A 115,343-nucleotide genomic window follows, 5' to 3' on the forward strand; every position below is an offset into this window, starting at 1 on the left:
GGTCTCCGAGCGGGGTGACGCTGGTGACGATGGACGCCCACTCCTGGCCGATGGATCCGGTGAATTGATTGAAGTAGACGCTGCGGGGGCTGTTGATGACCGGCCCGCCCTGCCCGTGGTTCGCGAGATCCGTGGCGACCTCCTGGGCCGAGTCCGCGAAGCTCGGGTCGCCGGTGAGGCCCACGTCGAGGATGCACGTCTGCTTGATGGTCTCGTCGGTGATGCCGGCGCAGGCCTGCTCGCCCGCGGCCCTCTGCGCGGGGGTCAGGTTGTTGAGCCACGCTGGCTGCCCGGGACCGGCCGGATCGCCGCACGGCGTGCCCTGCTGGATGAGCGCGACGTCGCCCTGGGCGGCGCCCACCCGCCAGACGTCCGCGTAGCTGTTCGTGTCCTGGTACATCTCGAAGAACGTCAGCGCGCTGCTCAGCACGCTGCCGTCCCGCGCCATCATGAACTCGTTGGTGGGGTCGTTATCGGCGTTCCCGAAGAGGCCGACCATGTTGCCCACGCTGGCCGGCGGGACGAGGAAGAGCATGTCCAGGTACAGGCCGAGGACATAGCTCCTCGGACGCACCGCCAGCCGCTCTCCCGTCGGCCAGGCCAGCACGGTCCTGCCGCTCGCGGACTGGTAGACGCTCCCGCCGCCGGCGAGCGCGAGCGCGCCGCTCGACGGCACCGTCGCCTGTTGCCCGTTCAAGTAGAGCGCGCCGTTCGCGTGGAACTCCACGAGATCACCCGCGATGCGCGCGCCCACGGCCCGGCCGGTCGAGACGCCCGGCGACACGGGGCACTGCCGGATCTGGATCTCCAGATCGGGAGTGGCCGTGCTGGTCGCCATCACGAAGTCGCCCTCCCCCTGGAAGTCGAAGGCGACATTATCGAAGCTGACGTAATGGGGGTCTCCCGAGCACACGGCGGGCTTGCAGGATGAATCAGCGGTGTCCACGCGGCACCCCTTCATGACCTTGACGAGGAGGGCGTCGCTACCACCGCCGCCGAAGGAGTGACCGCAGAACGGCGCGTCCGTCCTGCCCGTCAGGAAGACGTTGCCCCTCGGATCGACGGCGACGCCTTGTCCCGCCTCCGTCGCGTTCGTGCCGATGTACTCGGTGCGCAGGTGTGCCCCCGCGGTGCTGTACTCGCGCAGGTACATGTCCGCGCTCCCGAGGGACGCGTCGGAGTCGAGGTCGCGGGCGGTCTGGCCGGTCAACACGACAGATCCACCGATGACGGCCACCGACGTAGCGGAGACGTTCTCGCTCGCCGTTGTCTGCCGGATCCACTGCGTCGTGAGGCTCGCGTCCAGCTTGGCGAGGAAGGCGTCATACGCCGTCGAAGAGGCATAAGGGGGGAAGTTCCCGTTCGTCGTGCCGGAGACGTAGACGACGGTTTGACCCGACTCCACCGCAGTGGTCAGGCTGAACGCCTGGTCCTGGAGGTTCGTGCCGAGGAGAGCCACCCCGCCCAGAGCACCGCTGTCGCTGTAGCGGGCGACGAAGGCGTCAGCGCTGCCGCCCGCGTACGGTTGGCCTGCCAGCGCGCCGGTGGTGTAACCGGCGACGTAGACCTGCCCATCGGCTCCGACGGACACGCTGCGCGCGATGGTCGTCCTGTTGTTCACTCCGAGCTGCCTGGTCCAGACAGGATCGCCGCTCGCCGAATACTTCGCCACGAACAGCGACGTCGTGCCGCTCGTCGGCGGCGGGTTCACCCCGGCGAGATTCCCGCCTGTGGAGCCCACCACATAGACGCTGCCGTCAGGCGCGTGGGCCACAGACCACGCTTGATCCACCACAGCCGTACCGAACTGGCGCCGCCACGCCTCGGTCCCGTTTGCGTTCAGCTTGACGAGGAAGGCGTCCGACGATCCCTTGTGCTGGCCGGCTTCGATCGCGCCGCTCGTGTGGCCGACCACGTAGAGCGACTCGTTGCCGCTCGCGGGGCACTGGGCCGAGGAGACGGCGACGCTCGTCGCCTGGTCGCTCGCCGACGTGCCGACCTGCGCGCCCCACAACAGGTTCCCGTCCTGCCCGACCTTGCGGATGAAGGCGTCACTCGCGCCGCTGTTCACCTCGCCCGAGATGGCCCCGGTGGTGGACCCGACCTGGTAGACGGCGTCGCAGGACGCGGCGACCGCGTTCCCGAGATCGGCGCCGGTCGTGGGAGTCTCGTCATGCCACGTGAATCCCTCGAAGCTGGGGCAGGTCACGTTTTGCAAGGGGAGCGGCAGGCCCTTCGGGCTATCTCTCCGCGTGGGGTCGAACGGGAGGGTGGACAGGGGGGAGTCGTCCTCCTTGGGCCTCAGCTCCTCCTCGGTCGCGCTGGTATCGTCGTTCAGCTCCCCGGCGGGGGCGAGATCGTCCCCCTCCGCTCCGGAGCCGTCGTCCCCGGAGGAGATCGGCGCAGCCTGGTCGGGCTGGGGGCCTCTCGTCGAGCCCACCGGCAGAGGATCGCCGGTCGAGCCGCTGCAAGCGGCGACGCCCGCTGCCAGGATGCACACGGAGAGCGTCTCACAATGAAATCGTTTCATGCTTGAACCTCGCAGTGAATGATTCGAACTCGAAATGGCCCTGAGGCTGGGAGAAACCGATGTTTCATTCTCTTTGCTGGTGGCCCCCGTACTATCGAGCCTGTGTGAGGTCGCGCGCCCGGCCTTGACGCCGCCGGTCCTCGACGAGCGCGCGTTCCTCGCCGCCGAAAGCTCGGAGCTTCCGGATAGCCCCTCATCGCGCTCCAATTCTCGCGGGGGTCGCGGGGGGTGCGGGCGTCATGAGCAACGAGCGTGCCTGACGTTTCAATCTTCAGATCTGCACCACCTGGCCGCAGGCCGAGCTCCTCGGCTGAGCCCGTACCGCGCGCAGGTGAGCGCCGCTCCAGGGACGGGATTGTTCCGCCTCCGTGCAGGGGGCAACTGCGGCAGCGTGCTCGTCACCCAGGGACGCAGCGCTTCATCCAGGGACGCGGGCTCCATCGCGGCCCCCATCCCCAGCTGGACGCCCATGGGGCGCCCTCGGCTGGTGCGCTGCCGCCCCGCGGTCGAGCACACGGCGCTCCCGGCGCCCCGACGGCCAGAGCCGCAGGAAAGCAGGCCCGGTGCCCTGCTCTTTTTTTCTGGACTCAATAGTCCAGAACGATCATGCTCTCTCCGTGGCCCGTCCCAAGGAGTTCGATCGCGACGAGGTGCTCCGGCGCGCCATCCCGGTCTTCTGGGAGAAGGGCTTCGCCGGCACCTCGACCGAAGATCTCGTCCGTGCCATGGGGATCGGCCGACAGAGCCTCTACGACACGTTCGGCGACAAGCGACGCTTGTTCCTCGAGGCGCTCCGCGCCTACAACGCCGACAGCATCGCCTCGGTGATCAAGGAGCTCCGGGCCGGACCGAGCGCGCTCGCGGCGCTCGAGCGTGTCCTCGTCGACCTCGCCGAGGAGCACGGCGCGGCGCGCTCCCTCGGCTGCATGGGCGTGAACGCCGTCTGCGAGCTCGCCCGCGAGGACGACGAGGTGCGCGCGCTCACTGCGACCAGCGCCGCGCTGCTGGAGACCGTGCTCAAGGACGTCATCGACGACGGCAAGGTGAAGGGTGACATCGGCCGCGCGGTCGACAGCCGCGCGGCCGCTCGCTTCCTCGCGACCACGCTCAGCGGGATGAAGGTGCAGGCCAAGGCCGGCGCATCGACCGAAGCCCTCCGCGACGTCGCGGCCTTCGCGGTCCAGAGCCTGCGCCCGCGCTGATCGCGCGGCGGCCGCTCCGGGCCCCGCCCTCGCCGCGCGCTATTTTTGACTGATCGTTCAAGTAAATCGAAGCACAACAGCCAACGACACAAAGGAGCTCAACATGAACAACGACATCGGGCCGCTCGCGGGGAAGAAGGCGATCGTCATCGGCGGATCGCGCGGCATCGGCGCGGCCATCGTGAAGCGCCTCGCGCGGGAGGGCGCGGCGGTCGCCTTCACCTACGTGAGCAGGCCGGACCGGGCGCGAGAGCTCGTCGCGGCCGTCGAATCCGAGGGGGGGCGCGCCATCGCCCTTCAGGCCGACAGCGCCGATGCGAGCGCGCTCGAGCGCGCGATCGCCGAGGGCGCGAGGGCGCTCGGCGGGCTCGACGTCCTCGTGAACAACGCCGGCATCCTGATCTTCGGCAACGTGGAGGAATACAGTCTCGAGGACTTCGACAGGATGCTCGCCGTCAACGTGCGCGGCGTGTTCGTCGCCGCCAAGGCCGCGGCGAACCACCTCTCGCGCGGCGGGAAGATCCTCGTCATCGGCAGCAACATCGCCGAGCGCGCGATGCTCGCCGGCTCGGCCGTGTACGGGATGACGAAGGCCGCGGTCGCCCGGCTGGTGCGCGGGCTGGCGCTGGATCTGGCCCCGCGCGGGATCTCGGTCATCAACGTCCAGCCTGGCCCGACGACGACCGACATGATGCCGGCCGACGGCCCGCACGTCGACTGGGTGCGCAACATGAGCCCCGAGAAGCGCATCGCCGACCCCGACGAGATCGCGCGGTTCGTCACGTACCTGGCCCGGCCCGAGTCGACCTACATCAACGGCGTGAGCCTGACGATCGACGGCGCCTTCTCGGCGTGAGCTGCCAGAGCGCTGCTCGCAGAAACCCCCTCACTTGCTCGGTGAGCCGAAGCCACGCTACGACCGGCGCAGGAACACACCGCATGCGGGGGATCGCCGGAACGTGGACGCAGGTGCCCGAGATCATGGATTCGAACAGGGCTATTCCGGCCACGGCCCGCGGACGAGCCCCGCGCCCGCGCGCGCTCTGTGCCGCCGCCCGCGCCCGCGCGCCGCTCGTCCCTGTTTGCGCTGCGCTCGCGGCCCTGTCCGTCGCCTGCGGCGGCGGCCAGACGCAGGGCGAGGCGTTCGACCCGCGCTGGAAGGACGACGGCGGCGCGGGCATCGCGGCCTTCCAGCGGCGGTTCGCGGGCAGGCGCATCCCCCTCGGCGCCGACGTGGCGGTCGGCGTCGTCGCGGGCGCGGGCGCGCCCGAGCTCGTCGGGGTGCCGCTCGACGGCGGCCCGGCGTGGACCTTCGCGCACCCGCTCGACGCGCGCCCGGCCGTCGCGGGGAGCGTCGTCGTCGGGCTCGGCCGGGGCGAGCTGTTCGCCCTCGACGCGCGCACCGGGGAGCTGCTCTGGACGCGGCGCGCCGGGGGCAGGCTCCGCGGCGCGGGTGACGACGGCGAGACCACCGTGGTCTCGCTCGTGTCGACCACCGGCACCACGAGCGTCGTGCTCGCGGTGAGCCGCGAGGGCCTCGTGCTGCGCCAGATCGAGGACTCCGCCGCCATCGGCGTGCCCGCGGTCGTGGGGCGCTACGCGTTCCTGCCCTGGCAGGGGCGCTACGTCACGGTGTTCGACCTGCAGACCGGCGGCGAGGTGGCGCGGGCGCTGCTCCGCACCGAGGTGAGCCGCGCCTTCCTGCTCGGCGGGGCGGTCTTCTTCGGCGGCGAGGCGGCGACGCGGTTCGACGCCCTCATCGGGCTCGGCGCGGCCGGGCGCGCGTCGACCGCGCGGCTGCCGGCGCGCGAGCTGCCCGGGGCGCCGGTCTGGATGACCGCCGGGACCGAGGTGCTCGCGCCGACCGCCTCGGCCGAGGACAGGGCGCGGCTCTACGCCCGCCCCCGGCCGGCCGGCCCGCCGGGCATCGAGGCGGAGCGCTATGTGGCGACGTACTACCGGGCCGCGGTCGGCCTCGACGCGCGCTCCGGCGCGCTCGCCTGGGCGCACGCCGGCGAGGCCGACTTCCTCGGCGGCGCCGCCTACACGGGCGGCTTCGCGCTGTGCGACGCGCGCGGCGGGATCTCGTTCCTCGAAGCGCAGCGCGGGGCCGTGGCGGGGCGCGCGTCGCTCGGCAGGCCGATCCAGGCGTGCGTGGTGCAGGCCGACGGGATCACCGCTGCGTCGATCGGCGCGAGGCCTGTGGAGACCCGCGGAGACTGAAGCGCCGTGTCGGCGGAGGCCTGACCGGTCGAGTTCGTCCTTGGCGCCTCGAAGGAGGAGGCCGCGGCGACCTGCGAACGGGCGCGATCGCGACGGCGACGACTACCCCATTGCCATGTCTCTGCGCAGCATCAGGTGATCGACATCGCGCTGGCATCATCCCACGGTGCATAGCCGCCCTGGCCGGCCGCTCCTCTGGCCCGCCTTTGATCCGCAGTCCTTGCCAAGGCGCCCACGATGCTCCTGCCCTCGAACCGGATCCGCCTTCTCGCCCTCGCGCTCGCCACCTCGCTCTGCGCTGGCGCGGCCTGTACCAGCGACGCGCCCAGCTCTGCTTCGCCGCGGCCCGCCGCGCCCGCGCCGCCCGGCGCCCCGGCCCGGCTCCAGGTCGACGTCGCGTACCACAAGCTCGACAACGGCCTGAAGGTCGTCCTCTCGCGCGATACGACGGCCCCCATCGCGACAGTCGCCGTCTATTACGGCATCGGCTTCCGCAACGAGCCCAAAGATCGGACCGGGTTCGCCCACCTGTTCGAGCACATGATGTTCCAGGGCTCGCAGAACCTGGGAAAGATGGGGTTCATCCGGCTCGTCAACGCGCACGGCGGAGTCCTCAACGGCTCGACCCGGTTCGACCTCACCAACTACTGGGAGACCGTTCCTTCCAACACCGTGGAGGTCATGCTCTGGGCCGAGGCCGACCGGATGCGGGGCCTCGACATCACCGAGGAGAACCTCGCGAACCAGAAGGACGTCGTGAAGAACGAGGTGAAGGGCGGCATCCTCAACACCCCGTACGGCGGCTTCCCGTGGCTCGACATGCCGCAGTTCGCCAACGAGAACTGGCACAACGCGCACAACTTCTACGGCGAGTTCAGGGATCTCGACGCCGCGACGCTCGAGGACGTGACGGCGTTCTTCCGCACCTACTACGCGCCGAACAACGCGGTCGTGGCGGTCGTCGGCGAGTTCGATCCGGCGCAGACGCTCGCGTGGGTCAAGGAGCACCTCGGCGACATCCCGCGGTCCCCGCAGCCGGAGCGGCCCGACACCGCCGAGCCGCGCCAGGAGGAGGAGAAGCGCGCCAGCAGGACCGACGCGCTCGCCACCCGCCCCGCCCTCGCTGTCGCTTACCACGCCCCGCCGCGCAACACGCCCGAGTACTACGCGATGGGCCTGCTCCATCAGATCCTGCTCCGAGGCGATGACAGCCGCCTGCATCAGGCCCTCGTGCAGCGGCGCGGCCTCACCGGCGGCGTGGGTGGGGGCATCAATGTGGGGCTCGGGAACATGTTCAACATCAACGGCCCGGCGCTGTGGACCGCCCATCTCATCCACGACGCCGACAAGCCCGCGGACGTGATCCTCGCGGCGATCGACGAGGAGATCGAGCGGGTCCGGCGCGAGCCCGTCGATCGGGCGACCCTGGAGCTCGCCGTGCTGAAGGCTCGCTCCGAGCTCTACGACCTTGTCGACTCGGAGCACGGCCTCGGCCGGGCGGACCTGCTCGCCTGCTTTGCGCTCTTCGACGACGATCCGCAGCGGCTCAACCGGATCGAGGGGGAGCTCGCCCGGATCACGCCAGAGCTCCTGCATGCGACCGCGCGCGAGTACCTGAGGCCGACGAACCGGACGGTGCTCACCGTTGCCCCCGGGGCCGCGGAGGAGCCGGCCGCTGCGGAGGAGCCGGCCGCGGGCAGCCTGCCGCAGGGGCAAACCCAGACGAAGAGCCCGAAGAGGGCCGACAGGTAGGTAGACGGAGAAAGGCCCTCATGAAACGCGCTGTGCTCACCACGCTCGCCTCGCTCACCCTCCTCGGCGCTGCGGCGCGCGCCGAAGGGCCGCCCCGACCAGGCCCCCCCAGGGACGTCGACGTCCCATCGACCACGGAGCTCACGTTGCCGAACGGGATGCGGGCCACCTTGATCCCCTTTGGCACCTTGCCGAAGGTGACGGTGGATCTCTCGGTGCGCACGGGCAACATCGATGAGGCCGCCGATCAGGTCTGGCTGTCTGGCCTGACCGGCGAGCTGATGGAGGAGGGCACCACCACCCGGAGCGCGGAGGAGATCGCGCTGGCCGCGGCCCGCATGGGCGGGCAGCTCGCGGTCGACGTCGGCTTCGATACGACGGAGATCGAGGGCGACGCGCTCTCCGAGTGCGGCCCGGAGCTGGTGAAGCTCATCGCCGACGTGGCGCAGCGGCCGAGGCTGCCGGAGGCCGATGTGCCCCGGATCCGGGCGGACCTGCTCCGCGCCCTGTCGATCGCGAAGTCCGATCCCGCGCAGCTCGCCCGGGAGAAGCTCGGCGCCCTGCTCTATCCCGGGCACCCCTATGGCCGCCTGTTCCCCGAGCCGGCCATGCTGAAAGGGTACTCGGCCGCGCACGCCCGCGCCTTCCACGAGGCGAACTTCGCGGCGGCGCGCGCGCACCTCTATGTGGCTGGGCGGTTCGACGTGGCCGGGGTGGAGGCTGCGATCCGCGACGCCTTCGGCAGCTGGAAGCGCGGCGCGGAGCCCAAACGCACGCCTCCGGTCGGCCGGAGCGCCCGGGAGATCCACGTCATCGACCGGCCCGGCGCGCCGCAGTCGGTCGTGCGCCTGGCCCTGCCGGTGATCGAGCGCCGCCACCCCGACAGCATCGCTCTCGAGGTGACGAACGCGCTGCTCGGCGGGGCCTTCTCGTCCCGCATCACAAGCAACATCCGCGAGCAGAAGGGGTATACGTACTCGCCCGTGAGCGTGCTCGTGGACCACCGGAGGACCGCATACTGGGTGGAGGCCGCCGAGATCACGACGGCTGTCACGGGTCCCGCGCTCAAGGAGATCTTCGCCGAGATCGACCGGCTCCAGGCCGAGCCGCCTTCGCAGGAGGAGCTGTCCTCGATCAAGCGCTACATGGCCGGCGCGTTCGCGCTGCAGATGTCGTCGCGGGGCAGCCTCATCAACGCGCTCGAGGACGTGGACCTCCAGGGGCTGCCGGACGATCACCTGGACACCTACGTGGAGCGCGTCCTCGCGGTGACCCCGGAGGACGTGCGACGTGTGGCGCAGAAGTACCTCGACGACTCGCGGATGACGATCGTGATCGCCGGGGATCGGGCAGCCATCGAGGCGCAGATCAAGCCGTTCGCCACCATCAGGTGATCGCCGCGCCGGGGATCCGGCCCGGGCCCTTCACCCGGGAAGGCAGAGCGCATCTCGAACGTCGAGGTGAGCCGCACGTCGCGCGCCTATCCCGCCAATTGCGCGGCGGACATCCCGTACGCGTACTCCTCTGCGCTGACGAGCGACGCGAACGCCGTGAAGACGCTCGTGCCCGCGTCGGCCGGAGTTGGAAAGCTCTGAGCGGCAAATAGAGCTGCCAGGCTCCCGGCGCGATCGGCGTTTGATGCCGACATCTGGATTCGCTGGCCCCTCGGCCGGGTGCGATGATGTGGGGGCAGCCGTCGAGCGGCGGAGGTCTTCGTGAGCGGCATGGACGGATCTCCTGCGCGTAGGGTTCGCCTGCGGCTGAGGAGGGACCGAGGATGGCTCCCGGTTGGCTCTCTACGACATCCCGGCCGACTTGATCCACCGTCAGCGGTGCGCGTAGCCTCGACCTGCACGCCTCGGGTGCGATACGCAGCGGCGAACTGGAAGCGCGCTCTCCTCGAGAGACAGCAAAGTTCGAATCACCATGGCCGACGAGATTGACGCGGTAAGTTATGCGGGGAAGTGGCGCCTGCACTTCGAAAGAAAGGCGGATCACAACAAGGCCGAGGCGTTGATCTGCTTCACCGCCACTGTCGCATGCACGTTGGTGGCGCCGGTCTTCGTCATGCTCGGCGAGGGGTTCTGGCTGAGCAAGCTGGTGCCGTCGCTGCTCTCGCTGCTGGCAGCGGGAATGACGACATGGCTCCAGCTGAGAAAGCCTCAGCAGCTTTGGGCGCTGTACCGCACCTGTCAGCGGCGTATCGAGGATCTGCAGGCGGCACATTCGTTCGGATTCGCAGGCTTCGAGAGAGCGGCCGACCGCGATCGCCTGCTCGCCAAGCGGGTCGCTGAGATCGTGATGTTCTCGCATGAGCAATGGGTCCCCTTGGTGCCAAGCCCGGAAAACATCGGTTCGCTCACGGAGTCGAGGCTTCGAAGAGCTCCGGACGCAGAGGATGGCAATGCGTAGATAGATCGCTGCGGTCGCGCCACCTCGTCGAGCCCGACGAGCTCCGGCGTCGGGCCGAACCGAGCTTTCTCCGCGGCGTCTTCCGGAGCACCTCGACCTGCGCTGGGGTAAACGCGTGCATTGGGTCCACCGCGGGCGCCGGGTCGTGGGCGACCAGCGCCAGCTCATCGCGGTACAGGCTCGAGATCGCCCCGGCGCCGCGGAGCTCGACCACCTGCGGGTGTCGCCGCGGACCGATTCTCTCCGAAGCGCCCTCCCAGGCGAAGGCGACGTCGCTCACTCTATTGCGGCGCCTCTCGCTCCGGCTGCACCATGCCTTGCGTGGCGAAGGCGCAGCACGACGCGGCGGAGGCGCGGTACGGGGGCCGGGGAGGCGCGGACGCAGGCGCGGAGGTCGACGTCGGGCCGATCGACGTGCTCGTGGTCGTGGCGCTCCAGGACGAGCTCGAGGGGGTGCTCGCGCAGGGCGATGGCGGCGCCGCGGGGTGGCGCGAGCTGCGGGACCTCGGCGGCTTTCGCTACTACCGGCGCGCCTTTCCGAGCGCTCATGGCGGGTCGCTCGCGGTGGCCGCGGCGTGGATCGGCGAGGCGGGCCAGCGCACGGCGGCGATCCGGGGGCAGCAGCTCCTCTCCGAGCTCGATCCTGCGTGCCTCGCGATGTGCGGCATCTGCGCGGGCGACCCCCGCAAGGTGGCGCTCGGCGACGTGATCGTGGCCGACCGGCTCTACAGCTTCGACGAGGGCAAACGCGTCGCGCCGCCGGGCAAGGAGGCGGAGCGCCTCCACGACGTGCGCACCTTCGATCTCGCGGCCACGTGGAAGATGGACGCCGCCTTCCTCGCGCGCGAGCTCGACCTCGCGGCGCTCTCCCGCGAGCGCCCGCCCTCCCGGGAGTCCCAGCAGCGGTGGCTCCTCGACGCCCTCCACGTGCACGAGGCGGAGGGTGGGCCCTCGCCGGTGGCGCACGCGGACCGGAGGCGCGCCTGCCCGGGGTGGACCGCGCGGGTCAAGGAGGCCGTGAAGGACGGGCTCGCCGCGATGAAGGGCGGCGCGCTGCGCCTCACCGACGCCGGGCGGGAGAAGGCGCTGGAGGAGCGGCTGCTCCACCCGGACGGTCCGCCGTCCGATCCGCCGCTCTGCGTGCATGTCGGGGCCGTCGCCACGCTCGCGGCGGTGGTGCAGGATCCGGGCGTCTGGCGCGACCTCCAGCGCGTGGTGCGGGGCACGCTGGGCCTGGAGATGGAGGGCGCGGCGATCGGCGACCTCGCGGGCCGCTGCCAGAAGCGCTCGATCTTCGTGAAGGCGGTGAGCGATCACGCCGACCTCGCCAAGGACGACGGCTTCCGCGCGTTCGCGTGCCGCGCCTCGGCGGCGGTGCTTGTCGCGTTCCTGCAGAAGCACCTCGCGCCGGCGCCGCGGCCGGAGCGCGAGCTGCCGGGGCGGCGCGGGCCGGCCGGAGAGGTGGATTGCACCTCGGGCGACGGTGAGCGCGGCGAGCGCGCGTTCGAGGAGCGGCACGACGGCTTCCTCCAGCGCATCGAGCGGGTGGCGCTGCTGCGCACGCCCGGCGCGACCGTCACGAGGCACCGGACGCCGCCCCCGTTCGCGGGCGTGATCGAGCTGGCGGCGCGGGACGGATCGCTCGTCGACCTGCGGGTGATCGGCGCGCTCGATCAGTCGATCACGGAGGAGCTCGTCGCGCGCTACGTGACCGAGGTGGAGCGCCCGTTCCGGGAGCAGGATCCGCTGCTCCGATCGACGCTGATCCACGCGGGCCCGCAGGCGCCGCCGGCGCTGATCGAGCGCGCATGGCGCCGCGGCGTCGTGCTCAAGAGCTTCTCGGAGTACCAGGGGCTCATCGACTTCGGCCGGTACCTCGTGCGGCAGACGGACCGGCTCGAGGCGGACCCGATCTACCCGCCGTGGCTCTACGTCGAGCAGCCGGCCGTGGTGAGCCTCGGCGACCGCGAGAAGAGCGTCACGGAGAGCGCGCTCGCGTCGCTGTGGGAGCTGCTCGACGCGCCCCGCCGGCGCTTCGTGCTGGTGCTCGGCGACTTCGGCGCGGGCAAGACGTTCCTCTTGCACGAGCTCGCGCGGCGGATGGTGAGGGAGGAGCACCCGCTCGTGCCGGTGCTCATCGAGATGAGCCGGCTCGAGAAGCAGCGCTCGCTGAGCGTGCTTGTCGCGCAGCACTTCGCGCTCGCGGACGAGCCGATCGACCCGCGCGCCTTCGGCTACATGCTGGCCGAGGGGCGGATCGCGCTGCTGTTCGACGGCTTCGACGAGCTCGCCCTGCGGCTGACGTACGACCGGGTGCTCGAGCACTTCGAGACCGTGATGCAGGCGGCCGAGGGGATCGCGAAGGTGGTGGTGACCAGCCGGACGCAGCACTTCCTCGATGACCGGCAGATCGAGCAGGAGCTCGCCCGGCGGGCGGAGCAGGTGCAGGGCTACCGGCTCGTGCAGCTGGAGGGGTTCGGGCAGCCACAGATCCGGCGGTTCCTGGGCAACCTGATCCCCGAGCCCGCGGAGGCCGAGGCCCGGTACCGGCTGCTCCACGAGGTCAGCGATCTGCTCGGGCTCTCGGAGAACCCGCGCATGCTCGGGTTCATCGCGAAGATCGAGGAGAGAAAGCTCCTCGAAGCCAAGGAGGGGACGGGGGAGATCACCGCGGCCAAGCTGTACGAGCTGCTCGTGGAGCAGTGGCTCGACCACGAGCACCGGCGTGCCAACCCGCGGGGAGCGCCGCGCGGCATCTCGCGCGAGGCGCTCCGGGGCGCGATGACCGAGCTCGCGCGGCTGCTGTGGGACCGGCGGGCGCGCGCGGTCGGAATCGCCGAGCTGCCGGAGAGCCTCGTGAAGGGCGTACAGCCGAAGGACGGGCCGCCGCTGGAGCGGGCGATGGTCGAGTTCCTGATCGGCTCGGGATCGCTGCTCGTGCGGGACGCGGAGGGTGCCTTCTCGTTCGTCCACCGCTCGGTCCTCGAGTGGCTCGTGGCCGAGGCGGCGGCGCGGGAGGTGAATGACACAGGGGACAGCGCGGCGCTCGCGGCCGACGAGATGAGCGAGCTGATGGTGGACTTCTTCGTGTCGCTCGCGGGGCGCGAGCAGGCGGCGGCGTGGGCGGCGCGGGTGCTGCACGGGGCGGCCAAGGGGCATGCGAAGGACAACGGGCTGCGGATCGTGCGCTTGCTGGAGAAGAGCGAGCAGGGGGCGGCGGTCGTCGGGGAGGACGAGATCGAGGTGGTCGAGGGCGTGAACCTGGCCGGCCAGGACCTGAGCGGGCAGAACCTCAACCGCGCGGATCTTCGGAGCGCCAATCTGGCGAGCGCCAACCTCACGAACGCCGCGCTGGTCGAGGCCAGGCTGGCCGGCGCCTCGCTCCTCTCGGCGCGGCTTGGACGGGCGGATCTGCGCGGCGCTTCGCTGATGGGCGCCGATCTCCGGGGCGCGGACCTGTCGTTTGCTCGCCTCGTGGACGCGGATTTGACCGGTGCGGATCTCGCTGGGGCGACGCTGCGCGGCGCCAAGCTGGTCGGCGCCCGGGGGGTGGCCGTCGCGTCGCTCGTGGCGGAAGGGGCGGCACCACCTCGGCCTTCCGGGGCTGACCTGATGTGGATACCGGCGTCATCGTGCAACGCGGTGGCCTGGAATCCCTCGGGAGATCTCCTCGCGACGGGCCATGGCGACGGCTCGGTCCGGCTCTGGGATGTGGTCTCCGGGCGAGCCATCCGGGGGATAGCTGGACACCTCGGTCCGGTGAACAGCGTGGCGTTCAGCCCTGATGGCCGGACGCTGGCCTCGGGGTCGGATGACTCGAGCGTGAGGTTGTGGAAGGTCGAAAGCGGGCGAGTCCTCCGCGTCTTCGAGGGCCATGGCGTCGGGGTGAGGAGCGTCGTGTTCAGCGCTGACGGCCGAACGCTGGCCTCGGGGGCGGGGCGCGCAATGCGCTTGTGGAAGGTCGAGAGCGGGCACGTCCTCCGCGTCTTCGAGGGTCATGGCAACTGGGTGAACAGCGTTGTGTTCAGCCCTGATGGCCGGACGCTTGCTTCGGCGTCGGATGACATGACCGTGAGGTTGTGGGAGGTCGAGAGCGGCCGAGCCCTCCGTGTCTTCGAGGGCCATGGCCTGATGGTGACGAGCGTGGCGTTCAGGCCTGATGGCCGAACGCTTGCTTCGGGGTCGCGGGACATGACCGTGAGGTTGTGGGAGGTCGAGAGCGGGCGAGCCCTCCGTGTCTTCGAGGGCCATGGCGCCCGGGTGAACAGCGTCGTATTCAGCCCTGACGGCCGGACGCTGGCCTCGGGGTCGAATGATACAACCGTGAGGTTGTGGGAGGTCGACAGCGGGCAGGTCCTCCGCGTCTTCGAGAGCCACAGCCATGACGTGATGAGCGTGGCGTTCAGCCCTGATGGCCGGACGCTGGCCTTGGAGCCGAATGATACGACCGTGAGGTTGTGGGAGGTCGAGAGCGGTCGAGTCCTTCGCATCTTGGGGGGACATAACAAGGTGGCGACGAGCGTGGTGTTCAGTCCTGACGGCCGGACGCTGGCCTCGGGGTCGCATGACACGAACGTGAGGTTGTGGGAGGTCGAGAGCGGTCGAGTCCTCCGTGTCTTCGAGAGCCACAGCCATCACGTGATGAGCGTGGCGTTCAGCCCTGATGGCCGGACGCTTGCTTCGGGGTCGCATGACACGACCGTGAGGTTGTGGGAGGTCGAGAGCGGGCGAGCCCTCGGCACCTTGGGCGATCATGGCAAGGCGGTGACGAGCGTGGGATTCAGCCCTGATGGCCGGATGCTGGCCTCGGGGTCGAATGACACGACCGTGAGGTTGTGGGAGGTCGAGAGCGGGCGAGCCCTCCGCGTCTTCGAGGGCCATGGCAAGGCGGCGACGAGCGTGGTGTTCAGTCCTGACGGCCGAACGCTGGCCTCGGGTTCGTACGATACGATCGTGAGGTTGTGGGAGGCCGAGAGCGGCCGAGTCCTCCGCACCTTTGGGGGTCATGGCAAGGTGGTGACGAGCGTGGTGTTCAGCCCCGATGGCCGGATGCTGGCCTCGGGGTCGAATGACACGACCGTGAGGTTGTGGGACGTCGAAAGCGGGCGAGCGCTCCGTGTCTTCGAGGACCATGGCAAGGGGGCGACGAGCGTGGCGTTCAGCCCTGACGGCCGAACGTTGGCCTCGGGTTCGTACGATACGATCGTGAGGTTGTGGGAGGCCGGAAGCGGTCGAGCCCTCGGCGCTCTCAAGGGCCACACTGCCCCTGTGGTGAGCGTCGCCTTCAGCCCTGACGGCACGCTCCTCGCTTCTGCCTCGACCGACGGCACCCTCCGCCTCTGGCGGGTTGCCACCGGCCGATGCCTCGCGATCCTCCTGCCCTGCGCCGAGGGATGGGCCGCCTTCACCCCCGACGGTCGTTACAGGTTCGGCGGCGACATCGCAGGTTCCTTCTGGCACGTGATCGGCCTCTGCCGCTTCGAGCCCGGCGAGCTCGATCCCTACCTGCCGAACCCCCTCCGCCTCCCCGACGACGAGCCCCTCATCGCGCTCCCGCCCACTGGAACGCCGTCCGGGAGCGGCATGGTATAGGCGGACCACGCCCGAGCCCACGTCAAGCTACGTTGCAGCGAGCCGACCGTCGCCTCAGAGCTCGCCGACCTGGCTGTGCTCGTAGAAATCAACCAGCGCCTGGCCGCCGCGGCCGAGGCCCGCCTGGGCATTGATGTAGGGCACCGCGTCTCGAATCGCTTTCATGGTCAGCTCGATGTTCTTCTGCGTCCCGACCACGAGGGCGGTGTGGTGCTCCACCGCCCGCTCGGGCTGCGTCAAATAGCGAAAGAGCTCCTGAATGCGCGGGATCTGGATGCGGCCGCGCGTGCCGAAGGTGTCGACGCCTTCTTCGCTGACCCGGCCCACCCCGCCGTAGAGGAACACGCTTCCTTCGCGCGCGTTGGTGCAAGGTCTCAGAAAGGCGCAGGTGCCCGCCTTGAGCTCGCCGTCGACCGCGCCCCAGGTGTTCTCCGCGCCGATGTCGGCCTGGGTGGCCAGGATCTCCTGGCGGGTGATGCGGGCGCCGGGGCGCATCACGCTCTTGGCCCAGACGCCGCAGTGGAAGAGATCCACCTCCTCGCGCTCGTCATCGTACATGTTGTTCCAGTCGCCCAGCAGCGGCACGAGCCCGGAAGCGCACTGGAGCATGTACATCCCCATCCAGCCCGCGATGTCGGTCTCGCAGGCGGCGGGGATGAGCTTGTCCGAGAGCATGCTCATGCAGGTGCAGGGCATCACGCCCACCTCTCCGCCAATCTGGTACTTCTGCATCTCCGTCCAGCAGCGCACAGCGATGCCGTCGAGGTCGTTCTCTTTCACGAACCGGTCGAAGACGACGCCCATCCGGGCGATCGCTTCCAGCGAGGCGCGCGGAACGTCAGCCGCCGCGATGTAGCCGGAGACCGCTTCCAGCTGAGCGGATAGCTCGCGCGGCGAGACGTTGCGCATCTGTCGATCGAGCGCGATGAGCTCCAGGCCGACCGTGCTCAGGCCCATGTGCCCCAAGAGCTCGGTGGAGACGTTGGTGACCGTCTGGAACGCGTCGGGCCCCGAGCCCACCAGCCCGAGGCGCACGCCGCGGCCCCGGCGACGGAACTTCGATGCCAGGACGCAGCTCGCGTAGAAGGCGTGGAGATCGTCCGCGAAGGCTGCCGAGCTCACGGCTTCGCAATGCCTGGACGTGAGGGTGTACGGGTAGCCGATGTGGCGGAGCGCGTTGGCTGCCGAAAAGCGCCCGCACGCCCCGTCCCGCCGGCCCTTCTGTCCCATGCGTCCCAGACCGCGCACGTCAGGCTCGGTGTGCAGCAGCACCGGCACGTCGAGGTCGGCCAGCCGCAGAAAGTCCCGAATCCCGTTTTCATCGGAGAAATTGTACATCGAACAGATGACGCCAATGGCCCCGCCGCCGTCGGGAGCGCGGCGGTACTGCTGGGCGACGCCCGCGGCCGCGCGCGCGTCGGCGTAGGTCTCGACGTTGCCGAGATCGACGTAGCGCACGCGCTGCCCGAGCACATGGCCCACGGCCGACTGGGTGGCTTTCGCTCCCTCCTTCGCGAACTCCGTCGGAAAGAAGCCCCGGTTGCCCATGAAGCCCAAGATCACCGGTTCACTCTGTGCCATTGCTGTCTCCTGGAGCAGGCGGGCTTGAGCAAGTATGGCCTTGCCGCTCCAGCCCGCCGGAACGTCAAGGTCGTCGTCGCGTCGGCGCCATCTGGCGGATCCGTAGACCGCTGCCATGGCCCCCTCGCGCGCGAGGGACCGCAAACACCGGCCGCGTATTCCGCTTCAATACTATGCGCGTGCGTGCTAGCGTCAACAGCTAATCCGAATTAGCTGCACGGAGCGCGCGCTTGAACGATCCCCCCGACCCCGACCCGCCGCACGTGCCCGGCCTGCGTCCGGTCCGTATGAAGGACATCGCCGAGCAGCTGGGGTTGTCCCAGACCACGGTGTCTCACGTTCTGACGGGCAAGCACGCGAAGTTTCGCATCAGCGCCGCCACGGTGGAGCGGGTCTGGGCGCTGGCCCAGAAGCTGGGTTACCGGACCAACGCCATGGCCCAGGCGTTCCGGGAGCAAAAATCGTACGCGATCTCCCTCGCCGTCGAGGACCTGGCGAACCCGTTCTGGGCCGGGATAGCCGTCGGCGCCGAGCGCGAGGCCGAGCTCCACGGCTATGCCCTCGTGGTGAGCCACCTGGCCGGTAACGCGGGGCGCCAGCGTCGCGCGTTGCAGCTCGTGCACGAGTCGCGGGTGGATGGGCTCATCGTGTCCCCGGTTTCCGGAGGGGATGGCGATCTCATCGCGGCGCACAAGCAGGGGCTTCCCTTTGTGCAGATCGACCGGGCGGTCCCGGACCTCGACGTGGCGTGCGTGCGCACCGATCACGCCGCCGGTTCGGTGCTGGCGCTCCGCCAGCTTCTCAGGCACAAGGATCGGTCGCTCGTCTACATCGGCGGTCCGCTCGACATCGCCACCTACCGACATCGTCTCGACGGGTTCCAGGCGGAGCTGACGCGGAGCGGCGCCAAGGCGGCGGCCATCGAGGAGTTGAAGGCGGCCACCCCGGAAGCGGCGGAGACGCGCATGGTCGAGCTTCTCCGGCGGCTGCGTGGACCTCTGGCCGTCTACGCGGCAAATTTCTGGAGCACTGTCGGGACCCTGCGGGCCATCCGCGCCGCCGGCCTCTCCGTGCCCGACGAGATCGACGTCGTCGGATTCGACGACATCCTGATGGCCGATCTCCTGCGTTATCCCGTCGCGACAGTCGATCAGGACGTCGGCGGGATAGGACGCGAAGCGGTCCGGCTGCTGCTTGAAATGCTGGCGGGCGCCAGGGTCGCGCGAGAGGTCCTGCTCCCCCCTCGCCTCACCGCGCGAACATCGGACGTGCCGCGCGGCGAGAGGCGAGCGCGCGCGCGGCGAGGCGACCGCTCCTGACCGCCCACCACGTCGATCGGTTTTCTGGCGGGAAGGTTCCGTGGGGGCGAACCGTAGCATCCGCGGAGATTCGCGGAGGGCGTGACCACGGATTGCAATCCCTCGGACGGCATGGGCCCAACCTGGGGCGAACGAATAGGCGATTGCGGGGCTGCGCCTGCCCTGCGTCTCGCGCCGCCCTCGAGGATCGCGGGTGTCCGCCGTGCGGGGACCGCGAGCGGTGCTATGGTGCGCCGCGCCCCGCGGGCCCCGACATGCTCCGAGCGTGACGGCTCCTCTCGGGGTGCATCCTATCTTACGCAGGGAGATCAGATTCATGCGACAGTCCTATGTTGCTCTTGCGAGCGTGTTGTGTGTCGCGTCGGCGGCCCTGGCCGCCTCGGCCTGTGGAGGCGACGAGGGCGCTTATTCCGATCGGGCTCCCGACATCGAGCGCTCCGACACGGGAGCGCTGCTGGAGGACGCCGCCGACTCCCCGCCGTCCGGCGCGGGCTCGCCGGGTGACGAAGGATCCCCCGGAGGCGGCGCGAGCGCGGCCTGCCAGCTGCCCGACGGTCCGCGCTCGTTCGATGAGCTCAAGGGCCCGCCCGGGAGCCTGGCGGCCGATTGCGTTCCCACGTGGACCGAGGAGCAGCTGAGCTCCGGGTTCGCCGCGATCCGCGACAGCCGGCTGCTCACCATGCCGGAGCAACCCGAGTTTCTGCGGCGGATCCCCTGGCTCGCGGCCGACAACGGCTGCGAGGAGCGGGCCGAGGCGGCGGTCCACTTCTTCCACCAGTGGGACTATCCGACGCCCTACTTCGCCAGGGTCAAGGCAAAGCCGCGCAAGCGGCTGGTCTTCCAGACAGCCAACGAGCCGTCCGGGACCGTGACGTGGTCCGGCCACGTCGCGCCCGTGGTCCGGGTCGGTGGGCAGCTCATGATCCTGGACGTCGCCATCGATCCGTCGAGGCCCCTCCCGATCGCGGAGTGGCTCTCTCAATTCAGCGTCGCCGACGACATCGACGTCGCGTTGTGCCGCGACCACGCCCTGGGGGAGGGGTGCTTCGACGCTGTGCCCGTGGAGCCGCCGCCGCCCAACCTGAACCCCTATGGCAGCATGCACACGCGGCTCCTGACCGAATGGCGAGTTCAGGAGATCCTCGGGCGCGATCCGTACCGGGTCCTCGGCGACTGTCCGCCGTGGGGCCCCTGCGCCGAGCCGGAGCCCACGCCCGATCCGGGCCTCCCACCGAGCATCCGGCGCTTTGCGTCGGACCAGTTCGACAGCCCCGTCTGGTATCCCATCTACATCATCGGGGACAATTTCGTCGAAGGCTGGACGACCGTGCGCATCACCGGAAACGGCATCGACGAGCTCGCGCCCATCGACGCCTGCAACATCCGCAGGATCCTGATCAGTCAGGAGTATCCGCCCGGCGACTATCAGGTGACGGTGTCAAACGGAGAGCTCGCGAGTCAGCCGATGGTCCTTCATATTCAGTGACTCGGCGTCGCTACACTCGAGAGTGAAGAGCTCTTCCCTCTTCCGTACATGACCGAGCACCGGCGCGACCCTCGAGCCTATTCTGGCTTGATGTTCCCGGCGAGCTCGAAGATCGGCGCGTACATCGCGTACATCGCCGCGGCGAGGGCGATCACCCCAAGGAAGAAGGCGAGCACCACCATGGCGCGGCGGAGAGCGAGCGTGCTTTCAGCAGGCAGCGCCAGCGCGACCACGGCGGGCGAGGCCACCAAAATGCCCAACGCCGGAGAGGCCCACGGGGTCAGCGCCACGCGCGTCACCGCGGGGAGCGCTTCGCCGAGCTCGGCGAACATCCCGGCGAACGACGGCGCGATCGTGAATGGGAACGTGAGCAGCGCCAGCGACAGCAGGCCAACGACGACGACGGCGACCCAATCGAGGGCAGTGAACGAACTGGAGGCGCTCATCGAGGACGATCGTACCATGTCTTCGCCGGCTTCACGGACGGTCCGACCCAGGCGTCGCCCAGCGCGGAGAACGGAGCCGTGGCGATCTCGGGCAAGACCGCGACGTTCGCGCCGAGCGGCTGCGGACACGCGGAGTTCTCGGTCGAGGTCACCGACAAGGACGGCTCCAAGATGACGCGCGACGTGCTCGTCTTCGTCGTTCGGTGCCGCCTGCCCACCTGGACGCCGTTGCTGGCCAGGGGTGTGACCGAAAATTCCATCCGGAACGATGCGCCCGCCTTGACTTCATGGAGAATGGTGATCTACGGTACTGTTCTAGTTAACAAATCGGCGTACGGCCAGCTACCGCGGGGTTGAACGGACGATCGCGGCAGCGTTCGAGCACGCCGGAACAGGAGGAGGTCATCCTTATGCATGGGATCACGCTGCCCATCGGGGCTATCGGTCTGTCTTTGCTTGTCGGGATCACCGCTTGTCATGCGCCTTCCGGCGCGGGCGACGAGGGCTCGTCGGAGGCTGTCGCGTCGTCCAATCAGGCCCTGACCCACGACTGGAGTCTCTCGTTCCGCGAGCCTTACAGCTGGATCATTCCTCAGCGGGTCGCTGTCGACGGATCGGGCAACTCCATCATGGTCGGGTGGTACGGCGGCTCGGCGGACTTCGGCGGTACCACGTTCTTCAGCGCGGGCTACTCTGCTGGCTATGTGGCAGCGTTCAGCAGCGCGGGCAGCCACCTCTGGAGCAAGAGCTTCGATTTTGCGGATGTCCGCGGCGTCGCCACGGACAGCTCGGGCAACGTGGTCATCACGGGAGTGATGGGGGACGACGGTGACTTCGGCGGCGGAACGGTGACCAACAGCGGTGCCCCGGGCAGCAGCCTGTACGTCGCGAAATACAACTCGTCTGGCACCCACATCTGGAGCTACAGCTACGGCAGCGGGCCTGTCGCGGTCGGCAATGAGATCGCGATCGACTCCTCGGACAATGTCATCCTCGTCGGTCAATACGACGGCAACCTCACGATCGGCAGCGACTCCAATTCCCTGTCATGGGGCGGCTCGGTCCTTGCGAAGTTCGACAGCTCGGGGACCCCTGTCTTTGCCAGGTTCTTCGAGCACTCAGGCGCCAGCTCATTCATCTCCAGCTCGGGCGTCGCCGCCGATCTCAACAACGACAGCATCGCGGTCACGGGTGCGTTCATCACGACCGCGGACTTCGGCGGCGGCACGCTGACCAGCAACACCGGGGGCACTGGCTGGGACGCATTTGTCGCGAAATTCGATAGCAGCGGCACTGCGCTCTGGAGCAAATCCTTCGGCAACGGCGACTCATACGGTCTGCACGTCGTCGTCGACTCATCGGGGAACCCCATCGTGGCCGGCCAGTATGATGGAACCGTCGACTTTGGCATCAACACGCCCACGCTGACGAGCGGGGGGTCCGTCTCTACCTTCGTCACGCAGTTCGACAGCAGCGGAACGGACATCTGGACCAAGGGCTTCATCGACGCGCACACGTGGAATCACGGCCTTGCGACGAACAGCTCCGACGACGTGATACTCACCGGAAACACCTGGAGCAGCGTCAATTTTGGCGGGGGGGCGTTGGGTGGATATGCTGACGTTTTTGTCGCGCAGTGGGATACGACCGGAACGTATGTCGACAGCGTGATTTATGACGGTGGCATAGCTCAGGTCGCCGTCGCCGTCGCAGTGGACAGCTCGGACAACACGATCCTCCTCGGGCAGCACGGGGGGAGCGTCAGCTCCGTGGATTTTGGAGGAGGCCCATTGTCGTACCAGAGTGACGGTACCGGCGAGCTGGACGTGTTCCTCGCCCACATGTCCCCCTGACGAGACATCGTAGCAGGCTCGCCTGCGGCGCTCGTCCATCGGCTCCTCATTGGCCGCAGCCACGCAGCTAACGGGGCTTCGTGTCCTTGTCCTCCGGGTCGACCGCAATGCGGAACCCCGGGTCTTCCGGCGTGGGCCCGGCGGGCCGCGTCTCGGGCCCCTCAGCCTCCCCGCGGCCCTCAGCCTCCCCGCGGCCCTCAGCCTCCCCGCGGCCCTCGGAGCGCTCGTCCCGCGAAGGCGCCTGCGCCGGGCCCTTGCTCAGCTCGGCGCCGATCCGGCCGACCACGTTCGTCGCGGCCCGGACGAGCTCGCGCCCGGCGTCGTCGATCGCCCTGCCGACGTTCGTGCTGTCGAGGTCCTTGCGCAGGTCCACGGCCGTCTTGCGCGCCGCGCGCCAGAGCAGGCTCAGCCCCTGCTTGAGATCCTCCCTGGGGTCGTCTCGATCGGGGTCCGAGCTCATCGCGCCTCCTTGGCTTCGGTTTCGCCGAGGAGGCTTATGTTCCCGCCGCGCCCGCGCCGCAAGCGGCGCGCAGACCTCAGGCGGCCGTCTTCGGCTTGCTCGTGGGATCGACGTCCGGCGGGCGCCTCGGCTTGCTCCGAGGCTCGGCCTCGCCGGGCGCCTTCCCCGGCGCCTGCGCGGCGGTCGCGGCGCGCTTCCCGGCGGACGGCGCGCCGTCCTGTCCCGGGGCCGCCGGGGCGCCGCCTGCGCCGCCCGCCACGGCCGGCCTGCGCTGCGGCGCGGGCGCCCCTGCCGCGGGCTTCGCCGCCGCAGCCCTGGCCGCCGCGGCCGTCGCCGGGGACCGCGCCGTCGCGGGCGCCGCGTGCCTCGCCGCGGCGGCCGCCTCTGCCGCGTGCCTCGCCGTGGCCGCCGCCTCCGCTGCCTGCTTCGCCGCGCCGGTCGCGTCCGCCGCGTGCTTCGCCGGAGCGCCCGCCTCCGCCGCGGGCGGATGCGCGCTGTTCGAGCGCACCGCCGGCGACCACGCCGTGGAGCGGTTCCGGCCCGACCGCTTCGACACGTAGAGCGACTCGTCCGCGGCCTTGAAGAGCTCCTCCCACGTGCTGCCCGCCTCGGGGTAGGTGGCGATCCCGATCGAGCAGGTCACCTGGCACTGCACAGGCCCGTTGCTCCCGGCCGCGTGGAACGTCGTCCGGCCGAGCTCCTCGCGCACGCGCTCCGCGAGCAGCATCGCGCCGCGCGCGTCCGTCTCCTCGCAGATCACGACGAACTCCTCCCCGCCGAAGCGCGCGACAGCGTCGGTCGTCCGCTTCGCGCGCCGGAGGACGTCGCCGAGCCCCTTGATGATCACGTCGCCCACGTCGTGGCCGTACGTGTCGTTCACCTTCTTGAAGTGGTCGATGTCGGTGACGAGCACCGAGAGCCGCCGCGAGAACCGCCGCGCCGCGGTGATCTTCTGGTCCGCCACCTCGAGCATCGCGCGCTTGTTGAGCAGCCCGGTGAGCCCGTCCATCGTCGCGAGCTCCTCGAGGCGCCGCACCATGCGCGCGTTCGAGAGCGACACGGCCATGTGGCTGGCGAGGACCTCGAGCGTGCTGCGCACCGAGTCGGTGAAGGCCGCGCGCCGCCGCGAGCCGAGGACCAGCGTGCCGAGCGGCCGGTCGTGCACGACGAGCGGGAGCACGATGATCGACGGCATCGACGGCGGCGTGACGCGGCGGGTGAAGACGACCTGCCGCTTCTCGTCGTACTCGCCGCGGTACGGCAGCGGGTGCCGGTTCTGCAGCACCATCGAGACGAGCCCCGCGTTGTGGCGGAAGCGCTGCCCGGTGAGCTCGGCGACGCCGTCGCCGCTGACGGCGCGGATCTCGTGGACCTTCTGCGCCTCGTCGTACAGCGTGACGGCCGCGAAATCGACGGACGTGATCTCGCGGGCGCTCGTGACGCCGGCCTCGATGACGCCGGCCTCGGTCGTGGCGGCGCCGAGCCCCTCGGCGGCGCGGTAGAGCTTGCCTTGCTCGATCTTCGCGCGCTCGAGCTGGACGAAGACGCGCTCGTTCTGGATGGCCCGCACGGCGTAGCGGCACGCCTCGTCGATGAGCTCGAGCTCGCGCGGCGAGAACGGCCGGTCCTCGACGCGATCGACGACGAGCACGCCGCGGAGCTGGCCGTGCTCGAACACCGGCAGCGCGCACACGGCGCGCACCGGGGAGGGGCCGACGTAGTAGGGGAGCTTGTAGCCGGGCTTGAGGCCCCCGAGGACGACCGGCGCGCGCTGGGTGATCGCCGCGCCGAAGACGCCGTCGCCGGAGAGGAACGGGCCCTCGGAGAGGTTCGGCGCGTCGCTCGCGAGCTCGCTGATGCGCAGGTGCGTGCCCGCGTCGTTCTGCCAGAGGAGCACGGCGGTGTAGAGGTCGAGCGACTCGCGCAGGAGGCGCAGGGCGAAGAGCACCGACTGGTGGATCTCCTCGACGCCGGAGCGGGCGAGCCGCTCGTCGTCGCCTTTCTGGCACGCGCCCGCGCCGCGCGCCTGGGCCGGGGCCGAGAGCAGGCGGTAGCTGCGCGCGTCGTCGCGGAGCCGCTCGATCTCGGCCTGGAGGCGGGTGTGCGAGGCCTTCCTGACGCGGCCGAGCTCCGCGCGGAGGATGGTGGCGTTCAGCAGCGAGAAGATGGCCATGAAGCCGATGTGCGGCGCGGCCGCGCGCGTGACGTCGAGGAGGCTCGGCGCGCCGCGCTGGGCCGCGGCCGAGCGGACGGCGATCTCGAGGGCGGCGGCGGCGATCGCGACGAGGAGCGACGCCCCTGGGCGGGCGAACGCGCTCACGAGGGCGATGACGACGTAGAGGGCGGCGTGGGCGTCGCCGTCGAGCGAGCCGTCGAGGCGGAGGACCGCGGCGAACGTGGCGACGAGGAGCAGGGCGCCGACCTCGAGGTCGAGCAGGGCGCTCGCCTCGATGGCGGCGGCGCGCCGCCGCGCCCGCTGGACGAGCGCCACGAGCAGCACGAGCAGCGCGGTCGCGGCCGCGAGCGGCGGGAGCGGCGCGGCCGCGTCGAGGACCACGAGCGCCCCGAGGGCCAGCGCGCAGGCGAGCGGCGCCGCATTGCGCGCGATACGGCGGGCGGTGAGCACGGCGAGCACGAGGTTGGCCATCGGCTCGGATGCCGGTACCAGAGGTCGATCCCCCGGGCCCAGTTCTCTGCCGGCGGAGGCGGCTGCGCGATGGGGGAAAGGGGCGAGAGAGGGGGTGAGGGTGTGACCTGGAGTCGTGTTGATGTCGTATTGCGAGGAGGCGTCGAGGCGCGTGGCTCGTGAGCGGCGGCGTGCCTGTCGCCCGTGCAGACGTTCGACGAGCTCCTCGCACGCGCCCCCCGCGAGCGCGCTCAACGCGTGAGCTTGCCCACGAAGCTGGTGGTGGCGGTCGCCGCGGTGTTCACGATGTCGAGGGTCAGCGTGGCACCGAAGTAAAAGCGAGGCGTGTATCGGCGCACGGGCGTCAGGGAATCTCCCTCGGCGAGGATCATATTCTCCGCGTGGCCCGAGGGCAGGTACTCCTGCTGGATGAGCGCCAAGCCGGCGTTGAAGCTGAGCCCCGCGACGGGCTCGAGCACGCCGCCGAGGAAGACGCGATCGAAGGGCTGGCCGAGGTCGAGATCCACGCCGGCCTGGACGCCGAGCAGATCGCCGAACGTCGTCGCGCACCGCATGTCCTGAAACGATGAGATGACGCCGCGGCGCCGGCCGCCGGGAAAGACGTTGAGCACGATCGAGGGGTTGACGCTCCAGTCCTCCTGGACCGAGAGGCGACGCTCGCCGCCGGTGCCGGGGAGGGTGGTCTGGACGACGCGCCGAGACCCGTTGACGACGATGGGGAAGAGGGCTCCGAACTCGAGGTAGTACTGCCCCTGATCGATCGACACGGCATACGACTCGTCGATCGCGCTCCCCGGATCGACGGCCGCGAGCTCGTAGCGGATCTTCAGCGACGTGATCGACGTGTCCTCGGGGATCTCCGCGACCTGCTCCGCGAGCAGCACGATGGTGGGCGCGGTCGCGGCCTTCGCGCCTGTGGCCGCCGCATCCTTCTCGAAGAGCCGGTCCGCGGAGCGGAGGAAGCTCACCGAGAGCTTGACCTTGTCCTTGAGCGCCGCCTCGCCGAATACGCGCACGATCAGCTTGTCTTTGGGAGACAGAGAGTCGACGAGGGAGTAGACATCGGGCTCCAGGCCGTCGCAGAGCGGCTCGCCGGATCTCGCGTCCATGCAGAAGGCGCCGGGGGCCCTGCACGACGTCGTGCAAATCTGCTGGATCTCCTGGCGCTTCGCCTGCACGGCCTTGGCCTGGTCGACCAACTTGGCTACGTCGTCCAGAGACTTATAAATCTCCAATGCCTCCGTTGCGTCCGTGAGCTTCGCATCCTTGGCGTGCGTGTCGAGGGCCGTAACGTGCGCGTTGATATCGACCGCTCCGAGCTGATTCTCGATCTCCGCGGCGCGATCGGCGATCGACGGGATGTCTTTCTTCAGCTCCTTCACGAGCGCCGTGGCCGCCTGCACGCCGGACGCGAGCTGCTGGCTGGCGTGCGAGGCCTGAGCGTGGAGCTGCTGGGCGCACGCCCGCGCCTTGGCAGGGTCGTTGCAGTCCTGCGGCGGCTCTGCGAGGCCGGGGCCGGCAGGCATCGGTGCCGCAGCCGCCGCCGGCACAGCCGCGAGCGCCTGGTCTACAGCCTTCCTCGCATTGACGTAAGCGCAGTGCGCAGCGACTGCTTCTCTCGCTTTCGTCTCCTTATCGGTCGCCGTGCTTGCGCTATCCATCTCTTGTTTCTTCGTGAGAAACGCGCCCTGCGCGCTTGTCACGTTCGCCACGAGCGCTTTTAGCGCTGGATCGGGAGCGGCGGGGACGCGCTTCTGGAGAGCGGGCAACTCCTGCTTGATCTCCGTTTCGAGGTCGAGCACAAGACCGGTACACGATTTCCCAGCAATACACTCGACGGCGACCTCCCTGCATTCGCCGTCTGCAGCATGGCCAACGCGGGTCGTGAGGAGGACCGCGCCGACGCTTGCCGCGATGAGCACGGACTGCATCCACGGCGCGCCATGGTTCAACTTGATGAGCTTGCGCTCCCGCACTTTGATCACGATTCGCTTCCTCCTGTCCCGCCCGCGCCCCCTGTGCCGCCGCCCGTGCCCCCTGTGCCGCCGCCCGCGCCCCCTGTGCCGCCGCCCGCGCCCCCTGTGCCGCCGCCCGCGCCCCCTGTGCCGCCGCCCGCACCTCCCCCGCCGCCATCGGCGCCGTCGGAGGGGTTCTGTCGAGCGGTCGTGATAGGCAACAACCGGCTAGCGAGCAGCGGTCCCGAGCACGCCGGGGCGTCGTCTCCGCTGCCGCGCCCGAGGAGATCGACGTAGAGCTCGCATTCGACGTCGTCCGGCATCACGATGAAGAACCACGGCTCGTCGGCGGGCGGCGCGGCGATGCACGCGGACTGCTGCGCGTCTCCTCCAGGCGCGTCCGTCGAGAAATCGAGCTTCCCTGCGACCGTCTTTAGCCGCAGGTGCGTGCCTCCTCGCTGCTGGACGAACACGTTGGTCCCCAGCGCCGGCGAGTCCGGCTGCTTCGAGGCCGGCGTGACAATGAGGTATCTCTCCACGTCCGGGTCCGTCGTGCATCCTGAAGAAAAGAGCGCCGCAAGCATGACAAGCCCGACCGGCCACCGGTGTTGATTCATCATGAACGATTGTCTCCTGAAGATTGGTTTGCGCGCGAGCGCAGGAAAGCCATGCTCCCGCTCAGGGCCAGAAGAGCGGCGCCGCCGCGCGTTCGCCCGGCGCCACGAGGACGGCATCCTGGACATAGCCGGCCTGCCTCATGGCGCGACTGGTGTTCTCGACGATCTGCGCGATGGAGGCCGTCAGCCCTCCCGGCCGCTCGAGCTCTTGGACGAGGTGATAGGTGAGCGCTCCATAGACCTGGCCGCCCAGAGGACCTTCGTACGCTTGCTGTCCCTCCGCGCAGGCTCCGATGAAGACGACGGGGAGCGCGCTCATCGCCTCGCGCATCCGGCCCGCCGCGCGCCCCGGCGCGAGCGCCCGCGCGCTCCGGGGCTCGCGCTCCGGGGAGACGCTCCAGCTGCGAACGGTCTTCTCGCCTCCTGCCGCCTCTCCTGCCCCGCGCGCCGCGCGGGGCATGCCGCCGGCGTGGCACGAGTCGCAGGCCCATACGAGGTGCGCGCCGCTGGGCCGCAGCCTGGAGAAGAGCGCCGCGAGCTCATTGTCACGGATCGCCGTGGCGTTCGTGCTGTTGAAGCCGAGCGTGCAGAGCACCTCGTCCAGCTGATCGGCTTCGCCAGCGTCGCCCGCCGAGGTGAGCTGGTCGCCGTGGCCGCTGAAGTGGAAGAGGAGCCGATCGCCGGGCTCTGCCCCATGTACGAGCCACTCGAGCCGCTCCAGGATGGCTCCCTTGGTCCCTGTCGCGTCGAGGGCACGTACGATCTCTGTGTTGACGTTGAAGCCACAGCGGTCTTTGAGGAACCTGCGCATCAACGCAACGTCGTTGAGGGGTCCCGCGAGCGGTCTGTCTGAATAGTCGTTGATGCCGACGAGCACAGCGCGCTTCTTCATAGAGTGCTCCCTTCCGTCGTTGCCTGTGTGACGAGCGTGGGGCCGACAGCACAATATCTCACCTCGTGTCGGCGCGTGTCTAGCAAAAAGGAAGAGCGGGGCCGCGCTGCGAGGACCTGCGCCGGCGTCGCCGCGCGGCGCGGCGGCGGTGGCGGTGGCGGTGGCGGTGGCGGTGGCGGGGCGGGTCAGCCGACCCTGTGCTCGACGCTCGGCGCCTGGGCCTGCCGGCGGAGCTCGACGTTGAAATGCTGGAGCACCCAGCGCTCCGCGTCGGTCATGGACGAGAAGACCCTGACGGGATGCGGCGGCGGCTTCAGCCAGTTGAGCGCGGTCAGGATGCCGTTCACCAGGCTGGAATCGCCCACGATGCCGGACGCGAGCAGGTGCGCGCGCGCTTGCCTCTCGTAGTCGGCGTACATCTGCGCGACGGCTCGCCGCTGCACGGCGTTCGGCATGCTGCTGCCGCGCGTGTCGTTGATCAGGCCGAACGGCCCCGAGACGATGAGCTGGATCATGCCGCGCATCAGCACGTCCCAATCGTCTTGGGTGTAGTGCTCGCCGGCCCGCATCGCGACCAGCGGATAGCGCGAACGATCCAGCTCAATCCCGCGAGCCAAGGCCGCCTCCGTCCCGACGAACGCCACGCTGGACCGAAACGCGGATGGATCCGTACGAGAGGGCGGTCGCGGAGCATGCGGCGGTCATGTACGTCCCGGTCGGCTCAGAAGGGCAGCATTACAATGAAGAGCAAAGCGATCCGCGGCTGTCAATGACAAATCACGGCGCTGGCGCGAGGTGAAAAAATCTCCTGCGCGCCCCGTGCCCTCCTGGACAGCCACGCTGTATCCATCATCTCTGCGCGCTCCGGAGGGATCGTCGCGGGGACGGCCGGGACGCGGACGCAAGTGCCCGAAATTGTTGCCCAATCTCGGCTGTGTTGAGCGTCTCCGTCCCCCCTCTGCCTCCGCGTCGATGGCGCCAGCGCCGCCGGCGCCGAGACAGCGCAGCGGACGTGGGACGGCGCCCTGTCACCCGCCGTCGTAGGGCCCCGGAAACACCGGCCCCGGCGCGAGCAGCTGAGTGCCGTCCATCAACCAGACAGCCGCCTGGTTCGTTCCTTTGGCGTACCAGAGCACGTCCGCCATGCCGTCGAAATTGCTGTCGGAGGCGGGGCGCGCCTCCCAGCCGCGGCCGAGAGGCCCCGGGATCACCGGCCCCGCCGCGATCACCAGGGAGGCGCCCGCCATCAGCCAGACGGCCATGAGGTTCCGCTCCGTGTCGTTCCAGAGCACGTCCGCCATGCCGTCTCCGTCGTAGTCCTGCGCGGTGACGACGTGAAAGCCGGGGCCGAGCCCCGGGAGGATCGGCCCCGGCGCGAGCAGCTGGGCGCCCTCCATCAGCCAGACGGCCATCAGGCTCTGCTCTTCGTTGTCCCAGATCACGTCCCCCATGCCGTCGCGGTTGAAGTCGCGCGCGCTGCGCGCCACCCAGCCCTGGCCGAGCGGCCCCGGGATGACCGGCCCCGGCGCGAGCAGCTGCGGTCCATTCATCGTCCATGTCGTCATCACGTTCTGATCTTTGTTGTTCCAGATCACATCCCCCATGCCGTCGCGGTTCAGATCGGACACCCCGATCACCTTCCAGCCCTGGCCGGTCGGCCCCGGGATGATCGGCCCCGGCGAGAGCAGCTGGCTCCCTTCCATCAGCCATATGGCCACCAGGTTCTGGTCGATGTTGCGCCAGAGCACATCCGCCATGCCGTCGGAGTTGAAGTCACCCGCGTTGACCGCCTCCCAGCCCTGGCCGAGCGGCCCCGGGATGACCGGCCCCGGCGCGACGAGCTGGGTCCCCTCCATCAGCCAGATCGCCGCCAGGCTCTTCTCGGGATGCTCCCAGAGCACATCCACCATCTCGTCGCGGCTGAAGTCATTCATACGAACGGCCTTCCACCCGTACCTGCTCGCCCGCTGCGTCGCGCGTCCCAGGGACGACGCCGCCGGCTCGGCGGACGAGCGGTCGTGGTCCGGCTCGATGCCCGGCGTGCAGGCCGGCATGGGGTGAATCGCAGCGATCGCGCACAGCGCAGCCCCTGTAGCCGCAGACCTCCTCACACTCGCCTCGCTTGCGGCTCGGGCGCGGGCGCCGACGCCGGCACGGGAGATCCGATCCGGTCCACGATCCTGAGCACGCCGAGCACGTGAGCGGGCCGATAGCAAGCGCAAGGCCATCGAGACCATGTGGTGCGCCCGATCTCGGCGTGGTCACCACATGTTGCCGCATTGGGCCATTCCCCGCTTCTTGCATCGAGGGCGTCATAGGTCTTCTCTGCTCATCGAGCAGGGCACCCTCCAGGGCGCTGGGCGCGCACCACGTCGGTTGATCTCGCTTCTGGCCGCTGGTCGCCGCCTTCGGAAGAAAAGGCCTTTCGGGACACCGTGACGTCGAGGGAGACAATCCGTTCGGGCCGCTTCGCGGAAGGGTGCCTGTCGCGGAGAGCGTCAGTTGAGGCCAGCGGCGACGCTGGCGAGGCCGACCGTGAGATGGACGGCGGTGACGCCGACGAGGGTGCGGTGGCGCGCGTAAAAGAGGCCGAAGAGGACGCTCGCGGCGAAGGTGATGACCGCGAAGGCCAGCGAGACATACAGGTGGAACACGCCGAAGAGCACCGAGGTGACGACGATGGGCGCGAGGCGCCCGGCGTCGGGCAGGAGCCGCTCGAGCGAGGTCTGGATCACGCCGCGCGCGATGAACTCCTGGAGCAGGCAGTGCGGCCCATAACTCGCGAGGAAGATCGCGAACTCGAGGCCCGAATACCCCGCGACCGAGCCCCAGTCGAGCCACGGCTCGCCGCGCAGGGCCGGCCCCGCGCGGAGCGCGAGGCACGCGGCGAAGGCCATGGCGGCGATGACGAGCGCTTCGCGGAGGCTATGCCGCGCGCCCGAGAGCGTCACGCCGAGCCGCGCGAGCGGCAGCGGCTGCCGCCGGACGAACCACCCGATCGGCACGAGGAGCAGCAGCAAGAAACCCCACGAATAGCCCATCTGGAGCAGCGGCGGCAGATCGGCGCGGATGAGATCCCGGACGAGCTGCGCGACGCCGAAGAGGGCGATGACGACGAAGAAGAACGCCGCGAGCTCCCGGCGCAGCTCCAGGGCGTCCCGACCGCCGCGGCGGAGGAGCTCGATCTCGAGGCGGAGCAGGTCGTGATCGGCGTCGCTCGCCGCAGCCAGCCCAGCGCGCTCGGTCGAGCGGTCGCGCCGGCCGGTCGACGGGCGCGCGTCGCGGGCGGCGGAGCCGGCGAGGAAAGGAACATGGTGTGGGTCGATCACGTCGGAGGAGGATTCGAGCAAGCTCATAAGACTATCCCCATTGAACCAGCCATGATGTCACGCCTCTGGGCGAGCGATCAAGCGCGCAAGAGGTTCGCCGTTGTAACAGCCAGCGTGGTTCGCGTCGTTCGCGTTGTTTGCGTCATTCACGTCGTTCACGTCGTTCACGTCTGGCTGCCGCGGCGGGTACCAGCTCGGCGCGGCGGGTACCAGGCCGGCGCGGCGGGCACCAGGCCCAGCCGTTCGTCGGAGCGTTGCGAGCGTTGCGCGCGTTGCGAGCTTCGCGAGCTTTGCCATGGGCGCGCATGCCGCTATCAGAGAGGTCGTTCCTCCGAGCCCAGCGCGATGCCGCGGACGAGCGGGCGCCGAGCTGGGCGAGGACGGTACGACAGGGGGCAGACCACACCGTGCGGCTCGGGATCCGGCTTCAGCTCTTGTTCGCGCTCGGCGCGCTGCTCCTCCTGGCGTTCGTGCCGCTCTTCTTCGCCGTGGCGAGCCTCACGCGGGCCACGATGAGCGGCGCGCGCGCGTCGAGCGCCCGCGCGATCGGCCGCGCCATCGCCGGGCACGTGGCCGCGGCGCGGACGACCCGCTCCGCCCCGGAGCTCTCGCTCCTGCTAGAGGCGCAGCTCGGCCCGGACGGGGCGTCGGCGATCGGCGTCTACGACGCGGCCGGGGCGCTCTCGGGCCGCGCAGGGGAGCCGGAGATCGTGGCGGCCCTGCCCGCCTCGGTGGAGGCCGGCACGGAGGTGCTGAAGACGGTGCGGACGGCGCGCGGCGATGCGCTCCTGGTGGTCGTCCCGGAGCCTGCGCGCGCGGCGGCGTCTCTCGCGGAGCCGGCGCCCGCGACGTCGACGGGCTCCGTGGCCGTGCTGGTGCCGACCGACCCGTCGACGGTGGCCGCCGCGCCGCTCGTGCGGATCGTGGCGCTCTACACGGGCATCGTGGCGCTGGCGCTGCTCGTGTTCGCGTACATCTCGATGACGCACCTCGTTGTGCGGCCGATCGACGCGGTGTCGGAGGCCGCGCGCCGCGTGGCCGGCGGGGCGCGCGACCTGGAAGTGCCGCGGGCCGGCGCGCGGGAGCTCGCGGAGCTCGGCGCGAGCCTCGCGCTCATGACGGGCCGCCTCCGCGCCGACGAGGAGTCGCTGCGGGCGAAGATCGCCGAGATCGAGCGCTACGCGGCGGACCTGAAGAGCGCGCAGGAGCGGCTTGTCCGCTCGGAGCGGCTCGCGTCCGTGGGGCGCCTGGCGGCGGGGCTCGCGCACGAGATCGGCAACCCGCTCGCGGCGATCCTCGGACTGCAGGATCTGCTGCTCGCCGGGGGCCTCACGCCGGCCGAGGAGCGCGACTTCGTCGAGCGGATGAAGCGGGAGACGGAGCGGATCCACAAGATCCTGCGCGACCTGCTCGACTTCGCCCGGCCCGCGGCGCGGGGCGCGGCCGAGGCCGGCGACGATGGAGAGGCAGGGCACCTCCCCTCGGGGTCGGTCGCGGAGGCGATCGGCGACGTCGTCTCGCTCGTCACGCCGCAGAAGGCGTTCCGCGCGATCGAGCTCGAGCGGGACGTCGCGCCCGACGTGCCGGCGGTGCCGCTCGCGCACGGGCAGCTCGTGCAGGTGCTCCTGAACCTGCTCCTGAACGCGGCCGACGCGGTGCCGCGCGTCGGGGGGCGCGTGGCGGTGCGCGCGTCGCGGGGCGCGGGCGGGGGCGCGCGGATCGAGGTCGAGGACAACGGGCCGGGGATCGCGGAGGAGGTCCGCGAGACGCTGTTCGAGCCGTTCATCACGACCAAGGAGGTCGGCGAGGGGACGGGGCTCGGGCTCGCTGTGTGCCGGGGACTCGTGGAGGCGGCCGGCGGGACGATCGGGGTCGAGCGAGGCGCGGACGGCGGGGCGCGGTTCGTGGTGCTGCTGCCGGGGGCGGCCGACGGGCATGGGTGATGGGAGGGCCAACGCGCGATCCCACGCGCGATCCCACGCGAACGGAGCGATCGGCAGTGGCCCTCGCTTCTCCCGTCTGGCGGCGAGCCCCCGCCCTCCCCTGGGCGGGAGCGCTCTACTCCTCGGCGGCGCCCGGAATCCACCACGAGGCGACCGCGAGCTCTCCGTTGAAGGGCGGTAGCACAGCGCGCTCGTCGTCCTGCGCGGTCGCCGTGAGCGCCGGCCTCCCACCGACCGTCTCGAAGACCTCGACCAGCCGGCGCATCGGGTCCACGATCCAGCTCCAGCCGACGCCGGAGCGCGCGTAGAGCGGCAGCTTCACCGCCACGTCATCGCGGGCGGTCCGCGGCGACAGGACCTCGCAGCACCAGTCGGGGAGGATCGTCAGCGGGTTCTCGTCCGGCAGCTCGGGGACCCGCTCGACCCGGAAGCCGCACAGATCAGGCACGGCGAGCCGGCCGCCGGGGAAACGGATCTCCGTCTCGGGCTCGATCCACCAGCCGACGCCGCCGACGTTCGCGTCGAACGGGACGAGGCCGTGCAGGCAGAGCCTGGCCGCGCGGCGGTGGCGCTTCCCGGGACGCGACATCGTGCGGAGGACGCCGGGCTCCAGGATCTCGCCCGTCAGGTGCTCGGGCAGGGCGCGGATGCTCTGGTAGAGCTCCTCGAAGGTCGGGGGGGTCGTGGCGGGTTGACCCATGCCGACGAGCGTATCCGATCGCGCGCGGTGCGCGAGCGGCGATCGGGACGCGTCAGTTCACGTCTCGCCCCGCGGACGGCCACGGGCGCTCGCCGCCGAGCTGATCGAGCTCCTTCCGGAGCTCGTCGGTCGGCGCGAGCACCTGCATCCGCTCGAGCACGCTGCGCAGCCGCGACGCGTCCGAGCGGCTCGAGTAGATCGACCGCAGGTTGTTCAGCATGCGCACCAGGATCTGCCGCTTCTGCGCGGGCACGAGCAGCCGCGGCTCCGGATCGCGCGTGGCGCCCGTGGCGCGGGTGTGCAGCGCGCGCAGGTCGTCCCGGCCGAGCAGGCGGCCCTCGAACGGGTCGATGAGCAGCACGCCGCCGCGGACCGGCGTCCTCACGAGGAAATGGCCCGGGAACGAGACGCCCTGGGCCTCGAGGCCCGCGCGCCAGCACACCTCGAGGAGGACGACGGCCAGCGTGATGGGGATGCCCGTCCGGCGATCCAGGACCTCGTGCAGGTAGCTGTTCTTCGGGTCGTAGTAGTCCCCGGAGTTCCCGTGGAACCCGAGGTCGCCGTAGAACCAGCGGAGCAGCTGCTCGATGGGGCCGCTGCCCGGCGTCGCCTCCGCGGCGCGCAGGGGGCGATCGACCGCGCGCCGCGCCTCGCCGCCGAGCCGGTCGAGCACGCCGAGGTAGTGCGGGATGTCGAGGCCCGGGTACGCGGCGTCGTCGATGAGGAGCGCCGCCTCGGCGAGATCGAGCTCATCCTCCGGTCTCCCGGCGATATGCGCAAAGAGCGTCAGACTCACCGGCGCGGCCATCGGACCGAGCGTAGCGCCACCCGACAGAGGTGGTCTAGGCGTCCCGCGCGCCGTCGTCGAGCCACGCGTCGACGCGGACCCCGACCAGGTTGCGCTTCTCCATCGCCGCCAGGATGCGCGGGAGCGCCAGGGGCCCCGCGGGCGCGTGGTCGTCGCGCTCGGCCGCGTCGTGGAGCAGCACGATCGCCCCGTCGCGGAGCCCCGGGATGATCCGCGCCGCCACCCGCCCGGGGTCCGCCCCGGCGAGCCCGTCGAACCCCCGCGCCGACCAGCCGATTACGTCGAGGTCGAGCGCGTCCACCACGCGGGCGATGCGCGGGCTCGTGTGGCCGACCGGCGGCCTGAAGAGGGTGGGGCGGGCGCCGGTGATCCGCTCGATGACGTCGAGGTTCTGCCGGAGGTCGCGCTCGACCCGGCGGGCCGAGCGCAGCGAGAAGAGCCGGTCGTGCGCGTGGCTGTGCAGGGCGATGGCGTGGCCCCGCGCCGCGATCTCGCGGACGAGCTCCGGGTGGGCCTCGGCCTTGCGGCCGATGACGAAGAACGTCGCCTTCACGCCCGCCTCGTCGAGGAGCGCGAGGACCGCCGGCGTGTGCTCCGGGCTCGGCCCGTCGTCGAAGGTCAGCGCCACGCCCCGCGCGCCGGGCGGGCCGCGCTTCACGACGTCGACGAACATCCCGAGGCCGAGGAAGAAGACCCCGCACAGGACGAGCGCGAGATAGCCGGCGATGGCCGCGCCCGCGACCGCCATGGGCACCGGCGCGACGAGCAGCGAGCGCGCGACCAGCGCGAGCGCGCCGAGCGACGCCGCGTAGAGGAGGGCCCGCGCGAACGGCACCGGCTACTTCTTCGCGCGCTTCTTCTCGGGCTCGAGCTCGAGGTCGTCGTCGAGCTCGTCCGCCGCGGCGGAGGCGGCGATGCGCTTGTTGTTGCCCCCGGCCGCCGCCTTCACCGCCGGCTTCGCGCCCGGCTTCTCCTCGTCCGAGGGGTCGTTGTCGGCCTCGTAGAAGCCGCCGAGCAGCGCGGCGATCGCGGCGAGCGACGTGATCGCCAGGCCGCCGAACGTCCCGGTGCCCCCCGCGGCCTCGCCGAGCGACAGGTTCGCGCCCCCGAGCTCGCCGAGCGGCAGCGGCACCGGCACCGTGAGCCACCTGCGCGCGGCGTACATCAGGGCGGCGCCGAGCAGCGCCCCGACGAAGGCCTTCATCCCCGCCTCGATCTTCGCGTCCTTCGCCCAGATGGGCTTGCCCGCGACCAGCCCCACGAGGACCCCGGCGAGCGCCGCGGCCAGGTAGGCGACGATCGCCATGGGCGCGGCGAAGCCGAGCTTCGCCAGCGCGAAGCCCAGCAGGCCCCCCACGATGAGCCCCTTCACAACCCCGAGGATCAGGCGACCCAGCATCAGCTCCATCCTTGGCACGACGCGGGGCGCCGTTCAACATGGCGCAGCGCCATGGCGCCGTTCAAACGCGGCCCCGCGCGGTCGCGTTCCCGGCGCCGTTCCGCGCCGTTGCGTACCGTTCCGCGCCGTTGCGTACCGTTCCGCGCCGTTCCGCGCCGTTCCGCAGGGCGCCGCGCTGTGAGCGCGACCGCGCGGCGCCATCGGGCCGCGCCAGGAGCGCGACCGCGCCGCGCTCCCTGTGGTAGACGGCCCCCCACCGCCCGGGTAGCCCGCTCCTCCTCGACAACGCGCTCGGCCCCGCCGCGCGCCGCGCCCCTCGCCGCAGCCTGACCCGGGGTCCGACCGGCCGTGCTCTTCAATACCCTCCGTTACGCCGAGTTCTTCGCCGCCGTCTTCGTCGGATCGTGGGCGCTCGTGCGGTACGCCGGCGCCTGGCCGCGCCTCGTGTTCCTGCTGCTCGTGAGCTACGGGTTCTACGCGGCCTGGGACTGGCGCTACCTGCCGCTCATCTTCGCCTCGTCCACGGTCGACTTCCTGCTCGCCCGCGCGATCGCCCGCGAGGAACGGCCCCGGGCGCGGCGCGCGATGCTCATCGCCACCGTGGCGCTGAACCTCGGGTTCCTGGGGTTCTTCAAGTACTGGAACTTCGCGCTCGAGAACGCCGCGGCGCTCCGCGCCTTGCTCACGGGCGAGCCGGCGAGCGTGGGCCACGCGTTCCGGGTGCTCCTGCCGCCGGTCGGCATCTCGTTCTTCACGTTCGAGTCGATGAGCTACGTCGTCGACGTGTACCGGGGCGAGCTCCCGCCCCACAAGAGCTACCTCCGCTACCTGCTCTTCGTCGCGTTCTTCCCCCACCTCGTCGCCGGGCCGATCGTTCGCCCGCGGGACCTGCTCCCGCAGTTCGAGCGCGCCCCGAGCCTCACCCTCGAGGAGGGCGGGGAGGGCCTGTTCCTCGTCGCGATCGGCCTCGTGAAGAAGGTCGTCCTCTCCGACCAGCTCGCGCTCAACCTCGTCGACCGCGTGTTCGAGCGCCCGGAGAACTACTCGGCCCTGGAGGTCCTCGCGGGCGTCTACGGCTACGCCGCGCAGATCTACTGCGATTTCTCCGGCTACACCGACATCGCGATCGGCTCGGCGCTCCTGCTCGGCGTGCGGTTCCCGAAGAACTTCGACGCGCCGTACAAGGCGCACAACCTCGCCGATTTCTGGCGCCGCTGGCACATCTCGCTCTCCACCTGGCTCCGCGACTACCTGTACATCCCGCTCGGCGGCAACCGCGGCTCCGAGCTGGCGACGTACCGCAACCTGATGATCACGATGCTGCTCGGCGGCCTCTGGCACGGGGCATCGTGGAACTTCGTCTTCTGGGGCTTCCTCCACGGCCTCGGCCTCGCCGTGACGCGCGCCTTCCAGCGCGCGGTCCAGCGCCGGCGATCCGCCGGCGAGGGCGAGCGCGGGGGCGCGACCGCGAGCTCGCTCCTCTCCCGCGTTCCCCTCCGCGCGCTGTGTGTGCTGCTGACGTTCCACTACGTCTGCTTCGCGTGGATCTTCTTCCGCGTGCCGACGTTCTCGCAGGCCGTGCTCATCCTGCGGCAGATCGGCACGCTGACGACCTTCCACCCGAACCTCCCGCCCGTGCTCGTCGCGCTGCTCGGGGTCGCGCTCCTGTCCCATTACGTGCCGGAGCGCCTCTACGAGCGCGCCCGCGGCGCCTTCATCGCGGCGCCCGCGCCGGTGCAGGGCGCGCTGCTGTTCCTGGTGGCGATCGGGCTCCACGAGGCGGCGAGCGCGGCCGCGGTGCCGTTCGTGTACTTCCAGTTCTGAGAGCGGCGGTCACCCGCTTCGGATACGGGCCCATCTCGGCGTTTTCGGTGCTCAGCGCACTGGAGTGCGCTTCCGCGCCGAAAACGCCGATCTGGACCCGTCTCCTGTGCGGGTGACCGCCGCTCTGCGGCGCGTGTGCAGAGCGTGCGCGACGGGGCGGAGGGAGCGGGCGGGCCAGGCCGCGCGAGAGGCGGAGGGCGCCGGGATCGAGGGCGAACGCGGTGTGCTCGCCGGCCCGCCGCGGTTCATTTCTCGGGATTTCGAGCCGAACGGTGCATTACGCTCCCGCCGTGCGCCCACCCCGTCTCGCCGCCCTCGCCCCCCTCGCCGTCCTCCTCGCCGGCGCGCTCTCCCCGGCGTGCAGCGTGTCCAACGTGCCGTCGAACGCGATGCCGATGATCCGGGCGCGCGCCACCTCCGACCTCGATTGCGCCGACAAGGACGTCCGCATCGAGGAGCAGCTCGGCGGTCATTTCAAGGCCGTCGGCTGCGGTCGCAAGGCGTACTACCGGGCCGCCTGCGAGGCGCTCCGCTGCGTGGTGAGCGGCGAGGGCGAGGCGATGGTCCCGTGGCGAGATCGCCCGGATCCGGGCGAGGTCGACCGGCAGCGGGACCGGCTGCCGGTCGAGTAGGCCGGGACGCTGGCGGACAGCGGCTTTTCGGGCCTTTTTCGGGCACGCGCGGCCGGGCCTGAGGTAGCCTGCGCCGTCCCGGGGATCTGCCGCGGGTTCGGCCATGGCCTACATCACCACCGAGAGCTGTACGTGACCGACACGGAGCAGGCCGACACGGACGCCCGGCCCGAGCCGGATCCGAGCTCGCCGCCGGACGCGCAGGCCGACGCCGAGCCGCGGCGCCCGCCGAAGAAGCGCGGGAAGCGGCGCGACGAGAAGGCGGCGTCGCCCCCCGGCAACGCCGAGCCGGCGCGCCCTCGCGATCCCGAGATCGAGCGCCTCGAGCAGGCGTTCGAGCGCGGTGACTACGCGCTGGTCCGCGCGGAGGCGGGGCGGCTCGCGAAGGAGGCCGAGCGCGACGAGATCCGCCGCGCGGCGCGGGCGCTGCTGCGCCGGATCGACCCCGACCCGCTGGCCGTCGTCCTGCTCGTCGCGGCCATGGCGCTGCTCGCGTTCCTCGCGCTCTGGTACTGGTCCCACGGCCACGCGGCCCCGTGATCCCCGAGGAGGCAGCGCGGTGAACGCCGAGCCCGGACGTCCCTCAGGCCGCCTCCCCGCGCGCTGGCTCGCCGCGCTCGCGCTCGCGCTGATCGCCTGCGGGGGCGCCCCCGGCCCGGGTCGGCCCGCGGCGTGGGACGCGGCGCCCGACGGGCAGCGGGGCGCCGCCTCGGGCACGCGGGCCGAGCGCTACTTCCCGCTCGTCGACGGGCACATCTACCACTACGCGACCATGAGCGAGGGCGGCGAGCAGGGCCTCCTCGTCGCGCGCGTGCACCGCGCGGACGCGCGCCGCGGCGAGCTCCGGTTCCCCTCGGGCGTGAAGCGCTTCGAGTTCACCGGCGAGGGCGTGATCCGCGGCGACACGGGCGTCTTCGTGCTCAAGGAGCCGATCGCGCCCGGCACCACGTGGACCGGCGAGCACGGCGGCCGCGCGCGGATCACCGCGGTCGACGTGGCGATCGAGGTGCCCGCGGGACGGTTCACGGGGTGCGTGCAGACCGTGGAGGAGCGCCTCGGCGACAGGCCCGCGCGCTACGTGTCGACGTTCTGCCCGGACGTCGGCGTGGTGGTGATCGAGGCCGCGGGCGGGGCGAGCCACGAGCGGGCCGAGCTCAAGAGCTACGCGCCGCCCGTCGACATGGGCCCCGACGGCGTGCGGCGCGCCCCGGCCGATCCGCCTCCCGGCGCCGCGAGCGCGCCCTGAGCGCGCCGCGCGCGCTCCGCGGTGGAGGCCGCCCGCGTGCGCCCCGCCTCGCCGCGCGCGCTCGCCCGGCGGCGCATCCCGTTGCTTTTTGCGCAGACGCGCAATCCGTGCGACCCGTGCCAGGCCCTTCCGTTTCCCGGGGGGCGGGAAGTAGACTCCCGGCGCCGCTCGTGGCGCGGGCGCACCGCTTGCTGCGAACACGCCGCACCAACGCCGCTGGCGGCGCCTCTCGAATCACCAAGGACATGAATTACTGGGATTACATCCACGTCGAGGAGCTGCTCGCCCTCCAGGGTGGATTCGACGACGACGAGCAGAAGGTCGGCAACGACGAGGCCCTGTTCATCGTCGTCCACCAGATCTACGAGCTCTGGTTCAAGCTCATCCTCCGGGAGCTCACCTCGGCGCGCGAGCTCTTCCGCCAGAACCCCGTGCCCGATCAGAAGCTCGCCTCCGCGGCGCGCTCGTTCCGGCGGGTCGTCACCATCTTCGAGCAGGCGATCGAGCACTTCCGGGTCATGGAGACGCTCACGACCCGCGATTATCTCGATTTCCGCGATCGCCTCATCCCCGCGAGCGGCTTCCAGTCGGCGCAGCTGCGCGAGATCGAGCTCCTGCTGGGCCTTGACGACGCGCTCCGGATCCCGCTCGGCCGGGAGGGCAGCTACAAGGAGGCGCTCAAGACAGCGGACGGCGCGCCCTCGGCGGCCACGCGCCGCGTGGAGGCGAGGCTCGCGAGCGGGCCGAGCCTCAAGCACTTCCTGGACGAGTGGCTCTCGCGGACGCCGATCGACGGGTCGAGCGAGCCGGAAGGCGTCGTGAGCTTCCTGCGCAGCTACACGCGCTCGATGCGCCAGGAGAACGAGCGCCGCGTCCAGATGGCGATCGACAAGGCGCTCACCCCGCCGGACGTCGAGCGGCTCCGCGCGCGCTACGAGGCGGAGAGCGCGGCCGCCGAGGCGTTCCTGCTCGCCGAGGACGATCCGGCGGCCGACGCGGCCACGCGCGAGAAGCGCCGGGCGGTCCGCGCGGCGATCGTCTTCATCGAGAGCTACCGCGAGCTGCCCCGGCTCGCGTGGCCGCGCGAGGTGCTCGACCGCATCCTGGAGATGGAGCAGGCCATGCTCATCTGGCGGCAGCGCCACGCGCGGATGGTCGAGCGGGTGATCGGCCGGCGCACCGGCACGGGCGGCTCCGCGGGCGTCGATTACCTCGACCAGACCGCGCTGCGCTACCGCGTCTTCGGCGATCTCTGGACGGTGCGCTCCCTGCTCTTGCGTAAGCCGAGCGTCCCTGAGCTCGAGCACGCATCGGATTACGGATTCCGTGTCGAGGACTCTCCGTGAAATCACTTCGCGATCACTTCTTGCGTCTTGATGCCCGTTCGCTCGGGTTGTTTCGCATCACCTTCGGGCTGGTCCTTATCGCCGACCTCTTCGGGCGGTGGCGATGGGTGCGGGACTTCTACTCGAACGAGGGCGTCCTCCCGAACCACAACCACCTCTTCAACCTCCGGGGCAAACAGCAGGTCTTCAGCCTGTTCCACGCCATCTCGACGGAGGGAGAGGCCCACTTCGCCTTCTCGCTGGCGCTCGTCGTCTACGCCCTGTTCCTCATCGGCCACCGGACGCGCGTCTTCCATGCGCTCTCGCTGCTCGTGCTGGTGAGCCTGACGTCGAGGAACGTCCTGCTGGAGAACGCCGGCAACTACGCGGCGATCGCGATCCTCGCGCTCACGGCGTTCCTGCCGTGCGGGAGCCGCTTCTCGCTCGACAGCCTCCGCGCCTCGCTCGCCCTGCGGGACGAGAAGCGCGACACGGAGCTGAACGACAGATCGAGGGCCTCGGAGGCCGAGATCGCGGCCGAGCGCCTGCCCGGGTGGTCGCCGACGTCGCTCGCCGCGCTGGCCGTGCTGCTGCAGCTCGCCCTCATCTACCTCTGTACGGCGCTCCAGCAGCGCGGCGAGGCGTGGCGCGACGGGACGGCGTTCTACTATGCGCTCCACGCCGAGCGCCTGGCGAGCGACGCGGGCATCTGGCTCCGCGACGTCCTGCCGCTCGGCACGCTGCGCGGGCTCACGTTCGGCACGTGGGCCATGCAGCTCGCGATCCCGGCGCTGCTCTTCGTCCCGGCGCTCTTCCGCTGGACGCGCGGGGTCGCGGCCGCGCTGATGGTCCTGCACGGGCTGATCCTCGGGGTCTTCTTCGATCTCGGGCTGTTCGGCTGGGCGCTCGCCGCCGCGGCGCCGCTCGTGCTGCCCGGCGAGCTCTGGGATGTGTACGAGCGCTCCTGGAGCGAGGGGCGCGCGCGCACGCTCGTGTACGACGCCGATTGCGGCGTTTGCCTCCTCCTGGCGCGCCTGGTCAAGCGGCTCGATCTGCGCGAGCACCTGACGTTCCAGGGCAATGTGACGCTCGACGAGCTCTACGTCCGCAACCAGACGGGGGCCGAGGAGCGCGTGCCGATGCCGAAGGAGGTCACGCCGGAGCTCGTGGAGCGGACGGCGCTCGCGATCGACCGGAAGGGGCGCGTGTACATGCGGGGCGCCGCGGTGACCGAGGGGCTCCTGGCGTTGCCGCTCGGCTGGCTCGCCTGGCCGCTCAAGCTGCCGGGCATCTCGCACCTCCTGAACGCGCTCTACGACGTGGTCGCGGCCCGCAGGCACCGCATCAGCGAGCTCCTGGGGCGGCAGGCGTGCGGGGTCCCGCTGCCCGACGAGGGCGGAGCGGACGGCGGCGACGCGGGCCCCGCTCCGGACGTCCCTGCGCCGGCGGTGCGGACGGCGCGGCTCGCGCTGGGGTCGCTGCGGGAGGCGGCGGTGCTCGTGGTGCTCGCCGCGGTGCTGGCGCAGACGGCGAAGGAGAACCCGCTGCCCGGCGCGGCGGCCGTCCCGCAGGGGGCGGTGCTCGCGGGCGTGGCGTCGTGGCCGCGCATGCTGGCGAGGTGGAACGTGATGGCGCCCGAGCCGCCGCGGGTCAACGCGCTGATGGTGATCGACGGCCAGACGCGCGCGTCGGAGCCGATCGATCCGCTGACCGGGGAGGAGCCGCGGCTCCAGCCTGCGGGGCACCCCGGGGCGCGGCTCGGCCAGCTCTGGTCCGATTACCTCGATCGCATCCGGCGGCCGGAGTGGTCCGATTACCAGCGCGCCTTCCGCGACTACCTCGCGAAGGGCGGGCCCCAGGCGTCCGGAAAAGGGCGCGAGGCGTCGCTGTCGGGCTTCGATGCGTACTGGGTCTCGGCGTCGATCCCCGCGCCGGGCGAGCCCGCGCCGAGCAGCTTCGAGCGGGACAAGCTGTTCTCGCACTCACGGGGTGGCACGGGAAAGCTGGGCGAGGGGGGCCTACCCCTCGTGCCGACCCTCCGCCGGCACGGCAAGCCGAACTGAGGCGCTCGGATGGGTCGGCCTGACGAGGAGCCGAGCGCCGCGGAACCCGACGCGGCGCTCGGAAGTGGCGCGGGCGCGCCGCCCGGTGAGGGCGCGTCGACAGGGGATGTACCGCCCGGCGAGGGCGAGCCGCGGGAGAGCGCGCCGCGCGGTGAGGGCGCGCCGCGAGCGCCCGAGGGCGGGGCTCCGAGGCGTCCGGCGCGCTCTCCTGCGGCGCGCCTCCGGCGCGTGGGGCGATGGATCAAGGAGCATTACTGCACCATCGACGTCCGCACGCTCGGCCTGTTCAGGCTGGTGCTCGGCTTCCTCCTCTCGGCCGACTGCGTGCGCCACTGGGCCGAGGCGAGCTGGATCTACAGCAACGAAGGGGTGCTCACCAACCACTATCACCTCTTCCACCCGAGCAGCGGATACAACTTCAGCCTGTATCACGCGTTCTCGTCGACGGGAGAGGTCCACGTCGCGTTCGCGCTCTCGCTCTTCTGCTTCCTCTGCTTCTTCGTCGGATGGAACACGCGGCTGTTCTCGATCCTGGCGTTCGTGCTCGTGGCGAGCAGGGACAACCGGATCGTCATGATCGAGAACGGCGGCTATGTCGTCGTGAACATCATCACCTGCTGGGCCATGTTCATGCCGACCGGCAGGCGCTTCTCCGTCGACGCGCTGATTCGCTCGTACCGTGAGCGGCGGGAGCGGACGGCCGCCGATCTCGCGGATCGGAGGCGCCCCGAGTGGGCCGAGCGGCCGTACGTCTCGGGGATCGTGCTCCTCGCGATCCTGAACCTGGCGACCATCTATTATTTCAACGTCGTCAACAAGTCGGGCCAGATCTGGCGTCGCGGCGAGACGGTGCACTACGTCTTGCACCTCGATCGCATGGTGACCGGGATCGCCGTCCTCGCGCGGGAGCTCATCCCTTTCTGGGCGATGAAGGGGCTCACCTGGGGCGTGCTGGTGCTCGAGGCGCTGCTCATCACGTGGATCCTCTCGCCCTATGGCCGCCGCTTCACGCGGGCGCTCGCGATGGGGGGGATGTGGGCCCTGCACGGCTCGTTCGGGGTGATGATGCGCCTCGGCCCGTTCTCGTGGTTCATGATCGCCTGGTCGTTCCTGCTGCCGACGGCGCAGCACTGGGACGCGCTCGAGCGCTGGTATCGCCGCCGCGCGGCGCCCCGGGTCGTCGTTTATGACGGCGATTCACCGCTCGCGTTCGCGCTCATGCGCTTCCTTGTCCGGCTCGACGCGCTGGAGCTGCTCCGGTTCGAGGAGGCGCGCGCTGTCCCGGCGGGCGGCGCGGAGGCGGCCGGGGGAGGGGAGCTCCGGCCGGAGCTCTTCGAGGTGCGCGACGCGACCGACCCGGCGGATGGGCGGGTGTTCCGCGGCGCGGCGGCGCTGCGCGAGATCGTGCAGGCGCTCCCGGGAGGTCGCTTTGCCTGGCCGTTCGTCTGGGCGCTGGCCCTCGGCGCGCCGGGCGCGCTGCTCGGGGTCGTCTCGAGGCGGCGCGACGGGATCGCGCGGTATTTCGGGCTGGATCGGGCGCCGCGCGGGCGGGGGGCGGGCGTGGTGGAGAGCCCGTCGCCGCTCGCGGAGCGCTTCGCCCGCGGAAGGACGATCGCGCGGGAGGCGCTGATCGCGTACCTCGGGCTCTGCGCGGTGAGCCAGGCCATCAACGAGAACAAGAGCGTTCCGGCGTTCCTCAAGCACACTCAGCCGAAGTTCGTTCAGGCGACGATCGTGTATCCGCGCATCCTCCAGGGGTGGGGGATGTTCGCGCCGAACCCGATCACGGAGGACGGGTCGATCAGCGTGGACGCGATCACGGTCGACGGCCGGCATGTGGATCCGTTCACGGGGCTCCCGCCGGATCTGAACCTCTCCGACGCGCGGGGGCTGGGGCTCGGCCAGATCCAGCAGGACTATTTCAACCGGATCCGGCTCGATCGGAACAAGGCGTTTCGCAAGCCGGGCCTCCAGGACTACCTGCTCAGGTATCATGAGCGGACCGGGCGGCCGGAGGACGAGATCGTGGCGTTCGACGTGTACTGGGTGCGAGATCAGTGCCCGAAGCCTGGGGAGAGCGCGCCGTACAAGAACGAGGCGATCCCGATCATGTCGTACCGGAAGCCGGGGTATCGTCCGCGCCCGGGGCTGCCGGCGCTGCCGCCGCCGCTCAAGGAAGCGAGCGCGGAGAAGTAGGAGGGGTGCAGGGGACACCCTGCATCGCCGTCTGGCGACAGGGGCAGCGCGCTCGGCTGCTCCTGGGGCCCGGGGCGTCGGTTCAGGAGCCGGTCGTGACGAGGAGCTCCCTGGCGTCGCTGATCACGGCGGCGCGGCGGATCCAGCGATCCAGCTCGTCGATGTCGGTGCTCGCGAGCACGCGTTCCCGCACCTCGGCGGGGACCTCCAGCCCGCGGGCCTCGAGGATGGCGAGCACGTCGTGCGCTTTGGCTTCGACGATTCCCTCCTGCCGACCTTTCGCCACGTAGCCGCGCGCGAATTCGCTCTGAAACTGGTAACCGCTCTTCATCATCGCCTCCAACTTCCGCCTCGCCGCTGCGTTCAGCGAGGATAGCACCAGGTCCCCGTAGACGGCTCGGCGCTCCTCATCGAGCTCGTCCGCCGCCCCCGAAAAAAAGGCCACGCCGATCGCCTCCGCCACCTCGCTCTGTCCGTGCGCCATGGCCGAGAGCACGGCGACCTCGGGCGCCGCCTTCGCCTGCTCGGCGTCGGTGACGACCGGGACGCCCTGGGGCCCGAGCACCAGCGGCGTCAGCGTCCATCCGGGATGACCCGTATCGATCGGCCGCGCGCTCCACCGCGCCATCTTCGCGTCGATCGTCACGACCAGCAGCCGGGTCGGGCAGCGGTGCCGGGCGCGCGTCTGGGTGACGTAAACGGGCCAGACGTAGGGCTTGTCCGGGTCCACCCCGAGCTGGACCTCGACCACGATGGCCATCGCGCGCCGCTGCTGCTCGCCGACCAGCAGCACGACGACGACGTCCGCGCGGCGATCGGAGGGCACGATCTCGGCGAGGTCAGATGACTCGACACGCGCCTCCGTGAAGGTCGGGACCGGATGGCCGAGCGCGTCGTGCAGCATCTCGGCGGCGAGCGTCGGCCGGTTCTTGAAGAGCTCCACCAGGGCTTCATGGGTCATTGAGGGCATGGAGTGGTCTCACAAGCGGTTGTAGTCATGCTGGATTTGCGTGGCGCGCCAGGCTCATGCGGTGGGGCCCGCACGGGCCGAGCAGCGTCCTCCCACTCATGAATTCCGGAGAGCTCCTCGGGGTCATCACGCCATGTGACCCGCGTCGCCCCCGACGGTCAGGGCACGGGGCTGAACGAGAGGGGAGGGCGCTCGGGCGCACGAGCGGAATCAAGCCCTCGACGGTCGTCAACGCCGTACCGATGCCTCGGACATGGCGTCCGGTGTGGCTCTTGCGTAGCTGGCCCTCCGATTCAGCTCCGGCTTGGACTCCCGGCGCCCTCACTCGGACGACATGGCAAGAGCGGTGTGTTTTCGTTCTGAAAAGCGAAACGATCCCGATCGTGTCGTACCGGAAGCCCGGGTATCGCTCGCGTCCGTGGCTACCGCCACTGCCGCCGGCGCTGAAGGAGGCGAGGGCGGAGAAGTAGGATGGCGCCCGGCCGGCCTGCCATCGCCTGCCAGCAACAGAAGCAGCGTGCTTGTCCGCTCCTGGTGTGCGAGGCGCCCTCAGGAGTCGGTCGTGGCGAGGAGCTCCCGGGCGCCGCCGATGGTCGCGGCACGGCGGATCCAGCGGTCCAGCTCGTCGAGGTCGGTGCTCGCGAGGACGCGTTCCCGCATCTCGACGGAGACCTCCAGCCCGCGGGCCTCGAGGCAGGCGAGCACGGCCTGTGCCTTCCCCACCCGGAACCCTTCCTCTCGCCCCTTCGCTATGTAGCTGCGCGCGAATTCGCTCTGGAACTGGTATCCGCCCTTCATCATCGCCTCCAACTTCCGCCTCGCGGCTGCGTTCAGCGAGGGTAGCACCAGATCCCCGTAGACGGCTCGGCGCGCCTCATCGAGCCCGGCTGCCGGCGCCCGGGAGACCCGTGCTCACGATCGAGCGAGCCGTCCGTCGTCGAGTAGCACCCAGGGGGCGGCGGGCGAGTACGCCTCGGTCCCGGCTATCGGCAGGCTCGGCGCGTCCCCGAGCTGATCGAGCCCCGTGTCTCGGAGGCGCATCCCACGTTCCGTGAGGCGATACACCTGCGAGAGCATCGGGTGGCCAGGTGGCTTCGGGCCAGGAGCGCGCTCGACGGCGGCGCTCGAATCATGCGTTGCCCATTGATCCAGACGAGCTTCCAGGAACAGGTCGCCTGTACAGGAGAGGAGATGCCACAGGTGCATTCGCGTCTCCGATTTATGGACGGCCAGTGCCAGGGCCGTCTGCCACTCGGACGAGAGGAGGGAAAAGATCAGCTCGTCAAATCGGCTAAGACGCAGGCGTCCTTCTGCGGTCCTTCTCGGGAAGAAGCACGAGAGAAGCGCGCACAGGGGAGCGAGCTCTGCAAAGCCTTCGACGCCGGTGATGCAGCTCTCGACGAACGGCAATGGGTTCTCGTCGACGTAGCTGTCCCAGAGGCGGACGGCCTGATCATAACGTTCGGCTGACCAGGGTTGTGCCTTGTCGAGACGGTGCAGAAGAACCTCATCCGGATGATCGGACACCGACTCGGAGCAGGTGAACGGACGAGTCAAGACCTCTTGGCTTGCTGCTCTCGAGGGTGGAACTGGTTCAAAATCGAGAACGAAGATGTTTTGATGCGAGAACCCGAGATGACGCAGCCAGCTACAAGCTCTCCAAAGGTTCACCCGCTCGTGAAGGCTCGCCGACACCCACAGGACGATGGGGGGGCTCCCAGTGGACATCCGACGAGTAAACCTTGTCCCAGTCTTCGATCGAATTCCACCACGCGCGACGTGCTCTGGCGTGTTCCGTGGGATCCCGGCGGCTCGGACCGATGATAAGACGGTCGGACGCGCGCACGACGTTGGTCGCACCAATCTGGAATAGCTGTTCCGTGGTCAACCCGTCGAAAGTGACGTGGGTAGACCCGCCGATGTCAACGGTGGTTCCCATGGTCAATAGAAACCGCGCTTGTAGCATTGCCTGAATTCGGGCGCAGCATGGGCCACCACCGTGGCATCTCGGCGACAGGAGCAGCGCGCTCGTCTGCTCCTGAAGCCCGGGGCATCGGTTCAGGAGCCCGTCGTGGCGAGGAGCTCCTCGGCGTCGCTGATCACGGCGGCGCGGCGGATCCAGCGGTCCAGCTCGTCGAGGTCGGTGCTCGCGAGGACGCGTTCCCGCACCTCGGCGGGGACCTCGAGCCCGCGGGCCTCGAGGAAGGCGAGCACGTCGCGCGCCTTGGCTTCGAGGATTCCCTCCAGCCGCCCCTGCTCCCGGCCCTTCTCCACGCCTTTTGCCACGTAGCTGCGTGCGAACTCGCTCTGAAATTCGTAACCGCTCTTCATCATCGCCTCCAACTTCCGCCTCGCCGCTGCGTTCAGCGAGGATAGCACCAGATCCCCGTAGACGGCCCGGCGCTCCTCATCGAGCCCGGCCGCCGCCGCGAAGAATGCCTCGCCGATCGCCTCCGCCGCCTCGCTCTGTCCGTGCGCCATCGCGGAGAGCACGGCGACCTCGGGCGCCGCCTTCGCCTGCTCGACGTCGGTGACGACCGGGATGCGCTGGGGCCCGAGCACCAGCGGCGTCAGCGTCCAGCCAGGGTGGCCGGTGTCGATCGGCCGCGCGCTCCACCGCGCCATCGCCGCGCCGATCGTCACGACCAGCAGCCGGGTTGGGCAGCGGTGCCGGGCGCGCGTCTGGGTGACGTACACCGGCCAGACGTAGGGCTTGTCCGGGTCCACGCCGAGCTGGACCTCGACCACGATGGCCATCGCGGGCTGCTGTTGCTCGCCGACCAGCAGCACGACGACGACGTCCGCGCGGCGGTCGGAGGGCACGATCTCGGTGAAATCGGAGGACTCGACGCGCGCCTCCGTGAAGGTCGGGACCGGATGGCCGAGCGCGTCGTGCAGCATCTCGGCGGCCAGCGTCGGCCGGTTCTTGAACAGCTCCACCAGGGCTTCATGGGTCACTGAGGGCATCGGGGCGTCTCTCGAGTGGTTGCAGTCATGCTGGATTGCGCGGCGCGCCAGGCTCGTGCGGTGGGGCCCGCAGGGGCCAAGCTGCGCTCTCCCACTCATGAATTCCGGGGAGCTCCTCGGATTCGTCACGGCGTGTGGCCCGCGCGTGCCCCGCGGCGGTCAGGGCACGGGGCGGCTGCACGTGGGGGCCCTCGGATACACGAGCGGAATCAAGCCGTTGCCTCCGGTGCTCGGGGAGGCGAGCGCGGAGAGGTTGGCTGGCGCATGGGCCATCGCCGTGGAGGGGGAGTGTTGGCCGCCACCCGCCATGGCGCCGCCACCCCTGAGTCGGCACTGTCACCGAGCTTTCTCGTCGTTTCGTGCCGGCATGGGGGGTGCTCAAGGTCGAACATCATGCCGACGCTCGAGCACAACGCCCTCGTCGAGATGTTCCGTGAGCACCCGGAGCTCGCGCCCCACTTGCTCGCGACGCTCTTCCACGTCGAGGTGCCGCCGCACGCCTCGGTCGCGGTGGTCGAGTCGTCGCTCGAGCAGCTCATCCCGGTGGAGTTCCGCGCTGATCTGGTGATCGAGCTTCGAGACGTGAGCGGCGCGCTCGTGCTGGCGATCGTCATCGAGGTCCAGCGCGACATGGATCCGGACAAGAAGTTCTCGTGGCCGACGTACGTCACGGTCGTGCGCGCCAAGAAGCGCTGCGGCACGGTCGTGCTCGTGATCGCACCGGACGCCGGCGTGGCCGCCTGGGCGGCAGAGAACATCGACCTCGGCCTGGGCCTCGGCCACGTCGAGCCGCTGGTGCTCGGTCCGGCCGTCGTCCCCGAGAGCACCGACCCAGCCGATGCGGAGAAGGACGCCGAGCTGGCCGTGCTCTCGGCGGTGGCGCACGGCAATGGGCCGAACGGGCTCACCGTGGTCAAGGCCGCGCTCGTTGCCCTTGGCCGGCTCGACCAGGAGCACGCCATGGTCTACTTTCAGGTCATCTGGAGCGGGTTGCGTGAGCCCATGCGGCGGGCTCTGGAGGCGTTGGTGATGGAACGGCAGATCGAAGGCGAGACGACTTTTCCGTTCGTGCGGGAGCTCATGGATCGCAGCAAGCGCGAGGGCAAGCTCGAAGGCAAGAGGGACACCCTGCTTCGGTTGCTCGCGCGGGCCGGGATCGTGCTCGGCGAGAGCGAGAGAGAGCGCGTCCAGGCATGCACGGACATGGCGACCCTCGACCGCTGGATCGATAACGTCCTTGGGGCGGCGACGGCCATCGAAGTGCTCTCGTGACGGTTGACGGATGGGGCCGATCGGGCTGGCGATGAGATAGCTCACCAGATCGAGGGACTCGTGCTCGGTGCTGATCCAAGAAGGCGAGTAGGGGTCGAATCTACCCCTCTGCCTCACCGTGCTGGACCGGCGTTGGGCCTGGGACAGCGATGCTCGATGAAGACCGCGCGGCGTCTGTCGTCGAGCCTGTCGACGAAGCGCCGCAGAACCGACGCTCGCTGCCGGGCGCTCAGGCTTCCGGGGCGCGGCCGCTCGTCCGGAGCGCCCTTGCCGTGCGTGCGAGGGAACGACGGCACGCTGGGGCCTCGGTCGGTTGCATTCCAGAGACGACGTCAAAATCGTCGTGGAGACGCACGCAGCGGCCCGGGCGCGCGCCGTTGCCGGGCTGGCGATGCCGTTGATAAGGTGAGCTATCCATGACGCGCTTGCGCTTGCGGTCGGTCCTGTTGCGGTGCTGCCTCCTCGGCGCGTTGATCAGCGCCACGGGCCCCTCGCGCGCGGCGCCGCCGCCCGGGGGCTCGCCGCCGGCGGCCGCGGCGCTGCGCCAGAAGGCCCGGATCTCCTTCTTCTCGAAGCGGTGGGCGGATGCCGAGGCGAGCTTCGAGGCCGCCCTGGCGGCGCCCGACGCCGCCGGGATGACCGAGGTGCAGCAGGCCGAGGTCCTCGGGTATCTCGGGCTCTCCGAGCTGGAGCAGGGCAAGCACCGGGAGGCCGCCGAGCACCTGGGGGAGAGCCTCGAACACGATGCCGCCCTGAAGGAGCCGCTCGTCCGCCGGTTCACGACCGGGTTCAACAAGGCGCTGGAGCACGTCGGAAGGATCTACGTGGCTGCCGCCCCGCCCGACGCCGAGGTTCTCCTGGACGACGAGCCGATCGGGACGGGAGCCACGGTCCTCGAGCTGTTCGTCGATCCGGGGAAACACACGCTCCGGGCCCGCCTGTCGGGATACGAGGAGCTCTCTCATCGGGTCGAGATCGCCGGCGGGGCGACGATCGGCGCGACGCTGACGCTGTCGCGCGTGGCCCCGCCGCCCCCGCGCACCCCCGAGCCAAGCGCGGCGAAGCGCGGCCCGGTCGGACCGGCCGCGGCCCCGGCGCCTGGGCCCTGGGCGTCGTGGCCGGGAACACTGCGGATCGCGGGGATCGCCGTCACGACGGCCGCCATCTCCTCGGGGACTGTCTTCATGCTCCGGGCGAACGTCCTCGATGGAGACATCGATGAGCGCGGCGGCGGCCTCGACCGCGATCCAGCATCGACCTGGGACGCGTGTCGCCAGGTGCCGCAGCCCTCCGCCTGCCCCGCGCTCCACCGCTTGCGCGTCCAGCGCGACATGTCCCGCGTCCTCGGGGCCACCCTTGTCGCGACGGGGGTCGTCGTTGGCGCTGCGACCGTGGTGTCCTTCTTCGCGGGCTCCTCGTCCCCGCGAGCGAAGGCGGCGCCGGCCGCCCTCCATGTCTTGCCGGTGACGACGGCCCAGCAGATCGGCGTTGTGGCGCTCGGGGCGTGGTGACCCCGCCACCTGTGACGCACCCCCCCCTCGCCAGCCGCCACTCTAGCTCGCTTCCTGCAGATGAGCTCCCTCGCGCTTGACGAGCTCTTCTTATCTCGGTGCGCCCGCCCCTGCTGCGACGAACAGGAGAAGCCCCCGCTCGCGAGGGCGTCGCGCCAGACAGCACTCAGGAACGCCACACTGAGGCTCTTTGCCCCGTGCGCACCGTAAGGCGCACGACGAACCGGAGGCGAGGGCAGCGCTCGTGAAACATTCGAGCAATGCAACGAGACGTAGCGCTTCTGTCATCGTCCGGAGGGGTTCTCCCGAGCACGTGCAGCGTCGAAGCTTGGCATGTCGGGTGCTCATCGATCGTCCCGCTCCCTGTGTCGATCCGTACGGCGGACGACGAGCAGGGCTTGCGAAAATCGGATCGTGAACCCGGATCTCGATTGGACATAACGAGGGTCGCCTCGAGGTGTGCGGTCATTTCAGGTGCACCCAGGCCGACGCGTCCTGATGTGTCGGCCGCCTCGAGCGCATCCGTTTGAGGGTGGCGACGTACTCGCTCGCGACGCTGGAAATGCCTGATGACACCGTGTCCAGGCGGCCCGAAAGCAGGCCGTCTGGGCGCTCGCTCGCTCCCTTGTCTCCCCGGTCTCGATACGGCGGCAGGGGCGGGGCCCTCACCGGTTGAGCGAAGCGAGGTCCACCAGCGTGCCCGGCAATCCTATCGAGAGCGCCTGACGGTCGCTCGGTCTCGGCCTCGCCCCGCTTTTGACAGGAGGTATTCACATGGCATCGAAGAGAGCGTTATTGACGGCGATCAACAACTACGGTAGCGAGGAGAACAACCTCCCGAGCTGTCTCGAGGATGCAGTCAAGTTCCGTTCGCTGCTGAGCGAGCGCTACGGCTTCAGTGAGTTCAAGGAGCTCTACGACGGCGACGCTACCGTCGCCAACGTGGAGGAGGGGCTCGCCTGGCTATTCGAGAATGTCGGCCCTGATGACCGGCTGGTCTTCTTCTACTCTGGCCATGGCTTTCAGCAGCCGCGTGGCGAGAACCTCGAAGAGTGCCTGGTCCTCGGCGACATGCAGTTCCTGTTCGACAACCGCCTGAGCGAGCTCAGCCAGACGGCCCCACCTGGCGTGCTCACGGTGGTGCTCGATTCTTGTTTCTCCGGCGGGATGCAGAAGCAGGTCGCGATGGGCGGGCGCGTCGAGCTCGTGCGCAGCAAGGCGTGGTCACCGTCGCCGGACGTGCAGCAGCAGCAAAAGAGCCTCATCGGCCGGCCGCTCGTCCCGCGGCCCTTCGGCAGCGTGCAGATCGCGAGCGACGCGGGCGTCAAGCGGCTGGTGCTGGGCCGGGAGGCGATCGCCGCGGGGAAGGCGGCCGCGCCGGGCGAAGGCGGTGGGGACGAGACCGATCAGCTCACCTTCAATGGACTGCTGCTCTCCGCCTGCTCCGAGAACGAGACGGCGGCGGCCTCGACCTCGGCGACCGAGGGCCTGTCGGCCTTCTCGTCCGCGCTGCAGCAAGTGCTCGGCGCTGCGGGCGACGAGCCGTCGATTGCCGAGGTGCACGAGGGCGTCCGCGCCAAGCTCCAGGAGATGGGGTTCCGGCAGACTCCGCTCTTGAAGGTGCCGGCGGAGCCGGCCGGCCTCGCTGAGTCGAGCTTCCTGACGCTGGCTCCTGGCGCAGCCGCCGCGCCGGCCGAGGCACCCGGCCAGCCCGCGAAGGGCGCCGCGAAGAGCGCCCAGCCCACGAGGGCCACGGCCGACAGCGCAGCGCCCGGCTCGCCGCCGAACGCCAGGCCGGCGACCGGTGGCGCCGCGACGTCGCCGACCACGCCGGCGGAGGGGCAGCCACGGCAGCCCCAGGCCGAGCCGACCCCCGCGGGCGCAACAGCAGCGCGGCCCGCGACGCAGCAGCAGCGCCCGGCCGAGGCAGCCCCTGAGGGCGCCACAGCGCGGCCCGCGACGCAGCAGCAGCGCCCGGCCGAGGCAGCGCCCGCGGGCGCGACAGGAGCGCGGCCCGCGACGCCGCCGGCCGCCGCGGCGGGCGGACAGCAGCGGCAGCGAGGTGCGACGTCCCAGGCGACAGGCACGGCGGCCGCACCACCGGTGAACACGGACAGGAGAGAACAGGAGGGCGCTTCGATGGATACCATGCAAATGAGCGAAGAGAAGTGGATAGGCCTTGCCGCCAGCGTCACCGCATCGCTCGTCCCGGAGGTGATCCGGGCGGTCCGGCGCAAGGACTTCGCGCCCGAAGCCGGGGCCGCGAACGGTGGGTACGCCGGCAACGGCGAGTTCGCAGGCGCGGAAGAGAAGTGGGTGGCGGCGCTCGCGCGGGTGGCTGTGCCAGCCGCGATCAGCGCGGTGCCGGGCATGATCAACGCAATCCGAGGCAAAGACGCCTCCTTCGAGCAGGCCTCGCCGGCGGCGAACAGGCTGCCTGCCGGCGGCGCCGAGGGCGAAGGCTGGCAGCCGCAGCAGCGCCCGGCCGGGCCTGCGCCCGCTGGCGGAGCCGCGGCGCGGCCCGCGACGGCGCCGGCCATCGCCGCGGGCGGGGCGCCGCGGCAGCAAGGCGCGACGTCCCAGGCGACAGGCGCCGGGGCGCCACAGGCCAACACGGGCATGAGAGCGCAGGCGGGAGCGCCGGCGGATGCCACGCAAATGAGTGAAGAGAAGTGGATAGGCCTCGCTGCCAGCGTCACCGCATCGCTCGTCCCCGAGGTGATCCGGGCGGTCCGGCGCAAGCAGTTCGCGCCCGAAGCGCCGGCCACGGACGGTGGGTACAACACCGGTGACGGCGATGCCGCAGGTGCGGAGGAGAAGTGGGTGGCGGCGCTCGCGCGCGCGGCTGTGCCAGCCGCGATCAGCGCGGTGCCTGGCATGATCAGCGCGATCCGAGGCAAAGACGCCTCCTTCGAGCAGACCCCGCCGGCTGCGACCCGGCTGCCCGCTGGCGGCGCCGAAGGCGAAGAGAAGTGGCTGCCGCTCGCCATCGGGATCGCCACCTCGGTCGTTCCGGAGGTGATCCGGGCGGTCCGGCGCAAGGACTTCGCGCCCGAAGCCGCGGCCGCCAACGGTGGGTACGCCGGGAACGGCGATACCGCAGACGCCGAGGAGAAGTGGGTCGCGGCGCTGGCGCGGGCGGCTGTCCCGGCTGCGATCAGCGCGGTGCCTGGCATGATCAGCGCGATCCGAGGCAAAGACGTCTCCTTCGAGCTGGCGCCGCCGGCGGCGAGCCAGCTGCCCGCTGGCGGCGCCGAGGGCGAAGAGAAGTGGCTACCGCTCGCCATCGGGATCGCCACCTCGGTCGTTCCGGAGGTGATCCGGGCGGTCCGGCGCAAGGACCTCTCCCTCGGGTTCGGGGCCGCCGCCTGACGCACGGCCAACGCAGAAGAGATTTGGGTGGAGGCGCTCGCACGTGGGGTGGAATTTACAGGGAGGCGGGGAGACGGGGAGTGAGATCTCATGAATCTCCCCGTCTCCCTGTTCAATTTCTCGCTAAAAATGCCAACAAAATGAGAGGAGTTGTCAGGAGGGGATCACCGTCGACGCGGCCGGCGGGGTATCCCCCGCGGAGGCCCGCGGCGCGTCACTTCGGCCTGAGCTCCGTGAGGACGAGCAGGTACTCTGGCGGGTTGTTCGGCGACAGCTTGGCGTACGGGTTCTCCTTGGTGGGGAAGCCGGTGAAGCGCTTCGTGCTGTACTCGCCCCAGGAGGGATTCTTGAAGAGCGGGATCACCGGCGCGTTCTGCGCGTAGAGCATCTGCACCTCGTCGAGGATGCGCTTCTGCTCCGCTGACTCCGTCGCTGCCTCGAACTGCTGGAGCAGCTTGTCGGCCTCCTTGTCGCCGTAGCGGTGCCAGTTGCGCGCGCTCGCCTCGCCGACGGGCTTCACGAGCTCCGCGGACATGAGATCTCGGTAGTAGTTGTAGGGCGTCGGCTCGACGGTGGTCCACCCCATCGACATGTCGAACGTGCCCTTCTGGAGCGCCTCGAAGAACGCGCTGAAATCGTACGCCTTGAGCGAGGCGTCGATGCCGAGCTGCTTGAGGTTCTGCGTCATGATCTGGACCGCGCGGACCCAGTCGGACCAGCCGGTGACGACGTTGATCTCGAAGCGCATGGGCTTGCCGTCCTTCACCCGGATCCCGTCCGGGCCCGGCGCGTACCCGGCCTCGTCGAGGAGCTGCTTCGCCCTCGCCACGTCGAGCTTCACCCAGTCGCCCGCCGCCACGGCCTTCGGGTTGCGCCAGCGCTCGTAGGAGTCGTCGAGCCCCGTCGCGTCCGCCGGCTGGGTGTAGTCGTTGGACGCGATCTTCACGATCTGCGCCCGATCGATGCCCATGCTGATCGCCTTGCGCACGCGCACGTCGTCGAACGGCTTCTTCGTGCTGTTCGGGTAGAGCGTGGCCATGCCGCCGACGAGCGGGAACCAGTAATGGTGGTTCGCCGGGTCCTTGGCGACATAGACCTTCTCGATCTCGGGGACGAACGCGCCCGCCCAGTCGACCTCGCCGTTGATGATCGCCAGGTTGACCTGATCGTTGCCCGGGTACGCCGGGAAGCGCAGCCCATCGACGGCCGGCTTCCCCTTCTGCCAGTAGTTCGGGTTCTTGCCGAGCTCGTACACCTGGTTCTGGAAGGTCTTGATCTCGGTGAACGGCCCCGTCGCCACGGGGTTCTCGTTCGCGTACGTGACCGGATCGGCGACGTCCTTCCATTTGTGCTCCGGCACGATCGGCTGGTGGCCGATGTAGCTGAGCCCCGGGACATACGGCCGCTTCAACGCGAACTCGACGGTCGTGTCGTCCGTCGCCTTCACGGACTCGACGAACTTCCACACCCCCGAGAGGTCGAGCGCGGCGTGCTTCTTCAGGAGCTCGAACGTGAACACCACGTCCTTCGCCGAGAACGCTTGTCCATCCGACCACTGGACGCCGGAGCGGGTCGTCAAGGTGAGCCTCTTGTTCCCGTCGCTCCACGCGTATTTCGTGGCGAGCCACGGCGTGTACTCGCCCTTCATCGTGTTGAAGATGAGCATCGGCTCGTAGATGCCGGCGAGCGTCGGGAACCGCACGCTCCCCTCGGCGAGCAGGGGGTTGAAGCTCCGCACCCAGGAAGCCTGCTGCTCCCTCGAGATCGTGACCATCGAGGCGCCCTTCGCCGCAGGCTTCGACGCGGGCGCCGCCGACCCGTCCGGCGCGCCACGCGCCGCCTCGGCTTTCTCCTTGGAAGAGCAACCCGCAGCGGCGCTGGCGGAAAGCATCAGCGCCGATAGAAAGAAGATGCGACGCGACATAAGTCCAGTCTTCATGACAAGCCTCTCCGCGCGGGCGACGTCGGGTCCCCGCGACGCTCCATCCCCGTGACAGCGCGCGGCGCCGAAGCCCGGCAAACAAGGGACGACGGACGAGCGCGCGAGGTCCTCCACGCCGTGCTCGGCATGGCAAGGCGCACTTTACCGGTTAAGTCATGTGGGTGTCAATGTGCAGATCTGGCAGGCGCCGCGCGCTCCGCCGCCGCCGTCCGGCGAGGGACGCCTGGACTGGAACTGAACTGGAACTGGACTGGAACTGGAACTGGACTGGAACTGGACTGGAACTGGAGGTGGAACTGGAACTGAAGGTGGAGGTGGACGCCTGTCCGAGCGGGTCGCGCGCCCGCGCGCGCGCAACCCAAACAGGCGAGCCCTCCGCCTTCATGCTTCATGTCGGAGAGAAGGCGCTGTCTGAAAGTTAACCGTGTTGACAAACCGCCGGCGGAAAAGATAGAGATCGTAGTGTTGGCCTGAACTTGAAATCGATTCACTTCCCCTCTGCCAAGGAGCTCCTCCCATGAGATCGAATCCGCTGATGAACAAGCCCTGGAGCGCTCATCTCGGCTCGGCGTTGGCGCTGATCGTCGCTCCCCTGGCGCTGGGCTGTGTGAGCGAGATGGGCGATGAGGACGAGGGGACCCTGGACGAGCCCGTCGGGGAGGCCCAGGCGGCGATCGGCTGGTCGGGGTACAGCTGGGGATGCGGCGGGAGCTGCGAGCTCAACCTGGGGACGGACGTCGACCGGACGTGTTTCCTCGCAGGCGTCTGGGGCAAGCTCGGGGCCAGCTCTCAGGCCGCGGTGCGCGTACAGCGGTCCGGCGGCGACTGGATCCTCGACGTCGATGCCGCCAGCGGCCAGAACCTGGGCGCCAACGCCGTGTGCGTCAACACGGCGGAGAACAGGACGGCTCAATTCACCTGGACCTGGGGACCGGGGGAGGGCCTGCCGACGAGCCTGGGATTCGGCACGTCGTCACGGCGGTGCTTCCTCACGCAGGTGATCAGCGACGGCGCGTTCAGGTTCAACAACTGGATCACGGACTACGCGAGGGTGCGAAAGGATGCCTCGGGCGAATGGTTCCTCGAGGGCGTCAGCACCACGGGCGTGGATACCCCGGTGACGGCCACGGTGAAGGCCATCTGCGTGGACGTGCCGCAAAACTACGGTGCATGGCAGTGGCTCGCCGGCAACAACCATCGCATCGATCCTCTGGCGAGCAATTCGGTCGGCGGGGTGGCGTGCGGCATGACAGGGCTGGGCGGGCCCTTCACGTCGAACAACTGGACCGATGGCGTCTGGCTCGAGTACAATCCAACGACGCTCGACTGGGAGCAGCACACCGTCAACAACAAGACGGCCTGGTCTCAGTGCGTCCGGTGACCGGCACGGCGGCGCCGCCGCCCCTGCATGTGCGGTCGTCTGCGGGGGCGAGCGTCCCCCGCGCCTCCACGCCCACGCGGCGGCTCGGCGTCTTCACGGCGCCTCTCGGACGCGCGCTGTGATGTAATGGGCCGTGTCCACCCCCCAGGGCAGCGGCTGCCCGGGGGATAACCCGCGGTGAGCCCTTGAGCGCCTCTCCTCCCAAAGCGACGATCGCCGTCCTCGAGCGGAACCGCGTCGTCGGCCAGCGCATCGCCCGCGCGATGTCCGCTGCCTCCGGCCTGCAGGACGTCCCCGTCGCCAGCGATCCCGCCGAGCTGCGCGCCCGGCTGTCCGAGCGACCCCTGCTGCTCGGCTGCGACGCCGCCGATCTCGACCTCGCGCTCGAGTGGGCGGCCGAGCGGTACCCCAGCATGCACCTGCTCGTGTGGACCTCGGGCAGCACCGACGCGATCCTCCACGCCGCCCTGAAGGAGCCCCGCCTCTCCAGCATCGTCGGCTGGCCGAGCTTCGCCTCCATGCCGCGGCCCTGGGAGATCGCCCTCGCCGCCCGCCGCATCCTCAAGCCGCTCGCCCTGCCGCCTCGGCTCTCCGACCTGCTCTCCTGGGGCGCCACCATCGTGAAATGGCGCCCCCGCACGAGCGACGACCGCGACCGCACCGTCGCCGAGGTCGCGCACTGGGCCGAGCGCTCCGGCGCCCCCGCGCGGGTCGCCGAGCGGATCGCCGCCCTCGCGCACGAGCTGCTCATGAACGCCATGTACGGCGCCCCCGTCGACCGCCGCGGCCGCCCCCGCTACGCGCACGACAGGCGGCGCGACCTCGTGCTCGAGGAGAACGAGATCCCCACCCTGCGCCTCGGCACCGACGGCGCGTACCTCGCCCTCCAGGCCCACGATCCGTTCGGCGGCCTCCGGCGACACCACGTCTTCGAGGGCATCACCCGCGGCCTGAGCGCCCGCGGCGCCGACTCGACAAGCGCCCCCGTGCTCGACACGTCGCGCGGCGGCGCCGGGCTCGGCATGCTCAAGATCTACGCGGCCGGCGCCGTGCTGGTCGTCGACGTCTCGCCCATGGCCTCGACCATGGTCACGTCCTTCTGGGACCTCGACGTCAACCCGCGCGAGTTCCGCTCGCTCCCGGCGTCCCTCCACTTCTTCGAGCGCTCCACGCCGGCGATGGAGACGCTGGAGCGGACCGGGTGGTGACGCCCGCGCTCGCCGCGCGCGGCGCAAGAGGACAACGAGCCGGCCGAGGCGGGCGCCATGGCTGAGATCGATCCGCTCCTCGCGCGGCAGCTCAGGCGCCTCGGGCTCGAGGACCTCGACGCGCCGCCCGACAAGGAGACCTGGCACAAGGTGGTCGCGCGCATCAGCGAGCACTACCGCCACGTCGCCGACGATCGGAACCTGCTCACCCGCTCGCTCGACCTCTCCACGAACGAGATGGGCGCGCTGCACCGCCAGCTCCTGGCCGAGCGGGACCGCCTGCGCAGCGTCGTCGTGGCCATCGGGGACGCGCTGACCATCTTCCACGACGCCGCGAGCTCGCAGGTCGAGCCGTCGCGTCCGATCGAGGTCGGATCGACGATCTCCACGGCCAAGCGGCGCTTCGCGTCGAAGCTCGGCGAGCTCTTCTCCCTGAGCAGCGCGGCGCCCGGCGGCGCGACCCAGGCCGCGCCTGGCAGCGCGACCCAGGCCCCCGCCGGCCAGGACGCCGCAGGCGCGAGCGGCTCGGACGAGGCCATCAACGAGGTCCGCGTCCAGCTCGTCGCGCTCGGGGACCGGCTGGTGCAGCTGCTCTACGACACGGCGGAGAAGGCGTCGCTGAAGAAGCAGCTCGAGGTCGCGCGCGCCGTCCAGCAGATGCTCGTGCCGAGCGAGGACGTCATCGAGCGGCCCTCCCTGCGGCTCGCCAGCCACTTCCAGCCCGCGGCGGAGTGCGGCGGCGACTGGTGGACGTTCCACGATCTGCCGGACGGCAGGCTGCTCACCGTCGTCGGCGACGTGACCGGGCACGGCATCTCGTCCGCGATCATCACGGGGGCGGCGAAGGCCGCCTGCGACGTCGTGCGCACGTTCGCGCGCGAGGCGATCAGCCCGGCGCAGCTGCTGCGGGTCATGAACTGCTCGATCTTCGAGGCGGGGCAGCAGAAGTTCCTGATGACGTGCGCGGCGTGCATCTTCGACCCCGGCGCCGGCTCGATGACCCTCGCGAACGCCGGGCACCCGTTCCCCTACCTGGTCAGGAACAACGCGATCCGGCAGCTCGCCGCGCAGGGCGAGCCGCTCGGCGCGGCGAGCTCGGCCGAGTACACGTCGAGCACCGTCGCCCTGGAGGGCGGCGACGCGCTCCTCTGGTTCACCGACGGCGTGACCGAGTGCGAGAACGAGTCGAGCGAGCAGTTCAGCGAGAAGCGGCTGCGATCGCTCTTCCAGAGCGTGGCCGCCTGCGCGCCCGAGGAGGCGAGGGACGCGATCGTCGCGGCGGTGTCCAGGTTCCGCGGCGAGCGCGCCCTCGACGACGACGTGACGCTCGTCGTGGCCCGCGTGCGGTAGCCGACCCCGAGGACGGCGCCGCAGATCCCCCAGCGCGCCCTCGCCGCGGCCTCCACCCCGGTCGAGCTCCGCCTCTCACGGAGGTACGGCGTCCCGCGCTGCTGCGCGCAGCACCCCGCGAGCGCGACCCGATCGCCCTTCATTTGCCGCTGATGAACTCATAAGCACCGATGTCCCAGCCGGGCCCCTGGGGCCGAGCGACCCCGTCCAGATCGATGAGCACAGGGACGGCCGTTCCGCTGTCGATGGCCGGGGATCCTTGCCTCAGGTGGAAATCGGCGACGTTCGGGTTTTCGAAGAGCTCCGTCGGAGAGGCGATCAGCGAGTTCCTGTCGTAGCCGAGGCTCTGCCACGTGCTCAGGTTGATTATCGATCTGCCGCCGTTCGCGCTGAAGCGGTCCACGACGACGTTGTAGTCGCTCTCGAAGCCGTCGATGTCGGGCTGGTAGATCAGGATGGATCCCCTGTCGGCCCGCGGTGTGTAGAGGATGTTGTTCTTGATCTTGTTGCCGACCGGATCGGAGATGTTGCCCCTCGAGCGCGGCATGTTGAACACCCAGCGGCTGCCTTCCGCCATCACGATCGTGTTGTTGTAAACCTGGTTGCGGCTCGACCCCTCCGACCCGTCTATCGCATAGAGCGAGATGCCGCTCGCGTGGTTCTCGTAGAGCAGATTGTTCCTGAACATGCTGTCGCTGACCCCATCGCAGTTGATCGCCGAGGCCCCGGCCATGCCGTTTTCCCAGATCTCGTTCTGCTCGACGGTGGCGCCGGTGATGACGCCGTCGCCCGGCGTGAACCTCCTGTCGCCGTTCATGTGAACGCCAGCGGACGCGTTGTGATGGAGGAGGTTGCCGCGGATCAGGGGGCGATCTCCGCTGTTGCTGGTGTACACCCCATGCTCGCCGTTGAAGGCGGATTCGTTGTGCTCGATCACCGCATCGTCGCTGAACGCGGTAAATATGCCCGTCCGGCCGTTGTTGTGGACATAGCAGTACCTGACGGTGATGTCGCTTGTGCCGCGTAGATCGACGCCGGATCTGGGCGCGCCCGTCAGCTCGAAGCCCTCGATGATCCAATGGCTCACCGTGCCGCCAAAGAGCTCGACTTCGATGTGGCTTTCGTGTCTGTTCGCAGTCCCCAGCTCAACGATCGTGACGCCGGGCTCGGCCCTCAGGGTCTTTCTCCCTGCGCCCGGCGCCCCCGACTCCCCGATGCGACAGCCCTGACAGAGCCCGGGGCGCACGATGATCGTGTCGCCGTCATTGATGTTGTCGACGGCGAATTGAAGCGTCTGCCATGGGTCGTCCACTCCGCCCTCCCCGGCGTCATCGCCGAGCTCGCAGTCGACATAGTAAGTTGCCGCGAGGGCGCCCCTCTGAACCAGGAACGCTGTAGTCAATGTCAGCAAGAGGATCGTTGGTTTCATCCTGGTGCTCCTCTCTGTGCTGGAGATCGAAGCCGCCGTTTGAGGCGTGAGCTGACGTCTCCGCGAGTGGATAAGTGTTCGCCTTCGGCGCTATCCAGCGTCGAGGGATACGGCGAGTCGGGCCGCAATGATGGAATCCGGAAAAGGCGTCGGCAATCCAAATTCGCGAATTTCGTCGCGTGACTGACCGTCGATGACAGAGCGGCTTCGACGCTCAACTCATGATCTCATCGCAGGCGCCGGCGCACGTCCCAGACCGACGATCGGCGCTACGTGGTGGACGTGATCCCAGGCGCCAGCGTGGGTGGTTGGGATGTTCCAGAACCGAGTGAAGCCGTTGGGTTTGTTGGCTTTGTCGGTGGCTCAGCGGATCACGCTCTGGGTGTCATGCCGACCGCCGGCCGTCGGTCGAAGATTGTTTTGACCGATCGGAAACGCTCTGCGCCGGCCTTCCTCGAGCGTGCTCGACGAATCGATCGCCATCGAGCATGGCGAAGCGCTGGCCCCCTGCTCCCGGTCATGTGCGCCCAGGAGGGAGGCACGTTTCAGCGGTCGCCGTCGAACCAGGCCCGTCAGCCCGCCGCGCCGAGCCCAGGCGCCGCGCCGAGCGCCGGACGCAGCAGGCGGATGAGCGAGCTCCACCGTCACGTCGCGACGCCCGTCGTCGCCCGCGTGCTGTAGCCTGGGGGCGAGGAGCCCCATGATCCTCGAGACCTTCCACTACGATCGGGACACCAAGAAGTGGTCCGTGCGGGTGCTGCCGGTGCTCGACAGCGAGCGGACGCTGGTGCTGGCGTTCGGGGCGCCGGAGCTCCTCGACGACCCCGGGGCGATCCGCGAGCTGCGGCGGGCGTACCCGCGGTCGCACATGGTGGGGTGCTCGAGCGCCGGGGAGATCGCGGGCACGTCGGTGCGCGACGGGACGCTGACGGTGGCGGTGGCGCGGTTCGAGCGGACGACGCTCGCGACGGCGCAGGTGGAGGTGGCGAGCGCGCCTGCGTCGTTCGCCGCGGGGCAGGCGCTGGCGCGCAAGCTGGAGCGGCCGGGGCTGCGCGGGGTGCTCGTGCTGTCGGAGGGGCTCGGGGTGAACGGCAGCCAGCTGGTGCGCGGGCTGAACGCGGTGCTGCCGGAGTCGGTGGTGGTGACCGGGGGCCTGTCCGGGGACGGGACGCAGTTCAAGCGGACGTGGGTGTGCGCGGGGGACGTGGTGCGCAGCGGGCTCGTGGCGGCCGTGGGGCTGTACGGCGAGCACGTGGTGATCCAGCACGGGTCCAAGGGGGGCTGGGACAAGTTCGGGCCGGAGCGCGTGGTGACCCGCTCGGAGGGCAACGTGCTCTACGAGGTCGACGGCCGCCCGGCGCTCTCGCTGTACAAGGAGTACCTCGGGGACAAGGCGGCGGAGCTGCCGGCGTCGGCGCTCCTGTTCCCGCTGGCGTTGCGCGCGACGGCGCAGGACGAGAAGGCGCTGGTGCGGACGGTGCTGGCGGTGGACCACGACGCGCAGTCGCTGACGTTCGCGGGGGACGTGCCGAGAGGGCACCTGGTGCAGCTGATGAAGGCGGACTTCGAGCGGCTGATCGGGGGCGCGGAGCAGGCGGCGAGGGCGGCGAACGAGGCGGGAAGGGCGGGCGGGGACAGCGCGCTGGCGATCGCGATCAGCTGCGTGGGGCGCCGGATCGTGCTGGGCGACCGGACCGAGGAAGAGGTCGAGGCGGTGGCGGACGTGCTGCCGAAGGGCACGCAGGTGACGGGGTTCTACTCGTACGGGGAGATCTCGCCGTACGCGACCGGCCACTGCGACCTGCACAACCAGACCATGACCCTCACCGTGCTCTCCGAGGCGCCCACGCCGCTCGCCAGGAGCGAAGGCCCGCGGGAGCGAAGGCCGCGCGCCGCGAAGCGGGCGCCGGCCGTGGCGGCGCGCGTCGTCGCGCAGCCGGCCGGCGGGATGGCGGAGTTCGAGGAGCTCGAGATCGCGTCGGACTCGACCTTCACGTCCGAGACCTCCTTCGACGCGCCGGCGTCGGCGTCGAGCGCGACGCCCGGGCCGTCGCCGCTGTCGCCGGGGCGCGAGGGCGAGGAGCCGCGGCCGACCATCCGGGTGCCGCCGAACGGCCGCAGGGCGTCGCGCCCGCAAAGCGCCGAGCCCGCCTCGGGGCCGGTCTCGTCGGGGCACAGCCCCACCACCGTGGACCGGCCGCCGCCCGCCGCCTGGGCGCACCGCGCCGCGCCGACGCGGAGCGTGCCGCCCGCCGGCGCCGCCGGCCGCCTCGACAGCCTCGCGTTCGATCGGCGCACGATCGGCGACGTCCTCGTCGTCCGGCTCGCCGGGCGCATGACCGAGGCGTTCAAGGGGGCGGCGCTCGCGCGGGAGCTCGAGGGCAAGGTCCTGCTCGACCTCGCCGGCGTCGAGCGGATCACGTCGTTCGGCGTCCGCGAGTGGCTCCAGATGATCCATGCGGCCCAGCCGCGCCTCCGCGCCCTCTACCTCGCCCGCTGCTCCGAGCCGGTCATCAACCAGCTCAGCATGATCCGGCGGTTCGCCGGCAACGGGCGGGTCGTCTCGTTCTATGCGCCGTACTGCTGCGAGTCGTGCGGCGCCCAGTTCGAGCGCCTCGTCGACTGCGCCCACGACGCGGCCTCGCTCGCCGAGGGCAAGCCGCCCGACGCGGTGTGCCCCCGCTGCGATGGCGCCGGCGCCTTCGACGACGACGCGGAGACGTATTTCGGGTTCGTCGCCCAGCACGGCGCCGGCGCGATCCCGCCGGAGGTGCGCGAGATCCTCCACGAGCTCGAGAGGGCCGACGAGCCCGCCGTCGGCGACGTGGTGGAGAAGTCCGTCGAGGGGCGCGTCACGCGCTTCAAGGTGGGCAGCAAGCTGACCGCGACGATCCGCTGGAGCCGCATCATCGACGGCCTCGAGGGCCAGGTCGTCTTCGATCTGAGCAGCGTCCCCGCGGTCACCGCCGACGGCGCGGCGCGCTTCGAGTCGGCGCTCCGCAAGCTCGACGGCGCCGTCGAGGCGATCCGCATCGAGGGCTGTCCCCGGCTGCTCGCCGAGCGCACGGCGGGCCCCTCGTGGCCCGAGCTCGCGCGGATCGAGTCCGCGGTCGTCGAGGGCCGCTGCGCGTCCTGCAGCGCGACCCGGACGGTGCTCGTCGAGGTCGATCGGCACGCCCCCCTGCTCCGCGGCGGCCAGGACCCGAGCGTCACCTGCAAGCGCTGCAACACGCCGCTCGCCTTCGACGGCTCCCGCTCGCTGCTCTACGTCCTCGGCGCCCACGCGACGCGCGCCCCCTCGGTCCCGCCGCCGCCCGCTCTGCCTGCGGCGAGCTCGCAGCAGCAGCCGGCCGCGGCGCCCCGGTCGCAGCAGCACGGCGCGGGCGCCGCCGCGCCGCAGCAGCGCGGCGCGGGCGGCAACGCGGCGTTCCTCGCGTTGCTCGGCGGGGTGGCGCTCGCGGCCGCCGGCTTCGCGGCGTGGCGCGGCGGCGTCGGCCCCGCCGCGCCAGGGGCCTCGGCGGCGCCCGCTGCTTCGGCAGCGCCCGCGGCCTCGGCGGCCCCAGCGGCCTCGGCGGCGCCCGCGGCGGAGGCGCGCGCGCCGGCGCCGCCCGCGAGCGGCCCCGGCACGGCGGGCTGGTCGGTCATGGACGACCTCCCGCCCGCGTGGGTGGAGCGGCCGTTCGTCGTCGAGGGCGAGAGCGTGCTCGTCGTCGGCCGCGGCGGCCCCGCGGCGAGCGAGTCGGGCGCGCTCGCGGCGGCGCGCAACGGCGCGATCGAGCGCCTCACGTCCGGCCTCGCCGCGGAGCTCGCGGGCTCTCCCGCGGCCGAGCTCCTCGTCGCGCAGCCGCCGGCCGAGGCCAGGGCGGCGCAGCGCGCGGAGATCGTCGAGCGCATCGCCGGGCGCTTCCTCGCGCAGGTCGGAGCCTTCGCGACGCCCGAGCGCGTGGACGCCGTCGTGCGGCGGGAAGGCGACGGCGTGCTCGCCTTCGCGCGGTACAGGCTGTCCCGGCAGAGCTTCGACGCGGCCGCGGAGCTCTACCGCCAGACGGCCACGTTCCAGGGGCTCACCGTGGCGCGCTTCTTCCCGCAGCTCGAGGCGCGGGTACGCACCTCCGGCGAGCTCGTCGTCGTCGCGGCGGAGCGCCCGCAGCGCGGCGCGGATCCAGGGATCGTCGCGGGGGACATCGTGCTCTCGGTCAACGATCGCCCCGTCCATTCGGTCGAGATCTTCGGGAAGGCCGCGGCGGACGCGTGGGCGCGCGCGCCGGCCGGTGGTACGATGACCCTCCAGATCGAGTCGCGCGGTGAGCGCCGCAGCGTGAGCTTCGCGAAATCCCAGGCCGAAGGCCCTCGATGAGCACCATGACCGCCCGCCGCGCTCCTGGAGAAGTGACGCCGCCGGCCCGAGCGATGGAGGTGGTCGAATGACCGAGCGCCACGCCGCCGGCCCCATGAGCGTCGGCTCGCGCCACCCCACCACGCTCGGCAGGTACAGCCTGATCAAGAAGATCGGCATGGGCGGCATGGCCGAGATCTGGGTGGCCTCCGTCGCGGGCATCTCGGGCGTGAGGAAGATCTGCGTGGTCAAGCGCATCCTCCCGCACCTCGTCGACAGCCCCGAGTTCGTGCGGATGTTCCTCGACGAGGCGCGCATCGCCGCCACCCTGGACCACCCCAACCTCGTCCAGATGTACGACATCGAGGACGTCGACGGCGTGCCGGTCATCGCGATGGAGTACCTCCACGGCGAGGATCTCAGGACCGTCCGGAAGTCGCTCCGGTCGGCGAACCGGCGGATGCCGATCGAGCACGCGATCACCATCGCGGCGGGCATCGCGGCCGGGCTCCACTACGCGCACGAGAAGGTCGGCTTCGACGGCAAGCCGCTCGACATCGTCCACCGCGACGTGTCCCCGCACAACGTGATCGTCACCTACGACGGGGCCGTGAAGATCCTCGACTTCGGGATCGCGAAGGCGACGAACCGCGTCAACGAGACGCGCGACGGCGCGCTCAAGGGCAAGGTCCCGTACATGTCGCCCGAGCAGTGCACGAGCGAGCACCTCGATCGCCGGAGCGACATCTACTCGGTCGGCCTCCTGCTCTACGAGATGTCGACGGGGAGCCGGATGTTCCGGCGCGGCGCCACCGAGTTCGAGCTGATGCGGGCGATCGTCGAGGACCCCGTGCTGCCGCCGAGCGAGGTCTGCGCCGACTACCCGCCGGGGCTGGAGCGCATCCTGCTCAAGTGCCTGGAGCGGGATCGGGAGAAGCGGTACGCGACCGCGAGGGATCTCCAGATCGACCTCGAGGCGTTCGCCCGGGAGGAGCGGCTCGCCACCTCGGCGCTCGCCCTGTCGTCGTTCATGTCGGAGCTGTTCGGCCAGCGCGTGGAGGTGTGGCGGGGCGCGCTCGCCTCGGGGGCGGACCTCGAATCGCACGTCGTCGAGAAGCAGGAGGCGATACAGAACGAGGACTCCTTCGCGGGCGCGCTCGACGCCGTGGGCGGGGCGCCGCAGGCCGCCGAGACCGGCCGCCCCGGCGGGGCCGCCACGAAGCTTTCGGCGCCGCTCTTCGCGGCGTCGCGGCCCGACGCCGCGGGGGATCTGGACACGCCGCCGCGATCCAGGAGGCTCCCCGCGCTGTCGCTCGCGGACGCCGGCCCCGGGGCGGAGCCCGAGGGGGCGCACGGGCACGGGCCGCGGGCCCTCACGGTGACCAAGCGGAGGCTGGGCAGCCTGCTGATCGTCTCGCTGTCGGGGCGGATGACCGAGGAGCTCCAGGGCCTCGCGGTCGCGCGCGGCATCTCCGGCCGCGTGCTCTTCGATCTGGGCGGGGTGCAGCGGGTCACGTCGTTCGGCGTGCGCGAGTGGATGGCGATGCTGGCCGAGGTGTCGCGGAGCGCGTCCGAGATCTACATCGGCCGCTGCACCGAGCCGATCGTGAACCAGATCAGCATGATTCGCCGCTTCTTCGGGGACGGGCGCGTCGTGTCGTTCTACGGCCCGTACCGGTGCGAGCGCTGCGGCGCTGCCTTCGATCGGCTGTTCGACTGCGACAGGGACGCGCACCTCGTCAGGACGCACGAGCCGCCCGCGAGCCCCTGCCCGCGCTGCGGCGCGGCGGCGGTGTTCGACGACGACGCCGAGAGCTACTTCGCGTTCGCGGCGAGCCAAGCGGGGATCGATCTGCCGGCGGACGTGCGGGCGGCGCTCGACGAGCTCGCGCGGCTCGACGCGGGGACCCACGAGGCGATCGAGAAGACGGTCGACGAGCGCGGGACGCGCATCCGCGTGCGCTGCAAGCTCGACGCGCACGTGCGGTGGAAGCGCGCGCTCGACGGGATCGAGGGGGCGCTGGTGCTCGATCTCGCGGGCGCGGCGGGGGTGACGTCCGAGGGCGCGAGGGCGCTCGCGCTGTCGCTCCGCGCGCTGGGCGGCGAGGTGACGTCGATCCAGATCGAGGGCTGTCCCGTGGTGCTGCTCGAGCACCTCGCCTCCGAGAGCCCCCCGCTGCGGGCGGAGGTGGTCTCGGCGATCGTCGAGGGCACCTGCGAGCGGTGCAACGCGCCCCGGCAAACGCTGCTCGACGTGAACGAGGCCGCGCACGCCGCCCGCGAGGACCGGGAGCCGTACGTGCCGTGCAAGCGGTGCAACGCGCCGCTCGCGTTCCCGTGGCTCCGGCCGGCGCTGAGGCGCCTCGGCGCCGCGCCGGAGCCGACGCCGACGCTCGCCGGAGCGCCCGAGCCGGCGACGAAGCGCTCTGCCGCGGGGGGGCACGTGACGACGGCGGGGGCGGGCGCAGGGGCAGGGGCGCCCGCAGGCGCAGCGGCGCCGGCGGGGGCGGGCGCGGGCGCAGCGGCGCCGGCAGCGGCGCGCGCGGGCGCAGCGGCGCCGGCGGGGGCGTCTCCGCCTGCCGCGGCCGTCTCGGCGGCCCGCGGCTCCAGCTCGCGCGGGGTGCTCGCGGCGTTCGCGGCGGGAGCGCTGCTCGTCCTCGCCGTGGCCTTCGCCTACCAGGGCCGGGGACGCCCGCGCACCGCCGCCGGGGCGGACCCGCCGCCCGCGCCGAGCTCGGGGTGGCGCGCGGCGCCGCCGGCCGAGGAGAGCCCTCCGTGGATGGACCGGCCGTTCACCGCCGAGGGCGACGCGATCTTCGTGGTCGGCGAGGGCTCGGGCGCTAGCCGAGAGGCGGCGCTCGCGGTCGCGCGCGCCGACGCGATCTCCCGGCTCGCGAGCAACGTCGTGCCGGCGCTCGCGGGGTCGCAGGCCTACGGCTTCATCCAGGCGCACGGCGGCGGCGCGCGCCGCGCCGGCATGGCGGAGGCCGAGGCGAGCCGCTACCTGAAGCAGGTCGGCGCGTTCGCCACCCCCGAGCGCGTCGACGCGCGCTTCCAGGAGCGCGGCGGCGCGGTGGCGGCCGTCGCGCGCTACCGCATGCGCAAGGAGAGCTTCGACGCGGCCGTGCAGAGCTACCGGAGGACGGTCAGCGCGCTCGGGCTGACCGCGGCGCCCCTCTTTCCGCTGCTCGAAGGCGCGCTGAAGACGAGCGGAGACGCCGTCGTGGTCGCCGTGGAAGACCGCGGCCCCGCCGCGGCCGCGGGCGTCCGCGTCGGCGACGCGGTGGTCGCGATCAATGGCCGGCCGCTCGTCAGCTTTGAAGCGATGCGTCATGCGCTGCCGAGCGCGCAGGAGGGCGCCACCCTCGAGCTCACGCTCGAGTCGGGCGGCGCGCGGCGGACGATCGCGATCAAGAGGCCGAGCGGGGCGCGGGAAGGGGGCTGAGCCAGGGCGGGCCGCGCCGCCGTGGTGCGCTCCCGCGAGCGGCGCGGCGCGCGGTGAGGGCGTCCGCGACATCGCGCCGCGCCGGCACGCGAACGCCGCGCCGGCCAGCAGAGGGGCAGAGGAGCGTCGCTTCCTCGGCATCGGCTGTCCGGCCGGCGATCGCCTGCGCTATGCTGGCTGCCGCGGCGCGGCGCTCTCGGTCGGAGGTTTCGAACATGCGCGGCCTGGAAGAGATCGAAGGGCTGGAGGCCGGAACCCTGATCGCCGGCAAGTACCGCGTGGACCGGCTGCTCGACAAGGGCGCGATGGGCGCCGTCGTCGCCGCGACCCACGTCGATCTCGACGAGCTCCGGGCGATCAAGGTGCTGCTGCCGGCGACCGCGGCCGATCCGGAGATGTGCGGGCGCTTCCTGCAGGAGGCGCGGATCGCGTCGCGGCTCAGGAGCGAGCACGCGGTCAAGGTGCACGACGTCGGGCGGCTCGAGAACGGGCTGCCGTACATGGTGATGGAGTTCCTCGACGGCCGCGATCTCCGGGTCATCCGCAAGCAGCGGGGCCCGCTGCCGGTGGAGGAGGCGACGCTCTACGTCATCCAGGCGTGCGACGCGCTCGCGGAGGCGCACGCGCTCGGGCTCGTGCACCGCGACGTGAAGCCGGCCAACCTCTTCCTGACGCACACGCGCGAGGGGACGCCGTGCATCAAGGTGCTCGACTTCGGCGTCTCCAAGGTGTCGCAGGCGGCGCTCCTCGGCGTCGCCGAGATGCGGACGAGCACGGGCCAGATGCTGGGGACGCCCCACTACATGCCCCCCGAGCAGATGCGCGGGCAGCGCGACGTCGACGCGCGCGCGGACATCTGGGCGGTCGGGTCGCTCCTCTACGTGCTGCTCACCGGCCGGTATCCCATGCACGCGCGCTCCGTCCAGACGGTCTCGCTCGTGCTCGGGGGCAAGTTCGTGCCGCAGCTGCCGTCGAAGGTCTGCCGCGGGCTCTCGCCGGACATCGATCCGATCATCATGCGGTGCCTCGAGCGGGATCGCGACAGGCGCTGGCCCGACCTGGCGGAGCTCACGCTGGCGCTCCGCCCGTTCGCGCCGCCCGCAGCGCAGCCGCTCGTCGACCGCATCCAGCGCATCCTGCGCGGGAGCCTGCGCGACTCGCTGTCCGGGGTGCGCCCCGGCGTGGACGGCGTCGACGCGGGGGAGCGCGGCTCGATCCCCACCACCATGGGCTCCGGCCCATCCACCGGCGGCATGGCGATCGAGCTTCGCCCGGAGCTGCCGCCTCCCGTGTTCCCCGCGGCTCCCGAGGAGGCGGATCCGGTGGAGCGGAGCGAGGCCATCACGGTGTCGGACCGCTCGCGCGCCCGGGAGGAGACCGACCTGGTGGAGCGGAGCGAGGCCATCACGGTGTCGGACCGCTCGCGCGCCCCTGCGGAGGCGGATCCGGTGGAGCGGAGCGAGGCCGTCACGGTCTCGGAGCGCCCTCGCGCCCGGGCGGAGGCCAGCCCTGCGGAGCGGAGCGAGGCGGCGACGGTCTCGGGCCGCCCGCGCGCCCCTGCGGAGGCCGATCCGGTGGAGCGGAGCGAGGCCGTCGCGGTCCCGGGCCACGCGGGCGTCCGGGCGGAGGCCAGCCCTGCGGAGCGGAGCGAGGTGGCGACCGGCTCGGACCGGCCGCAGCCCCGGGTGGAAGCCGGCCGTGTCGGGCTCGGCGCGGCCGGCTCAGCTCCGGAGAGGGCGCGCGTCGAGGAGGACGCCGACGAGACGACGCTCGCGGACACGCTCCGGCGGCTGCGCTCGCCCTTCAGGGCGGGCTTCGTCCTGGCGGCGGTGGCGGCGGCGATCGTCGTCGCGCTGCTGGCCAGCGGAACGCGGCCCGAGGAGCGGCCCGCGAGCGGGAGCCTCCCGAGCCCGGGCTCGCCCCCGGGGGGAAAGGGCGTTCCGGTCAGCGCTCCGCCCCGGTGACGCCGGAGACGGAGACTCCCGCCCTGCGGGCGCTCGGGGAGAGGCCCTCTCGGGACAGGCGGTGAGGTGGAGTCGACGTGTCGTGAGCGCGGAGCGGCGGGCCGCGCCGCGCGCGCGTCACTTGCCCTGCGAGATGACGCCGCAACCGATGCGGCCACCGGCGTTTCCGGCGGGCTGGCCGCCGTCATCCGCCTTCTCGTGGACGATGATGGCGCGGCCGAGGAAGGTGTTCGGAGCGCCCTCCTTGAGATTCGCGCCCTTGGCGATGATCTCATGGGTGCCGGTCCCATCGGCCTTGACCTCGATATTGCCGAGATCGCCGAGGTGGCGGGCCGCGGCGTCGGGGAGGCCGTGCGGGTGGTTCTCGGGGTTGTAGTGCGCGCCCGCGCTCTTCGCGTCCGGCGCGCTGCAATCGCCTGTCTCGTGCACGTGGACGGCGATCTTGCCCTTGGGAGCGCCCGAGACCTGGACGGCGACCTTCACGCCGCCCTCGACCTCGGTGAAGGTCGCCGTGCCCTTGAGCTTCGACTTGGTCCGCGCCTCGATGGGCACCGAGACGCTCACCGGCGGCGCAGGCGGCGCGGCCGGCGGCGCAGCGGCCTCCGGCGCCGCGGCGCCGGCCGGCGGGCTGGCCTCGGGCGCCGCGGCCGCGGGCGTCTCCGGCGCAGGCTGCGGCTGGGCGGGGACGTCGGGGACCGCAGGGGCCGGCTCGGGCGCGCCGCCACAAGCGGTGGCGCCCAGGACGAACGAGGCGAGCAGCGAGAGACGATAGGCCGGTTTCATCACAGCGGAGACCTCCAGGTTCGCGAGGCGTTGGACCTCCGCCGTCTCGTAGAGCGGTCCTGGCGAGCGATCAATCGGCGAACCCGACATTCGTCATGTGCGCCGGATCGAGGCGCGCCGGCGCGCGGCCAGCGCCGCTCGCGCCGGCCCTCGGCGCCATGGGCAGCGCGCGCCCGACCCTTCGACAGCGACGAGCGAGGCGCGGAGTCCGCCGCCGCGCCTCGCCGAGCTCAGCGGCGCGCGCTCACTGCGCGGGCGGGCAACCGATGGGCCCGGTGCCGATCACGACGTCATCGATCCACATCGAGCGGGCGGAATCCGCCTGATAGGACTCCCAGCCGAGGCCGATGCTGTCGAACGCCGGCGCCTTCCACGTGTAGTTCGCCTCGTTGTTGGCGCAGCCCTGGCCCGTCCCGGACACCTTGAGATCGGCCAGCTCCTCGCCATTGAGCCAGAAGCGCATCTCGTTCTTCGGCCCGTCGAAGCTGAACTCGACGCAGGTCCATGCGCCGGTCGGGACCACGGTCGTCTCCTCCGCGTGGTGCCAGCAGTCCGTCTGCGGTCCGGTCTTCGGGTCGCTCCAGTACCCGGGCGTATCGTAGTTCGCCATGAGCTGGCTGCCCGCCGTGACCGGGTGCTGCCCGCCGTAGCGATACTGTGCCGCGTAGGGCATTCCCTCGAAATCGCTGCCAGGAATGGTCCCTGAACCGTCGATGATGGTCCAGTGCACATCCCCCGTCGGCGCAGCCTCGAGGAAGAGCATCATGCGACCATGAATGACGTTCGCCTCGGTGGGCAGGGCGTCGGCGTCCGTGAACTTGATCATGGCCGACTTGTAGTTGCTGTCTCCCGTGCTCGCGGGCGTGGTCACCTTGATGGACTTGGCGCCGCTGTAATGCTTCGTCGTGTCGACCGACACGGTGGAGCCCGCCATGGCCGTGTAGACCGTCCACGCGCCCAGCTTCTCGCCGTTCGCGGCCTGGCCCTCGTACGACTCGAAGTCGTCGCAGAGCAGCGCCGCGCAGGCCGAGCCGCCGCCGTTCCCCCCGCCCTCGCCGGCGCCGCCGCCGCCCGTGGCGCCGCTGCTGGTGGTGGTGGTGGTGCCGCCGCCCTCGCCAGCGCCGCCGCCGCCTGTGGCGCCGCCGCTGGTGGCGCCGCCGCCCGTACCGGTGGTCGAGGACGACGACGTCGGCGTGCCACCATCGTCATCCGAGCACGCAACCGCGCCCGCCGCAAAGGTCGCGAGCAGGCCAAGCAAAGTAACGCTAATTCGAAGATTCATGTTCGTTTCCATCCTCCGCGGCGACTATTGCACGAGGTCATCGCGTGGTTCAAGAACGAACGTTTTCGGCGGATCGCACGATCCAGGCGCTCGAACTCGAATGGCCCCGGCGGTGCGGGGCAACACGAAAAGGCCCGGGAGCAGCCTTGAACAGCCAGCCTATCGGGCCGGGAGCGAGCGTGAACGTTCAACCGCCGTCCGCCCCGCTACCCTCTGCGCCTGCGCCCGCCAACATCGCCTCCGGCGAGATCGCATAGAGCCTCTCCTCTCCCTGCTTTCCCCGGATCCGCACCAGCGCGGGCATCGCTTCTCCCGGGCTCCCGGCCGCGGTGAACGTCGCCTCATCCATCAGCAGGCCGCCGGCCTTCGCCTGCGCCTGAATCCGAAACGCGGTGTTCACACGATCGCCGATGATGGTGAACTCCCGCCTGCCGCTCGACCCGATGCTCGCCAGGAGGACGGGCCCTGTCGAGAGCCCGAGCCGCGTCGGGAAGGCGGGTCGGCCCTGCGAGCGCTGGTGTTCGTTGAAGGCCGCGATGCTCCGCTGGATCCGCTGCGCCGCCGCGAGCGCGTCACTCGCGCCCCGGAAGAACGCGAGCATGCCGTCGCCAACGTACTTGTCGACCTCGCCCGCGTGGTCGTAGACGATCTGCGCCACCGTGGCCATGTAGAGGCTGAGATCCGCTATCAGCGGCCCAGGCTCCTCGCTCTCCGAGAGCCGCACGAACTCCTCGATGTCGCTGACCAGCACCGTCAGCACCTCGCGCGCGGGCGGGCTCGGCCGGTTCGACGACACGCTCTCCTCGATGCTCTCCCACGCGCGGTCGGACAGGTAACCGCGCAGCGCCGCCTGCATCTGGCGCACCTGCGCGTAGCGCTCCTCGAGCTCCCTCCGCTGCCGCTCGAGCTCCCGGCGCTGCCGGTGCAAGAGCAGCTGCGTCCCCACCCTGGCCAGCACCTCGCGCAGCTCGAACGGCTTCGTGACGTAATCGACGCCGCCCGCGTCGAACGCCATCACCTTGTCGCCGATGCCGGTCATCGCGCTCAGGAAGATGACCGGGATGTCCGCCGTCCCGAGATCCCCCTTGAGCCGGCGGCACACCTCGTAGCCGTCCATGTGGGGCATGCTCACGTCGAGCAGGATGAGGTCCGGAGGCGCCGCCGCCGCCGACATCAGCGCCATCGCGCCGCTGATCGCCGCCCGCACCTCGTAGCCCTGCGCCGTCAGCATCGAGGTCAGGAGCGACAGGTTCGCCGGCATGTCGTCCACGATCAGGATGCTCGGGGGCTCTTCCCTGGGGCGCTCCGGCCGCGCGCCCGGGGCCGCCCCGCGGGGGGCTGGCTTTGCGTCGGTGTCCGTCATGACGGCTCCTCCTCGTCGGCGCTCGATAGCGCCAAGATGCTGTCGAAGCGATACCCCCGCGCGAGCTCGGCCACAGCCCCCGCGAGATCCGCGTCCTCCGGCCGGAACCGATCGAGCGTCGCCTGGACGGCCTTCGCGTCGAGCCGCGTCGCCGCCCGCCGGAGGTCCTTGCGGAGCGCGGCGGGTAGCCCGGCCGCCGCCCGGGCGAGGTCGACCGCCGGCGCCCCCTGGGCAGCGCCGGGCTCGGCGGCGCGCTCCTCGTACTCGAAGCGGGCCCCGAGGTGCTTCGTCAGGAGGCCGAGGATGTCCGCGTCGCGGAACGGCTTGCTCACGAAGTCGTCGCACCCCGCCTCCGCCGCGAGCGCCCGGTTCTGCTCGAACGCGCTCGCGGTCATCGCCACGACGACCGTCTCGTGCCCCCGCGCGCTCGCCTTGATGCGGCTCGCCGCCTCGTAGCCGTCGAGCAGCGGCATGCGGAGGTCGAGCAGGACGAGGTGCGGCGCCCACGTCTCCCACTGCGCCACGGCGCCGAGCCCGTTGGTCGCGCTGCGCGCCTCGACGCCCACCGAGTCGAGCAGCTTGAGCAGGCAGTGGCGCACGTCCCACCGGTCGTCGACAACGAGCACGCGGTACCTCGGCTGGCCCGGCGAGAGCCCGACGGCCCGGAGTGCCCGCGGCGTCGCACCGCCGACGCGCGCGTCGGGCGCGTCGGCCAGCGACAGGCGCACGTCGAAGCGGAGCGTCGTCCCGCGGCCGACCTGGCTCTCCACCCGGATGTCGCCCCCCATCATCCGCACGATGCGCCGGCTGATGTGCAGGCCGAGGCCCGTGCCCTCGCGCGACTGGCGCCCGGTCGCGGTCTGCGCGAACGCCTCGAAGAGCTCCGCGAGCTCCGCCTTGGCCATGCCCCGGCCGGTGTCCGTCACCTCGAACGACACCCGCACCCGCCCCGCCGCCGCGCCGTCGTGCGCGCCTGTCGCGCGCCGCGCCGAGGCGCGCAGCGTGACCGACCCGCGCGGCGTGAACTTCAGCGCGTTGCCGAGCAGGTTGATCAGCACCTGCCGCAGCTTCCCTTCATCGCCGTGGACGTGCCGCGGCACGTCCTGCGCCCGCTCGACCCTGAGCGTGAGGCCCCGCTTCTGGGCCTCGACCGCGAACATCTCCGAGAGGCCCGAGAGCGTGTCGTGGAGGTCGAACTCGGCGTCGACGAGCGTCATGCGGCCGGCCTCGATCTTCGCCATCTCGAGGATGTCGTTGACGAGGCCGAGCAGGTGCTCGCCGCTCTTGCAGATGACCGCGAGGTTCTCGCGGTGCCGGTCGGCGAGCGAGGGGTCGCGCTCCACGAGCTGCGCGAAGCCGAGGATCGAGTTGAGCGGGGTCCTGAGCTCGTGGCTCATGTTGGCGAGGAACGCGCTCTTCGACCGGCTCGCGGTCACGGCCTCCTCCCTCGCCCTGCGCGCCTCCTCTTCGGCTCGCCGCGCCTCGGCGAGCTCCTCGCAGAGCCGCAGCGAAGCGGCGCGGCTCACCGCGAGCTCCTGCGCCTTCCGCTCGAGCTCGAGCTCGCGGGCGTGGAGCCGCCGGCGGAGCGCCCAGAGGGCGACCAGAAGGAGGGTCCCGACGACCACGGAGGCGGAGATCCCGACGACCTGCATTCGATGTGCCCCACCCGCCTCCTGCGCGGCGGGAAAGACCGGAGCGCCGATCCCGTCGGAAGGCACCGATCAGGTTACAGGAGTTCGGGGCAGCCCGTGGGGGCCCGATCGGGCGCGCCGCGCGGCTTTGGGCGGCGGAGCGGCGCGCTCGTCAGGCAGACCACGGAATCGACGGAGCCGCGCCGCGGCAGCGCGACGCGGCGGTCGGTTCTCCCCGGCGCGTTCACGCGTTATGGCGCGCCGCCGTCCGGCTTCGCTCGCCGCGGGGGTGTGACAACCTCATCGGTCGGCGGCGGGGCGGCGTCTCCGCGCGGCGGCGGGGCGGCGTCTCCGCGCGGCGGCGGGGCGGCGTCTCCGCGCGGCGGCGCCTCGCTGTCTGCCTGCGCCGGCGGCCGCCTGGGCGCGAGCGCGGGCTGGCGGAGGCCGCGCAGCGAGGCGAGCCGATCGACGAGGACGCCGGCCTCCTCGGCCGACAGCTTGACGCGCGCGTGGAGCGCCTTGCCCTCGGCCGCGATCGCGATGCGCTCGAGCACGGCGCCGAAGCCGATGAGCCGCGTCGCGAAGTCCGCCGCGCGCGTGTCTCGCGCCGCGCGCAGCTCCGCGCCGAGCGCGGCGCAGGGGGCCTCCGCGTCGCAGAGCACGGCGGCGTGGACGGCGATCTCCGGGCCGAGCGCGACGCTGGCGCCGCCGGAGAGCAGGGACGCCGCGGGCGATCGGCTGGAGCCGCTCAGCGCGAGCTCGCGCCCGATCTCGGCGCGCTGCTCGGGCGTGAGCACCACCGTGACGCGCGCCGCCCCCTCGCCCACGGCGCGGGCGATGTCGTCGTGCGCGGCGCTCGCGCCGACGCTCGCGGCGCGGCCTTCGGCGGCGTCGATCATGGCGCGCAGGTACGCGCCCCCGCCGAGCAGGATCGGCCCCCCGGGGCGCACGGCGATCTCGCCGTGGCCCTCGGCGCTCGAGTCCCGCACCGCGCGGAAGCTGCCGATCCCGGAGACGACCGGCCGCCCGCCGCGGGCCTCGATGACCTTGGAGGCGCACGCGAGCAGCGCCTCGTCCTGCACGGCGCCGGCCGCGACCAGCCCGAAGTCGCCGCCCTCGCCCGCCGCCGGGATGGCGATCGCGACCTCGGTCAACGCGGCCACCGGGTCGAAGCCGCACACGTCGCGCACCTTGCCGAGCCCCGGGATCTCGCGCTCCTCGCGCAGGAACGAGGCGAACGCGGGAGAGGCGCGCAGGGCCGGGAGATCGAGCGTGGCGACGAGCATCGCGCCGGCGGGCACGGCGTCGAGCGCGCGCGGCGCCGCGGGGGGGCTCTCCCGCCGGCGGCCGAGGAGCCAGGCGACGCCGCCGCCGAGCAGGACCCCGACGAGCAGGAGGACGAGGCCGTCTCTGGTCCGCGGCTGCACGCGCGACCCGTTAGCACACGGCCGCGGCGGACGCCCCGGCGGGCGCGTCGCGCGCGTCCCGGCGGGGCGGAGCATGGCGCTGCGCAAGGGCGCGCCCGTGCGCGGCGGCTACACGCCCTTGCGCGGCGGCGACCAGAGCGTCCCGCGGACGAGGTCGAACACGGGCACGGTCACGTTGAAATTCCAGCGCTTCATGAGCCGGGGGTCATGGTGCCTGCGATGGTGCTCGCGGAGCCGCGCGAGCCCCGGGATCCGGTACACCGGGCTGTCCGCCGGCAGGTGATACGCGAGGTGCAGCCACTCGTAGCTGACGAAGAACACCATCGCCGTCGCGAGGCCGAGCAGCGCCGCGTCCAGCGAGAACAGCGCGCCCGCCGCCGCGGCGAGAGGCAGCAGCGAGGCGAGGACGAGGAGCGCCGAGGCCGGCGGCGTCAGCACCAGCCAGAGCTCGCGGGCGCTCCGCAGCGCCATGTCGTCGGCGGTGAAGGCGAGGTGGTGCTCGCGCTCGTGCCGCTCGCACAGCGCGCCGAGCAGCGGCGCCCGCCGGTGCAGCACCGACCTGTGCGCCCACCACTCGAAGGCGAAGCCGAGCAGCAGGGTCGCCGGCACCGCGACGAGCTCGACGGCATCGACGGCGTCGAGGAGGCGCACCGCCGCCGCGAGCACGAGCGCGCCGAGCAGCGTGGGCGCCGCGAGGTGGAGCGCCGGGCGGTACCCGCGCGGGATCCGCGCCGCGATCTCCGCGCGCCGCCGCGACCGCGGCGAGGCCGGCTCGTTCACGAGCATCGGAAACTATGAATTCCAAAAAAACAGAACGCAAGCGCGGGCGAGGCCGCTGGCGAGGGGGCGCGCTCAGCTTTCCTGGCGTTCTTCCTTCTGTTCCGCCTGTTCCGCGCCGTCCCTGGGCGCGCCGCCGTCCGTCGCTGGCGCTTCCCGCTCGAACAGCCCGCCGATCGCCTCGCCGATGCGGCCGATCTTCGCGGCGAGCAGCACGACGAGGAGCAGGAAAGCCGTCAGGGCGATCTCGTTGTGGGAAGCGCCGAGCACCATGCATCGACGTCTACCACGCGGCGCACACAGCGGGGGGCGACGCGCGGCGACGTCGACCTCGCGCTCGCGTCGCGGAGGCGATGTCGGCCGGGCGCTCCCAGCGCGCCAGGGGTGGAGACCTCGCCGCGCCGGCGGGCGGTCGTGGAGGGAGCTGCGCTGCGCGGCGGGAACGCGAGCGGGCCGCGATCGCGTTTGACAGCCCGCCGACGACCGTCGAGAGTCCAGTCGATGCGGGCCCCTGGGCGCTGCTCCGCCGGGCCGCCGCCACAAGATGACCGCCGTGTCCGAGCCCCGCGACGACTACGAAGCAGTGCAGGCGCGCCCGCGCGAAGGCGCCATCCTGCTGGCCGACGCGTCGGCGGACGGGGAGGCGATCGGCGCGGCGCTGCGGGGCCGGGGCTTCGAGGTGATCGCGGCGCCCATCGCCGAGCTCGAGGCGCGCCTCGCGAGCGACGCGCCGCGCGTCGTGATCGTCGACATCGACGAGCCCGGCGCGATCGAGGCGCTCGAGCGCCTCTACCTGCGGCCGGGCGGCGTCGCCGCGTCCGTGCTCCTCGTGGGGGATCCGGTCCGCTCGGCGGAGCTCGATCCCCAGCTCTTCGGGCAGGTGTTCGAGCGCCCGGTCGACACCGCCGAGCTCGCCGCGCACGTGAGCGCGGTCGCGGAGCCCGGGCGGTTCCGCGGGGAGCACGCCGTCGAGGCGCGCCTCGCGGCCGGCCTTCCGGGGCCGCTCGACAACGACGTCCCGTCGAACCCCGACTTCTCGAGCGATCTCGACCCGCTCGACGTCGGCTCGGTGCTGCCGCCCCCGGAGGAGGACGGCGACGAGGTCGGTCCGCGCCTCCTGCCGGCGCGGATCAGCCCGGAGCTCGAGGAGATCCTCGTCGCCGCCGAGCAGCGGGTCACGGCGAAGGCGCACCCGTCGAGCATCCCGGCGGCCGAGGAGGAGGTCGACCTCATGCTGTCGCCGGAGCTGCTCTCCGCCCTCGACGAGCCCCTGGATCCGGAGGAGGACGAGCCGCGGACCGGCGCGAGCGCGCCCGTCGCCCCGGTGCCCACCGGGTTGCCCTCGCAGCCGAGGACGAGCTCCGAGCCGTACGGCGTCGCGCCCGCTCCGCAGCCGGCGGCCACCCGCGCCGAGCACACAGGGCCCGGCGACTCCCTCGTCGAGCTCGCGGAGCCGGGCGACGAGCACGAGGACGACCGCGCCTCCGAGCCCGCGTTCGACGGGGCGCACGCGACGAAGCGCGCAGGCCCCGAGCTCGCGGCGCTCTCGCTCGGCAGGGAGGCGCACCTGCACGGCAGGGAGGAGCGCGATCACGGCGGTCCCGCGCGCCGGAGCGGCGGCCGCGACGCCGCGCCGCCGACCCCGCGCGACGCGGGCCGGCCCTACGCCTTCGCGTCGCCGCCGCCGCGCCCCGAGCCCGCGTGGGATCGGTCGCCATCGCCCGCGCCGCGAGAGGAGCCCGCGTGGGACCGCGCCGGCCCTGCGCGCGGCGGCGAGGACGTCGACTGGGCGCGCGCTCCGTCGGGCCGCGTCGAGCCGAGCCTGCGCCAGCGCATCACCGAGCCGCCGCCGCCCCGATCGCGCGAGGCCCGCGACGCCCGCGCGCCTGGCTTTCCGTCGCCGCCGTCTCCGGGCGTCGCGTTCGTTTCGCCTCCCTCGGTCGAGGTGAGGACCGCGCTGTTGCCGTCGGTCGGAAGGGCCGAGCCCGAGCCGCTGCCGCCCGTGCCGTCCCCGGCCCGCTCCGCCCCGGCGGGGCGCGCCGCGGCGCCTCCTGGCGGGCCCGTCCCGGCGAGCGCGGGCGCCGGCTCGCTCGGGCGCGGCCTCCTGGCGCCGAGCCCGCCTGCCGCGCCGAGCCCGGCCGCGTTCGGCCGCGGGCACCTGCCAGCTCCGCCGTCCATGGCCATCTCCGGCGCGGCCCTGCGTGGGCCCGCGCCGCCTGCGCTGCCGCTCGTGCCGCCCGCGCCCGCCACGGTCACCGCGGCCGGGCTCGGCCGCGCCATGGCGCTTGAGCCGATCGACGAGGCGCCGAGCTCCGGCGGGGCCTCGTCGGCCACGGTGCTCGGCCCGGGCGACGCGCCGCGCGCGCTGGCCCGCGCGGTCGGCAGCCGCACCTCCGGCGCCCTCGCGATCACGACCGAGGAGGGCGCGCGGCGCATCGTCCTGCACGAGGGCGATCTCGTCACCGCCGGCTCGAGCATCCCCGAGGAGACGCTGCTCGCCTTCCTGGTCGGGCGCGGCGACCTCGAGCGCGAGGTCGCGGCGCGGCTCGCGGGCAAGCTCCCCGCCTCGGGCCGGCACGCCGGCGCGGCGCTCATCGCGCACGGCCACCTCGGCCAGGACGACCTCTGGCCGGTGCTGCGCGCGCACGCCGAGTGGGTCATCGGCCACGTCGTGCTCGTCGAGGCCGGCACGTGCGACCTCGAGCCCGAGCCGCCGGGCCGCCTCAAGGCGGAGCCGAACGTCTTCGGCGGCGCGACCGGCGCCGAGGTCTTCGTCGAGACGATCCGCCGCGTGATCGCCCCCGAGGTCGCCCTGCGCCGCCTCGGCGGCCCGGGGGCGCGCCTCGACGACGGCGTCCGGCGCAACCTGCTCGGCGAGTGCGCGCTGCGGCGCGAGGAGGAGGAGCTCGTGCGCACCGCGCGCGGCCGCAGCGTCGGCGAGCTCGTGAGCGTGGCGGAGCCCGAGAACGCGAGCGTGCTCTACGCGCTCGTCTGCCTGGAGGTGCTCGACGTCCTCATCCCGCCGTCGATCACCGAGGCGCCGCCCCCGCCGGTGGAGGATCCGCTCGACGAGGAGGCGATCCGGCAGCGCGTCCGGGCGCGGCTCGCGCTGGTGGAGGACGGGGACTATTTCTCGATCCTCGGCATCCCGCGCGACGCGACGAACTACGAGATCCGCCGCGCGTACCTCGCGCTGAGGAAGGCCTTCGAGCCGTCCACCCTGCTCACCGCCGCGACCGTGGACCTGCTCGACGACGTGCGGCTCGTCATCGAGGTGCTCGACGAGGCCTACGAGATCCTGCGCGAGCCGCACAGGCGCGAGCGGTACCGGCGGGCGATCGAGGCGGGGCCGCCGTAGCGGGGATCGGGGCAGCGCGCGCTCCGTACGGCGCGCGGCGGGCACGGTTGATGAAGGCCGGCGCGGCTGTGCAATGCTCGCTCTCTCCCGGACCGACGGCGCCGGCGGCGCCGCGCGCGGGCGGGCCGACGCGCTCCGGTCGATCGGCCGCGGCGGCGCTGATCGCCGCCCTCGTGCTCGCCCCGGGGTGCGTCCGCGAGGCGGCGAAGGAGGCGACCCACGGCACGCTCGAGGCGCTCGATCGCAGCGCGCAGGACCGGGCCGGGCCCGCCGGAGGATCGGCCGAGAGGCCGGCCGAGGGCGCGCGCGAGCGCGAGAGGCCGCTCGTGGGGGCCATCGTCCACGACGCGGTCCGGGCCGGCGCGGCGGAGATCGGGCGGCAGGCCGGGGGCCTGGAGCCGGTCATCGCGCAGACGAGCGAGGCGGTCAGCAGCGCCGTGGTCGAGGGCGCCCTCCAGCACGACCGGGCGCTCGTCACCCTCGTCGAGCAGGGCACGGGCGCCGCGGCGAGGGCCGCGGCGCGCGAGGGGACGGCAGAGCTCATGGAGCAGCTCGCCGGGTGCCCCGCCGGCGACCCGGGCTGCTCGAGCGCCGCGATCGAGCGCGCGAGCCGCGCCGCCGCCACGGGCTTCGCGGACGGCCTGGGGAGGGCGATGCAGCCCTGGATCATCGGCCTCGCGTTCGGCGGGGGGTTCCTGCTCGCCGCGCTGCTCGCCGTCGCCATCGCGGTCGTCACGCGGCGGCACGAGCGCTCCGCCGCGCACTGAGGGAGGTCCGCCCCTTGCACGCGCCAGCACCGCAGGAGGCACCATGTCCAAGGCGAGCGAGTTCATCGAAGCCCTGCGTCGGATCGAGGAGAGCGGCGACGTCGAGCCCATGGCGCGGCTGTTCGCGCCCGACGCCGAGCTCAGCAACTCGACGATCTCGAGGCCGCTCCACGGCCCCGACGGCGCCCGCAACTTCTGGCGCAGCTACCGGCAGACCTTCGTCCAGGTGCGGTCGGAGTTCCGGTGCATCGTCGAGTCGGACGAGGCCGCCATCCTCGAGTGGACGAGCCGTGGAAAGCTAGTCCATGGAGGGGAGTTCTCGTACGACGGCGTGAGCGTCATCGAGCACCCGGCCGGCACCATCAGGAGGTTCAAGGCGTACTTCGATCCGAGGGCCCTCGGGCTTCAGCTGGAGCACGCGGCGTAGCGCCGCGCTTCAGCTGGAGCACGCGGCGTAGCGACGCTCGCCGGCTCGCGCGATCGCGTCCACCACGACCTCGCCCTGCTCGACGCCCACGAGCGCCGCCGACCCTTCCTCGAGCTGGCCGCGCAGGATGAGCTCCGCGAGCGGCGCCTCGACGAGGCGCGCGATCGTGCGCTTCATCGGCCGGGCGCCGAGCTCCGGGTCGAACCCCCCGGCGTCGAGCAGCGCGTCGATCGCCTCGGGCTCGACCTCGAGCTCCACGCCGCGCGCCTCGAGCTCGCGCTCCAGGCCGCCGAGCAGCCGCCGCGTGATCTCGGCGACGTCCGCCCGCGTGAGCGGCGCGAAGCAGAGGACCTCGTCGATGCGGTTGTAGAGCTCGGGCGGGAGCGCGGCGCGGGTCGCGGCGAGCATCGCCTCGCCGAGGCGCTCCGGCGACACGGCCGCGGAGGCGCGGGCGAAGCCGACGGAGCGCTCGGACCGGAGCGCGCCGGCCTCCGCCGCGCCGAGGTTCGAGGTCATCACGAGGACCGTGTTCGTGAAGTCCACCCGCCGGCCTCGGCCGTCGGTCAGGCGGCCCTCGTCGAAGACCTGGAGGAACGCCTCGAGCACGTCGCGGTGCGCCTTCTCGATCTCGTCGAGCAGCACCACCTGGTACGGCCTCCGCCGCACCGCCTCGGTGAGCTGGCCGCCCGCCTCGTGGCCGACGTAGCCGGGCGGCGCGCCGACGAGGCGCGCGACCGCGTGCGACTCCGCGTACTCGGAGAAATCCAGCCGCGTCATCGCGTCGGGCGAGTGGAACAGCGCCTCGGCGATCGCCTTCGCCGTTTCCGTCTTGCCCACGCCGGTCGGCCCCAGCAGCAGGAACGACCCGATCGGGCGGCGCGCGCGCAGGCCGGCCGCGTTCCGGCGGAGCACCCGCGCGATGCGCGCCAGCGCCTCGCCGTGGCCGACGACGTTCTCGGCGAGCAGCGCCTCCAGCGAGAGCATCCGCTCGCGGTCGGTCTCGAGCAGCCGCTCGACCGGTAAATCGGCGAGCTCGGAGACCACCTCGGCGACCTCGGCGGGGCCCACCTGCCGCGCCGGCTGCGCAGGTTCACGGAGCGACGCGCGTGACGCCGACGACGCGCGCCGCCGCGTGCGCGCGCCCGCGAGATCGAGGATCGAGAGCGCCTTGTCGGGCAGCGCGCGCCCGGGCAGGTAGCGCACGGACCAGGCGACGGCCGAGGCCAGCGCCTCGTCCGTGAACGCGAGCCCGTGGTGCGCGCCGAGCCCGACCGCGACGCTCTGGAGCAGCAGGAACGCCTCGTCCTCCTCGGGCTCGTCGATCTCGACGATCGTGAAGCGCCGCGCGAGCGCCGGGTCGACCTCGATGCTCTTCCTGTACTCCTCGGGCGTGGCGGTGCCGATCAGCGTGAGCTCGCCGCGGGCGAGCGCGAGCTTGATCTCGGCCATCGCCTCGTCGAGCGCGCCGCTGCCGAAGAGCTCCGACAGGCCGTCGATGAACAGGATGACCCGCCCGCCCGCCTCGCGGAGCTCGGACCGGAGCGCGGACAGGCGCTCGCTCAGCGCGCCGCGCGCGCCGGTGCCGGCGAGGAGCTCCGAGGGCACGAGCTCGACCACGACGCGCGGCTCCCGCTCGTCGAACGCGAGCCGGTGCGCCACGCCGCGCGCGACGGAGGTCTTGCCGACGCCCGCCGGGCCGAGGAGGCAGGGGTTGTTCGCGTGGCGCTTGGCCAGGACGTCGAGCGCCTGCTCGATCTCGTGCTCGCGGCCGACGATCGGCTCGAGCTCCCCCTGCACCGCCGCGAGCGAGAGGTTGTGCCCGAGCGAGGCGAGGGCCGGGAAGCGCGCGCGGTCGAGGGTGAAGCGCGCCGCGAGGGCGGCGCTCGCGGCGGCGCTCGTGGCGGTCGGCGGCGCGAGCGGCGGGAACGGCCGCCCCGGCGCGGGCGCGGCGGGGGAGGCGGCGGAAGCGGGGGCAGGGGAGGCCGAGGACGCCGGGGAGGGGGTGGGCGTGAGGGCGATCGGCTCGGCGGAGATCAGCGCGTCGGCTCCGGCCGGGGCCGCGGCGGGGCGGGGGCGCCCCGGCGGGAACAGCGGCGTCGGCGGGAACAGCGGCACGGTGACGCCCGGGCCGGCGCCCTTGGCGGGCCGTGATTCCGGCGCGCCGGCGCCCCTGGCGGGCCGCAGCTCCGGGATACCGACGCCGGCGCCCTTGGCAGGCCGCAGCTCCGGGACGGTGACGCCTGCGCCCTTGGCGGGCCGCAGCTCCTGGGACGTGCGCGGCGAGCGCGGCGTGCGCGCCGGATCGGCGGCCTCGCCGCGGGCGCGGCGCGCGGTCGCGCCCGGCGCGGGCGGCGTCTCCGGCGCGCCGCCGTCCTGGAGCAGCCGCGACGGCGTCCGCCGCGCCTGCACCACGCCGAGCGCGATCTGGAGCGCCGCGGTCCGCAGCCGCGCCAGGTCGACCCCCGACTGGGTGAGCGCGCGGTGCGCGGCCGAGCTGCGGTCGGACAGGAGCGCGAGCAGCAGGTGAAGCGCCGCGGGCTCCTTCGCGGTCGCTCGCTTCGCGACGTCGCGCGCGCCCCCCATCGCCCGGCCGATCGGGTCGGGGCCCTCGTCGTCGACCGAGCGGGTCGCCTTGAGCAGGGCCTCGTCGTCGAGCCGCCGATCGCGGAGCAGATCCGCGGCGGGGCCTCCGCTCAGGGCGATGGCCGCGAGGAGGTGCACGCTCGACAGGCGCTCCTTGCGCTGGGCGGCGAGGTCCTGCGCGAGCTTGCGCAGCGTGACGAGCTCGGCGTGGGAGCGAGGGCTGGTCATCCTTGCAGAGGTCTCCGGGCTCGGGGTTCGCACGCCGGGGGAGGGCGGGCCAAGTTTCGGAGGCCGGCGCACGCGTGCCGCGTCACTGAGGGATCACGTCCTCGGTCTCGCAGACGGGCGTGGCGGCGGCGAACCCCTCGGCGCAACCGAGGCGCACGGCGCGCAGCTGCGAGGCGGACGAGCTCGACGGCCGCTCCGCCCACGCGATCAAGAGCCCGCGACCGCGCTGCGCGAGCATCGACAGGCTGCCTTCCACCTTCCCTCCCGGGAAAAGGGTGGTCATCCAGGTCAACGTGCCCTCCGCGTCGAGGCGGCGGAGCACGATCCGGTCCTTGCCGCGCGTGTTCGTCTCGACGACCGCGACCACCAGGTCTCCGTCCACCTGCTCGGCGGCCAGCGATTCCGTGACGGGCGTGGAGCACGAGGGGACGGTGATGGGGGGCAGCGCGACCTCCCCCGAAGGGGTCATGCGCGCGACGCGCAGCGCGCCCGGCGCGTCCTCGAGCGGCGCGAGGGTCCAGGCGAGCCACGCGCCGTCGGGGCGGGGAGCCATGCGGAGGCGCGCGACCGGCGCGGCCTCGTGGATCGCCTCCTTCGAGGCCATCGCGCCGCCGTTGGAGCCGATGCTGATGCCGTCTGCGGAGTACCGCCCCAGGTAAATGGTCGTCGCCGGTCCGACGCCCGGAAACCTGACGTCGCAGAGGGGCCCCTTGGGCTTCCAATCGGTGGGCGCGCCCAGCGCGGCGCCGAAGAGCCAGTAGTGCAGCACCCATCCCGTATCGTCTTCATCCACTCGCTTCCACCATGCCGCATCGAAGGCGATGGGCGTTGTTGCGCACCCGACGTGCATCCCGCCCATCGAGTGGCTCACCCCTTCCGACACGGTGCCGACCACCATCCAGTACCGCGGGCCGGGCTCGTGGACCTCGGTGATCGCGAGCTGTTCCGCCCCTGAGGAACGAAACGACACCATGCGTTCGCCGTAGTGCGTGCCGATGTGCTGCGACCATGAAGAGAAGGGCTCGCTGCCCTCGCTCCAGGCGCGCGCGGTCCTGAAAAAGCCGCCTGGCGGCAGGGGATCCGGGAAGGGGGTCGTATAGCGCTCTCGGTAAACGACCACGGACTCGAAGTTGTCATCCTCGTCGAGCGGATAGAGCTGTGCCGCCGCGAAGGCATCGCCCGGGATGGTCTGGTGTTTTGCGTCCAGCACCAGCGCCGGCTCGCTGAAGGCGGGCGGCTGCGCCGACCAGGGATCCAGGGTGACGCGCTGGAGTCCCCGATCCCCCGTCGGGGTCGCCGCCGAGGTGTAGAGATAGACCGGCGCGTCCTTGGCCCCGAGGACCCACTGAGGATCGAGCAGGTCCGTGCCCGGCAGCGCGAGGCTCAGCGAGGGCCCCGCGGCCGCGAGGGCGCTGCAGGCGGCTGCCTCGCCGGCGTCGGAGGCCGCGGGCGGTTCCTCCACCGAGAGCGCGCCGGGCAGCTCGTCTGGAACCGCCGCGCACGCCGCGAGCGCAGGGAGAGCGAAGAGCGCCTGCCATGTCCTACATCGCATCCGGTACCTCCGGGGTGGTGGTCGAGGCTGTGTGGCCGCACCTCGTCGCCGCCATCACCCGTTCTTCGGGACCGGGAGGGCGCTCTGGCCCCGCGGCCGGGTGGCGTCCGGGGCGCAGGGCCGCTTCACCCCGTACTCCGGCCGCTCCGCCGCGCGCGGTCGCGCTGTGGTCAGAGCCCCGCGGCGAGGAACCGGGCGAGGAAGCCGCGGGTGCCGGCGTTGCCGAGGGAGTTGCACACCGGCGAGGCGGCGCCGATCGGGCAGTCGACGTCGCGGTCGTAGGACCAGTAGTGGACGCCGGCGAGGCCCTGGGACCGGGCGAAGGCGGCGGTCTCGTCGACGTCGGTGAGCGTGTAGAGCTCGCCGCGGACGTCATTGCCGCCGATCATCGGGGTGAGCTCGATGTTGGCGTAGGGCACGCCGAAGTGATCGTGCAGGTTGTACGCGGCCTGGATCGCCGACTGCCCCATGTCGCACTGGCCGCCGGACACGACGCACACGCCGGGACCGGGCGAACCGTAGTTCATGGTCATCAGGTTGACGGTGACGTAGCTGGGCCAGGTCGCCGCGCTGCCGTCGAAGCCGAAGACGTCAGCGACCGCGGCCATGGCGGCGTCGCCGAGGACGTTGAGGCTCGAGCCGATGTTGCTGCCGAGGGAGCGCGCCGTCGACGCGCCCTCGTTGTTGGCGAGGGTCGCCAGGGTCAGGCTGAAGCGCAGGTTCGGGTACGCGGCGTGCGCGGTCTCGAGGCGCTGCACCAGCGCCGCGATCACCTGGGGCGACTGGCTGGCCTCGATGTCGAGGTCGACGCCGATGAGGTGCGGTCCGGCCCAGCGATCGAGGAAGGCCGCGAAGCCGGCGTCGGAGCCGCAGGTGAACGAGCCCGCCGCGCCGCCGGTCGACAGGATGTAGCCGACGCCGGCGGCCTCGAGCACCGGGACGTTGGCGGCGGCCATCGCCGCGCCGGGCACGTCGCCCCAGCGCTCGTTGCCGCACTCGCCGGTGGCGAAGGCCAGGCTGACGACGTTGCCGCCGGCGGCGCTGAGGTCGTCGGCGAACACGGTCTGGGTCCCCGACACCTTCGTGGAGATCACGCTGGTGTCCCAGTTCATGTTGACGCTGGTGTCCTTGTAGGGGCCGAACAGGAGCGCGCCGTTCCCATCGCCGCCGCCGCCGTTGCCGGTGTCGTCGCCGCCGCACGCGGAGGCGAAGCTCGCCGCGGCGAGCAGGGAGAGGAGGAGGGTGCAGCTCTTCATCGGGTCCTCGTGAAGGGGCTTCGGGTTCGAGCCCTGGTTTGTACGAGGATAGAGCTCTGCCCCCGCGCGGGAGGGGCATGCGGCAGAGGACGACGCTGACGACGCGCCACCCTCGCTCAGAGTATCGAGCTCCAGTAGGCTGGTGCGCGCGCCGCAAGCCAGGAGCGCAAAGGCGGGGACGAGGGCGAGCGCGCCGCGCCGAGGTCCGCGACGAGCGCCGGCGAGCCGTTCGATCTATGGGAACACCGCCTCGACCTCGGCCAACTCGGGGTAGGTGAACGTGACGGTCTCTTCGATCGGCGTCGATCCGTCGTACGCGTATGCCTTGAGCGTATAGCTGCCCGGCGCGGCGTCCACGGGCCGCGCGCACATCGCGGGGCACAGCTCGCCCGCCTGAGCCGCGGGGCACCCCGCCTCCATGGCGTCGACGCTCTCGAAGATGACGCCGTTCCAGGTGAACGTCAGCTCGCCTTGAGGCGGGAGCGGCTTATAGCCAGCGTCGAGGCAATCTGCGGGGCAGATCGGGATCCTGTCGTCGCACAGCGGCCTCGCCAGGTTCTTCGGGGCCTCGGCGCCGCTCGACGAGGTCACGATCCACGTCGAGATGCACTGGGTGTCGCCGACCAGGAGCTCGGTCGCCCCTGTGTTTCGGAAGCGGATCGTCACGGGCGTGGCCGTCCCCGAAACGCCGGGCTCGCACGCGCTCGATCCCCCTCCGCCCGCGCCTCCAGCGCCGCCTTGCCCGCCCGCGCCTCCGGCGCCGCCTTGCCCGCCCGCGCCTCCGACACCGCCTTGCCCGCCCGCGCCTCCAGCATTGCTGCTCGTTTGCCCCTCGTCGCCGCACGCGGCGAGGCCGAGGACGCTCGCGGCGATGCAACCCATCGCCAACGTTCGCATCTGTGCAAGTCCATTCATGGGCCTGAGACACTCCAATTCCCTGCGCATGATCGTTCGCCTCCTCGCGATGCACTTCGGCTTGGCACCAGACATGCCACTGGGACGGGCATTCAAGCAGATCAGCGCTGGTCGACGCGGTTTGGTCGGAGGACGCGGATTCTCGTGTGGCGGGCGCGGGCGCGGTTCGGCCGCGGGCCGCGCGACGTGGATCAAGGGCCGACGTCCACGGCCTCGCGGCCGTAGCCCCAGGAGCAGAGCGCGCGGTCGCCGGAGAGCGTCGCGTGGTACACATGCCCCGGGAGCTCGCTCTTCTTCTCGAACGAAAGCGCGGTGAGATCGGTCGCGTCGAGGACGGAGAGCGTGGACAGGTAGTTGTCGACGACGAGGAGGCGCGCTCCGTCCGCGAGGAGCAGCGAGCCAGAGCCATGGCTGAAACCCGCGACCTCTTGCGTCGCGGTCTTCAGGCTGCCCTCCTGCAGCCCGCCGGCCACGAGGATCGAGGACCTTCCGCCGTGGGCGGCGTCCTCCACCGACAGGAAGGCGCGGCCCTCGCCGGCGAGCGCCTTCATGACCGCCACGGCGTCGTCCACTGGACTCTCATCCAGGAGTCGCGCGCTCGTGTCGCCGAGATCGAGGAGCTTGAGCGTCCTCCGCGTGCCCCTGCACACGCCCGGACCGGCGTCATCGCCGGCGGTCGCCGGCGTGAACGCCGCGTTCGACGCGAAGCCGTGAACACACGCCTCCCTCCCCGCCACCGGCGTCTCGACGGTCTCGTAATCCGTCGTGAGCAGCCTGCTCGACGCGCCATCGAACGCGAGCAGCGAGCCGGGCACGTTGACCGGCGCCCGCACCACCGGCGCGGACGGGTCCGCGACGTCGATGCGATCGAGATAGAAGCGCGCCCTGGAGGGATCGTCGGGCAGCGGCGTCCAGCGCGAGACGAGCACCGTGGTGCCGTCGAGCTGAAGGCCCGCGTGGCCGGCGCCGTCCGGGAGCTCCACCGAGCTGTGCCGCGGGTTCAGCGGGTCGGAGAGGTAGTCCGACCGATGCAGTGGTCGCAGCGAGGACGATCCAGCTGGCGCAGGCGCTGAACGGGATGGACACGGTTACCTCTCCTTGACAGCAAGACGCAGGACGCAGCGCCTGTGCAAAGCGCAGCGATCTCGTCGCGCGCTGGCACAATCAGCAAGCGGCGGGCCAGGCGCATTCACGAGACTTGCGCGTGATTTCGGTGATGTGATCGCATCATGTGCCACGGCGCACGCGGGATTCCCGCCGCAGCAATGGCCCATGTCGGCACAGTCGCACATCCTTTCCTGCGAACCGCCCCCTGATTTGCCGGCGCTTCGCATGGGGTGCAGACACTCCATGATACCGGACAGGTGGGTACTTCGGCGGGGGAATGGTTCATGCGGACCGTGAAGGTTCCGCCTGCGATGACGTTGCCTTCAGGGTCGCCGGTGCAGACCAGGCTCCAATCGTCCTCGGGGCTGCCGAACGTCTTGTTCCAGAGGTGGTGCCTGCCGCGTCGAGCTTCATGACGTACAGGCCGTGATCGCAAGGGAACACGACGCCGTTGTGGGATATGGGAGAGGCGATCGGCTCCGGCGCAGATGGCGTCGTGGAGGCGGTGGAAGGGGCGGCACGTTCGTCCCCGGCTTCGAGGTGGGGGATGGCGACGACCTTGCCCGCGTCGCGGGCGCGGGCGACGTCCTTCGCGGGGAGGACGAATGCTTGAACTGCTTCATCTGCCGCGGCTGCCGCGTCATACGCCAAATTCAAGCCGTCTCGCCAGGACCTCCGCATGTTCCTGAACATGGTCTCCCAAGATCCTAGAACACCGATCGCGTTGAAACCCGGAGAATTTTCACGGGGAGGCGGGGAGGGAGAAAGAATGAATCTCTCCCTCCCGCCGTCTCTCGCTCCCCGCCTCTCCGCCTCCCTGTGAAATTCATGATTTCTCGGGGTTTCAACCCGTTTGTCGCTCTAGATGCTCCCTGCTGCGGTAGGTTCTTGACGGCCATGAATGGCTGTCATGCCGCGGATGCTCCAGCGCCGCAGCGCGCTGCTCACGCATCGCGCACCTTCACCTGGCCAGCCCACATTTCAGGGATGATTTGTGCGCTGCGATCAGCAGCCTGCCACCTGCCGCACCGGTCGAAATCGGCCCGTTTCCTGCATCGTCATGGGCGCAACGTCGCGCCCACGGGCGCAACCGAAGAGGGAAGGAGCCGACAAATGAACCATGTGAAAATTCTTGGCCTCATCGCCGTCTGCGCAGGAGTGTGCGGGATCTCTGCGCTTGCTTCTGCGGCGAATACGGTGCCGATCGACAACCTGAACCTCGTCGAGGAGACATCAACGCCACCGTCGCCCGACAGCGTGCGTTACAACTACCGGCCGGCTGTCGGCGGCTACCGGCCGGCTGTCGGCGGCTACCGGCCGGCTGTCGGCGGCTACCGGCCGGCTGTCGGCGGCTACCGGCCGGCTGTCGGCGGCTACCGGCCGGCTGTCGGCGGCTACCGGCCGGCTGTCGGTGGCTACCGGCCGGCTGTCGGTGGCTACCGGCCAGCTGTCGGCGGCTACCGGCCGGCTGTCGGTGGCTACCGGCCGGCTGTCGGTGGCTATCGGCCCTATCGGCGCTAGGACAGGGTTGGGCCCTGCCGTGATGGGCACGGAGTTGGGCGCGGCCATCACGGAATGCCGGGTCCGCTTCGCCGAGCGCGGAGTCGAACATTACGGGCGATCGCGCTGAGACATCGCACGTCAAGCGTCGCCGTCCGGCCGCGGCCTGCGCTGCGGCCGGATGGCGACGCGTTGGAAACGTGGGTGGCGAAAGCGGGTGGCACGCCGCGCGCAATACGGCTCCACAGGAGTGAGCTCCATGGACGGAACAGGAAACATAGGAAAGCGCGTGCTCTTCGTGCTTCCCGCTGCTGCGATCCACCTCGGGCTGGTGATCGTGCTGGGTGTGCTGCATGTGCGCTTGCCAAACGGAGGATGGTTGGAACATGTGGTGGGCTATTATGGCGCGCTCTCCGGGGCCAGCAGCGCGTATTCCTTCTTTGCTCCGAGCGTCGGGCCCCTGCCCTGGGCCACCTTCCAGGTCAGGGATCGCGCGGGAACGCTGACGACCGAGGTGCTGGAGACAGGAGCGAGCCGCGAAGCGGACCTCCGCGTCAAGAATATCGTCGGCATGTATTGGGATGAGCAGGACCCGGCCGCGAGGCGCTCCCTGATTGCGTCCTGGGTAGCGAAGGTGTTCGCCAAACACCCAGAGGCGGACAGCGTTGTTGTCCGAATCGAAAGCTACGATCTGCCCTCGATGGCGGAGTATCGCGCGGGCAAACAGCCACGGTGGTATCTCGAATATCAGGCCAAGTTCACCCTGAAGACGCAGCTCGCTACCGGCGAGATCAACAAAGAGGCGACGCCATGAGGCAGCGGACCCATACCCTGCTCCTGCCGAAGGCTAGAGAGGCAGCTGCGCGCCTGTGGGGCTCGATGGGGCGATTCGCGTTCGCACCCGCGTCGGCCCGGCCCCTGGCAGCGCTCCGGATAGGGCTCGCGTCGGTTCTCTTGATGCAGGCAGCGCTGATCGCGCCCATCGCTTCCGAGCTGTACTCGCGTTCGGGCATCGTGCAGGGACAGCTCCTCGACGGGGCCGGCGCGATCGGTTTCCCCCGGATCGGCCACCTCGTGAACGCATTTTCGCGCTTCGGGGTCGGTGAGAGCTCGGTGATCGCTGGCGTGGGTGTGCTCTACGCGCTGTCGCTGGTTGGCCTCCTGCTCGGCTGGAGGACGAGGTTCTCCGCGGCGTGCACATGGCTCGTGCATTTCACGTTGATGATGACCGCGGAGAGGACGAACTACGGAGCAGATCAGTTCGCGAACATCTTCCTGTTTTACCTCGTCTTCATGCCTTCTGGCGCTGTGCTGTCGCTCGATCGTGCCTTTGGGCGAGCGCCGCCTGAGCCGAGCGCGACAGCGCGCCTCGCGCTGCGGGTGGTGCAGCTGCACCTTTGTCTCGTCTACCTCTCGAGTGGTGTGGAGAAGGCATTGGGCCCAGCGTGGTGGGACGGCGACGCGATGTGGCATTCGCTCATGCTGCCCGAGTACCGGCGGTTCGATTTTTCGTGGCTCGCGCACCACGCCTGGATCGCAGTGGCCGCGGGGTGGCTCGTGCTGCTCGTGGAGATCGGGTACCCGTTCTTCATCTGGCCACGTCGGACCCGGCGGCTCTGGGTGGCAGCCACGGTCGGATTGCACGTCGGGATCGCCGTCTTCATGAGGCTCGATGTCTTCGGTGCCATCATGTCGGTGTTCACCATCGCCGCGTTTGGCGTGAAGGCGGACCCTCGACAGGCGCGAGCGCCCTCTGCTGTGGCACGCTGCGCTCAGCGTGGCGAGGCCTGACATTGTCAGTACAGGCACTCTGCCACGACCATCGGCGCACGCATGGGGATGCGTCCGCGTCCGTCGCAGAACCGGGCGCAGCGGGTCAGCTCGCGCTGGGGTCGGCGACGCGGCCGACGAACAGGATGCTGCCCGTCGCGTTGTCGCGGATGAGGAACAGGAAGGGATTCACGAGCGCGAGCGACGCCGGCTGGGGCGCCGACTCGTCGCCGACGATGACCGCGGTCGCGGCCGCCGCCTCGGTGCCGGCCTCGTTCACGCCGACGAACGCCTTGTGGATGACGTCCTGGATGAAGGGCCGTCCGCTGGAGTTGATGCCGGTGAAGTCCGCGACCCCGGACTTGAACGCGATCTCCATCCCCATCGCCTCCAGCGTCTTCTTGAGGCTCAGCTCGTATTCGAATTTGAACTTGGGCATCGTGGTGTCGACCAGGTGCTCGCTCATCGCGGAGGCGATGCCGTCGACCTTCGCCGCGTCGAGCGACGCCTCGAACGCGTCGAGCGTGCCCTTCGCCGGCAGGACGATCACCATCGACAGCTCGTCCCCGTCGTAGGGCATCGCGATCGCCTGGTAGCCGTCGCCCTCGGCGTAGGGCATCTCCAGGTTGCCGTGCATCAGGGGCACCGTTACCTCGGTCCCATCGGCCGTCTCGAACGGTCCGTCCTCCGTCTCGGTGGGCTCGAACGGGGTGCGCCACGCCGCGTTGAAGTAGATGGCGTTCGTGAGGACCAGCACCGTCTCGTCGGTGATCGCCTCGACGGGCACCAGCTTTTCGATCTTGCCCTCGGTCTGGTCGCTGACCCAGCCGTTGATGAGATCGACCGATTCCTGCGGGAAGTCCCAGAAGTTCACGACGTGCATTCCAGCGCCGTAGTGCAGGCCGAGCGTGTCCAGGAAGGGCGCCTCGAACGAGTAGCCGATCTGCCCCCAGAGCGCGTTCATGACGTTGAGGCGAAAGCCCTCTCCGTCGGCGCCCTGGGCGCCCTGACCGCGGCTCTCGAGCTCCTGGTCGATCCAGTTGAACGCCGGATGGAGCTTGTCCTGCCCGAGGTCGAAGCGCAGCGTGTCGGCCATGGCCGTCTCGGTCTCGCCCTTCGCGCCGGCCCACGTCATCGCGAGCGCCGTCGAGATGCTGTAGGGCGAGTAGAAGACGTTGCCCGGCTCCTGGCGGAGCTGCTGGTAGAGGTCAAGCGCGAACGCGGAGTTGCCCGAGACGAGCGCGGTCTTGTCCTCCGGAGGGACGTCCGGGCTCGAGATGCGCTGCTTGTCCGAGGCGACCACGCAGAAGGGCTTGTCGGCGTCGCTGCAATCCTCGCCCTCGGGGTCGGGGTACGTGTTGGGATCGGTGGACGTCTCGCAACCGAGGATCGCGGTCAGAGACAGGACGAAGAAGGGAGCGCAGGTTCGGAGGGTTCGCTGCATGCCGCCCCGTCCAGCATCGGCCGTGCCGCGCCGGCTCCGATCGCGGGCTCGTCTATTTCCGAGGCGGAACGCGCGGAGCGACCTAGCCGCTGCGCGCGGGGTGCCCCCGAACCCTGACATCCGGCGAACAGCTGGCCCGTTCTGGCACAAGAGGCCCCGTCCGCGCCGGAGCTGGCTCGCGCACCGGAAACCCCGCGAGGCGCCTCAGCGCGCCGCCAGCATCCAGGCCGGCGCCCACCAGGTGCGATGGAGCAGCCGGCGTTCGACGCGCGCGAAGCCGGCCTCGTGCAGCAGCGCCGCCCAGTCGTCGATGGGGTGCTCGAACGTGGTCCGGGTGGCGCCGCGGTCCACATAACCGAAGAGTACCGGCATCAGGAAGCCCTGCGCGACCGTGTCGAGATCGGCGCCGGCGTACTCGGCGAGCCCTTCACGGTAGCGCGCGAGCGCGTGCCGCGCGGTGTCCGGCGAGAGCGGCTCGTCCATGCGTGGCGCGTCGAACTCGGCGACGAGCAGGAGATCGCAATGCGCGCGCGCCCAGCGGAGAAGCGCTGGCCTCTCGGCCGGGGCGATCGCGTGCAGGCAGAAGGTCGCCTGCGCCACCGCCCAGCGCCGCGGCGCCATGCCGGGGTCGGCGGCGAGATCCTGGAGTCGCCCGCCGAAGGCCTCGAAGTCGACGCCTCGCGCGGAGAGCGCCGCGGCGCAACGCTCGAGCAGCGGCGCCGCCGGCTCCGCCACGGTGACCCGCCGCACCGCCGGCGTCAGCGCGGGCAGGAGCGCCAGTCCATCGCCGGCGCCGATGTCGAGCAGATCGAAGGGCGCCTCCGGGTACTGGCCGGCGAGCGCCGCGCTTGTCTCCCGGTAGAGCGGCACATTGCCGCCGCCGCGGATGAAGGCGGCGAACCCCTCCGCGGACACGTAGACATTGCGCTTCCCCTCCCGGGCGACCCGCGCGAGGTGCGCCGCGGCCGCCTGGAACAGGGGGTCTCCCGGCGAGGCCGCCGCGGCGCGGGCGGCGAAGGTCGCGGCGTCCGCGTAGCGCTCGTCGGAGAACGCCAGCATCGCGAGGTAGCAAAGGCCTTCCGGCGACGGCGCCGCGACGGCGGCCGCCGCCGCGTCGAGCCCGGCGGCGCGATGGCGATCCCATATCCTGTCCAGCATGACTCTGTCCCTTTCTTCCACGGGTTCCCGACGCCGAAGCTCGCCTGCAGACAGGCTACCTGGCGGGCGGGTCTCTGCTCGCATTCGGCTCATGCCCTGCCGGCCGAAGCCGCACTCGCTGCTGAGGATCAGCCGAGCGCCCGCGCGCCCGCGCGCGTCGCGGCGAGCTCAAGAACTGGAGATGCTCTTCGAGGGCGCCCCACACGGCGGCGATGCGCGGCACCTGGCGCAGGCCGCGCGGCGTGACGAGCCAGAGCTCGAGCACCGGGCCTGCGGGCAGGCCCAGATCGAGCTCCACCAGGTCGTCGTCCAGATCGAGCGCGCTGCACGGCAAGACCGCGGCGCCGAGCCCCGCGCGCACGGCCTCGATCTGGGCGATGTAGCTGCTCACGATGAGCTTCGGTGCCTTTTTTACATGCCGCTTCTGGTAGTCGTCCTCGACGGTGGGGGTGCGGCCCAGATCGACGCCGACCCAGTCGAGCTCGTCGCGGCCCTTCTTCGAGAGCCTCCGGTGGGCGATAGGCATCGTGGGCAGGGTGACGATCCGCGCGGCCACCAGATCACCGCTCTTCGGCCGGAAGAAGCGCACGGCGATCTCGGCCTCACGATGGCCCAGGTCGGCCACCTCGTAGCTCGTCAGCAGGTGGAGCGAGACGCGCGGGTGCTTCTCGGCGAGCGCCGGGAGCACGCGCGGGATGACGCCGTGGACGGCGATCGACTCCGTGAGCGCCAGTCGGACCATCCCCTCGGCCTCTCTCTCGTGGCCGCTGGCCTCGCGCACGAACTGGTCGGCGCCGGCCTCCATCGACTCGACGTGACGGCGGAGCTGCTCGCCGAGCGGGGTGAGCATCGAGCCTCCCGGCAGCCGATCGAAGACCGCCACCCGGAGCGTTCGTTCGAAGGTCGCCATGCGCCGGCTCACCGTCGATTGCTCGATGCCGAGCTTGCGGCCGGCGGCCGAGAAGCTGCCAGCGCGCGCCACCTCCAGGAAGAGGCGCAGATCGGCCCAATCCAGGTCGGCGAGCGGCCTGCTCGCGGGCGGGGGCGCGGGAGAGCGTGCCATGCACCCACGCATGGCACACCTGCGCAGAACCGTCTACCCAGACGCTGCTGCATGGCCAAGATCGACGCATGCACCTCGTCATCCAAGGTCACCCCGCCCCCGACAGCCTGAGCGACGCGCTCGCTCGGGCCTACGCCAGCGGCCTCGAGAGAGGCGGAGCCCGCGTCGAGCTCCTGGCCCTGCGCTCGCTCGCGTTCGATCCGCACCTGCGCGCTGGCTTCAGCGGCCAGCAGGAGCTCGAGCCCGATCTCCGCCAGGCGCAGGCCACCATCGAGCGCGCGAGCCACGTGGCCTGGTTCTTCCCCACCTGGTGGGCAGGGCCACCCGCGCTGGTCAAGGGTTTCATCGATCGCACCTTCTTGCCAGGATGGTCGTTCGCTTATCGAAAGCGAAGCGCGCTGCCCGAGGGGCTGCTCGCCGGCCGCAGCGCGCGCGTCGTGACCACGATGGATAGCCCGGGCTGGTGGTACCGATTCTGGCACTGGCGCTCCGTTCATACCTCGTTCATCAACGCGACATTGCGCTTCGTCGGCTTTGGGCCCGTCCGCGAGACCACCTTCTTCGATCAGAAGACGCGGACCCCCGAGCAACGAGCGGCCTGGCTCCGGGAGATGGAGCGCATCGGCGAGCGGGATGCGCGGCAATTCCCCGCCAGATCCTCCCGCACGCTGGCTGTTGCGTGAAGGCGGCATCCTGCGATGCGTGCAGGATGGGTCGAGATGGCGTCGCTCTTCAGAAGGGGCAGATCGCGTAAGGAATCTTCTGAGGCTTCTTGAGCGGAGCTCGAGCACACCGCCGTCGGCTATCCTTTTGCCGGTGCGTTGCCCCCGCCTCCCCGCCGGCGCTGCGCTCGCCGCGGCGCTCCTGCTGCCCTCGCTCCTCGCGTGCGCCGGCCCTGCGGCTCGACCCGCCCCTCCCGCACCGAGCGCTGGTGCATTGTCCGCGCCTCCCGCCGGCGAGGCGCGCCGGCGCGCGCGGGATCTCGGCATCGTGATCGGCCGCCTGCCGACCGGGAAGCTGAACGCGATCACCGATGTCCCCGGCGTGCGGGTCGGGCACGTGACCCATCGCCGAGGCGCCGGCCGGCTCGATCCGGGCAAGGGGCCGGTGCGCACGGGCGTGACCGTCATCCTGCCGACGTCCGATGATTTCTGGCACAACAAGGTCCCCGCCGCGAGCTTCGTCCTGAACGGGAACGGGGAGATGACCGGCCTCCACTATGTGAGGGAGTTCGGGGTGCTGGAGACGCCGATCGTCTTCACCAACACACTCGCCGTGGGGCGCGCGCTCGACGGGGCAATCCAGTACATGCTCCGGCGCTATCCGGGCATCGGCGTGGACGAGCCCACGGTGACACCGGTCGTCGGAGAGTGCGACGACAGCGCGCTGAACGACATCCGCGGGCTGCACGTGTCGGCCGAGGACGTCCTCGAGGCGGCGGAGCGCGCGGCGGGTGGCCCTGTCGAGGAAGGCGCGGTCGGCGGCGGGACGGGGATGATCTGCTACGAATTCAAGTGCGGTATCGGGACGGCGTCGCGCGTCCTGCCGGAGGCCGCGGGCGGGTTCACGGTGGGCGCCATCGTGCAGGCGAACTTCGGGGCGCGCGGGGAGCTCCGGGTCGACGGGGTGCCGGTAGGGCTGGAGATCCGCGATCTCCTGCCCGTGCTGGATAGTCTCGGCGAAGGCTCCCTGCTCGCCGTGGTCGCGACCGACGCGCCCCTGTCCGCGCGGCAGCTCGAGCGGGTGGCGCGGCGCATCGCGCTCGCGGTGGGGCGCACAGGGACGATATCGCGCGACGGCAGCGGCGACCTGTTCCTGGCCTTCGCGACCGGCAACCGGGTGTCGGTCGAGCCCGGCGGGCTGATACGGAGTCTCCGCGAGGTGGACGACGCGCGCCTGAACCCGATGTTCCAGGGCGCCGAAGAGGCGGTGGAAGAGGCCATCCTCAACGCGATGACCATGGCGACGACGACGTTCGGGCAGGACGACCACGTCGCCCACGCCATCCCGCTCGACCGGCTCCGCGAGGCGATGCGGCGGTATGGAAGGCTCGGTGAGCCGGGGCGCTGAGCCGGATTTGCGCGCCGCGACGCCGGATCGAGAGCCGGCACTCGCGCCTCGCGGGAAGCGCGAAGTCCCGACTCAGATGATCAGCAGGAGCTCGAGCTCGCTCTCCTTTCCCGGCGCGCCCCCCGCGGGCACGTGAGGCGCGTTGACCGGCGCCAGCCGGAGCGCGCCGAGCGGCCGCGGCCCCGAGCTCTCCGGCGGAGGCCCGCCGGCGTCGGCCGCGCCGCGGGCGGCCTCGCCGTGCGCGCGCTGCGCGCAGCCCGCGATCGCGGTGCGCACCGCGCAGAAGACGCGATCCGTGTCGAGCCCCCCGGGCTCCTGAGCCGCCCTGGCAAGGCTCTCATCGATGCAGGCGGCGCACGGGGCGGAGGTGGCCGCGAGCCGCACCACCAGCGTCGCCTCCAGGCGACCGAGCTCTACCATGTTGAATGGCACCGTGAGCGCCTTGCCGCGGCCCCGGCCGACATCGACGCTGACGAGGAGGGTATCGCCGTCACGTATCACCATGGTTTCCCGGGGAGGGCGGCAACTTACGCGCTCTGGCGCAGACTCACGAAGACTTGTGTTGACAAGGATCCACAGGCGATCGGAGCTCGCCTGTCCGCTCTTCTCCGCAGCGTCGCTGGTGCGGCCTTCTGCCATTCTCACGCCCTCCGAGGAGGCGAACCTACAGCCGTTGGAGGCGGACGGCGATGGCCCTTCCGGACAGACAATGTCCGGACGGGCGCGTCCGCCGAGGACGCCGCCGCGCCCGTCGAGCGCGGCGGACACGGAGGTCCTCGCTGCGTCCGTTGCGCCGTCCGGCGCGAGGCGGTAAGCACAGCCGGCGAGCGGAGGGCGGAGCGTGGATGAGCCGGAGCGGCGCGACGAGGACCCGGACCAGGGCGCGGGCGAGGCCGGGAGCGAGCGCGCGTCGCTCGGCATCCTGTTCCTCGCCGCGGCGTTCGCGCTCGCGCTCCTGCTGACCGTCGTGGCGCTGCTCGCGTTCGCGGCGATGAGCCCGCGGTCGCCGTCGCCGGTCGAGGTCGGCGCGCTGGTCGACGCTCTGGTCGACGCTCTGGTCAACGCTCTGGGAGCGCCGCGCTCGACCTGAGCGGCTAGCCGCAGGTCTTCTGGACCACGCCGAGAAGCGCGCTGAAGTCGACGGGCTTCTTCAGGTAGGCCGTGCCCTCGGGCGGGCCGTCGTGGCCGGAGACGATGGTCACCGGGATCGCCGCGAGGGCGTGCACCTGCTTCAGCGCGGCGAGCATCTCCTCGCCGGTCATGATCGGCATCATGAGATCGAGCAGGATGAGCCCGGGCGGCGGGTCCGCCTGGTGCAGGAGATCGAGCGCCTCCCTGCCGTTGCTGGCGCAGTAGACATCGTAGCCCGACGACTCGAGCATCTCGCGGAGCATCTCGCGGAGCTCGGCGTCGTCGTCGACCAGGAGGACAGGGGCGCGCGGGTTCGGGGGAATCGGCGTCACGCGCGGCCCGTTGAGCCCGTCGGTTGGCCGGGGTTCACTCATCGCTGTTACCTCTTCCAGACGGCGCAAGCATGCAGGAGCGATAGCAGGCGAGCACCGCGCACGCATTGCATGCCCTCAACATCGTCGGATCTTCTCCGGACATGGTTCCGGGCCACGCGGGGGCGGCGCCGATCCGCGCCGAGCAGCGGGCGAGGGGCGTGGCGGGAGCACGGGCACCGCGAGCGAAGCCATGCGAAGCGCCGAGGGTTACGGGAGTTGCGCCGCGGGTCAAGCCTCTCCGCTCTCGCCCTGCTCGCCCTCCGGCGTTCCGGGCCGGAACCCGAGCGCGCGCGCCTGGGCAGGGCGGGTGTGGCGACGGCGCCAGACCACGGCGTCGAGCATGTAATGGGTCGCCTGCGGCAGCGCGAGCAGCGGCACGAGCAGCGCCCGCGCGCGCGGCCCGAGGAGCGGCTCGTCCCCTGTCCGCGCGCCGCCGAAGAGCTCCGGCCGGTCGTGCCAGACGAGCCGGTCCCAGAGCATCTCCTCGACGAACGCGAGCGCCAGCGCGACGCCGAGGAAGGCGAGGAGCCCGGCGGCGAGGACCCGCCCGAGCAGCGAGCGCGGCGCCTCGCGGGCCCGCTCCCGGGCGTACGCGAAGACGAGCGCCATGTACGGGACCCCGTGGACGATCACGTTGGTGACCGTGAACTGGAAATCGCTGTCGGTCGCGACGATGCCGACGTACCACGTCGCCGCGGTCGTCCCGACGACGACGTGCTTGCCGAGGTTGAGCGGCGCGCGGTCGACGCAGGCCCGCTGGATCGCGCGGGCGACGTACGCGGCGGCGAGCGCGGCGTACACCGCGCCGAGCGGGCCCACCGCGGCCGCGAGCCAGGGCGCGCTCACGAAATCGCCGTCCACGAACCACTGGAACGCGCGCGGTTGGTGAGCGTGCGCGTGCCAGTAAAGGAGCGGCCACCCCGTCGCCGCGTAGACGAGCGCGTCGTCGAGCACGCGATCGAGGCGCGAGCGCTCGCCCGCGAGCGCGCGGTAGATCGCGACCCACCCGACCTGCTGGCGGACGAAGTGGATCACGGCCACGTAGGCCAGCGCGCGCCAGAAGGTGAGCTCGGAGGCGAGGTGGAGCGCGACGCCGGCGGCGTAACAGGCGAGCGGCACGCCGGCGTAGAGCGCGGGGTGGCGGCGGAGCTCCTCCGGGTCGAGGTACGTGCGGAAGAGCGTCGTGTGCACGTGCGCCACGTCGACGCCGACCACGAAGAGCAGGAAGCCCCAGGCCGGGAGCGCGCCCCCCGTCGAGAGCGCGGCGAGGGCGAGGGCGACCGCCGCGGAGCCGCCGAACACCGCGAGGTCGACGGGGCGGCTCCACATGAAGCCGCCGCGGGCCGCGCCGCGGGGCCCGGCCGGCAGCGCGCCGAGGAGGTCGGGCCCGGCCGAGGCCAACGCCGAGACCCGCGCGTCAGCCGTGGATGGCCGCGGAGATGATCCAGGCGAGGCCCAGGATCACCGAGCCGATCACGATCGCGAGCGCCGTGTTCTGGTCCTCCTCGATCTCCTTGCGGATGGAGAAGGGGGTGAGCTTCGTGATCAGCACGAACGCCAGCAGGAAGACGAGCAGCCCGACGGCGACGAAGACGAGCGTTCCGATCACGGCTTTGATCAAATTTTCAACGTCGGGCATCGGCGGTTCTCTCTGGGCGTGGGGCGGCGCGGGGCGGCGCGCGGCGCGCGCTCGTGACGTCTCGGGCTCGGGGCGTGAGCCTACGCGAGTCGGCCGGCAGGGTGAAGCGCGGTCGCTGCGCCGCGTCGCTCCTCGACGCGCGCGCCCGGGCGGCGACGTGCTATCGCCGTGCGGTGTCCACGACCGTGAGCCGAACCCTGCCCCGCCGCGCCCTCACGGCCGCGCTCGCGGCGCTCGGCCTGCTCTGCGCAGGCGCGCCCCACCTCGCCGCGGCAGCGCCTCCGTCCGGCAAGGCGGCGGGCGTACCGGCCAGCAAGGCGGCGCGCGTGCCCGCCGGCAAGGCGGCGCGCGGCGGGGGCGCGCCGATCGGGAAGGTGGCGCACACGGCGGGGGCGCCGAGGAGCGCCGCGGCGGCTCCGGCGGAAGCGCCGCTCGATCTCGCGCTGCCCGTCGAGCGGATCACGCTGAAGAACGGGATGCGCGTGGTGCTGAGCCCCGACGAGAGCTCGCCCACGGTCGCGGTGGCCGTGACGTACGACGCGGGCTCGCGCGACGAGCCGAGCGGCAGGAGCGGCGTGGCGCGCCTCGTGATGGACACGATGGCCCGGAGCAGCCGCAGCCTGCCGGCGGGCGAGCCCCAGCGCCTCGTGGCCGAGCGCGGCGGCGAGCTCCACGCCGAGGCGGACGTCGATCGCACCACCTTCACGGCGGCGCTGCCCGCGAACGAGCTCGCGCTGGCGCTGTGGCTCGAGGCCGATCGCATGAGGGCGCCCGCGCCGAGCGCAGAGGGCTTCGAGGCGCAGCGCAGGGACGCGCTCGAGCGCCGCGGCGCGGTCCTCGGCGCCGCCCACGGCCAGGGCGCGATCCGGCTCCGCGAGCTGGTCTTCCAGGGGTACTGGCCCCACGAGCACCCGGCGCTCGGCGAGGCGGACGATCTCGCGGGCGCCGAGCTCTCGTGGGCCCGCGACTTCCACGCGGCCCACTACGGCCCGAACAGGGCGGTGCTCGCGATCGCCGGCGGCTTCGACGCGGGCGCGGCGATGGCGCTCGTGCACGAGTACTTCGACGGCATCCCCGCCGTCTCGGCCGCGCCCTTCAAGGACGTGCCGTTCCCCGAGCAGACGAGCCAGCGCACCGGCGTCGTGAGGGACAGCGCCGCCCGCGCGCCGTCGATCTTCTACGGGTGGGCCGTGCCGCCGCCCGAGCACCCGGATCACCACGCGCTCGCGCTCGCGGCCTCCCTGCTCGGGCGCGGCGAGAGCTCGCGGCTCCCGGCTCTCCTCGTCGGGAACAAGGCGGTCGCGCGGTCGGTGCGGGTCGCGATCGACGGCCACCGCGGGCCCGATCTCTTCTCCATCGACGTGCGGCTCGCCGAGGACGCCCGGGTCGGCGACGTCGAGAAGCTGATCGAGGGCGAGATCCGGGCGCTCGCGACGGCGGGACCCTCGCAGGCCGAGCTGACGAGGGCGCGCCGGCTGCTCCAGTCGGCGTTCGTGGCGGGCCTCGCGGACGCGAGCGCGCGGGCGCGGGCGCTCGGCGAGCACGAGCTCCTCTTCGGGGACGCCGCCCACCTGAACGGGGAGCTCGCGCGCTACTTCGCGGTGACCCGGGAGGACGTGCAGCGCGTCGCGCGCGAGCACCTCGGCCCGACGCGCCGGACGATCGTCGAGACCTATCCCCCTGCGATGCCGGGAGCCGCCCCGCCGCCGCGCGCGTCGGCCGGCGCGCCGCGGGCCGGAGGCAGGGCGCGCGCCGCGGCGCCGGAGCAGGACGCTGAGGTGGCGGCGCCGGGCAAGGGCGCAGAGAAGGCGGCGCCTGGCAAGGGCGCGGGCAAGGCCGCGCCGAGCAAGAGAGCGGACAAGGCCGCGCCGAGCAAGAGAGCGGACAAGGCCGCGCCGGGCAAGGGCGCGGACAAGGCCGCGCCGGGCAAGGCCGCGTCGGGCAAGGGCGCGGACAAGGCCGCGCCGGGCGAGCGCCCGGCGAAGGCGCACGGCGCGGCGAGCCGGCCCGCGCCGGATCCGGCGCCGACGAAGCCGGCGAAGCCCACGAAGAAGTGACGCGAAGAGGCGAGCGACGGAGAACGCGTGACGCGATGAACGAGCGAAGCGAGCGACGCGACCTGCGCGGGCGACGGACAGCGCGCCCCTGGCTCTCCTGGACCGCGGCGCTCGCGGCGGCCGTGACGTGCGGCTGCGCTGCTGGGCGGGCGCCGCAGCCGCCCGCGCAGGCGGGCGCGCCGGCGAGGCCCGCGCCGGCGACGTCTGCGCCAGCGGCGCCGCCGGCCGAGGTCGCTCGCGGGGAGCAGCCGCCGCCGTCCGGCCCCGCGAAGCCCGCGCGCATGCCCGCGATCGCCTGGGCCGAGCTCCCGAGCGGCCTCCGCGTCGCCACGGCGGTGAGCCGCGCGCTGCCGCTCGTGGAGGTCCGGGTGGTCATCCGCGGCGGCTCCGCGGCCGACGGCGAGCGCACCGGGCTCGCCGCGCTCACGGGCGAGCTCCTCCTGCGCGGGGGCGCGGGCGGGCTCCCCGGCCGCGAGCTGCTCGCGCGCGTCGAGTCGCTCGGCGCCTCCCTGCGGGTGGACACCGGCCTCGACGCGACCGTGATCGGGCTGCGCGCGCCCAGCGATCGCCTCGCGGAGGCGGCCCTGCTGCTCGGGCACGTCGTGCAGCGGCCGCGCCTCGACGCCGCGGAGCTCGCCAAGCTGAAGGCCCAGGCCGCCGAGGCGGCGAGGGAGCGCGCGCGCTCGGACGGCCGCTGGGGAGCGCTGATGGTCCTCTTCCGCGACCTCTACGCGCTCCCGACCGAGCTGCACCCCTACGCCTCGTTCGGCGCGACAGCGGCGGAGCTCCCGCGGATCACCGCCGCCGACTGCCGCGCGTTCCACGCGGCGTGGTACGTCCCGAAGAACACCGTGGTGGTGGTGGCGGGCGACACGACGCCCGAGGCCGCGCGCGCGGCCGTGGAGAAGGCCTTCACCGACCGCCGCGGCGCGGAGCCGCCGGCGCTCTCGTTCACCGATCCGGTGCCTCCGGCGTCGCTCAAGATCACGATCGTCGATCGCCCGAAGAGCGCGGAGAGCGAGCTCTTCCTCGGCGTGCTCGGCCCCGAGCGCAGCGCCTCGGAGTGGCCCGCGCTCGCGGTCGCGGGCGAGGTCCTCGGCGGCCCCTCCGGGCGCCTCTCGCAGGAGCTGCTCGCGCCGCGCGGGCCGGCGCGCGAGGTGTCCGCGGCGCCGCTCGACGTCGCGCACGGACCCGTCCCGCTCCTGGCTCACGTCCGCGTCCCTGCGGCGCGCACGGGCCTCGCCGCGCAGGCGATGCTCGAGCACGCGGAGCAGCTCGCGGCCGCGGCGCCCTCGCAGGAGGAGGTCGACGCCGCGGCGCGGCGGCTCACGGCCGGCCTCGGCCTCGGCCTCGGGACGGCCACCGGGCTCGCGGACGAGATCGCCGTCATGCAGGCGCTCGATCTGCCGGACGACCACCACGAGAGCTACCGCAAGGAGCTCCGGGACATCACGCCGGTCTTCGCCGGCAAGGTCGCGCACGACAACGTGCGACCGGCGCACGCTGCGATCGTCGTGGTGGGCGACGCCCAGGCGATCGGCCCGATGCTGAGCCGCCTCGGGGACGTCAAGGTGGTCGACCCGACCCGCGCCTTCGAGCGGAAGCGCACGATCCCGCGGGACGCGAGCGCCTCGCCCGCCCCGTCGCAGGCCCCGGCGCCCGGCGCTGGCCGCGCGGCGCCGGCGGAGGAGCCGCAGTGACGGCCGTCGGGCGCCGCGGGGGCGCGCGCGCTCCGCGGGCGGCGGCGCGTGGTCTTGCGCCCGCGACGCGCGCCTTCGCGCTCGCGGCGGGGCTCGCGGCCGTGTCCTCCCCGGGCGCCGTGGGGGCGCAGCCGAAGCCTGCGCCGACGGCCGCAGCGCCGGCGGCGTCGACGTCGGCGGCGGCACCCGCGCAGCTCGACGGCGCGACGTACGACTACGAGCACCCGTCTGCGCCGGCGAGCGGCGCCGCCGAGCAGGGCGCAGCGCAGGCCGGGGCTGCCGCGCCTCCGGTGCCGCCGGAGCGGCGCTGGCGGGGTCGCGCCTTCGTGCACCGCCTGGCGGCCGCCGATCCCGCCCGGCCGCTGCCGATCCTCGTGTTCCTGCACGGCACCAACGAGGCGCGGATCGAGCACCGCTGGATGGGGGGCGGCCAGGAGGGCGACGTGCGCCGGATCGCGGCGCAGCTCATGGAGGCGGGCCGGATCCCGCCGATGCTGGTCGCCGCGCCGAGCGCCGTGCTCCCGGCGGCGGTCGCCGTCGCGCGGACGAGCTGGCCTGCCTTCGATCTGGACGCGTTCCTCGACGCCACGGCCGCGCGGCTGCGCGGCGTCGCGACCCTCGACCGCGCGCGCGTCGTCGTCGCGGGCCACTCGGGCGGCGGCTGCAACAAGGCGGGCGGCATCGCGACCGCTTTGAGCGCGTCCACCCCCGTGCACGCGGCGCTCGTGATCGACACGTGCATGGACGTCGACATCGCGCTCCCCCTTGCGCGCTCGCGCCCGACCACGCACGTCGTCGTGTCGTGGCAGACGATGACCTGGGCCAAGCGCCCCATCGCCGACTTCCGCCGCGCCTTCCAGCGCGGCGTCGAGGCGCACCCTGCGGCGCCGGGCGTCCTCCGCGAGCTCGAGCCGCTCGTCCCGACGGAGCCGATGCCCCACGACGCCATGGTGCCCCTGGTGCTGCGGCGCTGGCTGCCGCCGCTCCTCTCGCCGGACGCCGCGCCGAGCGTGCCCTGCGTCTCGCCGTGACCGTCCCGGGGCGCGCCGCCTCCGCCACCGCTACCCGCGCGGCGCCGAGGCAGCGCCGCGCGCAGAACAGCTCGAGAGGGCTGACCGGCACCCCTCGAGCGCGTGCCCCGTGTTAGGTCGTGTACAGGATGAAGCTCAACCTGTTGACCGTCGCATTCGCCGCTTCGGCGGCGGTTGTTCTCCTTGACGCGCAGGCCAGGGCGGACTGCGGCTGTTCAGGGAGCCCGAGCACCGTCACGTCCGATTCGAGCGGCCCTTGCCTGCGCTACGAGGCTCCATCGGGGCCGAGCAACGACATCACGTTCCGCTTCGATAGGGCCTATGCCTGCGGTCAGTATGCGACGGGCGAGTACTTCGTCATCAGCGAGAACGGCGTCGCCAGCATCACGACCATCACGCCCGAGGCGGCCGGCGGCCGTCACGGTGTGGACGTGAACCCTCCCCCCGACGGGCCGCAGCGGTGGGACGACCGGCTCGACGATCATGCACCGCCCGTCAGCCTGCCTTACGCTGCGCCGCCCGGCAGCTCCGTCGTGAAGTACGTGTCCGACAACCCGTCGGGCGATTGCGATGGCGCCGGTGAGAAGTCGTGCGGGCGTTTCGCGGCGGTGGTCACGGTGATCGACGCGCCGCCCGCTGACCCGAGCACGACCTTTCGTCCTCCTTTCGTGGGCACGAACAAGCCCGTGCTCTCGACCTCCACGCTGCAGACGCAGCTCCTGTCCCGTCTGCAGGCCGCGTGCGCCGACACACCCTCGCTGGAGACGGCCCTGGCCTGGACGCGCCACCTCCGCCTCGATTACACGAGCCACTCGGTCACGTGCGACCTCATGCCGCCGGAGGACGCGCTCCCCGACGGCAGGCCGTGGTCGACCGACATCTGGGCGCGCGACACCGACGTCTATGCTTGGCTTCATCTCGCCGATGTTTGCGGCGCGCCGCCCTGCACGCCCGAGGAGGATCTCGCCGCCAAATTCCCCGTGCTCGTCGGCTACGTGCAGCACGGTATCGACATCTGGGGTGTCGACAGGATGGGCGCGAGCCTGTTCCGAGGCGGCGGCGGCAATGGCGGCGGCAAGCTCTTCGCTTATGCCTTCGCGGCCGCGATGCTGGCGGACCCGGCGATGCTGGCGGACCTCGCGGCCGTCGATGCGGGCCGATTCTTCGAGACGGCCAGCTATTACGCCGGCAAGAACGGCGCCGCCCTGTGGGGCCAGCCCGTCGGTACGGAGGAGGAGTACTGGGACGACTTCTCCGACCAATCCACCCGGACGATTCGAGACCCCTATGGGTACATCGACGGCGGCTTCGAGCCTGGCGGATGGTATCAAGACAACACGGCCAAACCGACGAAATACTCGGCGCTCCTCATGCGGCTCATGCCTGCGCTCGCGGCGGCATGGCCGGTCAACAAGGACGTCCTCCTCTCTTATGCGGATCGCTGGGTCGACCACGGCGCCTTGACACAGCCGGATCCCTGCGCGCCCGTCGGGGGCCAGTACGGCTCCGATCACGGTCCTGACGGGAGCGGAGATTGTATCTCCGGCTCGGGGAGAGTGCCCGAGCTCGATGGGAGCAACAAGGACGGGGGCAATCGTGAACGAGCGATGGGTGAGTGCATGTGGCGCAGCTTCCGGGGCTGCTCCGAGACCTGCTCTTGCCCGGGTCAGTCGTGTGAGCTCACGAGCCAATGCGGTGATGGAAAGATCGAGGCTCCCGAGGAATGCGACGGCGACGATGGCGGGAGTTGCCCCGCGGGATGCGTTCCTCCCGACCAGCCGAACGGTTGCAGGTGCGTGGCCGCTGGCGCCGGTAGCGGCACGGGATCCTCCGCATCCAGCGGCGGCTCCAGCACATCGAACAGCGCAGGTGGAGAAGGCGATGACGGCGGCGGGTGCACCTGCGGAGTGGCCGGCCGGACCGCCCCGACGGGCGCTCTGGGGGCATGGATGGCCGTCTGGGCGGCGGCCCTTCATCGCGTCATCCGGCGTCGCCGCATGGTTTCCCTCACGGCCCGGCGAACAGGTCGGCGGACGCTATCAAGATCACGTTCTGACCTGGGCGAGGGCGCCACCATGGCGCTGATCCACCACCCTTGCGCACCTTATGGTGGATCCGGAGATTCCCGAGCGAGGCGCTTCCGTCGATCCTGATTCCAGTCTCTCCCTCCCGGTGGTACCGTGATCGCCATGCCCCGGTCTCGGTGTCCAGGAGCGTTGTCGCATCAGCGCGTCAATGAGCTTGGACACGGCGACGGCACGGAGGGTACCGCTCGTGTGGCAAGCATCGGCTTCTGGTGGACGATCTGACGCCAATCTCCAGATGGTGGACAGCGCGCGTACCGTTGCGGCGCGCTCGAACCGCTCCGGCGACGCCGGTCCCGCTTCTTCTGCGGCCGGGCGGGGCGACGTAGCCCAGGACCCGCGGCGCAACCAGCTCGTCGCCGGGCGGTACAAGCTCTCGCGGCTGGTCGGACGCGGCGCCATGGGCGAGGTGTGGCTCGCGCACGACAGGGCCCTGCGGATCGACGTCGCGTTCAAGCTCCTCACGGTCCAGCGCGAGAGCCAGGCTGGCACCGCGCTGGAGCGCTTCCGGTTCGAGGCCCAGGTCGCGGCGCAGCTGGCGCAGAAGACGGACCACGTCGTCGCCGTGCACGACGTCGGCAACGATCCTGCCGTGGGTCCGTACCTCGTCATGGGCTACGTTCGAGGTCGGTCCCTGAGGCAGCTCATGCAGGAGCGGGGGCCGATCTCCCCGGCGGAGTTCGCCCCGCTCCTCGGCCAGATCGGAGAGGCCCTCTCCGTCGCGCATGGCCTCGGCATCGTGCACCGCGACATCAAGCCGACGAACGTGCTGCTCGAGGAGGAGCGCAACGGTGAGGTGCGCGCCAAGGTCGCGGACTTCGGCATCGCCAAGTGGATCCGAAAGGAGCTGCCAGCCGACTTCCCCCGTCGAACCGTCGACGGCGTGGTGCTGGGAACGCCGGCGTACCTGAGCCCGGAGCACGCATGCGACGGGGACACCAACCCGCACTCGGACATGTGGGCGCTCGCGGTCGTCTCGTACGAGGCGCTCACGGGCCGGCTGCCCTTCCCGGGCCACACCATGAGCGACGTGCTCGCCTCGATCCTGGCCAGCGCGCAACCGCCGCGCTCGGCGCTGTACCCGGAGGCGCCAGCGCTCTCGGCCTGGTTCGCGCGCGCTTTCGCCCTGAACCCGACGGAGCGGTTCCCCTCGATCGAGGCCATGGTCGCCGCCTACAAGGCCGCCGTCGGCCCGTCGGGTGCGCCGGCGCGCGCCGAGCGAGCCGAGCCCGCGCGCCGGGGCAAGCTGGGCCTCGCGGCCGGCCTCGTCGTGGCGCTCGGCGTCGTGCTGTCGACCGGCGCGCTGTGGGCGCAGGCACAGGTCCCCGCCGCGCTGCGGGCGTCGAGCGTCGACGCGCGCGCCGCGTCCGTGGTCCGCGCCGCGCAGGCGCGCATCGCAGCCCAAGCGAGCCCACACCTAGCGGCGAGATCGGGTGACGCCGCGGCGGTGGGGGCCGCCGTCCCCGCGTCCGAGGAGGCCTCCGTCCCCGCGGCCGCGCCGCGCCCCCTCTCCGCGCAGGCCGCGCGCCCGGCCGACCCCCGCCCGGCGCCGCGGAGCGCTCGCATCCCCCGCGGTAGCCGCGCGACGGGCGCGCGAAGCGTGTCCACCGAACGCGAGCTGCTCAGGACGCGCCACTGAGCGGTTGTTGCCAACTAGCGCGTAAGTAAAACGAGCCCGATCGCGGCGCGATTGCGCACGACGGTGACGGCGCCCGGCGGTGCTCGGTGCAGCCGCGCTCGAGCGGCCGTGCCCGGCGACCTCCGGCTTCGGGGGGCGTCTGTCGCGGCCCACGCTTGCACCCCGTCGTGGGTCGAGGTGCGTGTCTCGATTCGAGCCTCCGGCGGCGCGCCTGGCCAGCGGCGCATGGCCGCCGTCCGTTCGAGGGCGGATCGAGCCGGCGCCCGGCGCCCGTGACAGCCGGTCCCGGCGGGAGTGGAGGCACGCCAGTCGCAAGGGCGTCGGAGCATGTCGCGAGAAGCCAGCGTGCGGCTGTTCTGGTCAGGGACCGCTCTGCTCCTGACCATCGCCGGCTGTCGGACCGACGACTCACGTGGGGAGGCCCTCGGGGAGGACCGGAAGGGGCAAGCGGCCGGAGCGATGGGGCAGCTCGCGAGGTGGCTCGGTAGCCAGCCGCCGGAAGCGTCATAGCCGGTTGGAGAGGAGGAAGAGAGCGATGCGAACGAACAGCGGAGAGTCGGTGATGGGCCTGGTCCTCGCGGCGGGGGCGGCCCTGCTCGCCTCGGCGTGTGATCGAGAAGAGAGGGCGCTCGGGACGACGCGCCCCCCGGACGGCACGCAGATCGAAGCGCGGGTGGCGACCGTCGATGCGGTCGACCGCATCGTCCAGGCGCGGTGCGACCGCGAGGCCCGGTGCAACAACATCGGCCCTGACCGCACGTATACGAGCAATGAGGCCTGCAGCAGCAGGGTCCGGGCCGAGTGGCGCGAGGATCTCAACCTCGCGGAGTGCCCGGGCGGCACCGATTCCAAGGAGCTGAACGAGTGTCTGCAGGAGATCCGCAACGACGACTGCAACAATCCGTTCGACACCCTCGACCGGATCGTCGCGTGCCGCTCGAGCGACCTCTGCAAGGCCACCCCGTAGCGCCGGCGCGGCGGGCGGGACCCGAGCACGCTCGGCCCGCGCGAGGGCGGGCCGGGTCGCGCCGGGGCCCCCACCCCGATGGACGCGCTCGGGAGCAACGGCGCACCCCGAGTGCGCAAGCCCGCAGGAGCCCGGGGTGATCGGCCACGGCGGGGAACGGAGCGCCCGGTGCTACGAGCGCGCCTCTCGCTGAGAGATCGAGCTCAGCAGCGCTGACGACCCTGCCCCGCCGTCCCGGTCGGCGATGTCCGACAGGCTGATGACGCCGACAGGATGCTTCTGACCATCGACACAGATGATCCTCGACTTCTTGTGGCTGCTCATCAGGCGCGCGGCCACGTTCAGATCCTCGTCCGGCCCGCAGCAGACGACCTCTCGGGTCATGACGTCCTCCGCCCGTGTCGACGAGGCGCGACGGTGCTCCCCGAGCACCCGGATGGCGAGGTCTCGATCGGTCAGGGTCCCGATGACGGAGCCATCGTCGCCGCAGATCGGAACAAAACCGATGTTCCGCGCCTGCATCAGCTCGGCGACGTTCTCGACGGGCTCGCTCGCCTTGCAGCAGGCCACGTCGGTCTTCATGAGCTCGGAGCAATTCATTGTCTCTCCTCCTGGAATCGCACTCAGCATCGTGTTCGAGACGCCCATCGTCCCGTCTCGAAGACCAGCAAACGGCGGGCC

Annotated in this window: 85 protein-coding genes (1 of these 85 only partly in view); 44 read left to right on the forward strand and 41 right to left on the reverse strand. The window is 71.6% G+C overall.

The genetic code is table 11. From position 1 onward, the window contains the following. Positions 1–2,530, reverse strand: the 5' portion of a protein-coding gene (locus tag WME82_RS45500) for an SBBP repeat-containing protein (RefSeq protein ID WP_438040422.1). The gene continues 413 nt to the left of window position 1, outside the view; only the first 2,530 of its 2,943 coding nucleotides appear in the window; the start codon lies at positions 2,528–2,530; its stop codon lies beyond the left edge, outside the window. A gap of 617 nt (positions 2,531–3,147) precedes the next feature. On the opposite strand from WME82_RS45500, the gene WME82_RS45505 reads away from it, so the two are divergent. The 8 genes from WME82_RS45505 to WME82_RS45540 all read left to right on the forward strand — a co-directional run bounded on the left by WME82_RS45505 (position 3,148) and on the right by WME82_RS45540 (position 15,711). Continuing rightward, entirely contained in the window at positions 3,148–3,732 is a 585-nt protein-coding gene (locus WME82_RS45505; RefSeq protein ID WP_437742660.1) for a TetR/AcrR family transcriptional regulator, read from the forward strand. 103 nt (positions 3,733–3,835) lie between these two features. Continuing rightward, a complete protein-coding gene (locus WME82_RS45510; protein ID WP_437742661.1) occupies positions 3,836–4,588 on the forward strand; it encodes an SDR family oxidoreductase in 753 nt (250 codons plus the stop codon). A 125-nt stretch (positions 4,589–4,713) separates the two neighbouring features. Beyond that, positions 4,714–5,955 (forward strand): outer membrane protein assembly factor BamB family protein, encoded by a 1,242-nt coding sequence (locus WME82_RS45515; RefSeq protein ID WP_438040423.1) that lies wholly within the window; start codon positions 4,714–4,716, stop codon positions 5,953–5,955. 237 nt (positions 5,956–6,192) lie between these two features. Then, positions 6,193–7,707: a M16 family metallopeptidase gene (locus tag WME82_RS45520; RefSeq protein ID WP_438040424.1), complete on the forward strand. Its 1,515-nt coding sequence runs from the start codon at positions 6,193–6,195 to the stop codon at positions 7,705–7,707. A 20-nt stretch (positions 7,708–7,727) separates the two neighbouring features. Then, entirely contained in the window at positions 7,728–9,101 is a 1,374-nt protein-coding gene (locus WME82_RS45525) for a M16 family metallopeptidase (RefSeq protein ID WP_438040425.1), read from the forward strand. 66 nt (positions 9,102–9,167) lie between these two features. Then, a complete protein-coding gene (locus tag WME82_RS45530) occupies positions 9,168–9,302 on the forward strand; it encodes a hypothetical protein (protein WP_438040426.1) in 135 nt (44 codons plus the stop codon). 331 nt (positions 9,303–9,633) lie between these two features. Next, the gene (locus tag WME82_RS45535; protein ID WP_438040427.1) at positions 9,634–10,119 is read left to right on the forward strand and encodes an SLATT domain-containing protein; all 486 of its coding nucleotides are present in this window, start codon (positions 9,634–9,636) and stop codon (positions 10,117–10,119) included. 321 nt (positions 10,120–10,440) lie between these two features. Next, positions 10,441–15,711 (forward strand): pentapeptide repeat-containing protein, encoded by a 5,271-nt coding sequence (locus tag WME82_RS45540; protein WP_438040428.1) that lies wholly within the window; start codon positions 10,441–10,443, stop codon positions 15,709–15,711. 54 nt (positions 15,712–15,765) lie between these two features. Here the strand turns inward: WME82_RS45540 and WME82_RS45545 are convergent, their stop codons facing one another. Beyond that, entirely contained in the window at positions 15,766–17,409 is a 1,644-nt protein-coding gene (locus WME82_RS45545) for an L-fucose/L-arabinose isomerase family protein (RefSeq protein WP_438040429.1), read from the reverse strand. A 113-nt stretch (positions 17,410–17,522) separates the two neighbouring features. Between WME82_RS45545 and WME82_RS45550 the strand changes: the two genes are divergently transcribed. Beyond that, positions 17,523–18,611 (forward strand): LacI family DNA-binding transcriptional regulator, encoded by a 1,089-nt coding sequence (locus tag WME82_RS45550; RefSeq protein ID WP_438040430.1) that lies wholly within the window; start codon positions 17,523–17,525, stop codon positions 18,609–18,611. 316 nt (positions 18,612–18,927) lie between these two features. Next, positions 18,928–20,097 carry a protein-glutamine glutaminase family protein gene (locus WME82_RS45555; protein WP_438040431.1) on the forward strand — a complete coding sequence of 390 codons (1,170 nt, stop codon included), beginning with the start codon at positions 18,928–18,930 and terminating at the stop codon, positions 20,095–20,097. Between the two features lie 77 nt (positions 20,098–20,174). On the opposite strand, the gene WME82_RS45560 is transcribed toward WME82_RS45555, so the two are convergent. Continuing rightward, a complete protein-coding gene (locus tag WME82_RS45560) occupies positions 20,175–20,543 on the reverse strand; it encodes a hypothetical protein (RefSeq protein WP_438040432.1) in 369 nt (122 codons plus the stop codon). Between the two features lie 78 nt (positions 20,544–20,621). Between WME82_RS45560 and WME82_RS45565 the strand changes: the two genes are divergently transcribed. Then, positions 20,622–20,900, forward strand: a complete 279-nt coding sequence (locus WME82_RS45565) for a hypothetical protein (protein WP_438040433.1) — start codon at positions 20,622–20,624, stop codon at positions 20,898–20,900. Between the two features lie 53 nt (positions 20,901–20,953). After that, a complete protein-coding gene (locus WME82_RS45570; RefSeq protein WP_438040434.1) occupies positions 20,954–22,396 on the forward strand; it encodes a hypothetical protein in 1,443 nt (480 codons plus the stop codon). 67 nt (positions 22,397–22,463) lie between these two features. On the opposite strand, the gene WME82_RS45575 is transcribed toward WME82_RS45570, so the two are convergent. The 8 genes from WME82_RS45575 to WME82_RS45610 all read right to left on the reverse strand — a co-directional run bounded on the left by WME82_RS45575 (position 22,464) and on the right by WME82_RS45610 (position 32,323). After that, a complete protein-coding gene (locus WME82_RS45575; protein ID WP_438040435.1) occupies positions 22,464–22,856 on the reverse strand; it encodes a hypothetical protein in 393 nt (130 codons plus the stop codon). A gap of 76 nt (positions 22,857–22,932) precedes the next feature. After that, on the reverse strand, positions 22,933–25,503 hold the full coding sequence (locus WME82_RS45580; protein ID WP_438040436.1) for a diguanylate cyclase: 2,571 nt from the start codon (positions 25,501–25,503) through the stop codon (positions 22,933–22,935). A 230-nt stretch (positions 25,504–25,733) separates the two neighbouring features. Continuing rightward, complete coding sequence (locus WME82_RS45585; RefSeq protein WP_438040437.1) at positions 25,734–27,029, reverse strand: hypothetical protein; 1,296 nt, start codon at positions 27,027–27,029, stop codon at positions 25,734–25,736. A 455-nt stretch (positions 27,030–27,484) separates the two neighbouring features. Beyond that, a complete protein-coding gene (locus WME82_RS45590) occupies positions 27,485–28,078 on the reverse strand; it encodes a hypothetical protein (RefSeq protein ID WP_438040438.1) in 594 nt (197 codons plus the stop codon). A gap of 58 nt (positions 28,079–28,136) precedes the next feature. Further along, entirely contained in the window at positions 28,137–28,967 is an 831-nt protein-coding gene (locus WME82_RS45595; protein WP_438040439.1) for a caspase family protein, read from the reverse strand. 185 nt (positions 28,968–29,152) lie between these two features. Beyond that, on the reverse strand, positions 29,153–29,611 hold the full coding sequence (locus WME82_RS45600) for a hypothetical protein (RefSeq protein WP_438040440.1): 459 nt from the start codon (positions 29,609–29,611) through the stop codon (positions 29,153–29,155). Between the two features lie 384 nt (positions 29,612–29,995). Beyond that, positions 29,996–31,021 (reverse strand): FG-GAP repeat domain-containing protein, encoded by a 1,026-nt coding sequence (locus WME82_RS45605; RefSeq protein ID WP_438040441.1) that lies wholly within the window; start codon positions 31,019–31,021, stop codon positions 29,996–29,998. Between the two features lie 444 nt (positions 31,022–31,465). After that, positions 31,466–32,323: a CPBP family intramembrane glutamic endopeptidase gene (locus WME82_RS45610; RefSeq protein WP_437713292.1), complete on the reverse strand. Its 858-nt coding sequence runs from the start codon at positions 32,321–32,323 to the stop codon at positions 31,466–31,468. Between the two features lie 278 nt (positions 32,324–32,601). Here WME82_RS45610 and WME82_RS45615 point away from each other — a divergent pair, with 278 nt between their 5' ends. Then, positions 32,602–34,239, forward strand: coding sequence for an ATP-binding protein (locus WME82_RS45615; protein WP_438040442.1), 1,638 nt, complete (start codon positions 32,602–32,604; stop codon positions 34,237–34,239). A gap of 115 nt (positions 34,240–34,354) precedes the next feature. Here the strand turns inward: WME82_RS45615 and WME82_RS45620 are convergent, their stop codons facing one another. Genes WME82_RS45620 through WME82_RS45635 form a run of 4 tightly spaced genes read right to left on the reverse strand, consistent with a single transcriptional unit; the run spans position 34,355 to position 37,146 of the window. Next, a complete protein-coding gene (locus tag WME82_RS45620) occupies positions 34,355–34,939 on the reverse strand; it encodes a Uma2 family endonuclease (RefSeq protein WP_438040443.1) in 585 nt (194 codons plus the stop codon). Between the two features lie 52 nt (positions 34,940–34,991). Next, the gene (locus tag WME82_RS45625) at positions 34,992–35,735 is read right to left on the reverse strand and encodes a SirB1 family protein (RefSeq protein ID WP_438040444.1); all 744 of its coding nucleotides are present in this window, start codon (positions 35,733–35,735) and stop codon (positions 34,992–34,994) included. A 46-nt stretch (positions 35,736–35,781) separates the two neighbouring features. Then, the gene (locus WME82_RS45630; RefSeq protein WP_437742682.1) at positions 35,782–36,582 is read right to left on the reverse strand and encodes a polysaccharide deacetylase family protein; all 801 of its coding nucleotides are present in this window, start codon (positions 36,580–36,582) and stop codon (positions 35,782–35,784) included. Positions 36,583–36,585: 3 nt separating this feature from the next. After that, positions 36,586–37,146 (reverse strand): hypothetical protein, encoded by a 561-nt coding sequence (locus WME82_RS45635; RefSeq protein ID WP_438040445.1) that lies wholly within the window; start codon positions 37,144–37,146, stop codon positions 36,586–36,588. A gap of 348 nt (positions 37,147–37,494) precedes the next feature. Between WME82_RS45635 and WME82_RS45640 the strand changes: the two genes are divergently transcribed. The 7 genes from WME82_RS45640 to WME82_RS45670 all read left to right on the forward strand — a co-directional run bounded on the left by WME82_RS45640 (position 37,495) and on the right by WME82_RS45670 (position 46,432). Beyond that, entirely contained in the window at positions 37,495–38,970 is a 1,476-nt protein-coding gene (locus WME82_RS45640; RefSeq protein WP_438040446.1) for an MBOAT family O-acyltransferase, read from the forward strand. Positions 38,971–39,260: 290 nt separating this feature from the next. Then, positions 39,261–39,602, forward strand: a complete 342-nt coding sequence (locus tag WME82_RS45645; RefSeq protein WP_438040447.1) for a hypothetical protein — start codon at positions 39,261–39,263, stop codon at positions 39,600–39,602. Between the two features lie 132 nt (positions 39,603–39,734). Next, positions 39,735–40,142, forward strand: a complete 408-nt coding sequence (locus WME82_RS45650) for a hypothetical protein (RefSeq protein ID WP_438040448.1) — start codon at positions 39,735–39,737, stop codon at positions 40,140–40,142. Between the two features lie 19 nt (positions 40,143–40,161). Further along, positions 40,162–40,848 (forward strand): hypothetical protein, encoded by a 687-nt coding sequence (locus WME82_RS45655; protein WP_438040449.1) that lies wholly within the window; start codon positions 40,162–40,164, stop codon positions 40,846–40,848. 233 nt (positions 40,849–41,081) lie between these two features. Next, complete coding sequence (locus WME82_RS45660; protein ID WP_437748119.1) at positions 41,082–42,194, forward strand: tryptophan 2,3-dioxygenase family protein; 1,113 nt, start codon at positions 41,082–41,084, stop codon at positions 42,192–42,194. Further along, a complete protein-coding gene (locus WME82_RS45665) occupies positions 42,191–44,236 on the forward strand; it encodes a DCC1-like thiol-disulfide oxidoreductase family protein (protein ID WP_438040450.1) in 2,046 nt (681 codons plus the stop codon). Before WME82_RS45660 ends, WME82_RS45665 begins: the two co-directional genes overlap by 4 nt. Positions 44,237–44,245: 9 nt before the next feature. Next, positions 44,246–46,432, forward strand: a complete 2,187-nt coding sequence (locus WME82_RS45670; RefSeq protein ID WP_438040451.1) for a hypothetical protein — start codon at positions 44,246–44,248, stop codon at positions 46,430–46,432. An 82-nt stretch (positions 46,433–46,514) separates the two neighbouring features. Here WME82_RS45670 and WME82_RS45675 read toward each other — a convergent pair whose 3' ends face one another. The 4 genes from WME82_RS45675 to WME82_RS45690 all read right to left on the reverse strand — a co-directional run bounded on the left by WME82_RS45675 (position 46,515) and on the right by WME82_RS45690 (position 50,369). After that, positions 46,515–47,402, reverse strand: a complete 888-nt coding sequence (locus WME82_RS45675; protein WP_438040452.1) for a hypothetical protein — start codon at positions 47,400–47,402, stop codon at positions 46,515–46,517. A 549-nt stretch (positions 47,403–47,951) separates the two neighbouring features. Further along, positions 47,952–48,203, reverse strand: coding sequence for a hypothetical protein (locus tag WME82_RS45680; RefSeq protein ID WP_438040453.1), 252 nt, complete (start codon positions 48,201–48,203; stop codon positions 47,952–47,954). A gap of 111 nt (positions 48,204–48,314) precedes the next feature. Beyond that, positions 48,315–48,929, reverse strand: coding sequence for a hypothetical protein (locus WME82_RS45685; protein WP_438040454.1), 615 nt, complete (start codon positions 48,927–48,929; stop codon positions 48,315–48,317). 531 nt (positions 48,930–49,460) lie between these two features. After that, entirely contained in the window at positions 49,461–50,369 is a 909-nt protein-coding gene (locus WME82_RS45690) for a hypothetical protein (RefSeq protein WP_438040455.1), read from the reverse strand. Between the two features lie 393 nt (positions 50,370–50,762). On the opposite strand from WME82_RS45690, the gene WME82_RS45695 reads away from it, so the two are divergent. The 3 genes from WME82_RS45695 (at position 50,763) to WME82_RS45705 (ending at position 56,524) form a co-directional block, all read left to right on the forward strand. Next, positions 50,763–51,641: a hypothetical protein gene (locus WME82_RS45695; RefSeq protein WP_438040456.1), complete on the forward strand. Its 879-nt coding sequence runs from the start codon at positions 50,763–50,765 to the stop codon at positions 51,639–51,641. A gap of 416 nt (positions 51,642–52,057) precedes the next feature. Further along, on the forward strand, positions 52,058–53,152 hold the full coding sequence (locus tag WME82_RS45700; RefSeq protein ID WP_438040457.1) for a PEGA domain-containing protein: 1,095 nt from the start codon (positions 52,058–52,060) through the stop codon (positions 53,150–53,152). Positions 53,153–53,926: 774 nt separating this feature from the next. Then, positions 53,927–56,524: a caspase family protein gene (locus WME82_RS45705; RefSeq protein WP_438040458.1), complete on the forward strand. Its 2,598-nt coding sequence runs from the start codon at positions 53,927–53,929 to the stop codon at positions 56,522–56,524. Between the two features lie 214 nt (positions 56,525–56,738). On the opposite strand, the gene WME82_RS45710 is transcribed toward WME82_RS45705, so the two are convergent. Further along, positions 56,739–58,463, reverse strand: coding sequence for an ABC transporter substrate-binding protein (locus WME82_RS45710; protein WP_438040459.1), 1,725 nt, complete (start codon positions 58,461–58,463; stop codon positions 56,739–56,741). A 520-nt stretch (positions 58,464–58,983) separates the two neighbouring features. Here WME82_RS45710 and WME82_RS45715 point away from each other — a divergent pair. From WME82_RS45715 to WME82_RS45725, 3 genes are all read left to right on the forward strand, one after another. Next, positions 58,984–59,847, forward strand: a complete 864-nt coding sequence (locus WME82_RS45715; protein ID WP_438040460.1) for a hypothetical protein — start codon at positions 58,984–58,986, stop codon at positions 59,845–59,847. Between the two features lie 185 nt (positions 59,848–60,032). Further along, complete coding sequence (locus WME82_RS45720) at positions 60,033–61,055, forward strand: hypothetical protein (RefSeq protein ID WP_438040461.1); 1,023 nt, start codon at positions 60,033–60,035, stop codon at positions 61,053–61,055. A 57-nt stretch (positions 61,056–61,112) separates the two neighbouring features. Next, positions 61,113–62,405: a PP2C family protein-serine/threonine phosphatase gene (locus WME82_RS45725; protein WP_438040462.1), complete on the forward strand. Its 1,293-nt coding sequence runs from the start codon at positions 61,113–61,115 to the stop codon at positions 62,403–62,405. Positions 62,406–62,544: 139 nt separating this feature from the next. On the opposite strand, the gene WME82_RS45730 is transcribed toward WME82_RS45725, so the two are convergent. Next, positions 62,545–63,834: a right-handed parallel beta-helix repeat-containing protein gene (locus WME82_RS45730; RefSeq protein WP_438040463.1), complete on the reverse strand. Its 1,290-nt coding sequence runs from the start codon at positions 63,832–63,834 to the stop codon at positions 62,545–62,547. A gap of 700 nt (positions 63,835–64,534) precedes the next feature. Here WME82_RS45730 and WME82_RS45735 point away from each other — a divergent pair. The 3 genes from WME82_RS45735 to WME82_RS45745 all read left to right on the forward strand — a co-directional run bounded on the left by WME82_RS45735 (position 64,535) and on the right by WME82_RS45745 (position 73,579). Then, entirely contained in the window at positions 64,535–68,191 is a 3,657-nt protein-coding gene (locus WME82_RS45735; protein WP_438040464.1) for an FIST N-terminal domain-containing protein, read from the forward strand. 67 nt (positions 68,192–68,258) lie between these two features. Further along, the gene (locus WME82_RS45740; RefSeq protein WP_438040465.1) at positions 68,259–71,615 is read left to right on the forward strand and encodes a protein kinase domain-containing protein; all 3,357 of its coding nucleotides are present in this window, start codon (positions 68,259–68,261) and stop codon (positions 71,613–71,615) included. Between the two features lie 215 nt (positions 71,616–71,830). Beyond that, positions 71,831–73,579: a protein kinase domain-containing protein gene (locus WME82_RS45745; protein ID WP_438040466.1), complete on the forward strand. Its 1,749-nt coding sequence runs from the start codon at positions 71,831–71,833 to the stop codon at positions 73,577–73,579. 117 nt (positions 73,580–73,696) lie between these two features. On the opposite strand, the gene WME82_RS45750 is transcribed toward WME82_RS45745, so the two are convergent. The 7 genes from WME82_RS45750 to WME82_RS45780 all read right to left on the reverse strand — a co-directional run bounded on the left by WME82_RS45750 (position 73,697) and on the right by WME82_RS45780 (position 81,115). After that, positions 73,697–74,362: a superoxide dismutase family protein gene (locus WME82_RS45750; RefSeq protein ID WP_438040467.1), complete on the reverse strand. Its 666-nt coding sequence runs from the start codon at positions 74,360–74,362 to the stop codon at positions 73,697–73,699. A 244-nt stretch (positions 74,363–74,606) separates the two neighbouring features. Beyond that, the gene (locus WME82_RS45755) at positions 74,607–75,644 is read right to left on the reverse strand and encodes a hypothetical protein (RefSeq protein WP_438040468.1); all 1,038 of its coding nucleotides are present in this window, start codon (positions 75,642–75,644) and stop codon (positions 74,607–74,609) included. Between the two features lie 187 nt (positions 75,645–75,831). Further along, positions 75,832–77,007 carry a response regulator gene (locus WME82_RS45760; RefSeq protein WP_438040469.1) on the reverse strand — a complete coding sequence of 392 codons (1,176 nt, stop codon included), beginning with the start codon at positions 77,005–77,007 and terminating at the stop codon, positions 75,832–75,834. Then, positions 77,004–78,659, reverse strand: a complete 1,656-nt coding sequence (locus WME82_RS45765) for an ATP-binding protein (protein ID WP_438040470.1) — start codon at positions 78,657–78,659, stop codon at positions 77,004–77,006. Before WME82_RS45765 ends, WME82_RS45760 begins: the two co-directional genes overlap by 4 nt. A 230-nt stretch (positions 78,660–78,889) precedes the next feature. Continuing rightward, positions 78,890–80,065, reverse strand: a complete 1,176-nt coding sequence (locus WME82_RS45770; RefSeq protein WP_438040471.1) for a hypothetical protein — start codon at positions 80,063–80,065, stop codon at positions 78,890–78,892. A 108-nt stretch (positions 80,066–80,173) separates the two neighbouring features. Beyond that, positions 80,174–80,851: a sterol desaturase family protein gene (locus WME82_RS45775; RefSeq protein ID WP_438040472.1), complete on the reverse strand. Its 678-nt coding sequence runs from the start codon at positions 80,849–80,851 to the stop codon at positions 80,174–80,176. A gap of 66 nt (positions 80,852–80,917) precedes the next feature. Next, positions 80,918–81,115 carry a hypothetical protein gene (locus tag WME82_RS45780; protein WP_438040473.1) on the reverse strand — a complete coding sequence of 66 codons (198 nt, stop codon included), beginning with the start codon at positions 81,113–81,115 and terminating at the stop codon, positions 80,918–80,920. A gap of 280 nt (positions 81,116–81,395) precedes the next feature. On the opposite strand from WME82_RS45780, the gene WME82_RS45785 reads away from it, so the two are divergent. From WME82_RS45785 to WME82_RS45795, 3 genes are all read left to right on the forward strand, one after another. Continuing rightward, a complete protein-coding gene (locus WME82_RS45785) occupies positions 81,396–84,200 on the forward strand; it encodes a DUF4388 domain-containing protein (protein WP_438040474.1) in 2,805 nt (934 codons plus the stop codon). 68 nt (positions 84,201–84,268) lie between these two features. Continuing rightward, complete coding sequence (locus WME82_RS45790) at positions 84,269–84,967, forward strand: hypothetical protein (RefSeq protein ID WP_438040475.1); 699 nt, start codon at positions 84,269–84,271, stop codon at positions 84,965–84,967. 43 nt (positions 84,968–85,010) lie between these two features. Beyond that, positions 85,011–85,394 (forward strand): nuclear transport factor 2 family protein, encoded by a 384-nt coding sequence (locus WME82_RS45795; protein ID WP_438040476.1) that lies wholly within the window; start codon positions 85,011–85,013, stop codon positions 85,392–85,394. A 9-nt stretch (positions 85,395–85,403) separates the two neighbouring features. Here the strand turns inward: WME82_RS45795 and WME82_RS45800 are convergent, their stop codons facing one another. The 5 genes from WME82_RS45800 to WME82_RS45820 all read right to left on the reverse strand — a co-directional run bounded on the left by WME82_RS45800 (position 85,404) and on the right by WME82_RS45820 (position 92,911). Beyond that, on the reverse strand, positions 85,404–88,205 hold the full coding sequence (locus tag WME82_RS45800; RefSeq protein WP_438040477.1) for an AAA family ATPase: 2,802 nt from the start codon (positions 88,203–88,205) through the stop codon (positions 85,404–85,406). 82 nt (positions 88,206–88,287) lie between these two features. Then, entirely contained in the window at positions 88,288–89,757 is a 1,470-nt protein-coding gene (locus tag WME82_RS45805; RefSeq protein WP_438040478.1) for a hypothetical protein, read from the reverse strand. A 170-nt stretch (positions 89,758–89,927) separates the two neighbouring features. Continuing rightward, positions 89,928–91,013 (reverse strand): glycosyl hydrolase, encoded by a 1,086-nt coding sequence (locus tag WME82_RS45810; protein WP_438040479.1) that lies wholly within the window; start codon positions 91,011–91,013, stop codon positions 89,928–89,930. A gap of 234 nt (positions 91,014–91,247) precedes the next feature. Continuing rightward, complete coding sequence (locus tag WME82_RS45815) at positions 91,248–91,910, reverse strand: hypothetical protein (protein WP_438040480.1); 663 nt, start codon at positions 91,908–91,910, stop codon at positions 91,248–91,250. A 209-nt stretch (positions 91,911–92,119) separates the two neighbouring features. Further along, on the reverse strand, positions 92,120–92,911 hold the full coding sequence (locus WME82_RS45820; RefSeq protein WP_438040481.1) for a hypothetical protein: 792 nt from the start codon (positions 92,909–92,911) through the stop codon (positions 92,120–92,122). Between the two features lie 1,237 nt (positions 92,912–94,148). Here WME82_RS45820 and WME82_RS45825 point away from each other — a divergent pair. The 3 genes from WME82_RS45825 (at position 94,149) to WME82_RS45835 (ending at position 96,326) form a co-directional block, all read left to right on the forward strand. Then, positions 94,149–94,556 carry a hypothetical protein gene (locus tag WME82_RS45825; RefSeq protein WP_438040482.1) on the forward strand — a complete coding sequence of 136 codons (408 nt, stop codon included), beginning with the start codon at positions 94,149–94,151 and terminating at the stop codon, positions 94,554–94,556. Between the two features lie 268 nt (positions 94,557–94,824). Continuing rightward, entirely contained in the window at positions 94,825–95,349 is a 525-nt protein-coding gene (locus tag WME82_RS45830) for a hypothetical protein (protein WP_438040483.1), read from the forward strand. Continuing rightward, positions 95,346–96,326 (forward strand): HTTM domain-containing protein, encoded by a 981-nt coding sequence (locus WME82_RS45835; RefSeq protein WP_437742722.1) that lies wholly within the window; start codon positions 95,346–95,348, stop codon positions 96,324–96,326. Before WME82_RS45830 ends, WME82_RS45835 begins: the two co-directional genes overlap by 4 nt. Positions 96,327–96,411: 85 nt before the next feature. Here the strand turns inward: WME82_RS45835 and WME82_RS45840 are convergent, their stop codons facing one another. From WME82_RS45840 to WME82_RS45850, 3 genes are all read right to left on the reverse strand, one after another. Then, positions 96,412–97,749 carry a serpin family protein gene (locus WME82_RS45840; RefSeq protein ID WP_438040484.1) on the reverse strand — a complete coding sequence of 446 codons (1,338 nt, stop codon included), beginning with the start codon at positions 97,747–97,749 and terminating at the stop codon, positions 96,412–96,414. A gap of 204 nt (positions 97,750–97,953) precedes the next feature. After that, positions 97,954–98,907, reverse strand: a complete 954-nt coding sequence (locus WME82_RS45845) for a class I SAM-dependent methyltransferase (protein ID WP_438040485.1) — start codon at positions 98,905–98,907, stop codon at positions 97,954–97,956. A 55-nt stretch (positions 98,908–98,962) separates the two neighbouring features. Next, the gene (locus WME82_RS45850) at positions 98,963–99,970 is read right to left on the reverse strand and encodes a LysR family transcriptional regulator (RefSeq protein ID WP_438040486.1); all 1,008 of its coding nucleotides are present in this window, start codon (positions 99,968–99,970) and stop codon (positions 98,963–98,965) included. Between the two features lie 68 nt (positions 99,971–100,038). On the opposite strand from WME82_RS45850, the gene WME82_RS45855 reads away from it, so the two are divergent. Both WME82_RS45855 and WME82_RS45860 read left to right on the forward strand, forming a co-directional pair. Continuing rightward, the gene (locus tag WME82_RS45855; RefSeq protein ID WP_437854700.1) at positions 100,039–100,653 is read left to right on the forward strand and encodes an NAD(P)H-dependent oxidoreductase; all 615 of its coding nucleotides are present in this window, start codon (positions 100,039–100,041) and stop codon (positions 100,651–100,653) included. A gap of 133 nt (positions 100,654–100,786) precedes the next feature. Beyond that, positions 100,787–102,040: a P1 family peptidase gene (locus tag WME82_RS45860; protein ID WP_438040487.1), complete on the forward strand. Its 1,254-nt coding sequence runs from the start codon at positions 100,787–100,789 to the stop codon at positions 102,038–102,040. A 72-nt stretch (positions 102,041–102,112) separates the two neighbouring features. On the opposite strand, the gene WME82_RS45865 is transcribed toward WME82_RS45860, so the two are convergent. Further along, positions 102,113–102,544 (reverse strand): hypothetical protein, encoded by a 432-nt coding sequence (locus tag WME82_RS45865; RefSeq protein ID WP_438040488.1) that lies wholly within the window; start codon positions 102,542–102,544, stop codon positions 102,113–102,115. A gap of 337 nt (positions 102,545–102,881) precedes the next feature. Between WME82_RS45865 and WME82_RS45870 the strand changes: the two genes are divergently transcribed. After that, a complete protein-coding gene (locus tag WME82_RS45870) occupies positions 102,882–103,130 on the forward strand; it encodes a hypothetical protein (protein WP_438040489.1) in 249 nt (82 codons plus the stop codon). Between the two features lie 4 nt (positions 103,131–103,134). Here WME82_RS45870 and WME82_RS45875 read toward each other — a convergent pair whose 3' ends face one another. The 3 genes from WME82_RS45875 to WME82_RS45885 form a co-directional block, all read right to left on the reverse strand. Further along, positions 103,135–103,545 (reverse strand): response regulator, encoded by a 411-nt coding sequence (locus WME82_RS45875; protein WP_437742733.1) that lies wholly within the window; start codon positions 103,543–103,545, stop codon positions 103,135–103,137. Positions 103,546–103,773: 228 nt separating this feature from the next. After that, complete coding sequence (locus tag WME82_RS45880; protein WP_438040490.1) at positions 103,774–104,946, reverse strand: hypothetical protein; 1,173 nt, start codon at positions 104,944–104,946, stop codon at positions 103,774–103,776. 16 nt (positions 104,947–104,962) lie between these two features. Then, the gene (locus WME82_RS45885) at positions 104,963–105,154 is read right to left on the reverse strand and encodes a DUF350 domain-containing protein (protein WP_438040491.1); all 192 of its coding nucleotides are present in this window, start codon (positions 105,152–105,154) and stop codon (positions 104,963–104,965) included. 215 nt (positions 105,155–105,369) lie between these two features. Here WME82_RS45885 and WME82_RS45890 point away from each other — a divergent pair, with 215 nt between their 5' ends. From WME82_RS45890 to WME82_RS45915, 6 genes are all read left to right on the forward strand, one after another. Beyond that, on the forward strand, positions 105,370–107,241 hold the full coding sequence (locus WME82_RS45890) for an insulinase family protein (protein WP_438040492.1): 1,872 nt from the start codon (positions 105,370–105,372) through the stop codon (positions 107,239–107,241). Positions 107,242–107,276: 35 nt separating this feature from the next. Beyond that, complete coding sequence (locus WME82_RS45895) at positions 107,277–108,941, forward strand: M16 family metallopeptidase (protein ID WP_438040493.1); 1,665 nt, start codon at positions 107,277–107,279, stop codon at positions 108,939–108,941. Then, a complete protein-coding gene (locus WME82_RS45900; RefSeq protein ID WP_438040494.1) occupies positions 108,938–109,972 on the forward strand; it encodes a hypothetical protein in 1,035 nt (344 codons plus the stop codon). The genes WME82_RS45895 and WME82_RS45900 overlap by 4 nt, the downstream gene beginning before the upstream one ends. A 128-nt stretch (positions 109,973–110,100) precedes the next feature. Next, positions 110,101–112,125 carry a hypothetical protein gene (locus tag WME82_RS45905; protein WP_438040495.1) on the forward strand — a complete coding sequence of 675 codons (2,025 nt, stop codon included), beginning with the start codon at positions 110,101–110,103 and terminating at the stop codon, positions 112,123–112,125. Positions 112,126–112,294: 169 nt separating this feature from the next. Further along, the gene (locus WME82_RS45910; RefSeq protein ID WP_438040496.1) at positions 112,295–113,695 is read left to right on the forward strand and encodes a protein kinase domain-containing protein; all 1,401 of its coding nucleotides are present in this window, start codon (positions 112,295–112,297) and stop codon (positions 113,693–113,695) included. A 535-nt stretch (positions 113,696–114,230) separates the two neighbouring features. Beyond that, positions 114,231–114,662, forward strand: a complete 432-nt coding sequence (locus WME82_RS45915; RefSeq protein ID WP_437742741.1) for a DUF6184 family natural product biosynthesis lipoprotein — start codon at positions 114,231–114,233, stop codon at positions 114,660–114,662. A gap of 171 nt (positions 114,663–114,833) precedes the next feature. On the opposite strand, the gene WME82_RS45920 is transcribed toward WME82_RS45915, so the two are convergent. Next, on the reverse strand, positions 114,834–115,262 hold the full coding sequence (locus WME82_RS45920; RefSeq protein ID WP_437742742.1) for a CBS domain-containing protein: 429 nt from the start codon (positions 115,260–115,262) through the stop codon (positions 114,834–114,836). Between the last annotated feature and the right edge of the window lie 81 nt (positions 115,263–115,343).

It is taken from the genome of Sorangium sp. So ce128, assembly GCF_051525245.1.
Classification (GTDB): Bacteria; Myxococcota_A; Polyangia; order Polyangiales; family Polyangiaceae; genus Sorangium; species Sorangium cellulosum_B.

Bases quoted from the DNA above. Each gene is read 5' to 3' on its own strand.
- WME82_RS45780 (WP_438040473.1), bottom strand. From the start codon at position 81,115: ATGGTGCTCGGCGCTTCCCACAACGAGATCGCCCTGACGGCTTTCCTG.
- WME82_RS45875 (WP_437742733.1), bottom strand. From the start codon at position 103,545: ATGAGTGAACCCCGGCCAACCGACGGGCTCAACGGGCCGCGCGTGACG.
- WME82_RS45525 (WP_438040425.1), top strand. From the start codon at position 7,728: ATGAAACGCGCTGTGCTCACCACGCTCGCCTCGCTCACCCTCCTCGGC.
- WME82_RS45795 (WP_438040476.1), top strand. From the start codon at position 85,011: ATGTCCAAGGCGAGCGAGTTCATCGAAGCCCTGCGTCGGATCGAGGAG.
- WME82_RS45710 (WP_438040459.1), bottom strand. From the start codon at position 58,463: ATGAAGACTGGACTTATGTCGCGTCGCATCTTCTTTCTATCGGCGCTG.
- WME82_RS45855 (WP_437854700.1), top strand. From the start codon at position 100,039: ATGCACCTCGTCATCCAAGGTCACCCCGCCCCCGACAGCCTGAGCGAC.
- WME82_RS45575 (WP_438040435.1), bottom strand. From the start codon at position 22,856: ATGAGCTCGGACCCCGATCGAGACGACCCCAGGGAGGATCTCAAGCAG.
- WME82_RS45730 (WP_438040463.1), bottom strand. From the start codon at position 63,834: ATGAAACCAACGATCCTCTTGCTGACATTGACTACAGCGTTCCTGGTT.
- WME82_RS45805 (WP_438040478.1), bottom strand. From the start codon at position 89,757: ATGCGATGTAGGACATGGCAGGCGCTCTTCGCTCTCCCTGCGCTCGCG.
- WME82_RS45850 (WP_438040486.1), bottom strand. From the start codon at position 99,970: ATGGCACGCTCTCCCGCGCCCCCGCCCGCGAGCAGGCCGCTCGCCGAC.
- WME82_RS45555 (WP_438040431.1), top strand. From the start codon at position 18,928: ATGCGACAGTCCTATGTTGCTCTTGCGAGCGTGTTGTGTGTCGCGTCG.
- WME82_RS45810 (WP_438040479.1), bottom strand. From the start codon at position 91,013: ATGAAGAGCTGCACCCTCCTCCTCTCCCTGCTCGCCGCGGCGAGCTTC.
- WME82_RS45515 (WP_438040423.1), top strand. From the start codon at position 4,714: ATGGATTCGAACAGGGCTATTCCGGCCACGGCCCGCGGACGAGCCCCG.
- WME82_RS45635 (WP_438040445.1), bottom strand. From the start codon at position 37,146: ATGCTGGGTCGCCTGATCCTCGGGGTTGTGAAGGGGCTCATCGTGGGG.
- WME82_RS45735 (WP_438040464.1), top strand. From the start codon at position 64,535: ATGATCCTCGAGACCTTCCACTACGATCGGGACACCAAGAAGTGGTCC.
- WME82_RS45840 (WP_438040484.1), bottom strand. From the start codon at position 97,749: ATGCAGCGAACCCTCCGAACCTGCGCTCCCTTCTTCGTCCTGTCTCTG.
- WME82_RS45915 (WP_437742741.1), top strand. From the start codon at position 114,231: ATGCGAACGAACAGCGGAGAGTCGGTGATGGGCCTGGTCCTCGCGGCG.
- WME82_RS45825 (WP_438040482.1), top strand. From the start codon at position 94,149: ATGAACCATGTGAAAATTCTTGGCCTCATCGCCGTCTGCGCAGGAGTG.
- WME82_RS45690 (WP_438040455.1), bottom strand. From the start codon at position 50,369: ATGCCCTCAGTGACCCATGAAGCCCTGGTGGAGCTGTTCAAGAACCGG.
- WME82_RS45580 (WP_438040436.1), bottom strand. From the start codon at position 25,503: ATGGCCAACCTCGTGCTCGCCGTGCTCACCGCCCGCCGTATCGCGCGC.
- WME82_RS45760 (WP_438040469.1), bottom strand. From the start codon at position 77,007: ATGACGGACACCGACGCAAAGCCAGCCCCCCGCGGGGCGGCCCCGGGC.
- WME82_RS45725 (WP_438040462.1), top strand. From the start codon at position 61,113: ATGGCTGAGATCGATCCGCTCCTCGCGCGGCAGCTCAGGCGCCTCGGG.
- WME82_RS45680 (WP_438040453.1), bottom strand. From the start codon at position 48,203: ATGATGAAGGGCGGATACCAGTTCCAGAGCGAATTCGCGCGCAGCTAC.
- WME82_RS45510 (WP_437742661.1), top strand. From the start codon at position 3,836: ATGAACAACGACATCGGGCCGCTCGCGGGGAAGAAGGCGATCGTCATC.
- WME82_RS45700 (WP_438040457.1), top strand. From the start codon at position 52,058: ATGACGCGCTTGCGCTTGCGGTCGGTCCTGTTGCGGTGCTGCCTCCTC.
- WME82_RS45620 (WP_438040443.1), bottom strand. From the start codon at position 34,939: ATGGGTCAACCCGCCACGACCCCCCCGACCTTCGAGGAGCTCTACCAG.
- WME82_RS45610 (WP_437713292.1), bottom strand. From the start codon at position 32,323: ATGAGCTTGCTCGAATCCTCCTCCGACGTGATCGACCCACACCATGTT.
- WME82_RS45595 (WP_438040439.1), bottom strand. From the start codon at position 28,967: ATGAAGAAGCGCGCTGTGCTCGTCGGCATCAACGACTATTCAGACAGA.
- WME82_RS45845 (WP_438040485.1), bottom strand. From the start codon at position 98,907: ATGCTGGACAGGATATGGGATCGCCATCGCGCCGCCGGGCTCGACGCG.
- WME82_RS45815 (WP_438040480.1), bottom strand. From the start codon at position 91,910: ATGCGAACGTTGGCGATGGGTTGCATCGCCGCGAGCGTCCTCGGCCTC.
- WME82_RS45750 (WP_438040467.1), bottom strand. From the start codon at position 74,362: ATGAAACCGGCCTATCGTCTCTCGCTGCTCGCCTCGTTCGTCCTGGGC.
- WME82_RS45570 (WP_438040434.1), top strand. From the start codon at position 20,954: ATGCATGGGATCACGCTGCCCATCGGGGCTATCGGTCTGTCTTTGCTT.
- WME82_RS45590 (WP_438040438.1), bottom strand. From the start codon at position 28,078: ATGATGAATCAACACCGGTGGCCGGTCGGGCTTGTCATGCTTGCGGCG.
- WME82_RS45905 (WP_438040495.1), top strand. From the start codon at position 110,101: ATGAAGCTCAACCTGTTGACCGTCGCATTCGCCGCTTCGGCGGCGGTT.
- WME82_RS45835 (WP_437742722.1), top strand. From the start codon at position 95,346: ATGAGGCAGCGGACCCATACCCTGCTCCTGCCGAAGGCTAGAGAGGCA.
- WME82_RS45605 (WP_438040441.1), bottom strand. From the start codon at position 31,021: ATGCCGGCCTGCACGCCGGGCATCGAGCCGGACCACGACCGCTCGTCC.
- WME82_RS45545 (WP_438040429.1), bottom strand. From the start codon at position 17,409: ATGGCAGCGGTCTACGGATCCGCCAGATGGCGCCGACGCGACGACGAC.
- WME82_RS45535 (WP_438040427.1), top strand. From the start codon at position 9,634: ATGGCCGACGAGATTGACGCGGTAAGTTATGCGGGGAAGTGGCGCCTG.
- WME82_RS45865 (WP_438040488.1), bottom strand. From the start codon at position 102,544: ATGGTGATACGTGACGGCGATACCCTCCTCGTCAGCGTCGATGTCGGC.
- WME82_RS45585 (WP_438040437.1), bottom strand. From the start codon at position 27,029: ATGCCTGCCGGCCCCGGCCTCGCAGAGCCGCCGCAGGACTGCAACGAC.
- WME82_RS45715 (WP_438040460.1), top strand. From the start codon at position 58,984: ATGAGATCGAATCCGCTGATGAACAAGCCCTGGAGCGCTCATCTCGGC.
- WME82_RS45800 (WP_438040477.1), bottom strand. From the start codon at position 88,205: ATGACCAGCCCTCGCTCCCACGCCGAGCTCGTCACGCTGCGCAAGCTC.
- WME82_RS45765 (WP_438040470.1), bottom strand. From the start codon at position 78,659: ATGCAGGTCGTCGGGATCTCCGCCTCCGTGGTCGTCGGGACCCTCCTT.
- WME82_RS45615 (WP_438040442.1), top strand. From the start codon at position 32,602: ATGCCGCTATCAGAGAGGTCGTTCCTCCGAGCCCAGCGCGATGCCGCG.
- WME82_RS45670 (WP_438040451.1), top strand. From the start codon at position 44,246: ATGGGTCGGCCTGACGAGGAGCCGAGCGCCGCGGAACCCGACGCGGCG.
- WME82_RS45695 (WP_438040456.1), top strand. From the start codon at position 50,763: ATGCCGACGCTCGAGCACAACGCCCTCGTCGAGATGTTCCGTGAGCAC.
- WME82_RS45745 (WP_438040466.1), top strand. From the start codon at position 71,831: ATGCGCGGCCTGGAAGAGATCGAAGGGCTGGAGGCCGGAACCCTGATC.
- WME82_RS45740 (WP_438040465.1), top strand. From the start codon at position 68,259: ATGACCGAGCGCCACGCCGCCGGCCCCATGAGCGTCGGCTCGCGCCAC.
- WME82_RS45895 (WP_438040493.1), top strand. From the start codon at position 107,277: ATGAACGAGCGAAGCGAGCGACGCGACCTGCGCGGGCGACGGACAGCG.
- WME82_RS45675 (WP_438040452.1), bottom strand. From the start codon at position 47,402: ATGCCCTCAATGACCCATGAAGCCCTGGTGGAGCTCTTCAAGAACCGG.
- WME82_RS45910 (WP_438040496.1), top strand. From the start codon at position 112,295: ATGGTGGACAGCGCGCGTACCGTTGCGGCGCGCTCGAACCGCTCCGGC.
- WME82_RS45775 (WP_438040472.1), bottom strand. From the start codon at position 80,851: ATGCTCGTGAACGAGCCGGCCTCGCCGCGGTCGCGGCGGCGCGCGGAG.
- WME82_RS45520 (WP_438040424.1), top strand. From the start codon at position 6,193: ATGCTCCTGCCCTCGAACCGGATCCGCCTTCTCGCCCTCGCGCTCGCC.
- WME82_RS45560 (WP_438040432.1), bottom strand. From the start codon at position 20,543: ATGAGCGCCTCCAGTTCGTTCACTGCCCTCGATTGGGTCGCCGTCGTC.
- WME82_RS45755 (WP_438040468.1), bottom strand. From the start codon at position 75,644: ATGAATCTTCGAATTAGCGTTACTTTGCTTGGCCTGCTCGCGACCTTT.
- WME82_RS45705 (WP_438040458.1), top strand. From the start codon at position 53,927: ATGGCATCGAAGAGAGCGTTATTGACGGCGATCAACAACTACGGTAGC.
- WME82_RS45920 (WP_437742742.1), bottom strand. From the start codon at position 115,262: ATGAATTGCTCCGAGCTCATGAAGACCGACGTGGCCTGCTGCAAGGCG.